This window comes from Streptomyces sp. BF23-19 (assembly GCF_041106355.1).
GTDB classification, from domain to species: Bacteria; Actinomycetota; Actinomycetes; order Streptomycetales; family Streptomycetaceae; genus Streptomyces; species Streptomyces virginiae_A.
Window position 1 is genome coordinate 1 of sequence record NZ_JBGBPT010000027.1, and the last position, 101,175, is coordinate 101,175.

The window sequence follows — 101,175 nt, forward strand, 5'->3', positions numbered from 1 at the left end:
CTCCCGCGGCTCCCGCGGCCCCCGGCGGGGTCGCTCCCCCGGCGCCTCCGTCAGCTCCGGTGCCGGAACCGGCGGCCGGTCCGCCGCAGCCGAGCGGTGCCGAGCTCGACTACGCCGCCCTCGTCCTGTGCGGCCCCGACGAGCGCGGCGGTCGTAGGGGCCGGTTGTTCGCCGACTCCCCCGCCGACCCGGTGGCGGCCGAACACCGCCGCCGCGCCGAGGCGGTGGGCGGGCTGCCGCTGCCCGGGCACGCCGTGCGGCCCCGCGAGTCGGCGGGTTCCTTCGACCACCGGTTCGACGCCGCCGCCCGCGCCGACATTCCGTCGGACGGCACCTGGCACACCGTCACCGTCGGGGAGATCCCGGTCGGTCTGCGCACCGAGTACGTCTGTGTGCCCTCCGTGGAGCAGACCGTCTACGCGACGCTGGTGCTCTCCAACGCCACCGACCAGGCGCTGCTGGCCGGGCCGGTGGAGGTGACCGTCGACGAGGACTTCCTGCTGACCGCCGCCCTGCCCACGCTCGCCCCCGGCGGAGTCCGCCGGGTGGGGCTCGGGCCCGCCGAAGGCGTCCGGGTCACCCGTCGTACGAACCTGCGCGAGTCGACCTCGGGCCTGCGCAACAACACCACCGTGCTCGACCACCAGGTCCACGTGGAACTGGCCAACCGGCTCGCCGGGCCGGTCACCGTCGAGGTCCACGAGCGGGTTCCCGTCACCTCCGATCCGGACGTGCGGATCGAGGAACGCGCCGACTGGACGAGGCCCGAGGACGGCGCCGGACCGGAACACCACGCCCCGGGCACCCGCGTCTGGCGGGTGGACCTGCCCGCCGGGGGGACCACCGCCCTCGCCGGGGGCTACGAGATCCGCATCCCGGCCGGCAAGGCCGTGGTCGGCGGCAACCGCAGGAGCTGACACCCACCATGTCCATGCCCACGGCCCCGAAGCCGATCGCCCTTCCCGTCACCGCCGTCACCTGCCTGGAGGACCGCGCCCACATCGAGCGCACCGCCGTACTGGACCTGGCGGCGGGGGTCCAGCGGCTGCGGCTCGGTCCGGTCAGCGCGCTGACCGTCGACCGTACCCTGCACGCCGAGCTGGCCGCCGAACACCCGGCCACCGTGCTCGACGTACGCATCGTCCGTACATGGGAGCCGCGCGGACCGCTGCCGTCCGCCGACGAGGACTCCGCCCTGCGCCGGCGCGTGCGCGTCCTCGAGGAGGAGCAGCTCGCCCTGGGGCAGCGGCGCGATCGGCTGTACGCCCGGCTCGACCTGCTCGGCCGCCTCGCCGCCGATCTGCTGCGGGAGATCGGCGAGGGCGCCGGCTCCGGGGAGTCCGACGCGCCCCGCTGGGCCCGCGAGATGGACCGGGTGGACGCCGAGCGCGATACGTACGGTGAGCGACTGCGGACCGTGGACGCCCGGTTGGCCGCCCTCGCCGTCGAACTCGGGGAGACCCGGCAGGCCATGGACCGCTCGGAGACCGAACCCGCCGAAATGGTCGGTCACATCGAGCTGACCGTGGACAGCGCGGCCGCCGGTCCGGTCCGGCTGCGTCTGAGCCACCTCGTCCCGTGCGCGCTGTGGCGGCCCGCCTACCGGGCCGTACTGGACGGGGACTCGCTGACGCTGGAGACGGACGCGATGGTCTGGCAGCGCACCGGCGAGGACTGGTCCGACGTACGGCTGACCCTGTCGACGGCCCGGTCGGCGCTGGCCACCGAGCCGCCACGGCTGGGCGAGGACCGGCTGACGCTGGGGGAGCGCACGGCGGCGGAGCGCCGCACGGTCGACGTGGAACTGCGCGAGGAGGAGATCGCGGACCTTGGTCCGGCGGCCCAGGTGCTCGGCCTGCCCGGGGTGGACGACGGGGGCGAGGCGCGGGTGCTGCACTCCCCCGTACCGGTCTCCGTACGCGGGGACGGATGCGCCCACCGGGTGCCGCTCTCGGCCTTCACCACGGCCGCGCGCAGCGAGTACGCCTGCTCCCCCGAGCTGTCCCCGCTGGTCACCCGGGTGGTGTCCTTCGAGAACCGGTCCGGTCACGCCCTGCTGGCCGGTCCCGTGGATCTGGTCCGCGGCAGCGGGTTCAGCGGCCGCGGCACGGTGGACTTCACCGCACCGGGGGCCCCGGTCGAGCTCGCCTTCGGCAGCTGCGACGACCACCGGGTGGTCCGGTACTCCGAGGAGTCCCGTGACTCGGCCGGATTCACCCAGCGGACGGTGATCACCCGCACGGTCCGGCTGCACCTGTCCCGGTTCTCCGCCCCCGGGGACCACGGCGAACGCGTGGTCGTCGTCCGGGAGCGGATCCCGGTCTCGGAGGTCGCGGCGGTGGAGGTGCGCCTGCGCAAGGAGGCCTGCTCGCCGGCGCCGGACGGGGTCGATTCCGAGGGCATCGCCCGCTGGGACGTGGCGCTCGCTCCGGGCGGCCGGCGGACGGTCACCTTGGTCTACGAGTTGTCGGCGAGCTCCAAGGTCACCGGCCTCTGAGGCGGCCGCGGCCCTGACCACCGACCGCCGGCGCCTCCGGGCGCTGCCACGGGACCTCGGCGCCGGCCGCGCGTTCTGCCCGAGATGACCGTCAGGTGGTCGGCCCGCCGGTGAGGGCGTCCACCTCCGCCTGGAAGAGCAGGGCCGGGTCCAGGCCCATGCCGGTGAAGTGGCCCGCCAGTTCCAGGGACAGGGCGCCGTGCAGGCGGCTCCAGAAGGCCAGGGCCTGGCGCAGTGCCGCCGGCGGGGCGTCGGGGTGGCTGTCGGCCCATGCGCGGTGGGTGGCCAGGTGGTCCTCGAAGGCGTGCGGCTCCGTGGCCGGGGCGGCGCAGGCGTCCAGCAGGACGGACATCAGTTCCGAGGCGATCGCGGTGATGTCCGCCGGTGCGTGGTAACCGGGCACCGGGGTGCCGTAGATGAGGAAGTAGCGGTGCGGGTCCGCCAGGGCCCAGCGGCGCAGCACGTGCGCCAGTCCGGCGAGGTCCGGTCGGCCCGCGCCCGCGCCCGCGTCATCGTCGGCAGCGGCGGCGGCGGCGATGAAGGCGTCGGCGAGGCTGCGGTAGGCGTCGCGGATGAGTTCGGTGATCAGCTCGTCGCGGTTGGCGAAGTACCGGTACAACGCCGGTCCGCTCATGCCCATCTGCTTGGCGATCGCGTTGAGGGAGAGCGCGGAGGCGCCGGAGCCCGCGATCTGCTGCCAGGCCTTCTCCTTGACCTCCTCACGCACCTGCTGCCGGTACCGCTCCCGGGGGGTCTTCGTGCTGCCCGTCATGCCCGCCTCCACCTCTCGCCGCTCCCTTCTTCACCATCAGACGAGTTAGAGGCTATCACCATCGGCACAGCTACTCGCAATACGAGAAGCCACCCCTTGACATGCGCGAGATGCATCCTCATTCTTGTTATAGCTTCTAACGAACACGAGATACAGAAACTCCATGGAGGTCATGATGACGAACACCGTCGAGCGGGTCGAGGTCGTTCTGCCGGGCAAGGTCGAGCCGGAGGGCCTGCAGTTCCACCGCGGTCCCGTCCCGGCGCCGGCGGCCGGCCAGGTCGTCGTCGCCATGGAGGCCACGGGCGTCTCCTTCGCCGAGCAGCAGATGCGGCGCGGCCGGTACTACGACCAGCCGCCCTTCCCCTTCGTCCCCGGCTACGACCTGGTCGGCACGGTGCTGGCCGTCGGTGAGGGCGTCAGCACGGCGCTGCTCGGCAAGCGGGTCGCCGCCCTGACGAAGACCGGGGGCTGGGCGAGCCACGTCGCACTCACCGCCGCCGACGTGGTGGAGGTACCCGACGGGGTCAGCCCGGTGGACGCGGAGACCGCGGTCGTCAACGGCATCACCGCCTGGCAGATGCTCCACCGCAAGGCCCGGGTGCGCGCCGGCCAGACCGTCCTGGTCCACGGCGCGAACGGCGGGGTCGGCTCGATCCTGGTCCAGTTGGCGCTGGCCGCGGGCGCCCAGGTGATCGGCACGGCCTCCACCCGCCACCACGACGCGCTACGCGCCCAGGGCGTGACCCCCATCGACTACCGGTCCGGCAACGTCCCGGCACGCGTACGGGCCCTCGCGCCCGGCGGGGTGGACGCGGTGTTCGATCACGTCGGCGGCGACGGCATCCTCGCATCCTGGCGGCTCCTGGCCCCCGGCGGCACGCTCGTCTCGTACGGCAGCGCCGCCACCCGCGACGACGAGGGCTCCGGCTCGTGGCCGGTGCTCAAGCTGCTGGGCCGAGTGTGGGTGTGGAACGCGCTGCCCAACGGCCGCCGCGCGTACTTCTTCAACGTGTGGGCCGGCCGCGCCTACGCCAAGGGCCGCTTCCGGGCCCGCCTGCGCTCCGACCTCACCCAGGTGTTCACGGCCCTGCAGCACGGTGACATCACCGCCAAGGTGGCGGCCGAGATCCCGCTGGCCCGCGCCGCCGAGGCGATGCGCCTGGCCGAGTCCGGCACGGTCGCCGGGAAGGTCGTCCTCGTCCCGTGACCCGGCCGCCGGGCACCTCAGGAGAAGGGGATCCGGTCCGGTTGGCAGACCGTGCCGGGCGGCGGCAGGGTGCCGTCGACGAAGTAGCGGCTCTCGTAGTCGTTGATGCAGGTGCTGCCGTTGTTGAAGAGTGCGGTGTGGCCGTACCCGTTGTTGGTGAGCAGCCGGGCGTCCGCCAGTTCCTCGGCCATGGCCTGGGCGTCCGAGTGCGGCGTCGAGGGGTCGTACGTGGTGCCCACCACCAGCACGGGATGCGCCGTGGGCTTGTTCCACGGGCCTTCGTAGCGGTTGGCGGACCGGACCGGCCAGGTGGCGCACGGCTCACCGGACCAGGTCCAGTACCGTCCGGCGTCGCCGGCGCGCTGGGCACTGTCCTCCGCCAGACCCTCGTAGACGGCCGGGTCGCGCGGGTTGGGACTGTCGGCGCACCACACGGCGCCCGCCTGCTCCTCACCCAGGTACGGATTCGGGTTCGCGACCGGGGGCGGCGGCGGGTACTGGGGCGGCTTCGGGGTGCGGCCCTGCCAGAGGTCCTGCAGCCGGGCGGCGAGATCGGTCCAGCCCGGTTTCACGATGTAGAGGCCGCTCACCGTGTCGGCGACCGTGGCGGCGTACGTCCACGGGCCCACGGGGTGCTCGCGCAGCCGCCGCATCAGCTGGTCGAACTTGTCGCGGGTGGCTTCCGGGCTGCCGGCCGAGAAGGCGCAGCGGGCGGTGCCGGCGGATCCGCACAGGTCGAGGAACTTGTCGATGGTCGTCCCCGCGGTGCGGTCCGAGCCCATGCGCAGGAGGGTCGTGGTCCGCGGTTCGCCCGGCGAGGCGTTGTTCGTCCAGGCCAGCGGGTCGATGTTGCTGTCGAGCACCATGGCCCGGACCTTGTCCGGGAACAGATTGGCGTAGGTGGCGCCCAGGATGGTGCCGTAGGAGACGCCGAGGTAGTTGAGCTGCGGCTCGCCCACCGCCCGGCGGAGCAGTTCGAGGTCCTGGGCGGTGTCGGTCGTCGACACGTGGCGCAGGAGGTCGGCGTCGCGCTTCTCGCAACGGCGGCCCAGGTCCTCGTACGCGTCGATCCAGGTGGTGCGCTCCTTGTCGCCCACCGGGAAGCCGACCGGTTTGTCCGCCCCCCAGGCCTGGGCCTCCTCGGGGGTGTCGAAGCAGTTCACCGCGGTGCTGTTGCCGATGCCTCTGGGGTCCCAGCTGACGATGTCGAACCGTTCCCGCAGCTCCCTGGGGAAGGAGTCGTAGTTCTGCGGCACCTGCACGGTCCCGGGGCCGCCGGGACCTCCGGGGTTGACGAACAGCGTGCCCACGCGTTTCGCGGGGTCGCCGGCCTTGCGGCGGACGACGGCCAGGTCGATGGTGCGGCCGGCGGGGGCCGCGTGGTCCAGGGGCACCTTGGCGGTGGCGCAGTCCCACGGGCTACCGGCTTTGCAGGGGCTCCAGTCCAGCCGGGGGACGTTCTGCGAGGGCGACGGCTCCGCCCCGGCCGCGGCGAGGTCCGGTGCGACGAGCATCGAGGAGCAGATGGCCGCCACGGCGAGGGCTGCCGCGCGGCGGCGCCGACCGGGCACCGGCCGGGGTCCCCGTCGACGTCCGGACCCGGGTCCGGGTCCGACTCCGGGTCCAGCTGCGGGTACGGGTGCGGGTGCGGGTCCAGGCATGATCCGCCCTCCTCCGTCGCGTCGGGGGCGTGGCGCGGCCGCCGATGCCGTCGCATCGGCACGAACCGCTCATGCCTCCACCCAACCGCGTTTCGACACCGCACGCGAGCCGGGCGGGACCGGGCCGGCTCAGGCCGGACGACAGTCGTACGCGTCCGCAGGGGGGCGGATCCACGGCCCGCACGCTATTCTCCGCGCCGTGTTGATTGACATGCACATGCAGTTGCGGGTGCGGTCGCGGGCCCTGGTGTGCCTCCTCGTGCTGGCCCTCGTGGGTACGGTGACCACGGCGGCCGCCGCACCCCGGCCCCCGACCCCCGCCACGGCCGCCACGGCCCCGACGAACACCGTGAGCACCGCCGGTGCCGCGGCGAACGCCGCCGCCACCGCCCGCTGGGGCGACCGGCGGCTCGACGAGGTCGCCTTCCTGACCACCCACAACGCCTTCACCAACTACGAGGACTCCCGATGGAGTTCGGTGAACCAGTCCGAGTCCGTACGCGCCCAGCTCGACAACGGCGTACGCGGCCTGAGCCTGGACACGCACTGGTACGAACGCAGCACCTGGCTGTGCGTCATCAGCTTCGGCAGCGACTGCTACCCCAGCGACGTGTACCTGTGCCACGGCGACTGCAAGACCTTCGCCGGAGCCACCTACGCCCTGCCGCGCCAGACCTTCCACGGCACGATGCAGACCGTGGTGGACTTCCTCGCCACCCACCCGCAGGAGGTCGTGACCGTCTTCCTGGAGGACTACGTCGGCGCCGACCAGTTGCAGGCGTCCCTCGGCCGCGTCAACGGGCTGCAGAACATGCTCTTCCGGGCCGACGAGTGGGGCGTACGGCAGCACGGCTGGCCCAAGGTGGCCGATCTCGTCACCTCCGGCAAGCGGCTGCTGATCTTCTCCGACCGGTCCGACCGGGAGCACCTGGGCGTCATGTACGACAGGTCCTGGACCGTGAGCAACTTCTGGAGCCTCGGGGACCTGGGCAACGACGTCTCGTGCGTCAGCCGCTGGGCCGACGTGCCACTGGACCGTCAGGAGCCCGGATTCCGGCGCCTGTTCACGATGAGCCACCACCGCAATGTTCCCACCGTCCTCACGGCGGCCCTGGACAACGGCGCCAAGCTACGGAACCGCATCGCCGAGCAGTGCCGGTCGGCCACCGGGGGCCGCGATCCGAACTTCGTTTCCGTCGACTTCCACCGCCTGTCGGACGGGAGCGGCCACACGCCCGCCTCCATCGTCGCGGAGCTCAACGCCCGCCCCTGACCCGCCCACCGGCCCACCGGCCGGGTGGATCGCCGCGTACGGCGCGGCGTGGCACACCCGGCCGGTCAGCCCGCCTTGCGTGCGCCCAGTTCCCGTCGCTCGTCCTCCGTCAGTCCGCCCCACACACCGTAGGGCTCCTGCACGCGCAGCGCGTGGTCCAGGCATTCCGCTCGCACCGGGCACAGCTCGCAGACCTCCTTGGCCTGCTGCTCCCGTACGGCGCGCTCCTCGCCACGCTCCCCCGCCGGGTGGAAGAACCGGTCCGTACCGAGCGCCCGGCACGCCGCTTCCTCCTGCCACTCCCACAGGTGTTCCGCACGGCCCGGCAGGCGTGCCACCTTCGTCATGTCCCCACTCCCCTCATCCGCGTTCGTGTCGTTGTCCTTGCCCTTCTCCCTCACGCGTCTGACCCGGGTGCGCGTTTCGAAACACCGTCCGCGGGTGTGGCCGGGGCCGCGGCCGTGGAGACCCGGGGCAGGGCGTAGGGGTGCTTCTCGGCCAGCCAGGCGACGAGCTGTTCGCGGACCGCACAACGGGCGGTCCACAGGTCGTCCGCGTCCTTCGCGGTGACGATCGCCCGCACCACGATGGCGCTGGGCGTGGTGTCGGTGACCGCCAGGTCCCAGCCGCGGCCGTCCCACGCCTCGCAGCCGTCGAGGATCTCCTTGAGCTTCTCGCGCATCAGGGCGACGGGGGTGGTGTGGTCGCAGTGCAGGAAGACCGTGCCGGTCATCTGGATCCCGCCGCGCGACCAGTTCTCGAAGGGCCGCCCGGTGAAGTACGAGACGGGCATGGTGATGCGGCGTTCGTCCCAGGTGCGCACGGCCAGGAAGGTGAGCGTGATCTCCTCGACCACGCCCCACTCGCCGGCCACCACGACGGTGTCGCCGATCCGCACCATGTCGCCGAAGGCGATCTGGAATCCGGCGAAGAGGTTGCCGAGGGTGGACTGGGCGGCCACGCCCGCGACGATGCCGATGATCCCGGCCGAGGCCAGGAGCGAGGTGCCGACGGCGCGCAGGTCGGGGAAGGTCAGCAGCATCGCGGCCGCTGCCACCACGGCGACCACGGCGGTGACGATCCGCATGATGAGCGTCACCTGGGTGCGGACCCGGCGGACCCGGGAGGGGTCGCGGGTGCCGAGCGCGTAGCGGGCGTACGAGGACTCGACCACGGCGGAGGTCACGAGGACCACGCACCACGCGCTCGCGCCGATCAGGACGAGCGTCAGGATCCTCCCCACCGCCGTCGCGTGCTCCTGCAGCGGCTGCCACCCGATCTGCCGGTACACGGCGCGCAGCGTCGCCGCGAGCAGCAGGACGCGTACCGACGTGCGGCAGCGGCGCAGCATGGTCCAGAGCGGTGTCTCGGGGTGACGGGCGGCCGCGCGCCGCAGCAGCAGGTCGGTGACCCGGCCCGCGGCGAAGGTGAGCACGATCGCGCCGCCGATGACGGCCGGCACTTGCAGAAGGCTGTTCATGACTCCTCTGGATGGGTCTGGGGGACGGGTCCCGTCGCGCGTGCCCGGGGCACGCCGGGACAAACGGGGCGTCCGTTTCCCGATGGTGGGTACAAGCGACCACGAGACGACAGCCGAGGACGAGGTGAGTGCGCAGTGCAGACCATCGGACCGGACACCGGCGGGCCCGTATCGGACGCGCGGGGGCCGACCTTCACGCAGCTCCGTCGGCTCGCCCTGCGCGACGCCTGCCGGCAGGTCGCGCGGGGCCGCAGGTTCACCCGTGAGGCGCTGGCGGACTGGGGGTGGGACGGTCAGGACACCGCCGAGGACGCGGTCCTGGTCGTGTCCGAACTCGTCACCAACGCCAAACTGCACGCCGGCGGCTGCTACGAGCTGATGCTCCGCGCCGGAGACGTGCTGCGCGTCGAGGTCTACGACGGCCTGGGTGATCTCCCGCGACCGCTGCGCCCTTCGCGTTCGGCCCGCCCGGGCCGTCCCGGCGGGCACGGACTGCGCCTGGTGCACCGGCTCGCGGACCGCTGGGGTGTCCAGGCGGTGGGGCGCGGCAAGGTCGTCTGGGCCGAGATCGACGCCGAGCGCCTGCGAACGGGCCGACCCGGGCCCGCCTGAACCCGACGCGTCGGTCGGACGGGTTCAGGCGGGCCCGGGTCGGCCGGACGTGGTCGGCCTCACAGGGTCAGGCTCGCGGGGTCAGCTGTGCAGCAGTTCCTCGCGCAGGGAGCCCAGCGTGCGGGTGAGCAGGCGGGACACCTGCATCTGGGAGAGGCCGATCTCCTCGCCGATCTCCGCCTGGGTCATCTCCTGGCCGAAGCGCAGCTCCAGGATCTGGGTGGAGCGCTCGTCCAGGTCGGCGAGCAGGGGCGCGAGGGCCTGCCGGTCCTCCACCGCCTCCAGGGCCGGGTCGATGTCACCCATGGTCTCGGCGAGGCTGCGCGCGGCCGTGGACGCCTGAGGGCCACCGGCGGCGCTGTCCTGGGGCACGTCGAGGGACTGGGTGGAGTAGCCGTTCGCCGCGACCAGGCCCTGGCGGACCTCCTCCTCGGTGAGGTCCAGCCGCTCGGCGAGTTCCGCGGGGCTGGGCGCGCGGTCCGTCTCGGCGGTCAGCTCCTCCGTGGCCTTCGCCAGCTCCAGGCGCAGCTCCTGGAGCCGGCGCGGGACCCGCACGGCCCAGGTGGTGTCCCGGAAGTGGCGCTTGATCTCGCCCGTGATGTACGGCAGGGCGAGCGTGCTGAGCTGGGTGTTGCGCTCGGGGTCGTAGCGGTCGATGGCCTTGATCAGACCGATGACGCCGACCTGCACGATGTCCTCGTTCTCGGGGCCGCCGGGGCGGTCGCGGAACGGGCGGGCGGCGAACTGCACCAGTGAGATGTTCATCTCGATCAGGGTGTTGCGCACGTACTGGTACTCGCGGGTCCCCTCTTCGAGGCTCTGCAGCCGGTCGAAGAAGACACGGGTCAGCTCACGGGCGTCGCTGGTCGACAGTTCCCGCGGGCAGGGCACGTCCGGCAGCCCGCCGAGTGCGGGTGCTTCGCCGGTGCCACCGCCGGGGGCGGCGGTCGTCGGGATCGTCGTCGGGGTCATGGCCTCGGCCGTGGCCGTGAAGGTCATCGTCTTCGCTCCTTGGGCACGTGTGCTTGCGGTGCGGTGCGTCGCTCGAAAGCTCTGGTCAAGCGGAACTCTGCTTCCGCCTCCCCTGCACCCTGTCGGGGCAAGGGACGGACGTCAAGTAATACCGGAAAACCGGTTCGGGAATTGCATTTCGTGAGTCATCCCTCAAGAATGACCGTGTGGAGAGCGAGCACACGGGCCCCCGCCGCAACGGCTGGACCTTCCTGACGAACCATGCCCGGGTTCTGATCGCCATCGCGCGCGACCCGGGCATCCGGCTGCGCGACATCGCGGCGGAGTGCGGTCTGACCGAGCGCACCGTGCAGGCGATCGTCACGGACCTGCAGGCGGACGGGTACCTCAGCAGGACCCGGGACGGGCGGCGCAACCGCTACGTCGTCGCCTCCGGCGCGCGTTTCCGCCACCCGGCGGAGGCCGACCACGAGATCGCCGGGCTGCTCGCCTACCTGACCGGCCCCCTGCCCACACCGGCGGCGCCGTCCGCACCGTCCTCGCCGTCCTCGCCGGCCGCCGAGGTGGCGAACGACACACCCGGCCAGGGCGAGCCCCGCACCCCGGTGTAGCCCCGAGTCAGGGGCGTCCCAGGGACGGCCGTCCGAAGCGTACGGGGACCCCTGGCGAGTAGAGCACGCTCACCGGCGGCCCGGCCGGGGCGGGCAGGCCCGCGGCGGCCACCAGGTCCTCGTCGCAGTCGAGGAGCTCGGCGCGGTGCAGCGGCCAGCGCGGGTGCGCGTTCGGGACGTACAGCGGCCGGCCGAAGAGCTCCGTGTGCATGCCCCAGCGGGCGGTCAGGAAGTGCTCCAGGGCCGTCGGCTCCGCGATGGGCCCACCCACGCGCACGGCGATCCGGCTGTGGGCGCCGCGCGGGCCGGGCCGGCGCCGGCTGCTGGTGTACGTGACCGTGCCACCGCCGCGACGGACCGTCATCCGGGACCAGACGTACGGGAGCCGGAACGCCGCCCGGCCGATGGCCACCGGGAGCAGCCGGGAGGCGTCCAGCGAGCGGAAGACCACGGCGCGGCGGCCGCGGGCGTCGACGGAGTAGAGGCGGACGTTGGTCTCCGGGAAGGAGCCCAGGTAGGGGACACCGGGCAGGCGGAACCAGCCGACCTTGTGCATGCGGAAGGCGACCAGGCCGACGTACGTGACCCCGTCCAGGGTGTCCGGCACGGTGCCGGCCGGCAGCAGCGGGGCGACCTGGGCGGGGTCGGCGGCCCAGTGCAGGAAGGCCAGGTCGAGCCAGGACTGGGTGAGCAGCGGGCGGTCCACCGGGTGCGGCGGGTCGGCCGTCACCGGCTCCGGGACCGCGGCGGGCGGCGGCGTCTGACGCATTCGGCCAGTATTCCCCGCGCACCCCGCGCCGACGCCGGCGGCCCCCGGCGCCGTGCCCGTGTGTGCGTGGGGGGGGCGGCCGGCGACGGGGCGGTCCTGCCGGGCTTCGGGCTCAGGCGTCCACGGTCACGTTGACACCGGTCCCGCGTCGCGCGTCGGCTTCGGCTTCGGCTTCGGCTTCGGCTTCGGCTTCGGCTTCGGCTTCGGCTTCGGCGGGAGGAATCACCGGCACGCAGGGCTCCGCGCGGCGCGTGAGACGGCCGGCCAGCGGTTCGGTGTAGCGGGCGGTGAGCGGGCCGATGACGACGAGGAGCAGGACGTAGGCGGTGGCCAGCGGGCCGATCCTGGGTTCGACGCCCACGGCGAGACCGGCGATGACGATGGAGCCCTGCGGCGTCGACGCCCTCGCGGGTGCCGATCACGATGAGGACGTCCCCGCCCGCCAGCCGGAAGTCCGGCGCCGGCGACGGGATCGCCTCGGCGCGGCGGAGCACGGCGACGACGGACGCGCCGGACTCGGTGCGTATCCGGGTCTCCCCCAACACCCTCCCGTTCCAACGGGCATGCGAGGTCAGCTCGATCCGCTCGGCGACGAGCCCCAGGTCCGTGGTCGAGAGCAGGCCGGGGCTGTGGTGGGACGGCATCAGCGCGTCGATCAACGCGTCCGCCTCATCCGCGGTCAACCTCACCGCCGGCGCGGACGCGTCGGGATCGTCACGGTGGTACGCGTTCAGGGTCCGCGCCCCGTCCCGGTGGGCCACCACCGAGAGACGGCGGTGCTCACGGGTGGTCAGGTCGTAGCGCACGCCTATGCCCGGCAGCGGTGTCCTGCTCAGACGTGGAACGGGCACGGAAAACCCCCGGTGGGTGCGGTGACCGACGAAGGGGAGCCGCGAACTCTCCGCTCCTGCCGCCACTTTAGCGACGCTTCTTTCGCGTGGCCGGGGCCGGCGGTGCGGTGGAACGGTCGCACTCGCGGCGCCGAGCCCCCGCACCCGGTGGGGCATCATCTCCGAGAGCCCCGACGGCGGGGCATCGCGCGAAGGAGGCGTCGCATGGTCCAGTGGAAACGGATCAGCACGGGCATTCGTCCCGTACCCAGCCCTGCCGCGACCACCTCGGTCTGGGCAAAGGCGGGCGGCGCCGCCGTCGCCCTGGTCGCCGTGCTCAATCTCCTGGACGGACCCGACGACCCCACCGTCGACCTCCTGGCGCTCTCCCTCGCCGTGGCCGTGGTGAGTACGGGAGCCCGCCTCACCGCGGCCCCGGGGACCGCCCTGCTCTGCTGGCTCGTGCTCAACTTCTTCGCGACCGCGCCCGTCGGTGAGCTGAGCTGGGAGACCCCGTACGACGTCGTACGCCTCGTCTGCCTGCTCGCCGCGGCGGGCACGGGAACCGCCATCGCCCGCCTCATCCACGCGCGCGCCGCGCACCGCAGGCTCACGCCGTAGGCCGGCGCCGCTCGCAGCCGCGCATCAGCGGCGCGTCAGCCGGCGCGTCAGCCGGCGGGCGTGGCTCCGGAGGTCTTGCGCAGCACACCTATCTTGTCGATGCGGTGCTCGGGATTGCCCTGGGCGTCGCTCCAGAAGTTGCCCTCGGCGTGGTCCTCGGGCGTCGCGCAGGTCGAGATCGTGATCATGGCCTGGGTGGGAGCCGCCCCGGGCTTCCCGGGCACCGGGGCCCGCTGTTCGCCCAGTGAGGGCTCCGACCGGAAGGAGGTCTTGCGGGTCTCGGTGATCTCGTAGGTGTACACCACCTCCCCCACGGTCACCCGGACCGTGTCGCCCGGCGCGACGGTGGGCAGCCGCCCCAGCGGGCCACCGGCCGACAGGCGGTGCGCGGTGATCAGGAAATTGCCCACCTGCCCCGGCCCGACCCCGCCCCGCTTCCCGTACGGGCTGGCCGCCACACCGAGGTCCTGGATACGGGTTCCCGGCACGTCGTCGGTGGTGCCCTCGTACGGGACCACGCGCAGCCCGGTGATACCCGCGGCGGGTATGGACAGCGTGGACTCCACGGGCGCGGACGCGGGAGCGGCTGGGGGTGCGGGTGCGGCAGCGGGGGTGACCACCGCCGGAGGCGTGGCGGCCGCGGCGGGAGCGGACACCGCCGCACCGGCGGCCGTCGAGGGCGTGCACGCCACCAGCAGGGCGGTCGCGGCACCGGCCAGCACGGCGGGGACGGCTCGGTACGGGAACGGCAAGGACATGGGCATTTTCCCTGTCGGTCGATCGGCCGGGGCGGGCGGCGGGCGGGTGGACCCGATACGCCCGGCCAGAGTGACATACGGAGCAAGAGGTCCATAAGGGTCCGGCCCTGTGACCTCGCTCCCCACGGTCGGGGACACCGGTTCAGCCGATTCAACCGATTCGGAAGTCGCGGGAACTTCTTTCCGCCCCGCTGCGACTACCTCGCCGGAGGGAGCGCCGTCCCGGCTCCGGCACGGCCTGATCGGCGCCCCGTCCGTCTGGAACCGTGTACAAGAATCCGGAGTGACGATGACGGACCGGCACCAGTACCCGACCCTGGCGATCACCGCGCTGAAGCGGTGGGCGCCGCCGCCCGCTCTCGCCGGCTTCGTGGCGCTGCTCATAGTGATGTTCGGCGCCGCGTACGCGGTGGGGGCGAGCGCCGGCCCCGTGGCCCCGGGCATGCGGTCCACCGAGGTCGAGAGCCCCGGCTTCGTCGGAGACCTGGGACGGCCGCACGGGCACACCGGCGGTACGGGTGGCACGCGGTGACGGCCGAGCGGACCGAGGTGGTGGCCACCACCGATCTGGTGGTCGGCGGGATGACCTGCGCGGCCTGTGTCACCCGTGTCGAGAAGCGGCTGGCGAAGATCGAGGGTGTGAGCGCCACGGTCAACCTCGCCACCGGACGGGCCAGGGTGCTGCACCCGTCGTACGTGACGGCCGACGACCTCGTCGCGGTGGTCGAGCGGGCGGGCTACCGGGCCGAGGTACCGGCGCCGCCCGAGCCGGAGGAGGACCGGGCGCGTTCGGAGCGGACCGGAGGCTCCCCCGGCGGCGAGGAGGTGCGGCGGCTGCTGATCACCGCCCTGTTGTCCGTGCCGGTGCTGGTGCTGTCGATGGCGCCCGCCCTTCAGTTCCGCAACTGGCAGTGGCTGTGCTTCGTCCTGGCCGCGCCGGTCGCCGTCTGGGGCTCGCTGCCGTTCCACACCCGCGCGGTACGGGGGCTGCGGCACGCGGCGGCGACGATGGACACCCTGGTGTCGCTGGGCGTCGTCGCTTCCTTCTCCTGGTCGGCGTACGCGCTGTTCCTGGGCGGGGCGGGCGATCCGGGGATGCGGATGCCGTTCAGCCTGCTGCCCTCGGCCGGCGGCGGAGTGGCCCACATCTATCTGGAGGCGGCGGTCGGGGTCCCGCTGTTCGTGCTGACCGGACGCTTCCTCGAATCCCGGGCGCGCCGCGGCACAGGGGAGGCACTGCACTCGCTCGCCGGGCTGGCCGCCAAGGACGTGACCGTACGGGAGGACGGCCACGAACGGCTCGTCCCGATCGGGCAGTTGCGGGTGGGGCAGGAGTTCGTCGTCCGGCCGGGCGAGCGGGTCGCGACGGACGGGGTGGTGGCCTCCGGCGGTTCGGCCGTCGACCTTTCCCTGGTCACCGGTGAGAGCGAGCCCGTCGAGGTGGGCCCCGGCCAGGCGGTGGTCGGCGGTGCGATGAACGCGGGCGGTCTGCTGCTCGTCCGGGCCACCGCGGTCGGAGCGGACACCCAGCTCGCCCGGATCACCCGCATGGTCACCGAGGCGCAGGCCGGAAAGGCCCGGGCCCAGCGGCTGGCCGACACGGTGGCGGGAGTCTTCGTGCCGGTGGTGCTGGCGCTGGCCGTCACCGTTCTCGGCTTCTGGCTCGGTGCCGGGGCCGATCCGCAAGCAGCCGTCACGGCCTGTGTGGCCGTCCTGGTGGTGGCCTGTCCCTGTGCGCTGGGGCTGGCGACGCCCACCGCCCTGCTGACGGCCACGGGCCGGGGCGCGCAGCTGGGTCTGCTGGTCAGCGGCCCGCGGGCGCTGGAGACCCTGCGGCACGTCGACACCGTGATCCTCGACAAGACGGGCACGCTGACGACCGGCCACATGACCGTCGCGCGCGTGACCGCGGTACCGGACGGGATCGGCAGGGAGCGGGCCCTGTGGCTGGCCGCGGCGGTGGAACAGGGTTCCGAGCATCCGCTGGGCCGCGCCGTGGTCGCGTACTGCCGGCAGGAGCCGTACACCCGGCCGCCCGGCGAGGTGACCGATTTCCGAGCCACCGCGGGCATCGGGGTGACCGGGCTCGTGGAGGGCCACCGCGTGGAGGTCTGCGCCGCCGGTGCGGACCTGCATCCGTCACTGGACAGGGCCCTGGCCGAGGCGGAGGCGGCCGCGCACACTCCGGTCCTGGTCCGGGTGGACGGCGCCGACCAGGCCCTGATCGCCGTCGGGGACGTCCTGCGCCCCGGCAGCTACCGAGCCGTCGACCGGCTGCGGCGCCTGGGGGTGGAGCCGGTACTGGCCACCGGCGACCGCGAGGCCACCGCGTCCCGGGTCGCCACCGCGCTCGGCATCACGGACGTGCACGCGCACTGCTCGCCCGAGGACAAGGCGCGGCTCGTACGGGAGTTGCGCGGTCAGGGGCGCCGGGTCGCGGTGATCGGCGACGGGGTGAACGACGCCGGGGCCCTGGCCGGGGCCGATCTCGGCATCGCCATGGGGAGCGGAACGGACGTGGCCATCGGCGCGGCCGACGTCACGCTGGTACGCGGCGACATCGAGGCGGTAGCCGACGCCGTCGAGCTGGCCAGGCGGACCCTCGGGACGATCCGGACCAACCTCGTCTGGGCCTTCGGGTACAACGTGGTCACCGTGCCGCTCGCCGCGGTGGGGCTGCTCAACCCGATGGTGGCGGCCGCCGCGATGTCGGTGAGTTCCCTGATGGTGGTGGCCAACAGTCTCCGGTTGCGTACGTGGCAGCCGGCACCGCAATCACACCGGGCGGGTGCCCACAGCCGAACGAGAGGTACGGGGCGATGACGCGTTCACCTTCGGAGCGGTCCCCGGGCAGCTGGTTCCCGACCCGTCGACGCGCGCGCGAGGGGCTGCGCGCCGCGCTCGTCCCGGTGGTCGCCTGCTCGGTCGCGCTGGCCGGGCTGACGGCCTGGACCTCGTCCGGCGCCGCGGGCAGCCCACCACAGATCGCCGCCGGGAACGGTCGTGTCCTGCTGCCCCAGGGCAGCAGCCGGGAGACGGCCGCCTTCTTCGACATCACCAACATCGGTGGCTCGGAGGACCAGTTGACCGAGGTGACGTCACCCGGGGTCGAGGAGACACTGCTCAGCCGGCGCGAGCGCGCCGGGCTCGGGGCCGACCTCGTCCGGACGACGGATTCGGTGCGGGTGCCCGCGGGTGACACCGTCACCATGTCCCCCTTCGACCTGAGCGTCACGACCCGGACGAAGGAAATGGGCTGGCAGGCGGGCGACATGGTGCCGTTCGTCCTCCACTTCCGCTACAGCGCGCCGATCGAGGTGGTGGCGGTCGTGGTCCGGCCCGGCAGCTGACATCGGGTACCCGCAGGCGTTCCCGGAGCCGGCCTCTGCGATCGTGTGTCGCATGGCCGAACTGGTGGAGCAGGTCGATGAGCGGGACCGCGTGGTGGCGGTCGTGGACCGCGCGGAGGCGATCCGGGAGCGCCGGCTGCACCGCGTCGCGACGATCGTGTGCCGCGACGGCGACGGACGGATCCTCGTACACCGTCGACCGGACGACGCGTCCCGCTTCCCGGGGCAGTTCAACTGGATGCTCGGTGGCGCCGTCGAGGTCGGCGAGTCCTACGAGGAAGCGGCCGCCCGGGAACTCGCGGAGGAGCTCGGGGTGCGGGCCGCGCCGCGCTTCGTGTTCAAGTTCCTGTGCGACGGCGCGATCGGCCCCTACTGGCTGGGCCTTCACGAAGCCGTGGTCACGGCACCGGTTCGGCCCGATCCGGGGGAGGTCGTCTGGTTCGACTGGCTGACGGAGCCTGAGCTCGACGAGCTCGTGCGCGGCTCCGCGTTCGTCCCGGAAGCCCGCGAGGCGTTCGACCGGCATCGCGCCCTGGGTAGCGCGCGCCGCCCCTGAGTCGGGGGCGCCGAGTCGGGGGCGCCTTCGGCCCGGCGCACGGGTCGCCGGGGTGGTCCGCATCGATCCGGTCCGACCGGGTAGTCGCGCGAGGACAGCACGACCGTCGTACGGTCCGCCGCGTACCGCGTGACACCGCGTGGCGGACGGTCGGCGCCGTGACCGCTACCGAGCCGAGGTGTTCCCCATGCACGCCCTTCCCGACGACCCGGTACCGCCCAACCCCACGCCGGCGCCCGGGCCCGGCCCCGGGCCGGGGCCCGGTCCGCTTCCGGGGCCCGTTCCCGGTCCCGGCGGCCCCGATCCCGTACCTCCGGAGCCGCCCCGGCCCGAACCCGACCCCTGGCCGGAGCCCGCCCCCGGGCCCGATCCGCTGCCTCCGCCCGGTCCGCTGCCCGGGCCGGTACCGGCTCCCGCACCGGTGTCCGCCCCCAGGGGCTGAGAAGCGCGGACCGCTCGCCCGCCCGTTCGCTCACGAAGAGTGACGTACTGCCACGGCATGCACAGCTTCAACCCGCCGGTAGGGGGTATGTGGCTTGAGGGAACTCCCCGAGGAGGCGACATGCCCGCCACTCTCCGTACCGAGGTCGGCTCCGCGTCGCTGCGGGACGTTCGCGAGATCCGCGATCCGCAGTCCGTGAGCACCGCAGAGGCACACGACCTGTCGGTCACCCTCTTCCGCCGGCTGCGTGAACTGGACGAGGGGACCGCAGAGTACTCGTACGTGCGCAACACCCTGGTCGAACTGAATCTGAGCATGGTCAAGTACGCGGCCACGCGCGTCCGCCACGTCGGCGCACCGTGGGAAGACGTCATACAGGTCGGCACGATCGGCCTGATCAAGGCCATCAACAGGTTCGATCCGGAGCGCGGGTTCGAGTTCATGTCGTTCGCCCTGCCCACCATCGTGGGAGAGATCAAGCGGTACTTCCGCGACACGACCTGGGCCGTCCGCGTACCGCGCCGGCTGCAGGAGTTGCGCATCGACCTGGCCAAGGCGAACGACGCCCTGGAGCAGGAGCTGGGTCACGCTCCGCGGGCGCAGGAGCTCGCCGACCGGCTGGACATCACGGTGGAGGAGGTCTGCGAGGGCCGGCTCGCGGCCAACGGCTTCAGCAGCCTGTCCCTCGACGTCCCCATGACGGCGGAGGACGACGAGCCGCCCGGTGTTTCGGCGCGCAGCCTCGGTGTCGAGGAGAGCGGGTACGAGACGGTCGAGGACTTGGAATCGCTGAAACCGCTGATGGGAGAGCTGTCCGAACGGGACCGGACGATACTCGCCCTGCGTTTCGGGGAGGAGCTGACCCAGGCCGAGATCGGCGAGCGCCTGGGCATGTCCCAGATGCACGTGTCCCGGCTGCTGGCCCGGATCCTGGGCCGACTGCGGGAGGGGCTGCTCGCCGAGGAGCCGCGGACCGAGGTGGCATGAGACGGTCCCCTTCCGCACGGGACGGACAGGCATATCGCGCTGGAACCCGGGCAGGTGCAGCAGTGCACGACGGAAGGGTGATGCCGGATGGTCCCGGAAGCGAAGAGCGAACGCTTCACCGTCGCGGTCCAGGCCGTGGACGGAGCCGTTGTCCTCGCGCTCGCGGGGGAACTGGACCACGACACGGCGCAGCCGCTGAGGGATGCGCTGGACGGGGCACTCGCCCCGGGGCGTCGGCTGCTGGTCGATCTGGCAGGGCTCGGATTCTGTGATTCCACCGGGCTGAACGTGCTGCTGAACACGCGCCTCGCGGCTCAGGAGACGGGGGCCACCCTGGAGCTGGTCGGCCTGCACGGACCCGTCGCCCGTATGTTCCGGATCACCGGTGCGGACGGCGTGTTCCCCGTCCACTCCGATGTGGGGGAAGCCCTGAGGACGACACGCGGCGGAGGAGCCTGAGCGTCATGGAGCAGCCCGGGCCGTCAGACCGGACCTGGAGCCTGATCCTGTCCGGAACCACCGACGTCGTCTCGCGCAGCCGTGACTTCGCCCGCCAGGCGCTCACCGCCTGGCACTGGCTCCCGGGAACGGGTGAGATCGCCCGGGAGACCGCCGAGGACGTGCTCCTGCTGGTGTCGGAGGTGGTGGCCAACGCCTGCCTGCACGGCGGAGGGCCCCGCGCGCTCGTCCTGGACTGCTCGGCCGAGCGGCTACGGATCGAGGTCACGGACGGCAACCCGGCCCCGCCGGTACGCGTGCCGGCGCACGGTCCCGGCGACCGGGGACAGCCGGGCGGTCACGGGCTGCTGATCGTGGAGCGTCTGGCCCGGGACTGGGGCTCCGAACCGGGGGTGGACGGCAAGCGGGTGTGGTGCGAGGTGCCGTGCCCCCCGGGGATCCGCGTTCCCGGATGACGGCGGCGAACCGGGCGGCGGCCGCCGACCGGCGGCGAACCGGACGATCGTGGACCCGACGCTCCCGGGATGTCCCGGTCCGCACCACGTGTCACAGTGATTGCGGAGGCGTCCATGGACGATGCGCGACAACGCCCTGAGCTGGGCGAGGAGGCGCTGCGGCGGCTCCTGGACGGGCTGACGGCCGTCCGCGACGGAGACTTCACCACCCGGCTGCCGGCCGACTCCGAGGGCCTCCTGGGCGAGATCGCCACGGTCTACAACGGCATGGTCGAGCAGCTGTCCCTGGTCACGTCGGAGGTGACCCGGGTGGCCCGCGAGGTCGGCGGCCAGGGACTGCTCGGCGGGCACGCACAAGTACACCGGGTGAGCGGCATCTGGCAGGAACTGGCCACCGGAGTCAACACCATGGCCGACAACCTCACCTCCCAGGTCCGCTCGATCGCCCAGGTCGCCACCGCCGTCGCGGGCGGCGACCTCACGCGCAAGATCCGGGTGGACGCGAGTGGCGAGATCCTGGAACTGAAGGAGACCATCAACACGATGGTCGACCGGCTCTCGTCCTTCGCCGAGGAGGTCACGCGCGTCGCCCGCGAGGTCGGCACGGAGGGCAAGTTGGGGGGCCAGGCCACCGTGCAGGGCGTCTCCGGCACCTGGAAGGACCTGACCGACAACGTCAACTCCATGGCCGACAACCTGACCAATCAGGTGCGCAACATCGCCCAGGTGACCACGGCGGTCGCCCAGGGCGATCTCACGCGCAAGATCGACGTTTCGGCCCGGGGCGAGATCCTGGAACTCAAGACCACCATCAACACCATGGTCGACCAGCTGTCCTCCTTCGCCGCCGAGGTCACCCGCGTCGCCCGCGAGGTCGGCAGCGAGGGCAAGCTGGGCGGCCAGGCCGAGGTCGAGGGCGTCTCCGGCACCTGGAAACGGCTCACCGAGAACGTCAACGAGCTGGCCGGCAACCTGACCCGCCAGGTGCGCGCCATCGCGGCGGTGACCAGTGCCGTGGCCGAGGGCGACCTCACCCGGTCGATCACGGTCGAGGCCCCGGGGGAGGTCGGGGATCTGAAGGACAACATCAACGCGATGGTCGAGTCGCTGCGCATGACCACCCGCGCCAACCAGGAACAGGACTGGCTCAAGACCAATCTCGCCCGGGTCTCGGCCCTGATCCAGGGAACCCGCGACCTCACCGACCTGGCGCAACTGATCATGAACGAGGTACCACCGCTGGTGAACGCCCAGTACGGCGCCTTCTTCCTCGCCGAGGACGACCAGGAAGGCAGGTTCCTGATCATGCGGGCCGCCTACGGGATGCCGGACGACCCCGCCGCTCCCCCGCGCCGTTTCCGCTTCGGCCAGTCGCTGGTCGGGCAGGCCGCCGGCGGGCGTCGCACCCTCACCGTGGAGGGGGTGCCGCCCGGGTACGCCACCATCGCCTCCGGTGCCGGCGCCGCCGAGCCGGCCGTCCTCGTCGTCCTGCCGATCGTGGTGGAGGGCCAGGCCCTGGGCGCTGTCGAACTGGCCTCGCTCGCCCCGTTCTCCCCCATCCACCGGGACTTCCTCGACCATTTCATCGAGGCCATCGGCGTGAGTGTCAATGCGCTGATCGCCAATGCCCGTACGGACGAGCTGCTGGAGCGGTCGCAGAGCCTGACGGCCGAACTGAGTTCACGGTCCCAGGAACTCCAGTCCCGACAGGGCGAGTTGCAGCGATCCAATGCCGAGCTCGAGGAGAAGGCGGCCCTGCTGGCCGACCGGAACCGGGACATCGAACGCAAGAACCTGGAGATCGAGCAGGCGCGGCGGGAACTCGAAGTGCGGGCCCAGCAGCTGTCGCGGACCTCCATGTACAAGTCGGAGTTCCTGGCCAACATGAGCCACGAACTGCGCACTCCGCTCAACAGCCTGCTGATCCTGGCCCAGTTGCTGTCGCGCAATCCGGACGGGAACCTCACCGACAAACAGGTCGACTACGCCGAGGTCATCCACTCCGCCGGTTCCGACCTGCTCCAGCTGATCAACGACATCCTCGACCTCTCCAAGGTCGAGGCGGGCAAGATGGACCTGCACCCCGAGGTCTTCCCGCTCCAGCAGCTCCTGTCCTCCCTCGACGCCACCTTCCGGCCCGTCGCGGCCGCCCGCGACCTGGAGTTGCGGGTCGTCACCGGGGGCGGACTGCCCGACGTCCTGTTCACCGACCAGGCCCGGCTACGCCAGGTACTGCGCAATCTGGTCGCCAACGCGGTGAAGTTCACCGAGCAGGGGCACGTGGAGCTACGGGTGGACCGGGCGACCACGACCGAGCTGCCGCCCGCGCTGGGCCAGGGCGATGCGCCCGTCGCGGCCTTCCGGGTGTCCGACACGGGCATCGGCATCCCCGAGGACCGGTTGGAGACCGTCTTCAACGCCTTCCAGCAGGGCGACGGCACCACCAGCCGCCACTACGGAGGTACGGGGCTGGGCCTGTCCATCAGCAGAGAGGTGGCCCACCTGCTGGGCGGCCTGATCGAAGCCCGGTCCACGCCGGGGGAAGGCAGCGTCTTCACCCTCTTCCTTCCGCTCCGGACGCCGGAGCAGGCCGCACTGCGGTCCGCGGCGCCGCCGAGGACCTCCGACACGGATACCCCCGACGCCCCGGTGGACGGCGCGGCGGCTCCCCGTCCGCTCCCGCACCCGCCCGCCGACGTGCCGCAAGGCTCCGTACCGGCCGAACCGCTTCCCGAGGAGCCCGCGGTGGCACCCGGCCCCACCGTTCTCGTCGTGGACGACGACGCCCGCAACGTCTTCGCGCTCACGGAGGTACTCCGGCGCGAGGGCATGCGGGTCCTGCGGGCCGAGGACGGCCGCACCGGCATGGAGCTCCTGGCCGAGCACGACGACGTGGACCTCGTCCTGATGGACGTGATGATGGCGGGCATGGACGGCTACGCCACCACGGCCGCCATCCGCGCGCTGCCCGGTTACACGAACGTCCCGATCGTCGCCGTCACCGCCCAGGCCATGCCGGGGGACCGTGAGAAGGCGCTGGCCGCCGGGGCGGACGACTACGTCACCAAGCCGGTCGACGCGGACGACCTGGCCGCGCGCATCCACACCTGGCTGACGTGAGGCGGGCTCGCGGTGGTCGGCACCGCGCCCTGATCCGCCCTGACCGACAGGACACCCCCTACCGCAGGACCCGGACGAGCACCAGGCTCGTGTCGTCGTCCGTGTCCCCGCGCACCTCCGCGAGCAGCCTGTCGGCCATGTCGTCGAGTTCGGCGCCCGCGTGCCTCTCCACGATCCGGGTGAGCCGCTCCATCCCGTCGTCCAGGGAGCTGTGGTGCCGCTCGACGAGCCCGTCCGTGTAGAAGACCAACAGGTCACCGGCCCGCAGCGTCGTCACCGTCTCCGTGTAGACGACCGAGGGCACCGCGCCCAGCAGCAGGTCCCGGGGCGTGTCGAGCAGCACCGCCCGGCCCTCCCTGAGCAGGATCAGCGGCAGGTGGCCGGCGCTGGACCAGCGCAGGACCCGGTCGTGCGGGTCGTAGTGGGCGCAGACCGCGGTGGCCGTGGACTGCCGCGGGTCCGCGAACGCGACCCCGTTGAGCCACCCCATCAGTTGCCCGGCGGAGCCACCGGTGAAGGCGAGGCCCCGCAGGGCGTTGCGCAGCGCCACCATGGTGGTCGCCGCGCCGACCCCGTGCCCGGCGATGTCGCCGACCACCAGCATCACCCGGTCCTCGGGCAGCGGCAGTACCTCGTACCAGTCGCCGCCCACCCGGTAGTCCTGGGCGGCGGGCCGGTAGCGGGCGGTGACGAGGAGCCCGGGGAGCCGGATCGAGGCCGGTACCTCGGGCAGGATGGCCTTCTGGAGCTGGAGGACGAACCGGTGGCGCGCCGCGGCCTGCGCCTGCGCGGCTGTGAGCTGGTCGTACGTGGCGCCGAGGGCCAGTTCGGTGCGGTGCTGGGCGGAGACGTCCTGGAAGACCCCGGTGACCGCCACGGTGACCGGCCCCTTCAGGAGCGGTTCCGCGCTGATCCGCACGTGGCGCATGCCGCCGTCGTCCCGGATCACCCGGATCAGGGTGTGCGCACCCTCCTGACGTACGGTCAGAGCCTCCAGGAGCGCGGCCAGTTGTCCCTTGTCGTCCCGGTGGGTCCGGGACATCAGGTCGCGCAGCGGGACGCCGGGGCCGCCCCGTTCCATTCCGAAGATCGAGTAGGCGCGTTCGCCCCAGCGCGACACCCCGCTGACGAGATCGTCCTCGAACAGGGCGAGGTGGTCCAGCCGGTCCAGCACCGAGGGCAGCAGCAGGCCGGGGTCGTCGGAGGTGTGCCAGAGGACGACGGCCCGCTCCGGACCGAGCGGCAGTGTCCGTACGTCGATCAGCGCCCCGGCGCCCTGGTTCGCGATCCGGTCCACCCGGCGCGGAGCGGCTGTGGTGCGCGCCTCGTCGATCAGGCGCACCAGGTCCATGCAGTGCGCGGGCAGCACCTCGGCCAGGTGGCGCCCGGCGGGCTGCGGCACGCCGGCGAGCTGCCGCGCCGCGGCCGGGTTGGCATGGGCGATGAGCCAGTCGGGGCCGTCCGGCCCCTCGGTGCGGGTGAGCGCGAGCGCCGCGTCGGTGAGGCAGTCCAGCAGGATCCGGAGCATCAGCGGGTCGCCGAAGCCGTCCGGATCCGGCGCGGCGTCCAGGACCCTCACCGCGTTGTCGGCGACCGCTTCCACTTCCTTGCGCATGGGTGGGTCGAAAGCCACCGGCCCCGACCAGCAGGCCAGCAGGACGCCGACGACGCCGCCCCGGTCCAGCAGGGGGAGAACGGCCCGCCCGGCGTCGGGCACCGGTCCGGGCAGCGGATCTCCGTCCGGTGGGCCGTGGGGCAGCCAGCCGGGCTCACCCGTGTCCAGTGCGCCGCGCAGGGCGCCGTTCACGTGGGCGGGCACCCATTGCCAGTGGGTGGACTGCAGGTCGTTCCCGCCGGCGTGCGCGGCCAGCTCCAGGCAGTCCGTGGCGGTTCTGCGCCACAGCCACACCGCTTGTACGCCGAGGTGGCTCAGACCGCCGTGCAGCAGTGCTTCGGCGGCCTGGCCGGCGGCCGAGGCCACGCCCAGTGCGGCATCGGTCCGTCGTAGCCGGCGCGCCGTTGCCGGGTGATCCTCGGCGGCGGGCGGACGGGGGGCCGCGTCGGTGGACCCGGCGGCCGCGTTCACGATGTCCGCGGCGACGTCGGGCGCACCGACGCCCGTGCTCGCGGCCAGCCGGCTCAGGTGGGCGGCCGCCGCGGAGGGGGGTGCGGAGAGCTGGGCGACCAGGATCCCGGTCGCCAGATCGAGCAGGTGACGATCCGCGCGCTCGGCCCGGAGCTCGGCGATCTCGTCGGTCAGGGCTCGTACGGCTCGCCGGAGGCCGCTGGGATCGGGGGGAGGCCGGGTGGCCGGTCCGTCGGCGGGGACGTCCATGTCGGCTCCGGTGGGCCGGGGGGACGGCGCCGACCGCGTAAGGAAGAGATCCGGATCGAGTCTACTCGGGCATGCACCCCGGCGCGGGACGGCCGGGGTGCATGCCCGAGGACTCACCACGCGTGGGGCCGTCGGCCCCGGCCACACTGAATGGCTCGCCGAATCGCTCACACCACCCGGGCCCGGCCCCGCCCGTCATCACGCGCCGCACGCCCACGATCACGGGGACTGCGCGTCACACACCCGGCACGGCGCGCACGCTCACCCGCGAGGCGGGCTCCTGGTGACCGCCGCTCGCGATCATGCGTACGTCGCCCTGGTCGCTGATCTCCGCCTGCACGATTCCGGTGTCGTCGGCGTAGATCGGGTGGCCGCCGGGACCGGTCCGGTCGGTGCGGTGCACGAGGACCGATTCCTCGCCACCGGGTGCCGCATGGTCAGGAACGGCGAATACCAGTTCGTACCTGCTGTCCCGTCCCATTCCGGCCTCCTTCGAACGAAAACCCCTTAGGCGTTCATTATCGGACACACCCATCGGGCCGCGCGCTCCCGACCGTGATCCGGGGGAGGAACCTTCAACGGGAACAACGGCCCGCCCGCACTCAGGGTTCCGGCCCTCCATGTGATCTTCCCCCACCCCTGCGCACCTTCCCGGCACGCCTCTCACCTGCGCATACTCCAGGACCCGCCACGCCCCGAACCACCGAGGGCAATGGCCGATCGGATGGAGTTGATCAATCAGATGACGTCGCAAACAGTCCCGGCGGCCGCTTCGGGCACTTGGGTGCTGGGTGACCTCACGGTCAACCGGATGGGCTTCGGCGCCATGCGCCTGACCGGCAGCGCGGCCTTCCACGACGGCACCCCCAGCGACCGCGGCCGGGCGATCGCCGTCCTGCGCCGTGCGGTCGAACTCGGCGTCGACCACATCGACACCGCCGCGTTCTACTTCTCCCGGCTGCGTTCGGCCAACGAGCTGATCAACTCGGCCTTGGCCCCGTACGCGGACGACCTCGTCATCTCCACCAAGGTCGGCCCCGCCCGGGACGCCTGCGGCGGGTGGGCCGAGTCGGCCCGACCCGAGGAACTGCGCGGACAGGTCGAGGAGAACCTGCGCCAGCTCGGCCGGGACCACCTCGACGTGGTCAACTTCCGCGTCATGGGCCAGGAGTCCATCAGCGAGCACTTCGGGGCCCTGTCCGAGCTGCGCGACGCCGGACTGGTCCGCCACCTCGGCATCTCCAACGCCCGCCCGGAACACCTGGCCCAGGCCGAGGCGATCGCGCCGGTGGTGTGCGTGCAGAACCGCTACGGACTCGACGCGCCCGACCGGACCGGAATGCTCCATGCCTGCGCGGAACGCGGCATCGCCTTCGTCCCCTTCTTCTCCATCGCGGGAGAGGGACGCGAGGCCGGTGCCCTCCGCGGCGAGCACGACGAGGTCCGCACCGTCGCCCGGGCGCACGGAGCGTCACCGGCGCAGGTGCGACTCGCCTGGATCCTGGGGCAGGGCTCCCACGTACTGGCCATCCCCGGGACCGGCAACCCGGATCACCTCGCCGACAACGTGGCGGCGGGCGCACTGCGACTGACGCGGGACGAGCTCCAGCTCCTCGATTCGATCGGCCGCTCCGCGTCCTGAGGCCGGCGGTGAGCACGGTGGCGGCCCCTGACGACCTCCGGGGGCCCGCGCGACAGAACATCAGAACCCTTCACGTGCACGTGTCCGAAGAAACGGTCGGAGCGGCCGTTACAGGGCTCTGAACCCGTTCGGCGCAGAGCGGGAGCGGTTCGCGGGGACGGCACGTACCGAGGGGAAGGCCTCCGTCTCCGGGCCCCCCAAGGCTTGTTGGGCGCACCCCCGCCGCTCGCGTCAGCACGACATTGACATGTGTCCGATACACGGGAGAGTCACCGATACATCCGCATTCTGCAACACGCCCCGAATTAGTGGCTTTTGGTGGTGGTTGGGGGCCAGAGTGTGGCTCCTCGGCAGGACGCCGGGAACTGTTCAAGGCCCACTCGCCCCGCACGAGGCGGGCCGGGCTGCTGTCTGTTGAAGGGGTCATCTTCATGTCTGCTTCTCTCACCACCCGCCGGTTCGTCGCCGCGTTCCTGGCCGCGGGCGCCCTCGTCGGTGCCGCCGCCCTCCCGGCCTCCGCCGACGACCACCGGCGCGACCACCGGGCTCCGCAGTCCTCGATCGTCATCAGCGACGTCCAGTACGGGACCGCCGGCCGCGACCGCTCCGACCGTGCGCTGAACCGCGAGTGGGTCGAGGTCAAGAACACCGGGCGCAAGAGCGTCAACCTGCGCGGCTTCACCCTCACCGACCGGCAGGGCAACCGCTACCGCTTCGCCGACTTCCGCCTGGACGGCCGGTCCAGCGTGAAGGTCCACACCGGCCAGGGCCGCGACACCCGCCACGACGTCTACCAGGACCGCCGCCACCAGATCTGGGACGAGCGCGACACCGCCACCCTGCGCGACAACCGTGGCAACGTCCTCGACAGCGACTCCTGGAACGGCCGCCGGCACCACCGCAACGGCTGATCCTGACGGTTCGCCCGCTTGACGCGCGCCCGCACCCCCCGCAAGGGGGGTGCGGGCGCGCCGCGATATAGGGCGGCGATTGTCAGAGGGGGATGGCAGGATCGACGGCGGTGATCCGACCACCTACAGGGGGCAGGGATGGGGAACACGACGTTCGAGTGGCCGCGTGGCGCGGAGGCACGGGACACGGAGGCGCTGGAGCTGTGGCTCGCCGTGCACGGCTGGGAGGTCGACCCGACGGTGTTCATGGCCGGCGGACTCGGCCCGGCCGTGCAGGTGCAGCCGATCGGCGGGGCGTGCCAGGACGGGGAGCCCGGGCTGCTGATCCTGCCGGGGGAAACCGTGGAGTACGCGCGGGACCGGATACGGATCGCACCCCGGTCCACCGTTCCGGCCGCCTGCGGAGCCTCGTAGCCCCGGGCCGGGACCTCCTCAGTCGTCGAGCAGTCGCCACGCGGCGAGGGCCAGGGAGGCCCGGATCAGCCCGGCGGGTTCGGTGATGTCGATGCCCAGGGCCTTGCCGATCTGGTCGAGCCGGCGGGCGACGCTGCTGTGGTGCAGGTGCAGGAGGTCGGCGGCCCGGCGCAGGGAGCCGGTGGCGCAGTAGGCGTCCAGGGTCTCCAGGTCTTCGGGGTGGGCGGCGGCGACCCGGGCGATGCCCGAGACGTCCGCATTGCCGCGCACGACGTCCGGCGAGACCTGGGCGAGCAGCGCCGACGCGCCCAACTCGTCGTGGTGGACGACCGGTCGGCGTGCGGTGGTGAAGCGGAGGGCGGTCCGGGCCTGCGCCCAGGACCGGGCCGGGCCGTCGGCGGCGCCGATGCCCGCGCGCACGCCTTCCGGGATCCGGGCGGCGTCGACGGTGGTGGCCAGGACGACGCCCACGTCGCCGAGGGACGCCGCCTTGACGAGGTGGCCGGGACAGAGCAGGGAGCCGATCCGGTCGAGCGGGAGCCGTGCCCGTACGGCGATGACGTGGACCGGCAGGTCGGCGGGGAAGCCCAGGAGGCGCAGGGCCCGGGCTCCGGCCGCTTCGTCGGTGTCGGGGCTGATCGCCAGTTCGACGAGGGCGGGGTCCGCCATGGTGGTGCGCGCCGGGCCGTACCGTTCGACGGCCGCCGCCGCGGTGATGGCGAACCGGTCGAGGAGGACTTCGTCGAGCGGACCCGGCGGACCCGGGCGTTCCAGCCACACGGTGCCGATCTCCTCCTCGTCGAGGGTGAGCGGCGCGGTGGTGGACGCGGGTGCGGTCGGGCCCGGGGCCGGCGCGCCGTCGGCCGCGACGCGGATCATCCGTCCCGTGCCGTGGAGCCGGATCCCGGCCACGCACTCGGCCAGGCCCGCCGAGGAGCGGGCGAGCGCCGGGAGGTCCACCCGCCTGCGCGTCAGCGTGTCGTAGAACGCGATGATGCGGATCGCGCCGTCGACGTACGGATCCAGTCCTGACAGCCGTACGGCCAGTGCCTCCATGCCAGGAGGATAGGCCGCCCCGGCGGGGAGCAGAAGCGCCGATCGGCGCGCGATCCGGGCACGGCGGCCGACAGTTGGCGCACGCCCCGGGGCTCGCGGCGTCCGCCCGTCGGGGCGACTGTCGGTGGCGTGCGTCACAGTGGAAGGGATGCCGATGTCCGCGCGAGCGAGGTGACCCCGTGACGTACGCGATCCGGGCCGAGGGCCTGGCCAAGCGATTCAAGGAGACCCGCGCGCTGAACGGGGGGGATCTGGAGGTCCCGGCGGGTACGGTGCTCGGCCTGCTCGGTCCCAACGGTGCGGGCAAGACCACCGCGGTGCGCATCTTCGCCACGCCGCTGCGGCCGGACGCGGGGCGCGCCGAGGTGGGCGGGTACGACGTGGTGCGGGAGGCGGGGCGGGTATCGCCGTCGGGGAACTCGCTCTGCGTCGTTCGTCCCTCGACGAGGTGTTCATCGCCCTGACCGGCCACCGTGCCGAGCCCGTAGCCGCCGCGCAGGGCGACTCCGACACCGGCAGCACCGACTCCGGGTCCGGGTCCGGGTCCGGGTCCGGGTCTGATGACGATGCCGATGGTCGGTACGCGCAGGCAGGGAGTCCGTCATGACCGGCACGACCCTCACGGACGGCCTGGGCCACGGCGGCCGGGTGCGGCTGCCGGCGGCCCTGCGGCAGACCGCCACCATGGCATGGCGCAGTCTGGTCTCGGTGAAGCACAACCCGCTGGAACTCGTCGACTACAGCATCACGCCGATCATGTTCGTGTTCCTGTTCACCTACGTCTTCGGCGGGCAGATGGCGGGCTCCCCTCAGGAGTACCTCCAGTACGCGCTCGCGGGGATCATCGTTCAGAACACGCTGTTCATGAGCATGTATACCGCCATGTCGTTGAACACCGACCTGACCAAGGGCGTGTTCGACCGGCTCCGTAGCCTGCCGATCGCCCGTTCGGCTCCGTTGTTCGGGCGGATCGTGGCCGATCTGGCGAAACAGCTGTGGGCCATGCTCCTGATGATCGCGTTGGGCACGCTGCCGGGCTTCCAGATCACCGGTGGTCCGGCGGGCTTCGTCGGCGCGACGCTGCTGCTGCTGACGTTCGCCGCGGCCGTCTCGTGGACCGCGGTGCTGATCGGGATGATGGCCGCGGACGTGGAGAAGGTGCAGGTCTTCGCCTTCACCTTCATCTTCCCCCTCACCTTCACGAGCAGCGCGTTCGTGGAGGTCGACACCATGCCCGGGTGGCTCCAGGCATGGGTCGAGGTCAATCCCGTGACCCAGCTGTCGGACGCGTTCCGCGGGTTGCTGCTCGGCACTCCGGCGGGCGCGCCCATCTTCTGGTCGCTGGTGTGGGCGGCGGGCGTCACCGCGGTCTTCATGCCGCCGGCCATGCGCGCCTACCGCTCCGACAACCGCTGAGCCGGGCTCAGTAGGTGACGACGATCCGGCGTGCCGGGCCGTCCACCCGGATGCGGCCGCCGACGGGGATCACGACCTGCGGGTCGGTGTGGCCGAGCTCGACGTCGAACACCACCATGGTGTCGGGCGCGTACTCGCGGAGGGCCCGCAGGACGGCCTCGCGCTGTTGCCGGCGGAAGTCCGCCTTGGCCCGGGCGTCGAGCCGGTTCTCGAACGACCAGCTCTTGGCCCTGCCCATGAGCAGCGCGGGGAACTGGCGCAGCAGCCCGCGTTCGCCCAGGCCGCGCAGGATCCGGTAGACCTCTTCGGCGGGCGGCATTTCCTCGGAGGTCTCCAGGAACAGCACGTTGCCGGCGTACGAGTCGACCGGTCCGGCCACGCGGTCGGCCATCAGCAGCCAGGAGATGATCTCCAGGTTGCCGCCCCAGCTGATGCCTTCGACGACCCGGTCGGCGTTGTGCCAGGACCAGCCGTCGGCGGGTTCCATCTGCGGCTCGGACTCGAAGGTGTGCGGGTCCTCCCAGGGGCTGTTCACGTCCCCGTAGCTGCTCGCCGGGGTGAGTTCGTACTCGCCCGAGGTGAAGAGCGCTGCCCGGAGGGAGTCGGCGGTCGTCGGGTGCATCGCGCCGGGCCGCCCGAATCCGACCATGACCGATCCGCCGTGGTAGCCGACGATGCCCAAGTCCCGCAGGAACAGCAGCAGGTTGGTGTTGTCGCTGTAGCCGAGGAACGGCTTGGGGTTGGCGCGCAGGAGGTCGCGGTCGAGGTGGGGAAGGACGGTGATCTGGTCGTCTCCCCCGATGCTGGCGATCACCGCTTTGATGTCGGGGTCCGCGAACGCCGCGTGGATGTCCGCCGCGCGTGCCTCGGGCGTCGCACCCATCGTCCGGGTCGTCGGGTATTCCACCGCCTTCAGTCCGAAGTCGTCCTGGAGTCGGCTCAGCCCCAACTCGTAGGGCAGCGGAAACAGGCCGGGAAGGCCCGATGAGGGCGAGAGTACGGCGACCAGGTCTCCGGGGCGGGGCTTCGCGGGATAGCGGGGGTTCTTCATCCGATGATCATAGAAGTCGGCGGATCCGGCCTTGCGCCGATTATCCGGGGCGGGCCCGCGCCGGCGTCGCAGACCGGCGTGTCGGGCGCGCCCATATGGCAATCATTCAGCCCTATGATCTCGAATCGAAAGCAAAATCGAGACAAATCAAACTGTGTCCCGCGCTGTTCGGCGGATCCCGTCGGAGAAAACTGGTCCGCCGTCAGAGCCATGACGCATTCGACCGAGAACAGGACCCCGACCACTGATCTGACTGTTACCTGCCAACCGATTGCGGAGGTGTCACGATGTCCTGCTTCAGGACCGACTTCCGAAAGGCCCCCAAGGGCCTTCTCCCCCCGTGTTGTTGCCCCAGAGCCCGCGCCGCCCTCTCCCTGCTGCTCCTGACGGCCGCCGCGCTGACCGGCCCTGCGGCCCCGGCGCACGCCGCCGCCCCGTATGGCGCCAAAGCCGTCGCGGTGGCCGCTTCCAAACAGGGCTCGCCGTATGCCTACGGCGCCACGGGCCCCAAACGCTTCGACTGCTCGGGCCTCACCCTCTACGCCTTCAAGAAGGCGGGCAAACGGCTTCCACGCACCGCCGAGCAGCAGTACGAGCACACCCGCCACATCCCCGAGGCCGATCGCGCGGCCGGGGACCTGGTCTTCTTCCCCAGCGGCGCGACCATGACCCACGTCGGGATCTACGCCGGCGACGACCGGATCTGGCATGCTCCACGCCCCGGCACCCGGGTGCGGCTGGAGCGGATCTGGAGCACAGCGGTCCGCTACGGGCGGGCCACCTGATCGGGCGCCCGGCCGGTCCGGCTCCGGCGATCCTGGTCTCCCGCCGCCACAGCGGCCGGACCCGGGTCCGCGGGCAGCCTGCGGACCGCCCGCACGCTCGGGGCGAGCAGCAGCACCAGGCTCGCCAAGGTCATCAGTACGGCACTCCAGAGGAGGACGGACTCCGTACCGAGAGAGGTGGCCGCGGCGCCCACGACGAGGTAGCCCAGTGGCACGGACATGAGTTCGCCGGCCGAGCTGAGGGAGCTGACCCGACCGAGCACCTCGGTCGGGAGCTGTTCCTGCACGGCTGTGTTCCAGCAGACGATCGCGATGTCCAGACCGATGCCCGCCATGGCGGCCGCCCCGGCCAGCACGGCCAGCGGCGCGCCCCAGGCGAGTGCGAGGAAGGGAAGCGCGAGAGGCAGGTTGGCGCACACGCACACGACCATGATCCTGGACGGCTTCCATTTGAGTGAAACGATCCCGCCCAGGAGCAGGCCTGCCGCGAAGGCCCCCTGGACGACTCCCCATGAAGGAGCACCCAGATGACTGTTCCCGGCCATCACAGGACCGAGGAGCTGATATCCGCCGAGCCAGAGGGCGACCACCACGGTGCCGGACAGCGTGTAGGTCCACACCCAGGAGAGACGGGAGAACTCTTTCCAACCGTCCTTGAAGTCGCGGAACACTGATGCCGTGGTCTTGGCGGGTCCGGACACGTCAAGACGGCTGCACAGGATCGCCGCGACCGCGAAACTGGCGGCGTCCCAGCCCAGGGTCAGCTCCGGCCCGAAGAACGCGACAAGGGCGCCGCCGACCGCGGGCGCGAGGATGCGGATGACATTGCCGGGCAACCGCATCAGCGCGTTCGCCTGCTGCAGCTCGCCGGGACCGACGAGCTGTGGCAGCAGGCTGTTCATGGCGGGCTGGGTCAGCGCCGACGCACAGCCCGCCAGAGCCGCGAACAGGGCGATACGCCCGGTGGTGGCCGTTCCCGTCGCCACGAGGAGTGCGACGCAGCCCTGGGTGACGGCCGGCACCACGTTCCCGATGACGATGACCCGTTGGCGGGAGAACCGGTCCGCGATCACTCCTCCGACGAGGAGGAGGACGAACTGCGGGGCGGTGTTGGCCGCGAGGACGATCGCCAGGGACGCCGGGCTGCTGTCGAATCCGAACACGGCGAAGGCCAGGGCCACGGGGGCCATCGCCGTCCCGCTCATCGAGATGAGACGTGCCAGGAGGAATAAGGTGAACGGCTTGTGCCGCATCGCGGAGAGGGATCCCTGTCGAACCATTCGACGGAGAGTAGCGTGCTCCGCCGCAGGTGGCGGCGCCCGGGAGGGGGTCAGCGCCTCAGAGGGACTCGCCGGGCCGAAGGTACCGGTAGCCGTGCGAAGTCTCCTCCTCCAACCAGCCGTTGACGCTGCTGAGACCACGGTCGTTGATCTGCGCGTCGTGGATGCCGAACGCCCGCCGCGGCCCCACGGCCTTGACGAAGTCGATGACTTCCACCATTTTCAGCCACGCCCCCTGAACCGGCACCAGCAACGTCTCGATCTCCTGCTCGGGCACGTGCAGCGAGTCACCCGGGTGGTAGACCGCGTCGTCGACGACATAGCCGAGGTTCGCGCAGTCGGGGAGGCCACCGTAGATGGAGGCGTGGCGGCCGCCGACCGCCCGGATGCGGAAGCCCGCGGCGGTGAACTCCGTGCCGGCGGACACGCCGATGACGTCCAGCCGCGGAATGTCCGCGTCGGCGGGGGCGTGGACCGGTACGCCGAGCCCTGCCAGGCGCAGTACGTCGACATGGTCGACGTGCTCGTGGGTCACCAGCACGGCGTCCGCGCCGGCCAGGGCGGCCGGTTCGCTCCAGGTGCCGGGATCGATGACGAGGACCCGACCGTCCTGCTCGATCCGGACACATGCATGGGTGTACTTCGTGATCCGCATGGCTTCGGACCGTACAGGGCCCAGCCCGGCAACGGCCTCTCGATTCCGTGGCGTTCGCGGGTCATCTCACGGCCGGGTCATTCCCCGGTCGTCCCGTCGATCGCCTCGCGCAGCAGGTCCGCGTGCCCGTTGTGGCGGGCGTATTCCTCGATCATGTGGGTCAGGATGTAGTGCAGCGAGTACGGCTGATCGCCGAACCGCCCCGTCACGTCGAGGGATTCGGCGGCGTCGACGATCGCGCGCGACCGCTCGCACGTCTCCTCCCAGATCCTGAACGACTCGGCCACGTCCGCGTCCTCGACGTGGAACTCCGTCCACTCCCCCGCCTCGTTCTTCGGGAAGTAGCCCCGTACGTCCTCTCCGGCCAGGACGTTACGGAACCATCCGCGCTCGACCTCCGCAAGGTGACGCACCAGCCCGAGCAGGGTCAGTCCCGACGGGGCGACCGCCCTCATCCGCAGCTGCCGCTCGCTCAGCCCGGAACACTTCATCATCAGGGTGTCCCGCTGCCACTGCAGGACGCTGGTCAGGGTGGCGCGCTCGTCGCCCGTCAGCACGGGCCGGGTCCGCTGTTCATCGATCACCGGGCGATCATCACATCCGGTGCGGGCCCGCGCCCAGCGCGTTCTCACATGCCGGCCGGCGCAGTTGCCGGAAGAAGGCGCGGATGTCCCCCACCAGCAGGTCGGGCACCTCCATGGCGGGGAAGTGGCCGCCCCGGTCGAACGACGTCCAGCGCACGATGGTGTCGGTGCGCGCGGCGATGTGCCGCAGCGGGATGAAGTTGTCCCGGGGGAAATCGGCCAGCGCGGTGGGGGTCCGCGACACCTCGGGCGGGCGGCCCGCGTACGCGGCGTGCGCCCGCTCGTAGTAGATACGGGCCGCGCTGCCGGCCGTTCCCGTGAGCCAGTACAGCATCACGTTGGTCAGCATCTGGTCCCGGTCCACCGGGCACGCGGGGTCGCTCCACTCCGTGAACTTCTCCGCGATCCAGGCGAGCAGCCCGACCGGCGAGTCGTTGAGCCCGTACGCGAGGGTCTGCGGCCGGGTCGCCTGGATGTCGGCGTACCCTTGCTTCTCGCGCGACCAGATCCGGTACCGCTCCCAGGAGGCCAGCGTCCGCTCCCGTTCGGCGGGGGACAGTGCGGCCAGCTCCTCCGGCCGGGGTTCGGCCGTGGCCCCGCCCCCGGGCAGCAGGTTCAGGTGCACCCCGATCACGTGGTCCGGCCGGATCAGCCCGAGTTCCCGCGAGATCGCTGCCCCCCAGTCGCCGCCCTGCACCCCGTACGAGCGGTGGCCGAGGCGTTCCATCAGCACGCCGAAGGCACGGGCCACCCGCTTGAACTCCCAGCCCGTCTCGGTCGTGGGCCCCGAGAGCCCGAAGCCGGGGATGCTCGGCAGCACCAGGTGGAAGGCGTCCGCCGGATCGCCGCCGTGCGCCCGGGGATCCGTGAGCGGACCCGCGACGCGCTGGAATTCCACGAGTGAGCCCGGCCAGCCATGGGTCATCAGCAGCGGGGTCGCGTCCGGCTCCGGCGAGCGGAGGTGGGCGAAGTGCACCCGCGCGCCGTCGATGACCGTGGTGAACTGCGGCCACGCGTTGAGCCGGGCCTCGGCCGCCCGCCAGTCGTACTCCTCGCGCCAGTGGCCGACGAGCTCCCGCATCCGGTCGAGCGGCATCCCGTACGCCCGGCCGACCCCGGGCAGTTCGTCGGGCCAGCGCACCCGGCCCAGCCGCTCCCGCAGGTCGTCCAGCTCGTGCTGCCCCACATCGAGCCGGAACTCGCACAACTGCTCGTCAAGATCACTCATGCCCCGCATGCTAGGCCGGCTCTTCCGGACCCTGCCGGGCTCGCGTTGCCCGGCCCGTGCGTGACGTCAGTTGCCGGCCGCGCGGCGGGTCATCAGCAGTTCGAGCCCGTCCAGGATGCGGCCCAGCCCGAACTCCAGGGCCTGGTCCTGCCCGCCGTGTTCGGCCGCCGAGGCCAGCGCCGCCCCGAGGGCGGGGAACCGCTCCCCGTGCGTGCGCATCACCTCGCCCAGCATCGCGGCGAGTCGGGCGTCCGGCCCCTCCCCCGCCGACCCGGGTCCCGCGCCGGCGGCCCGCTCCTGCTCCGCGATGCTGCGTACGTGCCCGGCGAGCAGCACCACCGCGTCCATCGCCTCGGCCCCGGTGAGCCCGCACCCGTCCAGCGCGGCGAGTGCCCCTTCCATCCACTCGAGCTCCCGCGGGCCCATGACCCGCACCCCGACGGTCGCCTCCAGCAGCCACGGATGGAGCCGAAGGCCGGCCAGCAGCCCCCTCGCCCACACCTCCAGCCGCTCCCGCCACGAGCCGCCCGGTGACGGCGCCGCCGCGGGCATCGCGCCCTCCACCATCAGCGCGACCAGTTCGGCCTTTCCCGGCACGTACCGGTACAGGGCCATCTTGGTGACGGCCAGCTCTGCGGCCACCCGCTGCATCGACGTGCCGACCAGGCCTTCCGCATCGGCGATCGCGATACCCGCCCGCGCGATCCCCTCCAGGGTGAGCCCTCGCTTCGGTCCGCGTGCGGGCCCGGCCGGAGGCGGCCCCCACAACAACCGCACGGCCGGGCCCCACTGTTCGCTCGTCATCGCCTTCACCTTGCGCTCGCACGAAAACTGCGTCTACCGTACACGGTATTCAATCAGTATCCGATGGACACAGTTTGCATGTCAGGCAGGGGGAGCCCAGATGACCGCACCGGCAGCACACGCCGACGAGCCTCGGCCCGGGGCCCCTACCGTCCTCGTCTCGGGCTCCGGCGTCGCGGGCCCCGCCCTGGCCCTCCGGCTCGCCCGCCACGGCCTGCGCCCCACCGTCGTCGAGATCGCCCCCGCCCTGCGTCCGGGCGGCCAGGCCGTCGACTTCCGGGGGGAGACCCAGCTCCGCGTTCTTCGCCGGATGGGGATCCTCGACGAGCTGCACCGTGTTCGGACCGGCGGCAGCACGATGACCTTCGTCGACGCCGACGGTCGCCAACTCCTGCACCTTCCTGCCGAGTTCACGGGCGGGGACATCGAGGTCCTGCGCGGCGACCTCTCCCGGGTCCTGCACGAGGCCTCGCTCGCCGCCGGGGCCGAGTACGTCTTCGGGGACTCCGTCACCTCCCTCGCCGAGACGGCCACCGGCGTGGACGTCACCTTCCGCCACGCCCCGCCCCGCAGCTTCGACCTCGTCGTCGGCGCCGACGGGCTGCACTCGAACGTCCGGAGCCTGGCCTTCGGTCCGGATGCCGACCACGTCACCCACCTCGGCCACTACGCCGCCACCTGGAGCCTGTCGAACCACCTGGACCTGGACCTACGCCCGGGGGCCGGCTCCCTCGGCCACAACACCCCCGGACGGCTGGCCAGTGTCGCCGCGGACCACACCGACCCCACCCGGGCCCGCGCCTTCATGGTCTTCGCCTCCCCCGAGCTCGCGTACGACCGGCACGACCCCCAGGCCCACAAACGCCTCCTGCGCCGGGCGTTCGCGGGCATGCCCTGGAGGGTTGACCGCCTCCTCGACTCCCTCGACACCGCCGACGACCTCTACTTCGACTCGATCAGCCGCGCCGATGCCCCCGCCTGGTCCACCGGCCGGATCGCCCTCCTCGGCGACGCCGCCTGTGGGGCGACCATCGGCGGGATGGGCACCGGCACCGCGATTTTGGGCGCGTACGTCCTGGCCGGCGAACTCTCGCGCTCACCCGGGGACCATCGGGGCGCCTTCCGCCGCTACGAGTCCCTGCTGCGCGCCTACGCCCAGGAACGCCAGAAGGGCGGTGACCGCACGGGGCGCTTCCTCGCCCCCTCGTCGATGCTCGGCCTGCGCCTGCGCAACACCGCGCTCAGCAGACGCCGCGTCCTCGCCTGGACGCTCAGGACGGCGAAGGAAGGGACCACCCTCACGCTTCCCCACTACCCGGACCACCCGGCCAACTCCTCGGAACCCGCAGCGAACCACGCGAGCGGGCCGGTCAACTCGTCGTCGGCATAAGCCTTCTGACGCTTCGATGCGCTCGCCACCCGAAGAACAATCACCCAAAGAACCGCACAACTCCCCGAACCGTTCCCCGCCTCCGCAGAAAAGTACCTGCCGACTGGTTTTTTTTCGGGTTGTCCGACTAGATTGACGGCGCACCGCGGCGAACAACGCTCGGGCAGTGACCAAGGGGACGAGCAGAACGTGGCGAGGGCCAGACAGGTGCGGGCCGAGATCACCCGCCAAGCCATACTCGACGGCGCGGCGGTCGCCTTCGATCTCAGCGGGTTCGAGGGCACCAGCCTCAGCGACGTCGTCAGGAACGCCGGAGTCACCAAGGGCGCCCTCTACTTCCACTTCCCGTCGAAGGAAGCCCTCGCCCGCACCCTGATGGACGAGCAGCTCCTGGTCTCCGAACGCGTCCCCGCCACCGACGACCCGGGCCTGCAGACGGTCATCGACCTCACCCACCAGATGGCCCACGGCCTGCGCACCGACGTCCGCATCCGCGCCGGCATCCGCCTGGTCATCGAGTTCGGCTCCTTCACCCACCCCGACCCGACCCCCTACGACGGCTGGATCGACACCTGCCGCACCTGCCTGACCCCCGCTCAACGGCGCGGCGACATACACCCGTCGCTGAACGTCCAGGACCTCTCGACGCTGCTCGTCGGAGCCTTCACCGGCATCCAGGTCACCTCGCACGTCCGCACCCGCCGCGAAGACCTCCACACACGCGTCACCGACCTGTGGAACTTCCTCCTCCCCACGATCGTCCCCCCGCAGCGCATCGCCCTCTTCCACCCCACGGGCACGCCCGGGACGATCCCGACCGCACCCACCCACTGACACAGGGCGGTCTCGCACACGCCGTGGCGAACCACGGGGGTGCTCGCCACGGCGTGTTCGAGACCGCCCTGACCTGACCGAACCGACCCGGACCGGCCCTGCGGCCCGCCGGCGTCCACGCCTGCCCACGGAATCCGGAAGGGCTCCGGTGGGGCTCGGGCGCCGGGTCGGGCTCAGGATTCGGCGGGGGCGAGGGAGTCGACGTCCTCCATGAAGCTCAACAACCGCTCGTTGACCAGGTCGGGGTGGTCGATCTGCGGGCCGTGGCCGGTCGCGGCGACGATCTCGGCGCGGGCGCCCGCTATCAGGCGCGGCACGCGTTCCAGCTGGCGCTTCGGGTGGACGAGCAGGCTGCGCTTGCCCATGACCAGATAGAACGGCGTCCGGATCGAACCCAGTTCCTCGTCCGACAGGGGCAGCGGGGCGGGGCGGCGGATCCGGAAGGCGCGGACGCTCGCCTGGATCATGGCGCGCAGTTCGGGAACGATCAGCACCGGCTGTTCCAGCCAGGAGGCCAGCCGCGGGCGCAGCCCCTTGGGGGCGAAGGTGGCGAAGAGGCTGGCGAAGATCCACACGAAGAAGCGCAGCCCGACCTTCTCCAGGCCGCCCGGATCGAGGGCGGTGACGGAGGCGAGCCGGCCGGGCCGCAGGTGGGCCTGGTTGATGACCAGCCAGCCTCCGTAGGAGGAGCCGACGAGGTGGACCCGGTCGAGGCCGAGCGCGCCGAGGGCTTCGTCCATCCATCGGGCCGCGCGCTCGGGCTGCCACATCTCCTCGCGCTGGACGCTGCGGCCCGGGTCTCCGGGGGTGTCGAGCGCGTAGACGGGGCGTTCGGCGCTGAGCGCGCGGGTGTTGGGGTACCACTGGGCGGAGCAGCCGCCGGAGCCGTGAATCAGGACGACCGGGGTGCGCGACGCGGCAGCGGGGTCCGCGGGGCCGTACCGGTAGACATGCGTGGTGCCGAAGCTCGTCTCCACATCCGTCTCGGAGCGGGCGGGCGCGCCCATCGCGTAGACGGCGTCGCAGGCGGCGAAGTACCGGTCGCGCAGCTCATCGTTCACGTAACGGCCGATGTCGAGGCGCGGACGGGTGGTGTTCTCGGGCACGGGCACCTCCGGTTCTTCGAAGATCCACTCTTCGTGATACGAGCGTACCGTAAAACTGGTACGGCGGTACCATGAAAGAGTCCGGGCGGTCCGGACCGCGACGTGAGCACACCACCGACGGGCGGAGACACGACCATGCCGAAGCGCGTGGACCACGAGGAGCGGCGAGCCCAGATCGCCGAGGCGCTGATCCAGGTGGCCGGGCGGCGCGGACTGCACGCCGTCGGCATGCGCGACGTCGCGGCGGAGGCGGGGGTGTCGCTGCGGCTGGTGCAGTACTACTTCGAGACCAAGGAGAAGTTGCTCTTCTACGGACTCCAGCACCTGACCGACCGCTTCACCGCACGCGTGGGCGAGCGCCTGCGCGCCGTCGGCCCGAACCCCGGCCCGCGCGCGACGATCGAGGCGCTGCTGCTCGCCTCCCTCCCCACCGACGAGGAGGGCCGCACCTTCCACCTCCTCTACAGCTCGTACTCGATCCTGTCCGTGACCGACGAGGCCCTCGCCGCGCAGCCGTTCATCGACAATCCCGACGCCGCGGAGAACGCCGTCACCGGCCTGCTCCAACAGGCGCAGGAGAGCGGCCTGGCCGACCCGGACGTCGACGCGCGCACGGAGGCGATCAGCCTGCTCGCCATGACGGCGACCATGGGCACCAGCATCCTCGTGGGCCAGCGGAAGCCCGAATCGGCCGTCGCGGTACTCCACCACCACCTCGACCGGATCTTCACCACCAGCTGACCCCCGCCCCCGGCCCGACCTCGACCCCCTCCTCGATCCCGCCTCCGGCCCCGCCCGGCGAGTTCCAGGACTGTTCACCCCCACGTGACCCGCACCTTCCCGGACCTACCGGGCGTGGCCGGTCGAATGGGACCCGAGAGGTCTGGACCATTGAAGTCACGCCATTCCATGGCGCATTGACCCCGGTGCCACGTTCTCGCAACAACTGGTCTATACCTTTAACACTAGGATGGGCCACCTGAAACGGGTACATGCACAGCCGTGGGGGGCTTTATGACCTTTCATCATCTTCCGCAACCACCATCCGACGAAGAGCTCTACTGGTACTTCGGACCGCAGCGGCGCTGGGTCCTCGTCAGCACCTCGCTCGCCTTCGTGTTCACGGCGGCGACCATGTTCACCTTCGCCCTGCGGACACCGGCCCTGTGGGCGTTCCTGGCCGTCCTCGGGCTCAACGTCGTCGCTCTCGCCCTCTCCTCCGTCAACAGCCTGCGCCTGCGCCGGCTCACCCGGCCGTCGCACGAGGTGCTCGTCCACGCCTGGCGGCCGGCCAGGCTGCCCGGCGTCGATCTGTACCTGCCGACCTGCGGCGAGCCGCTCGACGTGCTCGGCAACGCCTACCGCGCGGTCTCGGCCGTCGACTGGCCGGGCGCGCTGACCGTCTGGATCCTGGACGACGCCGACCGGCCGGAGGTCGCCGCGCTGGCCGCCTCGTACGGCTACGAGTACGTCGTACGACCCGACCGTGGCCACCTGAAGAAGGCCGGCAACCTCAATCACGCGCTCACCCTGAGCAGCGCCGAGTTCATCGCGATCCTGGACGCGGACTTCGCCCCGCGGCCGGACTTCCTGCGCCATCTCGTGCCGTACCTGGCCGATCCGGCCGTCGGCATCGTGCAGAGCCCGCAGTGCTTCGACACCGACGAGACCATGGGATGGATCCAGCGGGCCGCCGGCTCCGCGCAGGAGTGGTTCTTCCGCTGGATCCAGCCGTCCCGGGACGCGAGCGACGCGGCCATCTGCTGCGGCAGCAACGCCGTGTACCGGCGCAGCGCGATCGACCTGGCCGGCGGCTTCGCCCGGCTCGACCACAGTGAGGACCTGTACACCGGACTCGCCCTCCACGAGCAGGGGTTCCGCACCCTGTACGTGCCGGTGCTGGTCGCCAAGGGCACCTCGCCGGACCGGGTCACCTCCTTCGTCAACCAGCAGTACCGGTGGGCCATGGGCAACCTCCACCTGCTCGGCACGCCCGTGCTGCGGCGGATGCGCGCCCCGTGGCGGATGCGGCTGTGCTTCTACGAGGGCATCGTCGGCTACCTGACCACCGCGGTGAACACCTTCGCGGCGCCGCTCCCGCCGCTGGTGATGATGTTCTGGTTCCCGGACCACATCCGGCCCTGGCACGTACTGCCCCTGCTCGCCCCGCTGTGGCTGTGGCATGTGCTGCTGCCGCGGATCAGCCGCACCCGCTGGCGGGTCGAGGTCATCCGGGCCAACGTCCTGACCAGCGTGGCCGCCGCGACCGCGTTCGTGCACACGTTGCGGGGGCGCAGCGCGGCCTGGGTGCCCACCGGCGCACGGAGTGCGGGGGCTCCGGGCGGGATGGCCCGCCGGGTGGTCGCCGTCTCGCTGGTCTGGCTCGTCCTCTCCAACGGCGCCGCGGCCACCGGGCTCGCGCTGGCCGTGGCTCGCAACGGCTGGGAGCCCAACTGGGGGCTGCTCCTCTATCTCCTGGTGCAGTGCCAGATCAACGTCCCGCTGATCCGGGACCTGGTGGCCGAACTGCACCCGGCCGCGGGGCCGGTGCGCGCCCGGGTACGGGCCGCGCTGCGCTCGCGCGGTGGTGTGCTGCCGCGCCGCTGGCCCGAGACCGTCGCCGCTTCCGCCGTCCTCCTGCTGACCGGCCTGCTGGCATCGGGGTGGGTCGACCCGATGCTTCCCTGGCTGAGTTGAAAGGCACCATCCGCATGTCCTTCCTCGTCACACCCGTTCGGCGCCGGCTTCGCAGGGGCGCCGCCCCGGGGGCCGGAGATCTGCCGTCCGGTTCCCGCTCCGGCAACGAGTCCGGGCCGAGCCCGCACCGGTCCGCCTTCCGTCCCGACATCGAGGGTCTCCGCGCGGTCGCCGTCCTCGCGGTACTCGCCTTCCACGCCGGCATTCCCTGGGCGACCGGCGGTTTCGTCGGCGTGGACGTCTTCTTCGTCATCTCCGGCTACCTCATCACCGGCCTGCTGGTCCGCGAGGCGATCACCACCGGTCGGATCGGGCTCGGCGACTTCTTCTCGCGGCGGGCCCGGCGACTGCTGCCCTCCGCCGCGGTGGTGCTCGCCGCGGTGGCCGTCGCCGGAGCCTGGCTGACCGTACCGCTGCGGCGTACCGACATGGAGTACGACGTCGTCGCGGCGGCGCTGTCCTTCGCCAACTGGCGGTTCGTGTCGCAGCGGACCGACTATCTCGCCGCCGGGCACGACCAGAGTCCGCTGCTGCACTTCTGGTCCCTCGCCGTCGAGGAGCAGTTCTACCTGTTCTGGGCCCCGCTGCTGGCGGTACTGGTGCTGTGCGCGGCTCGGGCGGTCCGCCGGGGCCGGGCCGTTCGCCTCGCCGTGGTGTCGGCCGCCGCGCCGCTCACCCTGGCCTCGTTCGCGCTGACGGTGTACTGGAGCGAGCACTCCGTATCGCTCGCGTACCTCGGAACTCCCTCGCGGGTCTGGCAGTTCGGTGTCGGGGCACTGCTCGCCCTGCTGCCCTGGCACCTGATGCGCGGTCCGCGGCCGCTGCGGCTGGTGTGCGGTTGGGCCGGGGCCGCGGCGATCGGCTGGTGCGTCGTGTCGTACGACGGCGGGACCCCGTACCCCGGCTTCGCGGCGCTCGTGCCGACCCTGGCCACCGCCGCCGTGATCCTCGCCGCGATACCCGGCCGGGGCGAGCGGCACGCGCAGGGCACGTGGGACGTGGGACGGCTGCTGTCGGGGCGGGCGCCCCGGGCCGTGGGGCGGCTCTCCTACACCCTGTACCTGTGGCACTGGCCGGTGCTCGTCCTCGCCGAGGCCCGGCTCGGCGCCCTGGGCTGGCCCGCGAAGACCGCGCTGACGCTTGCGGCCGTACTGCCCGCCCTGGCCACCATGCACTGGGTCGAGCGACCGCTGCGCCGCAGCCGTACGGTCTCCGAACTCCCGCGCCGCGGACTGTCGGTGGGCGTCTCGGCGATCGTGCTGCCGGTGGCCCTCGCGCTGGTGGTGGGGACGACCACGCTGCGGGTGCTGGGCCCCGCCGGTCCGGTCGACACGCAGGGGCTGCCCCCGGGTGCCGCGTCGGGCCCCACCCTGCTCGCCCGGACGGCCGGAACGCCGCTCGTCGACGGCCCGGTGGTGCCGAGTCCCGCGCAGGCGCGGGGTGACTTCCCGCCCGACGGGGCCTGTGAGGTCGCCCCGGCCGAGACGCGCAGCCCGGACTGCCTGTTCGGCGCGGTGGACAGCCCGGACCGGATCGTGCTGCTCGGCGACTCGCACGCCGGGCAGTGGTTCTCCCCGCTGCTGGCGCTGGCCTCGCAGCGGGCCTGGGCGCTGCAGGAGTTGGTGAAGCAGGGCTGCCCGCTGCCGGAGCTGGCGGTGGACAGTCCGCAGCTCGGCCGGGCCTACCGGGAGTGCGACGCCTGGCGGGCGGACGCCCTGGAGCGACTGCGGCACCAGCCGAAGCCGCGGCTCATCGTGATCGCCTCGCTCAACCGGTACACCGACGACGCGGAGTTGCTGGCCGGGGCGTGGGAGAGGACGCTGACGCCGCTGCGGGCCCTGGGCGCGCCGATCGTGTACGTCGAGGACACGCCCGTACCGGGTAGGGACATCCCCGCGTGCGTCTCCGGCAGTCCCGGGTCCCCCGCGGACTGCGCGTTCGGTCGGGCGCAGGCCCAGTGGCCGGATCCGCTGGCGCGGCGGATCGAGTCGGGCGCCCTGCCCGGCGTACGGAGCGTCGGTGTGAACCAGGTCCTGTGCCCGGGAGACGGGCCGACCTGCCCGGCCGTGCTCGACCGGATCCTGCTCTACCGGGACGACGCGCATCTGACGAACGCGGCGGCCGTGGTCCTGACCAGCCGGTTGGAGCGGCTGCTCACGGAGGCCGGGCTGCTGCCCGCCGCGCGTGACGCGGCGGGCCCCGGAGCGGGGACGCCGGGGGCGGACGGGTGGACACGGCTGCTGCGCGACGACTTCGACGGCCCGGCGGGGGCCCCGCCGTCCGCCGCCGACTGGGTCCACGACATCGGCACCTGCTATCCGGGTTGCCCCGCGCCGCAGTGGGGCACCGGCGAGATCGAGACCATGACCGACTCGACCAACAACGTCCGCCTCGACGGGCGGGGCGCGTTGGAGATCGTGCCCACCCGCAAGGACGGGCGGTGGAGTTCGGGGCGGATCGAGACACGGCGCTCCGACTTCGCGCCGCCGCCGGGTGGGGTCCTGCGGATCGAGGCGTCGATCGCCCTGCCCGATGTGTCCGGGGAGGAGGCGGCGGGGTACTGGCCGGCCTTCTGGACCCTGGGAGCACCGCTGCGGGACGGGTACACGGGGTGGCCCGGCGTCGGGGAGCTCGACGTCATGGAGTCCGTGAACGGGCGGGACACCGTCTTCGGCACGATGCACTGCGGTGTCCTGGAAGGCGGTCCGTGCCGGGAGCCCGCCGGTCTGAGCTCGGGTCCGCAGCCGTGCGCGGGCTGCCGAACGGCGTTCCACTCGTACGCCGTCGAGGTCGACCTCGCGCCGGGGGCCGAGGAGGTGCGCTGGTATCTGGACGGGCGCGTGTACCACCGGGTGACCGCGGACCGGATGGACCCCGGGACCTGGAAGGCGGCCGTGGACCACGGGCTGTTCCTGATCCTGAACGTGGCGGTCGGTGGCGATCTGCCGCTCGCCGACGGCGCGAACGCGGGTCCGGCCACCGAGCCGGGCCATGCGATGCGGGTGGACCACGTCGACGTCTCGGTCCGGGAGCGGAACACATAGCGGTACTGAGGTACTGAGGTACGGAGGTACGGACCTGTGGCGGGGGGAGCGCCTCGCTCCGGGCCGGCGAACGGTCCGTGAGCGGGGCGCGCTCCACGGGGTTCCCGGAGCACGCCCGGCGCCTGCGCGGCACAGGTCCGACGCGGGATCAGAAGGCGAAGACGGCGTTCCCGTTGAGGGTCGCGGACATCACGCAGGTGTTGGAGAAGGTGTACTTCCAGGCGACGCGGCTGCCCTTCCACACGCCGTCGGCGGTCACGGTGACCGGGGCGTAGTGCATCGGGCAGGCGCGGTCCGGGTTCGGCGAGGCCAGCAGGCGGTCCAGCGCTCCGCCCGTGGAGTTGAGGGCGGCGCAGGCGGCCTGCGGGTCCGGGTGGGTACCGAGCGCGGTCGGGGCGCAGCTGAGGGTGGCGGCCCGGACGACGGTGGAGTCGGTGGCGTCGTCGCCTTGCGCGACGGTGAACACCAGGGCGGACGGGGCGTACAGGCTGGAGGGCTGGGCGGCTGCCACGCCGGTGGCGCCGACCAGACAGAGGAGCGTGGCGGCGGAGGCAGCTGCGATGCGGTGACGCACGACGAAACTCTCTTTCAATTCAAAGGTTGAGCGCGATATTTGCTTTCGATATCGCGTCGTTGCGGGATCAGACTGTCCGACATGAAGGCGCGTCGCACATCGATGACCGATTTACGGACAGAGCATCCACATATCGGCGACCGAATGGTCGTTCGGGCAGCTCACAGGGGGCGCGCCCGCTCCACCACCACACCCCCAAGCCCGTCACGCCGCCGCCGACGCGTACGTTCACCCCTCCCTGACCTGCTGCGGGCCGCGCCCGGTTCACCCGATGGCCACTCAGCTTGACCGAATACGCACGTTCGAACACCGAGAGCGACGCATCCGGGGACGGCCGACTCCGCATCCAACCAGAAAAGTTAGGTAAGCCTTGCCTAAAGTGACTTACGATGCCGCCATGAAGAAGATCATCCGCGTACTGGCCGCGATGGCGACCGGTCTGGTCCTCACCGCGCCCGGCGCGCTCACCACGCCGGCCGTGGCCGCGTCCACCCCGGTCACCGTCTCCGGACTCGAACTCCCCGGACCCACCGGCGGCTTCGCCGTGGGCCGCGACACCCTCCACCTCGTGGACCGCGAGCACAAGGACCCCTGGGTGCCCACGGCCGACCGGGAATTACTCCTGTCGCTGTACTACCCGGCGCTCGCGCGCACCGGAACTCCCGCTCCGTACCTGACCACTTCCGAGGCCAAGGCGCTGCTGACCGACCGGGGGCAGCTCGGCGAGTACGTCACCCCCGAACGCCTCGCGGCCACCCGGACCCACGCGCGGACGGAGGCGCTGCCCCGGCCCACGGCGCACCGCTACCCGCTGATCGTGCTCTCCCCCGGCTTCACGATGCCCCGCGCCTCGCTGACCACCCTGGCGGAGGACCTCGCCGGCCGCGGGTACGTGGTGGCGGCGGTGGACCACGCGTACGAGTCCGACGGCACCGTCTTCCCCGGCGGGCGGCTGCTCACGTGCAAGGCCTGCGAGCAGGTGTTCCCCGACGGGTCGCTGCACCGGGTCTCCGACGGCCGGGCCCGTGACATCCCGTTCGTCCTGGACCGGCTGACCGGTCCGCGCGCGGCGTGGCGGTACTCCTGGCTGATCGACCCCCGGCACATCGGCATGGCCGGGCATTCCATCGGCGGTGCGGCCGCGTCGGCCACCATGGCCGTGGACCCGCGCGTGGACGCCGGGGTCAACATGGACGGCACCTTCTTCACGCCCGTTCCCCAGGCCGGTCTCGGCGGGCGGCCCTTCCTGATGCTCGCCGGTGACCCGGCCCTGCTGCCGCCGGACTTCCCCGACACCTCCTGGGAGGACAACTGGCCCCGGCTGGACGGCTGGAAGCGCTGGCTGACCGTCACGGGGGCCGGGCATCCCGGCTTCACCGACTGGCCCGTACTGGGCGACCAGGTCGGGTACCCGCACCCGGAGACGCCGCTGTCGGGCACCCGCTCGCAGCAGATCACGCGGGCGTACGTCGGCGACTTCTTCGACCTGCACCTGCGCGGGAAGCCGGCGCCGCGCCTGGACGGCCCGACCGCGGCCGACCCGGAGGTCGTGTTCCACCGCAGCTGACCGAGCCGAACCGAGGAGCTTCCGCCCGAAGGTCGCGCTCAGCGGGCGACACCCCGTCGTCAGGGCGACCGGGGCCCGGCTGCGCGCCGCGGAGCAGCGCTCACGACGGGTCCGCGTACCGGGCGGCGAGCGCGGCGGCGCGGTCGCGCAGGGAGGTGCGCAGCGACTGCGGGGCCAGGGCTTCCGCGTCCGTGCCGAGTTGCCACAGTGCCCATTCGGCGTGTCGGGAATCCTGGAAGGTCAGCTCCAGGCGCAGTCGGCCGTCCGGGTCGGGCTCCTCGGCGCGGACGGCCAGCGCGGTGTCCAGCAGGTCCTCCCGCCGCGCCGGGTCCACCCGTACCAGCACGGTGATGTGGTCGTCGCCGAGGAACCGCGCGGAACGTTCCCGCCAGATCCGGTCCAGATCGACCTGGCCGGGCCGCTCGGCCGGTTCGGGGAGTTCCTCGGCGGCCAGCACCCGCGACAGTCGGTAGGTACGGTCCGCGCCGGATCGCGTCGCCAGCAGGTACACCCGGTCGCGTACGGTGACCAGCCCGATCGGGTCCACCGTGCGCCACCGCGGTGGCCGGCCGGTGGCCGCGTAGTGGATGCGTAGCTTGTGTCCGGCGAGTACCGCGCGCCGGACCTCGATCATCGTGGTGCCGGGTATGTCGTCGGTGACCGCGCGGCGCGAGAGCAGGTCGGTCTCGGGCTCGACGAGGAAGCGCCGGGCCGCGTCGCTCGCGGTGGCCCGGTGGCTCTCGGGCAGCGCGTCGACCACCTTGCGCATGGCCGAGGCGAGGGCCGAGCCCAGGCCGAACGCCTGCTCGCCGCGCCCCGATCCGGCGGCCAGCAGGGCCAGGGCCTCCTCGGTGGACGGCGGTCGCCGCCGGGAGGTGTGCCGGGGCGCCCCTGGTTCCGGGGCGCCCCGGCACCGTTCGTGTCCTGCCGACGGCCGGTGGCGGTCCGCAGGTGCCGAGCTGTCAGCCGGACGGCGTCACCGGGGACCGCACACCGAACCACTGCTCGGCGCCGAACTCCTCGAACCTCTCGACCTCGGTGAACCCCAGCTTCGCCGCGAGGCGCATCGCGCGGTCGTTGGCGCTCTGGGTGCAAAGGACCACAGGCTCGTCCGGAAGCGCGTCGGCGAGCCAGTCGAGTGCGGCCGTGCACGCCTCGCCGGCGTACCCGTGTCCCCACGCCTCGGGGAGGAACATGTAGCCGAGTTCGACCTCTCCGCCCTCCGGGCGGACGTGCCCCCGGCGCTCGGGGCCGCGCCGATCGAGCGTGACCATGCCGATCATCGCTCCGTCGACGTCGATCACGAAGAAGCCGGGGCGCCGCCCGGGCACCGCCGGCCCCTCGCGTTCCAGCTCGGCTCGTGGTCGTGCGCCACCGACGTAGATGCCCACCTCGGGCGATGCGAACAGGTCGATGAACGCCGCACGGTCGCGGGCCTCGGACTGGCGCAGAACCAGCCGTTCGGTCCGTAACGGGGTAGGTGGCGGCCAGGCCACGGCTCCGAGTTCAATCATGTCCGCCAACGTATCGCACACCTGTCGGAGTGATCCGAGCATGGCCCGGCAGGCCGGAACGGCATCCCGTCGTCAGCGGTCTGCGGCACACTGTTCCGCCGTGAGTGGCGCGCGCCGATCGGCGCCTCCGGTTCACGCTTCAACCAGCGTGCGATCAAGGGGGGTTGGGGCGACTCGACGCGCCCCCGAAATCCCGCCACTGCGGGCACATATCCCCCCTTCCACTCCACTCTTAGGTTAGGCTTACCTAAGAGTGGGGGTGCGGGGATGCAGGACAACGCGCGAGACCAAGCGCAGCAGGACGAATGGGCCGACGAGGTGCTGGCCTGGATGAGCTCCCAGGAGGAGATGGACCGGGCGCTGCGCGACGCACTGCGCCGCACACCCAGCCAGCGGGAGGAAACGATCGCCCGGATGGCGGACGCCCTCCGCGGGGCGGCCCAGGGACTGACCATCCCCGGGTGCGCGGCCGCGGCCGGGGTTCCCGAGCGCATTCTGCGCGAGTGGCTGGAGATCGACACCAGCTTCGCCGCGGCACTCGGCTCCGCGCACGCGCTGGCCGAGGCGCACGGACTGAGACCCGGGTCGGCACCGACGCCGGCCTCGCTGCAGCTGATGCTGAACGCGATCCGCAAAGGGGCCGCCTGGCCGGCCGCGGCGACCCTCGTGGGCATCTCCGTGCGCGGGTTCAACCGTCTGCGCACCGAGGCGCCACCGGTGGGAGCCCTGATCGCGGCGGCGCAGCGGGCGCGCTCGGCGACGGCCGGTGCGAGCCGGCGGCGCAGACCGCCCAAGGCGGCGAGCCGCCGGGTCGGGTACCGGATCGTGCAGCTCGACGACCCCCTCCTGTCCCCGGACAGCCAACCGGACGATCCGGCGGGTGGGTTGAGCGGCCGCGCCACGCACCGGGGCTGAGCGGGCGATCGCACGAGGACCGGTTTCGGAGGGCGTCACTCGCCCCGCAAGCATTGAAGTTAGGTTAGGCTAAGCTAAGTATGCGATGAGGGGTCGGGGCATCCTCCGCCCCTCGTCGAGCTCCGCGCGCCCGTTCACCACCGGCGCTCCGCGCAGCGCCGGTGACAAGGAGATCCAGCCGTGGGCCCTGTGACCATCGACCCCTATCCCATGCCCACCCAGGACCTGGTGCCGCGCTCGGTGGCACCGTGGTCCGTCGACCCCGACCGGGCCGCCCTGCTGATACACAACATGCAGAACCATCTGCTGCGGCCCTTCCCCCGCGATCGCTCGCCCCTGGTGGACCTGATCGGCAACATCGCCGATCTGCGCAGGTCCGCACGGCGACTGGGTCTCCCGGTCGTCTTCAGCACGGTGCCGGCGGGCGAGCGCCCCGAACAGCGCGGCCTCGCGGCCGAGATGGAGACCGAGCCGGCGGCGCCGGACCGGGACGCGTCGATCACCGAGGTACTGACCCCGCGCCGGGGCGAGCACGTGATCGCCAACGCGCGGCACAACGCCTTCCTGCGCAGCCACCTGGAGCGCATCCTGCGCACCACGGGACGGGACCAACTGATCCTGTGCGGCGTGTTCGCCCACTCCGGCGTGCTGCTCACCGCGGCGGACGCGTTCATGAACGACATCCAGCCATTCGTCGTGGCCGACGCGGTGGCGGACACCTCCGCGGAGGAGCACGCGCTCGCCCTGCGCTGGACGGCCGCACGGGGCGCCGTCGTACGCACCACCACGACCCTCATCGACGAACTGGAAGCCTGAATGACGACCGCACACCTCGTCCCGTGAGCGGACCGGCAGCGCCGCGGGCGCGCACACTCATCGAGGCCCTGCCCTGGCTGGAGCGGTTCCAAGGCCGCACGGTCGTGGTCAAGTTCGGCGGCAACGCCATGGTGAACGAGGAACTCAAGGCGGCCTTCGCACAGGACGTCGTCTCCCTGCGCTACGCGGGGCTCCGGCCGGTCGTCGTGCACGGCGGCGGCCCCCAGATCAGCGCGATGCTCGAACAGCTCGCGCTGGAGGTCCGGTTCGCCGCGGGACTGCGGGTGACGACCCCCGCGGTGATGGACGTCGTCCGCATGGTGCTGGCCGGGCAGGTGCAGCGGGACATCGTCGGCCTGATCAACCGTCACGGGGCCTTCGCCGTGGGGATGACCGGCGAGGACGCCCGCACCCTGTCCGCCGTCCGGCGGCCGGCCCTGGTGGACGGCGCCGAGGTGGACATCGGCCTGGTGGGCGAGATCGTGCACGTCGACCCCGACACCGTACGGGGACTGCTGGAGCGCGGCCGCATCCCGGTGATCTCTCCCATCGCCCGGGGAGCCCACGACGACAACGTCTACAACATCAACGCCGACCTCGCGGCCGCCGCCCTCGCCGAGGCGCTGGACGCGGAGAAGCTGGTGATGCTCACCGACGTCGCCGGCCTCTACGCGGACTGGCCGCACAGTACGGAGATCATCGACCGGCTCACGGCCGGTGAGCTGGCGGAACTACTGCCTTCGATGGCGGGCGGCATGGTGCCCAAGATGGAGGGCTGCCTGCGCGCGGTGCGCTCCGGGGTACGGATGGCACACGTACTGGACGGCAGGGTTCCGCACGCCCTGGTCCTGGAGGTCTTCGCCGACGAGCACACCGGCACCACGGTGGTGCCCGACGACCCACCGGCCGAGGAGCACCTCTTCCACCGAACCGGGGGAGGGTCGACCTGACCGACCTCCCCCACCACACCCCGGAGCCACTGCGGCTCCGGGGCCTTCCGTGTGCCCAACTCTTCTCGTTCGACGCCTGGTTGGTGCTGTTCGAGACAACCACGGGGTCAACTTGACAGCTCCCGGCCCGTCAGAGATGTTAGGCCAGCCTTACCTAACCAAATAGGGTAGGACCGAGGAAGGATGGGCATGTCCGCACCGCACGCGAGCTCCACACCCGGGGACGCTCTCCCGGACATCAGGGACCTGGTGGGCATCGGCTTCGGGCCGGCCAACCTGGCCCTGGCGATAGCGATCCGGGAGCACAACGACCGCCGCGCCTCCGGCGAGGCGCTCCGGGCCTCGTTCATCGAGCGCCAGGAGGACTTCGGCTGGCATCAGGGCATGCTCCTCGAAGGGGCCACCATGCAGGTCTCCTTCCTGAAGGACCTGGTGACGATGCGCAATCCGGGAAGCCCCTTCAGCTTCCTGCACTACCTCCAGGACCGGGACCGGCTGGCCGACTTCATCAACCAGAAGTCCTTCTTCCCCACCCGCCTCGAATTCCACGACTACTTCCGCTGGTGCGCCGCCTCCTTCGACGGGCTGGTCGACTACGCCACCGAGGCCGTCGAGGTGCGCCCGGTGGGTCCGGCCGGCGCCGCGGACCAGCTGGACGTCATCACCCGGCCCAGCTCCGGCACCGGTCCGCAGCGCGCCACCCGTACCCGCAACCTCGTCCTCGGCACCGGGCTGCGCGCCCGCGTCCCGGCCGGGATCAGCACCGGCCCGCACATCTGGCACAACCGCGACCTGCTGCACCGCGCGCCGCGGCTGACGGACCGTCCGCACCGCCGGTTCGTCGTCGTCGGCGCCGGCCAGTCCGCCGCCGAGACCGCCGACCACCTGCACCGCAGCTTCCCGGACTCCGAGGTCTGCGCCGTGTTCACCCGGTACGGGTACAGCCCGGCCGACGACAGCCCGTTCGCCAACCGGATCTTCGACCCGGCCGCCGTCGACGAGTTCTTCCGGGCCCCGGAGGAGGTCAAGCAGCAGCTCATCGGGTACCACGCCAACACCAACTACGCGGTGGTGGACGGCGATCTGATCGAGCAGCTGTACCGGACCGTCTATCAGGAGAAGGTCGCGGGCACCGAGCGGCTGCGCATCCTGAACACGACCGCCCTGACCACTGTGGAGGAGCTCCCCGACGGGGCGCGGGCCGTGGTGCGCTCCCTGACCACCGGAGAGACCCTCACCCTCGACTGCGACGCGGTCGTGCTGGCCACCGGCTACCGGCCCACCGAGCCGGCCGAGCTGCTCGGTGACCTGGCCGAGGAGTGCCTCACGGACGGGCAGGGCAGATTGCGCGTCGGCCGCGACCACCGGGTGGAGACCACCGACCGCGTGCGGGCCGGTATCTACGTCCAGGGCGCCGCCGCCGAGCACACCCACGGCATCACCGCCTCCCTGCTCTCCACGCTGGCCGTACGCTCGGGCGAGATCTGCGACTCCCTGCTGCTGCGGGTCGCCGAACGCGAGGTGCGGGCCGCGCTGGCGACCAGGGCGGCGGCCGTCGCCGACGGCGTGCCCGCCCACCGGGGCTGAGCGGCCGTGCCGCGCACCGATCTCCCGGCGGCGGCCGGGCCGCCGCCCGGACTCACGGCGGCGCAGGCGCACATCCTGGCGGCGCAGAGCGCGGATCCCTCGTACGCCGGCCACAACGTGGGCCAGTACATCGAGCTCGTGGGTCCGCTCGACACGGCGGCGCTCGACGAGGCCGTGCTCCGCACCCTCGACGAGGCTCCCTGGCTCCGCTCGCGGCTGATGACCCGGGGCGGCCTGCCGCGCCTGGACACCTCCGCGGCGGCCGACCCGGTGGGCGCCGCCGTCGAGCTGGTCCGGGGCCAGCTCGCCTGCCCACCCCGGCCCGAACTGCTCACCGCCCCGGCGGGCACCGGCCTCGCACCCGACCTCACGGGCGCGCTGCTGGTCACGGTGGGCCCCCGACGCCACCTGCTCGTGCAGTACTTCCACCTGTTGGCGGTCGACGGGTACGGCGTGGCGCTGCTGAGCCGGCGGATCGCCGAGGTCTACACGGCCCTGGTGCACGGTCGCCCGCCCGGCCCGACCCCCTTCTCACCGGTCTCCGTACTGGCCGACGCGGACCGCGCCTACAGCGGCTCGGCGGCGCAGGCCGAGGACCGGCGGTACTGGACGGGGCGGTACGCCGACCGCCCCGCCCCCGTGTCCCCCGCCGGGCGGGTGGCGCCCGCCCAGGACACCGCGCGGCGGCACACCGTGCACCTGGGCGCGCCGGACAGCGCGGCCGTACGCGCCACCGCCCGCTCCGCGCGCGTCACCTGGGCCGAGATCGTGCTCGCCACGACCGCGGTGCGGGTGACCGCGCGGGTCGGCGCGCGCGAGGCGGTCCTCGCCGTGTACGCGGCGGCGCGGACCGCCCCGGGGACGCTACGGGTGCCCGCGACGGCGGTGAACCTCCTGCCGGTGCGACTGACGGTCCGGGGGGCGGACACCTTCCGGTCGCTGCTGCGCGCGGCGGCCGGCGAGCTGACCCTGCTCCGCCGTCACCAGCGGCTGCGCGGCGAGGAACTGGCGCGAGAGCTGTGGCCGCAGTACGGGGGCGGCCGCGTCCCCGGGCCGCTGGTCAACCTGCGGCCGTTCGAGACGGAGTTGGACTTCGGCGGCATCCGCGGCCGGGTCGTCAGCCTCGCCTCGGGGCCGGTCGACGACCTGTCGGTGTCCGCCGCGGCGGGACCCGACGGGCGACTGCGCCTGGACTTCGACGCGAACCCGGCCCTCTACGAGGACGCCGAACCGGCCCGGTTCGCCCACCTGTTCACGGAGGACCTGGCGGCGCTGTGCCGCGCCCCCGACGTACCGGTCGCCTCCCTGCGGGCCTCCCCGGTCCCCCACTGATCCCATCCCCGAACCGACCGTCCCCGGTCATCACACCCAAGGAGAGAGAACCATGGCCACCAACCCCTTCGAAGACGACGACGCCCGCTACTACGTGCTCGTGAACGCCGAGAACCAGCACTCGCTCTGGCCCGCCTTCGCCGAGGTGCCCGCGGGCTGGACCGTCGTGCACGGCGAGGACAGCCGAGAGGGCTGCGCCGCGTACACGGAGACGCACTGGACGGACATGCGACCCGCGAGCCTGGTCGCCAGGAGCTGATCCCCCGGGAGCCTCCCGGCCCCGCTGTCCCCACGCGCGGGGCCGGACCGGAGCACGTGCTCCGGTCCGGCCCCGGTCGTGTGCGGGCCGTACGGCTCACAGCCGCCGGGAGAGCACCTCCGAGCCACGAGCGGGGTCCAGCGCCGCCGCCCAGGCCACGGGCGCCCGCCCCGGGCCGGCCGACACGAAGCCGTGCCTCCGGAAGAAGGCGGCGCCGCTGGTGGTCGCCGTGAAGACCTCTCGTACGAGGCGGTACCGGGCGTCGGCGAGCGCGGCGCGCAGCAGCGCGGCGCCCAGCCCTTGGCCCTGGTTCCCCTGGGCCACGCAGAAGTTGTAGAGCACGGCGGCCCCGTCCCCCTCGTCACTCAGGGCGAGGCAGCCCAGGGCCGAGGTGCGGCCTCGACGGGTCGCGAGGAGGAACTCCCCGGCGTGCGCCAGGTAGTGGTCGACGCTGCGGGGCCGCAGGGCGCCGGAGCGGATGAAGGCCAGCGAGAGGGCGTGCAGGGCGGGGGCGTCGGGCAGACGCGCCCGCCGGACCAGGGGCGGGAGGCCGTCCGTGCCGTGCAGCGGGGGACGGGGGGTGGCGGCAGCAATCACGAACTTAGGTTAGCCTTCCCTAAATTGAGCCGCAATTCGCCTCCCGACCCAACACGTCACACCCAGAGGCCAGTTCATCAAAGCGGCAGACACGCGTTCACCGCACCCGGCTTGACGTGCACCTTCACGTTTAGTTAGGTAAGCCTTACCTAATGGAACGCTGGAATGTCGCCGCTGTTCCGCCGTTCCGCGTTCCGCCGATCCGCCGTTCCGCCGATCTTCGAGGAGAGAGAACCCCTCATGTCCGCTTCCCCACCCTTCACGCTCGACCGGCTGGTCCGCGACGTCGCCGACGTGCTCTACACGGAGCCCTCCGACGTCTCCCTGGAAGAGGACCTGCTGGACCAGGGCCTCGACTCGATCCGGCTCATGTCGCTCGTCGAGAAATGGCGGGCCGAAGGCGCCCGCATCAGCTTCGTGGACCTCGCCGAACGGCCCACCCTGCGCCAGTGGGCCGAGCTGCTCACCGCCGCCCCCTGATCCCACCCTCCCCCACACCTGCCCGCCCCGGAGCCTGCCGTGCCTCTGCGTGACTTCGTCATAGACATCGAACCCCTGCGCACCAGCCGGGACTTCCGCGCCGTCTTCATCGCCCGCGTGGTGTCCCTGTTCGGCCTCGGCATGGCGACGGTGGCCCTGTCCGCCCAGGTGTACGGACTGACGGGCTCCACCTTCGACGTCGCCGTCGCCAGCATGATCATGAGCATCACGGTGCTGCTCGGATCGCTCTGGGGCGGCGTCATGGCCGACCGGACCGACCGCCGACGGCTGATCGTGTGCGCCCGCGGCGCCGCCGCCCTCGCCTTCGCCGGCCTCGCCGTGAACGCGATGCTGCCGGACCCGACCCTGTGGGGCATCTACGTGTGCGTCGCCTGGGACGGCCTGGCCACGGGCGTCAGCGTGACGGCCCTGATGGCCGTCGCCCCCACCCTCGTGCGCCCCGACCAGCTCCCGGCCGCGGGCGCCCTGATCTCCCTGACCGGTGAGATCGGCTCCATCAGCGCGCCGTTCCTGGGCGGTGTGCTCCTCGCCCTGTGGGGGCCCGGCCCGGTCTTCGCCTTCACCGCCGTCACCACGGCCGTCACCACCCTCCTGATCTCCCGGATCCGCCCCCTGCCCCCGGTCGAGGACGACGAGGAGGACGAGGAGTCCGGTGCCGACACCGGATCGCTGCTGGTCGCCTTCAAGTACGCCGTGCGCAACCGCGTCGTGGGTGGACTGCTCGTGCTCGGCGGCGTGATGGCCCTCTTCAACCTCCCGGTCGTGCTCTTCCCCGAGATGGTCGACCGGCAGTTCCACGGCGGCGAGGTCATGCTCGGCCTCCTCTACACCGCCCCCGCCGTCGGCGCGGTCGCCGTCTCCGCCACCAGCGGCTGGCTCACCCGGGCCGCCCGGCCCGGCCGGCTCCTGATCCTCGCGGCCGTCACCGGCGGTCTGTCCGCCGTCGGCTTCGGCCTCAGCGGCAACATCTGGCTCGCCTGCGCGCTGCTCGCCGTGGGCGGGGCCGCCGGCACGGTGTACGAGATCCTCGAGTACGCCCTCGTCCAGCACAGCACCCCGGACCGGCTGCGCGGCCGCATCGTCAGCGTCATCACCACGCAGGGCACCACCGGAGGCGTCGTCGGAGACGTCGAGGTCGCCGCCCTCGCCCGCTGGTTCAGCCCCGGTGGGGCGGCCGTCGTCAACGGTGCGATCTGCGCCGTGGCCGCCGTCGTCGTGGCGATCGCCGTACCCGGCCTGCGCAAGGCCACCCTCCCCCGCGACGAACGCGGCGAGGAGGGCGAGGGCGACCGGCGCCACGACGCCGGTCCCGGCCCGGACACCGCCGGCCTGGCCCCCGCGACCCCCTAGGCCGTCTCTTCCGGATCTTGCCGGGCCCGGCCCGCCCGGCACGGCACCTCGCCGCGTTGTCGGGACACCCGAGTACGGCCAGTACACGGGCGCCCCTCCGCCTTGCGATGCACCGCACCGGACGACCCGGGCCCACCCGACAAGATCCGAAAGAGACGACCTAGGCCGCCTGCCCGCAGGCCCCCGCATCCCGTCGACCTCCCCCGGCCGGTCCCGCCACCGGCCGCGGACCCGCAGCGAATCTGGAGCACGATGTCCATGACCGAGCGTCCCTCCCAGCGCCTCCCCCTCACCGGGGCCCAGACCGGTGTCTGGTACGGCCAGCGGCTCGATCCCGACTCCCCGGTCTACAACGTCGGCCAGTACGTCGAGATCGACGGCCCGCTGGACGCCGGTCTGTTCGTGACGGCGCTCCGGCGGACGGTCTCCGAGAGCGAGGCCCTGACGGCGCGCTTCGCGGAGGGCCCCGACGGCGAGCCGTACCAGGTCACCTGGAGCGGGCCGGCCGCCGGACCGCTGGTCGCCGTACTCGACCACACCGGCCAGGACGATCCGTACGGCACCGCGCTGTCCCTCATGCGCGCCGACATGGCACGCCCGGTGGACCCGGTCCGTGACTCCCTGTACGTGTTCACGCTGCACAAGGTCGGCCCGGACCGCACCCTCTGGTACCAGCGGGCCCATCACCTCGTGCTCGACGCCTTCGGGTTCTCCCTGGTCTCCCGCCGCACCGCCGAGGTCTACACGGCCCTCGCCGCGGGCGAGGAGCCGACGCCCGACCCGTTCGGCGGGCTCGAGGTGATCCTCGCCGAGGAGCACGCCTACCGGGCCTCCCCGCGGTTCGCCGAGGACCGCGCCTACTGGCTGGAGCGGCTCGCGGACCACCCCGAGCCGGAGCCGCTGAGCGGTGCCCGCTACCCCGCGGCGCACTCGTTCCTGCGCGACGGCGCCACGCTGACCCAGCGGGAGACGGCCGGCCTGCTGGCCATAGCCCGTGCGGCGAAGGCCAGTTGGGCCGATGTGATGACCGCCGCGTTCGCCGCCTACCTGCACCGGGCCACCGGCGGCCGCGACGTGCTGCTCTCCCTGCCCGCCATGGCGCGGCTGGGCTCGGCGGCCCTCAAGGTGCCGTCCATGGTCGTCAACGTGCTGCCGTTGCGTGTCGCCGTGCGCCCGCAGACCCCGCTGGCCGAACTGGTCTCCGCGGTCGCGGCCGATGTCCGCGACCGGCGCCGCCACCAGCGCTACCGTGCCGAGGACATCCGCCGCGACCTCGGCCTGTCCGGCCGCGAACAGGGCCTGCTGGGGCCCATGGTCAACATCAAGGCCTTCGACAACTCCCTCGACTTCGCCGGAGCGGCCGGCTCCGTGCACAACGTCGCCGCCGGCCCCGTGGACGACCTCACCCTCGGCGTCCACCACGACGCCGCCGAGGGCCGGATCCGCTTCGAGCTCGACGCCAACCCCCAGGCGTACGACGCCGGCACCCTGGCCGCGCGCCGCGCCGAGTTCGCGCACTTCCTCCGTGAGGCCGCCGCGGCCGGGCCGCAGACCCCCGTCGGGCGCGCGGACCTGCTCACGCCGGCCGCCCGCGACGCCCTGCTGCTCGACCGGCACGACACCGACCACCCCGTCCCGGCCGGCACCGTCGTCGACGCCTTCGAACACGCCGCCCGGCTGCACCCCGAGGTGCCCGCCGTGATCGCGGGCGCGGACACCCTCGACTACGCCGCCCTGGAGGAACGCGCCAACCGGCTCGCCCGCCTGCTCATCGGCCGCGGCGCCGGCCCGGAGAGCATCGTCGGCCTCGCGCTGCCGCGTACCGCCGATCTCGTGGTGGCCCTGCTCGCCGTCATGAAGGCGGGCGGCGCCTATCTGCCGCTCGACCTCGACTACCCCGCCGACCGGCTGGAGTTCATGGTCGAGGACGCCCGCCCGCTGTGCGTGTTGACCACCCTGGACCGCGCGGCCGCCGCCCCGGTCGTGGACGGGGTCGAGACCGTCGTCCTCGATGCCCCCGACACGCTCGCCGAGCTCGCCGACACCGCCGCCGACGCCCCCACGGACGCCGACCGGACCGCGCCGCTGACCGGCGGCCACCCCGCGTACGTGATCTACACCTCCGGGTCCACGGGCCGCCCCAAGGGGGTCGTCGTTCCGCACGCGGCCCTCGCCAACTTCCTGCGCATGCAGGCCCACGCGCTCGAACTGGCCCCCGGTCAGCGGCTCGTCGCGGTCACCACCATCTCCTTCGACATCGCCGCCCTGGAGATCCACACCCCGCTGATCAGCGGCGCCACGGTGATCCTGGCCGACCGCGACACCGTACGGGACCCGGCCGCGCTCGCCACGCTCGTCGACGCCCACCGTCCCTCCGTCATGCAGGCCACGCCGTCGCTGTGGCACGCCCTGCTGGAGGACGGCCGCCCGGCCTCGCTCGACGGCACCCGGGTGCTCGTCGGCGGGGAGGCCCTGCCCGCCGCCCTCGCCGAACGCCTCGCGCGCACCGCGCGCTCGGTCACCAACGTGTACGGCCCGACCGAGGTCACCGTCTGGGCGACCTCCCGCCGGCTGGACCCCGGGCACACCGGGGTCCCGGACATCGGGGTGCCGTTCTGGAACACCCGTGCCCATGTCCTGGACGGGGCCCTGCGCCCGGTCGGCGTCGGCCGCCCCGGTGAGCTGTACCTCGCCGGGGACCAGCTGGCCCGCGGCTACCTCGGGCGCCACGCCCTGACGGCGGAACGTTTCGTCGCGGACCCGTACGGGCCCGCCGGCAGCCGGATGTACCGCACGGGCGACCTCGTACTCCGTCTCGCGGACGGCCGGATCGCCTTCCTCGGCCGCGTCGACGACCAGGTCAAGTTGCGCGGCTTCCGCATCGAACTCGGCGAGATCGAGAGCGCGCTGACCGCCGGTGAGGGCGTGGACCGGGCCGTGGCCCTGGTCCGCGAGGACCTCCCCGGCTTCCCGCACCTCGTCGGCTACGTCACCCCCGCCGCCCAGGGGCCCGCCCCCGACCCGGCGGGCCTGCGCCGGGCACTGGGCGAGCGGCTGCCCGAGTACATGGTCCCGTCCGCCGTGGTCGTGCTCGACGCCTTCCCGCTGACCGCCAACGGCAAGATCGACCGCCGTTCCCTGCCCGCGCCCGACCTGGCCGCCCTGGCGGGCAGCGGGGCGCGCGCGCCGCGCGGGGCCCGCGAGGAGATCCTCTGCGGGATCTTCACCGATGTGCTCGGCCTGGAATCGGTGGGCCCCGACGACGACTTCTTCACCCTCGGCGGCCACTCGCTGCTCGCCGCACGCGTGATCGCCCGGGTGCGCACGGCCCTGGACACCGAGTGCGGGATCCGGGACGTCTTCGAGGCGCGCACGGTGGCCGCGCTCGCCGCGCTGCTGGCCGAGCGCACGGCGGCCGCCCGTCCGGCGCCCGTCGCGGGTCCGCGCCCCGACCCGCTGCCGCTCTCGTACGCGCAGCAGCGCCTGTGGTTCGTGCACCAGGTGGAAGGCGCGAGCGCCACCTACAACATCCCGTTCGTGGTGCGCTTCGACACGGCCCTGGACGCGGACGCCCTGGACGCGGCCCTGCGGGACGTGGCGGGCCGCCACGAGACCCTGCGCACGGTCTTCGGGGAGCGGGACGGGGAGCCGTACCAGCGGGTCCTGGACCTGGCGGGGGCCGGAGTACGGCTGCACGTCCGCGACGTGGCCGCGGACGGGTTCGAGGCCGCGGTCCGGGACGCGCTGGGACACCTCTTCGACCTGTCCGGGGAGGCCCCCCTGCGGGTGACGCTGGTACGTGACGCGGCCGGCGGGGAACACGCCCTGGTGGTCCTGGTGCACCACATCGCGAGCGACGAATGGTCGATGGGGCCGTTCCTGCGCGACCTGGAGCGGGCGTATGCGGCCCGGTGCGCGGGCGAGGACCCGGAGCTCGGGGTTCCGGCCGTGCAGTACGGCGACTTCGCGCTCTGGCAGCGGGAGCTGCTGGGCTCGGCGCGGACCCCCGGTTCGCTCGCCGCCACCCAGGCGGCGTACTGGCGCGCGGCCCTGGCGGAGCTGCCACCGGAGGCCGGGCTGCCGGCCGACCGGCCGCGCCCGGCCGTGACCGACCCGGCCGGAGCCATGGTCTTCAAGGCGGTGCCGCGCGAACTGGCGGCCGCGGTGCGCTCACTGGCCCGCGAGACCGGCACCAGCGTGTTCATGGTGGTGCACGCGGCGGTGGCCGCGGTGCTGCACCGGCTCGGCGCGGGCGAGGACATCGTGCTCGGCAGCCCCGTCGCCGGCCGCGGCGACAGCGCGCTCGACGAGCTCGTCGGCTTCTTCGTCAACACGGTGGTGCTGCGCAGCGACCTGTCCGGCGACCCGTCCTTCACCGAACTGCTGGACCGGGTACGGACGGCCGACCTGGCCGCGCTCGACCACGCCGACCTGCCCTTCGACTCGGTGGTGGAGGAGGTCAATCCGCAGCGCTCGCTCTCCCGCCACCCGCTGTTCCGGACGATGGTCTCGCACAGCACGGTGACCCAGGACGTGGCGAACCTCTTCGGGTACCCGGCCCGGGTGGACCGGGTGGATCCCGGTGTCACCAAGTTCGACCTGGACATCACCTTCTCGGACGCGGCGCACAGCGAGGACCTGGAACTCGAGGTGTTCTACGCGACCGCGCTGTTCGACCGCCCGACCGTGGACACCTTCGTCCGGCGCCTGCTGCGCGCGCTCGCCGCGGCGGTGGCGGCCCCGGCGGACCCGGTGTCCTGGTGGGAGCTGCGGGACGAGGCCGAACGGGCCCGACTGACCCGCTGGAACGACACGGACCGGCCGGTGGAGCCGGGTGCGGTGACCGAGGTGTTCGCCGCCCGTGCGGCGGCGGCTCCCGACGCGGTGGCCGTGGTCGCCGGGGACGAGCGTCTCACCTTCGCCGAACTGGAGGACCGCGCGGGCCGGCTGGCGGCCCTGCTGGCCGAACGCGGCGTCGGCCCGGACACGGTGGTGGCCCTGGCCGTGCCGCGTTCCGCCGGGACCGTGGTGGCCACGCTCGCCGTCCTGAAGGCGGGCGGCGCCTATCTGCCGCTGGACCTGGACCACCCGGCCGAGCGGATCGCGTACATGCTCGGCGACGCGGCTCCGGTGTGCGCGGTGACCACCCGGGCGGTCGCGGACCGGCTGCCGGGCGTGGACCTGGTGGTCCTCGACGACCCGGAGACGGTGGAGGCGCTGGCGGTCGCCGTGCCCGGGGCCGATGTGCCCGTGGACCCCGAGCACGCCGCGTACGTCATCTACACCTCCGGATCCACCGGCCGGCCGAAGGGTGTCGTGCTCCGGCACGCCGGTCTGACCCGGCTCTTCCGCGACCACGAGCGGGAGCTGTACCTGCCGGTCGCCGAGCGGCTCGGACGCCGGGTGCGGGCGCTGCACACCGCCTCCTTCTCCTTCGACTCCTCGTGGGAGCAGCTGCTGTGGCTGGTCGCCGGGCACGAGCTGCACGTCCTGGACGAGTACGGGCGCCGGGACGCGGACGCCGTCGTGGCCTACGTGCGGGCGGAGCGGATCGACACGCTCGACGTCACTCCCTCGTACGGACGGCAGCTGGTCGACGCCGGTCTGCTGACGGGCGGGTGGCGGCCGCCGCTGTTCCTCCTGGGCGGCGAGGCGGTGCCGCCCGCGCTGTGGGAGGAGCTGCGCGCCGTCCCGGGGGTGGAGGTCGTCAACTACTACGGGCCGACCGAGTTCACGGTGGACGCCCTGGTGGCGCGGGTGGGCGACTGCGTCTCGCCGGTGGTGGGCCGGCCGCTGGACAACAGCCGGGCGCACGTGCTGGACGGGCGGCTGCGGCCGGTGCCCGTAGGGGTGCCGGGTGAGCTGTACCTGGCGGGTGAGCAGAACGCCCGTGGCTACCTGGGCCGGTTCGCGCTCACGGCGGAACGTTTCGTCGCGGATCCGTTCGGTTCTCCGGGCTCCCGTATGTACCGCACGGGCGACCTCGTGCGGTGGCGGGCCGACGGCCTGCTGGAGTTCCTCGGCCGCGTCGACGACCAGGTGAAGATCCGCGGCTTCCGGGTGGAGCCGGCCGAGGTCGAGGCCGAACTCGCCGCCCTGGACGGGGTGGCCTCGGCCGCCGTGGTGGTCCGCGAGGACACCCCGGGCCTGCCGCGGCTCGTCGGCTACGTCACGGGTCCGGCCGATCCGGTCCGGCTGCGGGCCCAGCTGGCCGACCGGCTGCCCGAACACTTGGTCCCGGCCGCCGTGATGGTGCTGCCGGTCCTGCCGACGAACGTGAACGGAAAGCTGGACAAGGCCGCGCTGCCGGTTCCGGTCGCGACGGCCGACACCGCCGGGCGGGCCCCGCGCGGGGCCGCCGAGGAACGGATCGCCGAGGTCTTCGCCCAGGTGCTGTCCCTCCCCTCGGTCGGCGCCGACGAGGACTTCTTCCGCCTCGGCGGGCATTCCCTGCTCGCCACCCGCCTGGTGGCCCGGATCCGGACGGCGCTGGGCGCCGACTGCACGGTGCGGGACGTGTTCGAGCTGCGTACGGTCGCGGCGCTCGCGGAGCGGGTGGCCGGCCGCCGGTCGGCGGTCCGCCCTACGCTGACCGCGGGTCCGCGGCCGGAGCGAATCCCGCTGTCGTACGCCCAGGCGCGGCTGTGGTTCCTGCACCGGATGGAGGGCCCGAACGCCACGTACAACATCCCGCTGGCCCTGCGGCTGCGCGGGGAGCTGGACCTGGCCGCGCTGGAGGCGGCCGTGCACGAGGTGACGGCCCGACACGAGGCGCTGCGTACCGTTTTCGCGGAGGATGCCGAGGGCCCGTACCAGCGGGTGCTCGCTCCCTCGGACGTGGCCGTGCCCTTCGCCGTGGCCGATGTGGAGCCGGCCGATCTGGGCCGGAGCATCGACGCGGCGGCCGGTCACTCCTTCGACCTGGACACCGAGACGCCTCTGCGGGTGAGCGTGCTGCGCACCGCCGCCGACGACCAGGTGCTGCTCCTGCTGCTGCACCACATCGCCGGTGACGAGTGGTCGGCCGGACCGCTGCTGGCCGACCTGGCCGCCGCCTACACGGCCCGGTGCGCGGGCGGGGTCCTGGAAAGCGCGCCGCCCGCCGTCCAGTACGCGGACTACGCGCTCTGGCAGCGCGAGCTGCTGGGCGACGCGGCGGTCCCCGGATCGGTCGCGCACGACCAGGCCGGCTTCTGGCGCGAGGCCCTGGCCGGGCTGCCCCAGGAACTGGCGCTGCCGGTCGACCGCCCGCGTCCGGTCCGCCCCACGCACGAGGGCCGGACCATGTCCGTGCCCCTGCCCCAGGACCTGGTGGAGGGACTGGAGGCACTGACCCGGGACCGCGGCACCACGATGTACACGGTGGTGACCGCCGCCGTGGCGGCGCTGCTGCACCGGCTCGGCGCGGGCGAGGACATCCCGCTGGGCAGCCCGGTGGCGGGGCGCGGCGAGGAGGCCCTGGACGGACTGGTCGGGTTCTTCGTGAACACCCTGGTCATCCGGGCCGACCTGGCGGGCGAGCCGTCGTTCGCCGAACTGTTGCGCCGGACGGCCGCCTTCGGAGCGGCCGCCCTCGCGCATGCCGACCTGCCGTTCGACGCGGTGGTCGAGGCCGTCGATCCGGAGCGCTCGCTCGCGCGGCACCCGCTGTTCCAGACGATGGTGGCCTACGAGGACGGCGGCGCCGAGCCGCTGCGCGCCCTCGGCTCCCTGCCGGCCGAGGAGTTCCCGGTCCAGGCCGGGGACGCCAAGTTCGACCTGGAGATCCTCTTCCGTCGTACGCCGGGCACCGGCGGCGCGCCGACCTCGATGACCTGCGGGGTGCGGTACGCGACCGACCTCTTCGACGCGGAGACCGTACGGTCGCTGCTGACCCGGCTGCTGCGGCTGCTCGGCGCGGCCGCGACGGCCCCGGAGGTCCCGCTGGCCGAGCTGGAGCTGCTCGATCCCGCCGAACGCGCCCAGGTGCTGGAGGGGTGGAACGACACCGTCCGGCCGGTGGCGCCGCAGACCCTGGAGTCGCTGAGCGCGGCCGGCTCCCGGCGCGATCCGCTGGCGACGGCCCTCGTCCTCGAGGGGCTCGAGCTGTCGCGCGCCGACTTCGAGGAGCGGGTGAACCGGCTGGCGCGGCTGCTGATCGGCTGCGGGGTGGGGCCGGAGTCGGTGGTGGCCGTGGCTCTGCCGCGCTCCTTCGACCTGGTGGTGGCCCTGCACGCGGTGGTCCGGGCCGGCGGTGCCTATCTGCCGCTCGACCTCGGCCTGCCGACCGAGCGCCTGGCGTACATGGCGGAGACGGCCGCGCCGGTCTGCCTGCTGACGGACCTGCCCTCGCTGGGGGCGCTCCCGGAGCTGCCCGACACCGAGATCCTCGTCCTGGACGCGCCGGAGCGGGCGGCCGAGCTGGCCGCGCTGCCGGGTGGCCCTGTCGCGGACGCGGAGCGGCGCGCGCCGCTGCTCCCCCACCACCCCGCCTACGTGATCTTCACCTCCGGTTCCACCGGTATGCCCAAGGGTGTGCTGGTCGAGCACGAGGCGATCGTCAACCGGCTGCGCTGGATGCAGGACGCGTACGGTCTCGACTCCACCGACCGGGTGCTGCAGAAGACCCCGGCGAGCTTCGACGTGTCGGTGTGGGAGTTCTTCTGGCCGCTCGCCGAGGGCGTGCCGCTGGTGATCGCCCGTCCCGACGGGCACAAGGACCCGTTGTACCTCGCCGGGCTGATCCGCGAACAGCGCGTGTCCGTACTGCACTTCGTCCCGTCCATGCTCGCCGCGTTCCTCGGCGAGACCGACATCGCGGACTGCCCGTCGCTGCGGCTGGTCGTGTGCAGCGGCGAGGCCCTGCCGAGCGAGCTCGTCACCCGCTTCCACGCGTCCGCTCCCGGCGGCGCGACCCGACTGGTGAACCTGTACGGCCCCACCGAAGCGGCCGTCGACGTCACCGCCTCGGACTGCCCGTCCAGCGGCTCGGGTTCCGTGCCCGCGTCTTCCTCCGCCTCCATCGGCAGCCCCGTGTGGAACACCCGTGTCTACGTCCTGGACGCCCGGCTGCGGCCGGTCCCCGTCGGGGTGCCCGGCGAGCTGTACCTGGCCGGCGTCCAGCTGGCCCGCGGCTACCTCGGCCGCCCCGCGCTGACCGGCGAGCGCTTCGTCGCCGACCCGTACGGCGCCCCCGGCACCCGCATGTACCGCACCGGCGACCTGGTGCGCCGGAGCCGGGACGGGCAGCTGGAGTACCTCGGCCGCACCGACGACCAGGTCAAGCTGCGGGGGTTCCGCATCGAACTCGGGGAGGTCCAGGCCGTCCTGACGAGCGCGCCGGAGGTGGTGCAGGCCGCCGCCGTCGTCCGCGAGGACCAGCCCGGGGTGCAGCGCCTCGTCGCCTACGTGGTCCCCGCGCCCGGCGCCACGCTCGACCGGGTCGCCCTGCGCGCTCTGGCGGCCGCCCGCCTGCCCGAGTACATGGTCCCCGCCGTGGTCGTCGAGCTGACGGAGTTGCCGCTCTCCGCGAACGGCAAGCTGGACCGACGGGCGCTGCCCGCGCCCGCCGCACCGGTCGCCGGTGCCTCGCGGGCTCCGCGCGACGCCCGTGAGGAGATCCTCGCGGGGATCCTGGCCGACGTACTGGGCCTGGAGTCGGTCGGTGTGGAGGACGACTTCTTCGCCCTCGGCGGCCACTCGCTGCTCGCCGCCCGTGCGGTGGGTCGTTTCCGGGCCGCTCTGGACGTGGACTGCGCCATCCGCGACCTGTTCGAGGCGCGGACCGTGGCCGCGCTGGCCGCCCTCCTCGCGGAGCGCTCCGGTGCGGGGCGTCCGCGTCTCACGGTGGCCGCGCCGCGGCCCGAGCGGCTGCCGCTGTCCTTCGCGCAGCGCAGGCTGTGGCTGCTGGACAGCGTGCGCGGTCCGAGCACCACCTACAACGTGCCGCTCGCGGTGCGGCTGAGCGGCCCGGTGGACACCGTGGCCCTGGCGGCGGCCGTCAGGGACCTGGTCGCCCGGCACGAGAGCCTGCGGACGGTGTTCCATGAGGACGAGGGCGAGCCGTACCAGGTGGTCCTGCCGGCCGAACGGGCCGGTGTGGCGCTGAGCGTGCGCGAGGTGGCGGCGGACCGGCTGGAGGAGGAGGCGGTCCGCGCCGGCGGGCACGTCTTCGACCTGGCGGCCGAGCCGCCGGTGCGGGTCACGCTGCTGCGGGCCGCGCCCGAGGACCATCTGCTGGTGGTGCTGGTGCACCACATCGCGACGGACGAGGGGTCGGCCGGCCCGCTGCTGGCGGACCTGGACCGGGCGTACACCGCGCGTTCGGTGGGCGCGGAGCCCGCTTTCGCGCCGCTGCCGGTGCAGTACGCCGACTTCGCCTTGTGGCAGCGGGAGTTGCTCGGCGACGCGGCCGATCCGGACTCGGTGGCGGGCCGGCAGGCCGCGTACTGGCGGCAGGCGCTGGTCGGCGCCCCCGCGGAGCCGGCGCTGCCCGCCGACCGGCCGCGGCCCGCGGTCCCCTCGTACGAGGGGGACGTGGTGACCTTCGAGGTCCCGGCGCGGACCGGAGCGGGGCTCGCGCGGATCGCCCGCGAGGGCGGCGCGACGCTGTTCATGGTGGCGCACGCGGCCGTCGCGGCGCTGCTGCACCGGCTGGGCGCGGGTGAGGACATCCCGCTGGGCAGTCCGGTCTCGGCCCGGGAGGGCGAGGCACTGGACGGGCTCGTCGGCTTCTTCCTGAACACGCTGGTGCTGCGCGCCGACCTGTCCGGGGATCCGAGCTTCGCCGAGCTGGTGGCGCGGGTGCGCGACACCGGGTCGGCGGCCTTCGCGCATGCCGATCTGCCGCTGGAGGCGGTGGTGGAGGCGGTGGATCCGGAGCGGTCACGGTCGCGCAATCCGCTGTTCCAGACGATGGTGACCTACCACTCCGTGGGCGGGGCGGTACCGGAGCTGTTCGGGCTGCCGGCGCGGGAGTTCACCGTGGAGACCGGCGGGGCCAAGTTCGATCTGGAGATCGCGTTCGGAGCCTCCGAGGAGCACGGGGCGATCGCGGGCGGAATCCGCTTCGCCTCCGACCTCTTCGACCGCGCGACGGTCGAACTGCTGGCCCGGCGGCTGCTGTTGCTGTTGGACTCCGTCGTGGAGGCGCCCGAGCGGCCGGTCTCGGCGATCGAGGTGCTGGACCCGGTGGAACGCGAACTCGCGCTGCACGGCTGGAACGACACCGGCCGCCCGCCGGGCGGGGCGCGGACGCTGGCCGCCCTCGTGGCGGCGGGCGCGAAGGAGGAGAGCGGCCCCGCGCTGGTCTTCGAGGGTGACGAGCTGTCGCGCGCCGACTTCGAGGAGCGGGTGAACCGGCTGGCGCGGCTGCTGATCGACCGCGGGGTGGGGCCGGAGTCGGTGGTGGCCGTGGCCCTGCCGCGCTCCTTCGACCTCGTCGTCGCCCTGCACGCGGTGGTCCGGGCCGGCGGCGCGTACCTGCCGCTCGACCTCGGCCTGCCGACCGAGCGCCTCGCGTACATGACCCGGACCGCCGAGCCGGTCCTGATACTTACCGACACATTGTCGGGAACCTTGCTCGCGTCCGAAGTGGGCCGGGAGCGGGTCCTGTTGGACTCCCCCACGGTCCGGTCCCGGCTGGCCGCACTGGCCGGCTCGGACCTGGCCGAGGCGGAGCGGCGCGCGCCGCTGCTCCCCCACCACCCCGCCTACGTGATCTTCACCTCCGGCTCCACCGGCATGCCCAAGGGTGTGCTGGTCGAGCACGAGGCGATCGTCAACCGACTGCGGTGGATGCAGGGCGCCTACACCCTGCGCCCGGGAGACCGGGTGCTCCAGAAGACCCCGGCGAGCTTCGACGTCTCCGTCTGGGAGTTCTTCTGGCCGCTCGCCGAGGGCGTGCCGCTGGTCATCGCCCGTCCCGACGGGCACAAGGACCCGCTGTACCTCGCCGAGCTGATCAGCGAACAGCGCGTGTCCGTACTGCACTTCGTCCCGTCCATGCTCGCCGCGTTCCTCGGCGAGACCGACATCGCCGACTGCCCGTCGCTGCGGCTGGTCGTGTGCAGCGGCGAGGCCCTGCCGAGCGAGCTCGTCACCCGCTTCCACGCCTCGGCCGCCGGCGCCCCGGTGGCACTGGAGAACCTCTACGGCCCCACCGAGGCGGCCGTCGACGTCACCTCCGGCGCCTGCACCCCGCTCACCGCCGCGGAGGGACGGGCCTCGGCCCCGATCGGTCTGCCGGTGTGGAACACCCGCGTGTACGTGCTCGACGCCCGGCTGCGGCCGGTGCCCGTCGGGGTGCCCGGCGAACTGTACCTGGCCGGCGTCCAGCTCGCCCGCGGCTACCTCGGCCGCCCCGCACTGACCGGCGAGCGCTTCGTCGCCGACCCGTACGGCGCCCCCGGCACCCGCATGTACCGGACGGGTGACCTCGTACGGCGCCTCGCCGACGGCCGCCTCGACTACCTGGGCCGCACCGACGACCAGGTCAAGCTGCGCGGCTTCCGCATCGAACTCGGCGAGATCGAGGCCGTCCTGACGAGCGCGCCCGAGGTGGACCGGGCCGCCGTCGTCGTCCGCGAGGACCAACCGGGCGTACGGCGCCTGGTGGCCTACGCGGTGCCCGCGCCCGGCGCCACGCTCGACCGGGTCGCCCTGCGCGCTCTGGCGGCCGCCCGCCTGCCCGAGTACATGGTCCCGGCCGTGTTCACGGAGCTGGAGCGGCTCCCGCTGTCCGCCAACGGCAAGCTCGATCGGCGGGCGCTGCCCGCGCCGGTGATCGCCGCGCCCGCCGCGCCGGCCGCCCCGGCCGCCCAGGTGCCCGCCGGCACCCCCGAGCAGATCCTGTGCGCGCTGATGGGCGAGGTGCTGGGCCTGCCCGGGGTCGGCCCCGACGCCAACTTCTTCGAGCTCGGCGGCGACAGCATCGTCTCCATCCGGCTGGTGGGGCTGGCCCGCAAGGCCGGGCTGACCGTCTCCGCCCGGCAGATCTTCACGCACCCGACTCCGGCCGCGCTCGCCTCGGTCGCCACGGTGCCGGAGCCCTCGGCCGCGCCCGCCGCCCGTACGGCCGACGCGGGTCCCGGCCCGCTGCCGTTGCCTCCGGTGGCGTCCTGGTTGGCCGAACGGGGTGGCCCGTTCGCCTCGTTCGCGCAGGCCCGGCTGGTCCGGCTGCCCGCCGGGGCACGGCGCCCGCACCTCACGGCCGCGCTCCAGGCGGTACTGGACCACCACGACGGGCTGCGCCAGCGGCTGACCGTGCCCCGCCCCGGGGTGTGGAGCGCGGAGATCCGGCCGACGGGCGCGGTGGACGCCGCCGCCGTCCTGGAGGGCGTGGACGCGGCCGGCCTCTCCGACGCGGGCCTGCGCGAGCGGGTCGCCGCCGAGTCCGAGCGGGTCTGGCGCCTGCTGGACCCCGAGGCGGGGGCCCTCGTACGCGCCGTGCACCTCGACCGGGGTCCGGCCGAGCCCGGCCGGCTGCTGCTCGTCGTCCACCACCTCGCGGTGGACGAGGTGTCCTGGCAGATCCTGCTGCCCGACCTGGAGGCGGCCCACGAGGCCGCCGCCGCGGGCCGGACACCGGCCCTGGAGCCGGTCGGGACCCCGCTGCGGGCCTGGACCACGCACCTGCTGGCCGAGGCGCAGAGCCCGCGCCGCACCGCCGAGCTGGACCGCTGGCTGGCCGCCGCCCCCGGCGGGCCGCTGCTCGCCGGGCGCCCGCTGGACCCGTCCACGGACACGGCCGCCACCGCGCGCCGGCTGTCCGTACGGATCTCCGCCGAGCGCACGGCCCCGCTGCTCCAGGCCGTTCCGGCCGCCTTCCACGGCACCGTCGGGGACGCCCTGCTGAGCGCGCTGGTCCTGGCGGTCGGCGACTGGGTGACCCGCTCGGGCCGGGCCCGACCGGACGGTTTCACGGTGGACCTGGAGGGTCACGGCCGGGAGCAGGAGCTGCTGCCGGGCGCCGACCTCACCCGCACGGTGGGCTGGTTGACCAGCATCCACCCGCTGCGGCTGCCGGTGGGCGCGTACGACCCGGCGGCCCTCGCCGCCGGGCGCGCGGACGCCGGGGCGCTGCTCAAGGAGGTCAAGGAGCTGCTGCGGGCGGTGCCCGACGGCGGGCTCGGCGCCGGCCTGCTCCGCTACAACAACCCGGCCACGGCCCGGCTGTTCGACCCGGCGGCCCGCGCCGAGATCCTGTGGAACTACCTGGGCCGGCAGACCGGCCGGGCCGACTCCGCCTGGGGCCCGGCCCCGGAGGCGGACGCCCTGTCCGCCCGACCCGACCCGGCGATGCCGCTCTCCCACGTACTGGAGATCACCGCGGAGATCACCGACGGGGACGGCGGGCCGGAACTCACCGCCCACTTCATCTGGGCCGGCGAGGCGCTCTCCCAGGACACCGTGGGGCAGCTCGCGGACGGCTGGACGGCCGCCGTGGACGCCCTCGCCGCCTGGGCCGACGGCGGCACGTCCGCGGGGTACACCCCCTCGGACCTCGACCTGGTCGATCTCGACCAGGACCAGATCACCATGCTCGAAGAAATGTGGAGGGCCCAGCAGTGACGCAGGCTCGAATAGAGGACATGCTTCCGCTGTCCCCCTTGCAGCAGGGCATGCTGTTCCATTCCGTCTACGACGCGAGCGCGCCGGACGTGTACACGGTGCAGGTCTCCGTGTCGCTGGCCGGCCCCGTGGACGCGGACCGGCTGGAGCGGGCGGGCGCGGCTCTGCTGCGCCGCCACCCCAACCTGCGGGCCGGCTTCTGGCACGAGGGGGTACCGCAGCCGGTGCAGTTCGTACCGGCCGAGGTGACCTTCGCGCTCGGCCGGGCGGACCTGTCGGCCGACCCCTCGCCGGCCGCCTTGGGTCGGGCGGAACGGGCCGAGCTGGACCGCCGGTTCGAGCTGCACCGGCCGCCGCTGCTGCGGCTGCTTCTGGTGCGCCGGGGCCCTGACGACCACCTCCTCGTGGTCACCGTGCACCACATCCTGGTCGACGGCTGGTCGATGCCGCTGCTCGTCGGGGACCTCCTCGCGCTGTACGAGAGCGACGGCGACGCCCCGGCGCAGCAGCCCGTACGCCCCTACCGCGACTACCTCAAGTGGCTGAAGGCCCAGGACGTCCCGGCCGCCGAGGGCGCCTGGCGCTCCGCGCTGGCCGGCCTGGACGAGGCCGTGCTGGTGGCCCCGGCCGACCCGTCCCGTACGGCGGTGCGGCCCGGTGTGCACCGGGTGGAGCTGTCGGAGGCGGCCACCGGCCGGCTGACGGCCGCGGCCCGGTCGCTGGGCACCACGCCCAGTACGGTGATCCAGGCGGTCTGGGGGCTGCTGCTCGGCAGCCTGACGGGCCGCCGGGACGTGGTCTTCGGGCTGACGGTCGCGGGCCGGCCCGAGGAGCTCCCCGGTGTGGAGTCGATGGTCGGACTGTTCATCACCACCGTCCCGGTGCGGCTCACGGCCCGGCCGTGGGAGAGCGTCGCGGACCTGCTGAGACGGTTCCGGGACGAGCAGAACGCGTTGCTCGCCCACCATCACCTGGGCCTGCGGCTGATCCAGAAGCAGGCGGGCGGCGGCGAGCTGTTCGACACCCTCGTCGTCATCGAGAACTACCCGGTGGACCCGTCCGCCCGGGCGCCGCTGGCCGACGGGGTGCGGGTGACGGGCGTGGAGGCCCGGGACGGCACGCACTTCCCGCTCACCCTGTCCGTGTCCCTGGACGAGCGGGCCGAACTGGCCCTGGAGTACCGGCCGGACCTGTTCGACCCCCGGACCGCCGCCCGGGTGGCCGAGCGGTTCACCGCCCTGCTGGACCAGGTCGCGGGCGATCCGGGCCGGCCGGTGGGGACCCTGGAGCCGCTGGGCGCCGCCGACCGCGCGGAGCTGCGTACCAAGGAAGCGGGCACCGCGCGCGATGTGGCCGACGGTACGGTCGCCGACCGGTTCGCCGCGCAGGCCGCCGCGACCCCGGACGCCTGCGCGGTGGTCTCCGGACCCGACCGGCTGACCTTCGCGGAACTCGACGCCCGGGCCGCCGGGCTGGCCGCGCTGCTGGCCGCGCGCGGCGCCGGACCCGAGTCGGTGGTGGCGCTGGCCGTGCCGCGCTCGGCCGCATCGGTGGTGGCCGTCCTGGCCGTCCTGAAGTCCGGGGCCGCCTATCTGCCGCTGGACCTGGACTACCCGGCCGACCGGATCGCCCTGATGCTGGAGGACGCGGCGCCCGTCTGTGTGCTGACCACGGAGGCGGCGCTCGCGCTGCTGCCCGCCGGGGCGGCGGACGGGCCGGAGCGGATCGTGCTGGACTCGGCGGGGACGACCGCCGAACTCGCCTCGCAGGGCGACGGATTCCGGCCGCCGCGCACGGGGTCCGGGCACCCGGCGTACGTGATCTACACCTCCGGTTCCACGGGCCGCCCCAAGGGCGTGGTCCTGACCCACGGCGGTCTGTCGAACCTGTACGCCAATCACGTCGCGGAGGTCTTCGCCCCGGCCGTGGCGGCCGCGGGCGGGCGGCAGCTGCGCGCCCTGCACACCGCCTCCTTCAGCTTCGACACCTCGTGGGAGCAGCTGTTCTGGATGGTCTCGGGGCACGAGCTGCACGTCCTGGACGAGATCGGCCGCCGCGACGCCGAGTTCACCGTGGACTACGTCCGCGAGCACCGGATCGACGCCATGGACGTGACGCCGACCTACGCCGGGGCCCTGCTGGAGTGGGGGCTGCTGAGCGGCTCGCACCACCGGCCGGGACTGCTGCTGCTGGGCGGCGAGGCCGTGCCCGAGTCGCTGTGGACCGAGGTCCGCGAAGCCCCCGGGGTCATGTCGGTGAACCTGTACGGACCCACCGAGTACACGGTGGACGCCCTGGGCGCGGACCTCGCCGACTCGGCCACCCCGATCGTGGGCCGGCCCATCGGCAACACCTGCGCCCGCGTGCTGGACTCGGCCCTGCGGCCCGCGCCGGCCGGCACCCCCGGTGAGCTGTACCTGGCGGGCCACGGCCTGGCCCGCGGCTACCTGGGCCGGTTCGCGATGACCGCCGAGCGCTTCGTGGCCGACCCGTACGGTCCGGCGGGCTCGCGGATGTACCGTACGGGCGACCTCGTACGGCTACGGTCCGACGGGCAGTTGGAGTTCCTGGGGCGGGCCGACGACCAGGTGAAGATCCGCGGCTACCGGATCGAGCTCGGCGAGGTGGAGTCCGCGCTGTCCGCGCTGCCCGGTGTGGGGTCCGCCGCCGTGGTGGTCCGCGAGGACACCCCCGGGGTCAAGCGGCTCGTCGGCTACGTGACCGGCCCGGTCGAAGCGGCGGCCCTGCGGGAGGCGCTGGCCGCCGTACTGCCCGACCACATGGTCCCGGCGGCCGTGGTGGTCCTGGACGCGCTGCCGACGAACGTCAGCGGCAAGCTGGACCGGGGCGCGCTGCCCGCGCCCGAGCTGGGCGCGGCGGAGCTGTCGCGGCCGCCGCGGGACGCCCGCGAGGAGGCGCTGCGCGCCGTCTTCGCCCAGGTGCTGGGGCTCGCCTCGGCCGGGATCGACGACGACTTCTTCGCGCTGGGCGGGGACAGCATCGTCTCCATCCAGCTGGTGACCCGGGCCCGCAAGGCGGGCCTGGTCCTCACCCCGCGCGACGTCTTCGAGCTGCGGACCGTGGAGCGGATGGCGGCCGCGGCCCGCGACGTCTCGGAGCAGGACGGCGATCACCTGGCGTCGGCCGGCCCGCTCGTCACCCTCGACGCCGGGCAGGAGGCCGCGCTGGCCGCGGTGTTCCCGCAGGTGGCGGAGGTGCTGCCGCTCGCGCCGCTGCAGGAGGGCCTGTACTTCCACGCCGTGTACGACGACCGGGCGCTCGACGTCTACCTGATGCAGAACTTCGTCGAACTGCTGCACGCCGTCGACGGGCCCGCCCTGCGCGCCGCCTTCGACACCCTGCTGCGCCGCCACCCGAACCTGCGGTCCGGTTTCTGGCACGAGGGCCTGGACAGCCCGGTGCAGGTGGTGCCGGGCGAGTGGGAACTGCCCTGGCGGGAGATCGACCTCAGCCATCTGGACCGGGCGGCGCAGGACGAGGCGCTGCGGGAGTTCTCGCCGGCCGACGCGGCGACGCGGTTCGACCTGGCGGCCCCGCCGCTGCTGCGCGTGGCCCTGATCCGGTTCTCGGCGGAGCGCTGGATGCTGTGTGTGACGCAGCACCACATCCTGACCGACGGCTGGTCGGAGTCGCTGTTCTTCGAGGAGCTGTTCGCCCTCTACGGGCACGGCGGCTCCGCGGACGTGCTGCCGCCCGTCACCCCGTACCGGGACTACCTGCGCCGGCTGTCGGCCGTGGACCGGGACGCCGCCGAGCAGGCCTGGCGTACCCATCTGTCGGGGCTGGACCAGGCCACGCTCGTGGCCCGGGCGGATCCGGACCGGCGGCCGGTGACCGCCGAGGTGGTGGACCTCTCCCTGGACGAGGCCACCAGTGATCGGCTGCGGTCCTTCGCCCGGGGCTGTGGGGTCACCCTCAACACCGTGCTCAGCACGGCCTGGGCGATGACGCTGGCCGGGATGACGGGGCGCGACGACGTGGTGTTCGGCGCCACCGTCTCCGGCCGTCCCGCGGACCTCGCCGGCGTGGACCGGATGATCGGCATGTTCATGAACACGCTGCCGCTGCGGGTCGCCCTGCGCCCCGACGAGCCGCTGCGCGACCTCCTGGTGCGGGTGCAGGGCGAGCACGCGGCCCTGCTGCCGCACCACTACGTGGGACTCGGGCCGATCCAGCGGCTGACCGGCCTCGGGCAGCTCTTCGACACCCTGTACGTGTTCCGCAACACGCCGCTGAACGACGCCGCCCGCGAGGAGGCGGTGGCGGCCCACGCGATCGGCTGGACGCACAGCGTGGACGGTACCCACTATCCGCTGACCCTCGCCGTCACCCCGGGTCCGGTGCTGGAGCTGAGCCTCGGCTACCGGCCCGACCTGTACGACGAGGCCACCGCCCGGCACCTGGCGGGCCGGCTCGCGCTGCTCGTGGAGCAGCTCGCCGACGGCGGGGCCCTCCCGGTGGGCCGGCTGGTCACGCTGGAGGCCGCGGAGCGGGCCGAATTGCTGGCGTCCGGCGACGACACGGGCCACGCGGTCCCGGACACCACGGTGATCGACCTGTTCGCCGAGCAGGCCGCCCGGACCCCCGGGGAGACGGCCCTGGTCTTCGAGGGCCGGCGGCTCAGCTACGCGGAGCTCGACTCCCGGGCGAACCGGCTGGCCCGGGCCCTGGTGGCGCGGGGCGCGGGGCCGGAGGCCGTGGTGGCCCTGGGGCTGCCCCGGTCGGCGGACTTCGTGGTCGCGCTGTTCGCCGTGCTGAAGACCGGCGCGGCCTATCTGCCGCTGGACCTGGACCACCCCGTGGACCGGCTCGGCGCGATGGTCGCCGACGCGGCTGCGCTGTGCCTGGTCACGACGGCCCCGGTGACGGACCGGGTGCCGGTGGTGGAGGGTGTACCGGCGCTGCTGCTGGACGACCCCGCGGTGCTGGCCGAGCTGACGGCGCTGCCGGAAGGGCCCTTGGCGGATGTGGAGCTGACGGGAGTGCGGGACGGCCGGCACCCGGCGTACATCATCTACACCTCCGGCTCGACCGGGCGCCCCAAGGGGGTCGTGGTCCCCTACTCGGGCCTGACCAACATGCTCCTCAACCACCGCGAGCGGATCTTCGCACCGGCGGTGGCACTGGCGGGCGGGCGCCGGATGAGAGTGGCGCACACCGTGTCCTTCGCCTTCGACATGTCGTGGGAGGAGTTCTTCTGGCTGGTCGACGGGCACGAGGTGCACGTCATCGGCGAGGAGCTGCGCCTGGATCCGGCGGCCCTGACCGCGCACTACGACCGCGTGGGCATCGACGTGGTCAACGTGACGCCGTCCTACGGCCTGCAGCTGGTCGAGGCGGGTCTGCTGGACGCGGACCGGCACCGGCCCACGCTGTTCCTGCTGGGCGGCGAGGCGGTGCCGGACGGCCTGTGGGAGCTGCTGAAGCGCACCGAGGGCACCATGGGCTACAACCTGTACGGCCCGACCGAGTACACGATCAACGCGCTGGGCGCCGACGTGGACGACAGCGCGAGCTCGTGCGTCGGACGGCCCATCTTCAACACCCGTGCCTACGTGCTGGACAGTGCCCTGCGGCCGGTCCCGGCGGGCGTGGTCGGTGAGCTCTACCTCGCCGGAGCGGGCCTGGCACGCGGCTACTTCGGGCGGCCGTCGCTGACCGCGGAGCGGTTCGTCGCCGACCCGTTCGGCGAGCCGGGCACCCTGATGTACCGGACGGGCGACCTGGTGCGGTGGCGCGGGGACGCGCAGATCGACTACCTCGGGCGCGCCGACGACCAGGTCAAGATCCGCGGGTTCCGCATCGAGCTCGGTGAGATCGAGTCGGCGGTCGCGGCCGAGCCGGGCATCGCGGCGGCGGCCGTGGTCGTCCACACCGGGCCGACCGGCGTCAAGCGGCTGGTCGCGTACACGGTGGCATCGGCCTCGGTCGCGCCCGAACCGGCCGCCCTGCGGGCCCGGCTGTCCGCCTCGCTGCCGGAGTACATGGTTCCGTCGGCCTTCGTGGAGCTGTCGGCGCTGCCGCTGACGGTGAACGGGAAGGTGGACCGGGCGGCGCTGCCCTCCCCCGACTTCGGGGACGCGGGCGGTGGCCGGGCGCCGAAGGACGCGCGCGAGGAGCTGCTCTGCAGGGTCTTCGCGGACGTGCTGGGGCTGGAGCGGGTCGGGGCCGAGGACAACTTCTTCGAGCTCGGCGGCCATTCGCTGCTGGCGATGCGGCTGGTCGGCCGGATCCGCGCGGAACTCGGCACCCCCGTCCAGGTCGGCGCCGTGATGGCCGCGCCGACGGTGGCGGACCTGGCCGCCCGGATCGGCTCGGACGCCCGCCGGGACGCGCTGCGGGTGCTGATGCCGCTGCGGGAACGGGGCACGGCGGCGCCGCTGTTCTGCTTCCACCCGGCGTCCGGTTTCGCCTGGCAGTACACGGGCCTGCTGCGCCACCTGGACGCGGACCGGCCCGTGTACGGGCTCCAGTCGCCGGGGCTCGCGGGCGCGCAGCCGGACGTGGCCGACGTCGCCGCGCTCGCGGAGCTGTACCTGGCGGAGATCCGTACGGTGCAGCCGCAGGGTCCGTACCACTTCCTCGGCTACTCCTTCGGCGGAACGGTCGCCCAGACGCTGGCCGCGCTGCTCCAGGAGCGCGGCGAGGAGGTGGCCTTCCTGGGGCTGCTGGACGCGTATCCGCCGGAGATCGAGGACTGGTCGTACATCGACGCGCCGGACTGGCGCGAGCGCCTGGAACGCGAGGAGAGCGGCTTCCTGCTCTCGGTGGCCGGGCTGAACCCGCCGGAGCGCGATGCTCCGGCGGACCGGGCGGAGGCGGTCGGCGCGATCCGCGACAGCCAGGGCCTGCTGGCCGGCTTCGACGAGGCGCTGCTGGGGGCCATCGTCGACACGAACGTGCACTGCGTCCGGCTGCTGTCGCGCAGCCGCACCCTCCGCTACCGCGGTGACGTGCTGTTCTTCACCGCCTCCCGGTCCACCCCGGCGGACGAGGCGCCGGGGCTGGTCTGGCCCGCGTACCTGGACGGCCGGATCGAGGAGCACGTCCTGGACTGCTCGCACGACGACCTGATGTCCCCCGGGGTCCTGGCGGAGATCGGCCCGGTGCTGGCGCGTGCGCTGGTGTCGGCCGAGTCGGCCGCCCGGGACTGACCTCCGGGTACGGGTGGGGGCGCTCCGCTGCGCCCCCACCCGCCCGACACCCCTCGTCACAACACACGCGCCGCGTAGTGTCGTTCAGAATTTCATTAGGTTAGGCTTACCTAAGAATCAAGAAGGGGGCGGCATGTCCGACCACCGTGTGCCCGGCATCCCGGGGACCAGCGGATTCACCGGCAAGGTCGCGCTCGTCACCGGCGCCGGCCAGGGCATCGGCGAAGCCGTCGTCCGTACGCTGTTCCGCCTCGGCGCCACCGTCGCCGCGACGGACGTCCAGGCCAAGGCCGTCACCGCGCTGGCGGCCGAACTGGACCCGGAGACCGGGCGGGCGCCGTCCGCCGGGGACGGCACCGTCCGCGCCTACGCACTCGACGTCACCGACCCCGCGGCCGTCGACCGGACCGTGGGACGGATCGGGCGGGAACTCGGCCCGGTCGACATCCTGGTGAACGTGGCCGGGATCCTGCGTGCCGCACCGGTCGCGGAACTGACCGACGAGGACTGGGCGGCCACCTTCGCGGTCAACGTCCAGGGCGTCTTCTTCACGTCCCGCGCCGTCGTCCCCGGCATGGCGGCCCGCGGCTCCGGCAGCGTGATCACCGTCGCCTCGAACGCCGCCGGGATCCCGCGCACCGGCATGGCCGCGTACGCCGCTTCGAAGGCAGCGGCCGTCATGTTCACCAAGTGTCTGGGGCTGGAGTACGCCCGCAGCGGTGTGCGCTGCAACATCGTGGCCCCCGGCTCCACCGACACCCCCATGCAGTGGGCTCTCCGGACCGACCCGCAGGCGCCCGCCCGGGTGCTCGACGGGGACCTCGCCAGCTACCGGACGGGGATCCCGCTGGGCCGGATCGCCGACCCGCAGGACATCGCGGACGCCGTCGTGTTCCTCGCCTCGGACCAGGCGCGTCACATCACCATGCAAGACCTCTACGTGGACGGCGGAGCCACGCTGCGCTGACCCTGCGGCAGCCCCGTTCTCCCTCGCGCCATGTGCCACACGTGCCACACGCACAGCACGCACAGCACACGCAATCCCCGCGCCACGCGTACCACCCGCGCCCTGCGCACCGCCCCGCACCGCACGCAGCCGGCGACCGTCCGGCCGCGCCCACCTGCCCGCACCTGCCCCCACCTGAAGAGGAGTCACCGTGCCGACGGTCCACCAAGTCGCCACGCCCCCCGCACCGGCCGATCCGGTGCATCCGTCCGTCGGCGCCGCCACCACGCTGCTCGACGCCTACCGCGGTGGAGCCCGGTTCCTGGCCACCCCCACCCGGACGCTGCTGGCCCAGGGCATCCGCCAGGAGGTCGCCCACTCCGCCGAACCGCTGCCGCACCGCGTCGCCCAGGCCCTGGCCGAGGCCCGACGGGCCGGGCACCCCTACCCCGTGGTGATCGGCGCGATCCCCTTCGCCCCGGACGCCCGCGCGGCCCTCGTGGTCCCGGAGTCCCTGCGCAGCGGCCCACCGCTCGCCTCGGACCCGCTGATCGCCCTGCCCGCCGCCGGTCCGGCACCCACCGACTGGGCCATCGCCTCCGTCCCCGAGCCCGACGTCTACGCCAAGGGCGTGGCCTCGGCCGTGGACCGGATGTGGCAGGGCGAGTTCAGCAAGGTCGTGCTGGCCCGGACCCTGGAACTCGCCTCCGACAGACCGTTGGACATACCCGCCATGGTCCAGCGGCTCGCCCGCCGTGACCCCTCCGGCTACACCTTCGCGCTCCCCACCGGCCCCGGCCGCAACCTGCTCGGCGCCAGCCCGGAGCTGCTGCTGTCGCGCCGCGGCGACCGGCTCATCTCCAACCCGCTCGCCGGGTCGACCCCGCGCAGCGCGGACCTCGCCGAGGACGTCCGCCGGGCCGCCGCCCTGCTCGGGTCGGCCAAGGACCTGCACGAGCACGCCGTCGTCGTCGACGCGGTGCACCAGGCCATGGCCCCGTACTGCACCTCCCTCGACGTCCCCGAGCGCCCCACCCTGCTCCGTACGGCCACCATGTGGCACCTGTCCACCACCGTGACCGGCGTCCTCGCGCAGCCCGACGTGTCCGCTCTGGAGATCGCCTCCAGCCTGCACCCGACCCCGGCCGTCTGCGGCAGTCCGACCGGCGTGGCCCGCAAGGTGATCGAGGAGACCGAGCCCTTCGACCGCGGCTTCTTCACCGGCATGGTCGGCTGGGAGGACGGCAGCGGTGACGGCGAGTGGGTCGTCACCATCCGCTGCGCCGAGGCCGAGGACAACCGGCTGCGCCTGTACGCTGGGGCGGGGGTCGTCTCCGCGTCCGAGCCCGACGCCGAGACCGCGGAGACCGCCGCGAAGTTCCGTACCTTCCTGCAGGCCGTCGGAGCCGAGCTGTGAGCGACTCCGTCGACCTCCTCGACCCCCACGACCCCCACGATCCCGTGGCCGACCCCGCCTGGCTGCCGTGGCCCGCCGAGTTCGCCGAGCGCTACCGGGCGGCCGGCTGGTGGCGGGGCGAGACCTTCGGACCCGTGCTGCGGGAGCGGGCGGCGGCCCACCCCGACCGGATCGCGCTCGTGGACCCGACCGGTGGCAGGGACGGCGGCCGGCGCACCTGGAGCTACGGCGAACTCGACGTGCGGGCCGACCGGATGGCCGCCGGCCTCACGGCGCGCGGCATCCTCCCCGGGGACAAGGTCGTCGTGCAGCTGCCGAACACCGCCGAGTTCTTCGAGGTCGTCTTCGCGCTCTTCCGGATCGGCGCCCTGCCCGTCTTCGCGCTGCCGGCGCACCGCCGCACCGAGATCTCCTACTTCTGCTCCTTCACCGGGGCGGCGGCGTACGTGATCCCCGCGGTGCACGGCGGCCACGACTACCGCGAGCTCGCCGCCGCCGTGCGCGCCGAAGTCCCGGGGCTGCGCGAGGTGTTCGTCGCGGACGCCGACCCGGGTGATTTCACGGCACTGGCCGAGGTCCCCCTGGACGTACCCGCCGGAGGGCTCGGCCACGCGCCCGCCCCGCACGACCTCGCCTTCCTCCAGCTGTCCGGCGGCAGCACGGGCGTACCCAAGCTGATCCCGCGCACCCACGACGACTACATCTACTCCCTGTGGGGCTCGAACGAGATCTGCGGGGTGGACGCCGACTCGGTGTATCTGGTCGCACTGCCCGCCGCCCACAACTTCCCGCTGTCCTCGCCCGGTTCGCTCGGCGTCCTGTACGCGGGCGGCCGCGTGGTGCTGTGCCCGCAGCCGGTGCCCGACGTCGCCTTCCCGCTCATCGAGTCCGAGGGCGTGACGATCACCGGTCTGGTGCCCCCGCTGGCCCTGCTCTGGACGGAGGCCGCCGCGCGCACCGACCGGGACCTCGGCAGCCTGGAGGTCCTGCTGGTGGGGGGCGCCAAGTTCAGCGAGGAGGCCGCCCGTCGGGTCCGGCCGGGCCTGGGCTGCACGCTCCAGCAGGTGTTCGGGATGGCGGAGGGGCTGGTCAACTACACCCGCCTCGACGACCCCGAGGAGATCGTCGTCACGACGCAGGGCCGGCCGATCTCCCCGGACGACGAGATCCTCATCGTCGACGACGAGGACCGCGAGGTGCTCCCGGGCGAGTCCGGGCACCTGCTGACCCGTGGCCCGTACACCGTCCGCGGGTACTGGAACGCCCCCGAACACAATGCCCGATCGTTCACGGCGGACGGTTTCTACCGGACCGGGGACATCGTCCGGATGACGCCCACCGGGCACCTGGTCGTCGAGGGACGCGCCAAGGACCAGATCAACCGGGGCGGGGAGAAGATCGCGGCGGAGGAGGTGGAGAACCACCTCCTGGCGCATCCGGCCGTCCACGACGCCAATGTGGTCGGCGAACCGGACCCCTATCTCGGCGAACGCACCTGCGCCTACGTGATCCTGCGCGAGGGCGCCGGGGAACTGCGGCCCGCCGCCGTGAAGAAGTTCGTCCGGGAGCGCGGCCTCGCCGCGTACAAGGTGCCGGACCGGGTGGAGTTCGTCTCCGCCTTCCCCAAGACCGGCGTGGGCAAGGTCTCCAAACGGGACCTGCGCACCGCCGCTCCCGCCGACGCTCCCGCCCTTGTCCCCGCACCGCCCCACCAGCACTGAACGGATGAACCCATGGCCCTGCCCGCCATCGCCCCCTACCCGCTGCCGACCGCCGAGGAACTGCCGGCCAACCGCGTCGACTGGACGGTGGATCCGGACCGCGCGGTCCTGCTCGTCCACGACCTGCAGAACTACTTCCTCTCCGCCTTCGACACGGACGCCCAGCCCGTCACCGGCATGCTCCAGCAGGTCGCGCGGCTGAAGAAGGAGGCGGGCCGCGCCGGGGTGCCCGTGTTCTACACCGCGCAGCCCGGCGGCCAGAGCCCGGCCGAGCGAGGGCTGCAGCAGGACTTCTGGGGGCCGGGCCTGCCGGACGACCCGACGGCCGCCGCGATCCCCGCGGTGGTGGCGCCGGGCCCGGACGACACGGTGCTCACCAAGTGGAAGTACAGCGCCTTCGTGCGGACCGACCTCCTGGAGCGGCTGCGCGCGACGGGCCGGGACCAGCTGGTGATCACCGGCGTGTACGCGCACATCGGTGTGCTGATGACGGCCTGCGACGCCTGGATGAGGGACATCCAGGCCTTCGTGGTCGCCGACGCCGTCGCCGACTTCTCCGAGCGCGAGCACCGGACGGCCCTGGAGTGGGCGGCGGGTCGTTGTGCCGTGGTCACCACGGCCGACCGGGTCTGCGCCCAGCTGTGAGACCGGCCTCGCTCCGGCCCTGTGGACCGGTTGACGGTCCTCCACCCGCTCACCCCCACCCCCGCTCTCACCCACGTCCCCGTACCCCACGAAGGATCTCCCCATGACGGATCGTCTGAACGCCGCCCGGCCCTACGCCCTGGGTCTCTTCCGGATCGTCACCGGCCTCCTGTTCGCCTGCCACGGCGCGGCTTCCCTCTTCGGGGTCCTCGGCGGCGCGCACGGCGGCGGCACCGTCCCCGTCGGGGCCTGGCCGGGCTGGTACGCGGCGGTGATCCAGCTCGTCGCCGGCGCCCTGGTGCTCCTCGGCGCCGGGACCCGTAGCGCGGCCTTCGTCGCCTCCGGCTCGATGGCGTACGCCTACTTCACGGCCCACCAGGCGGAGGCCCTCTTCCCGATCCAGAACAACGGCGAGTCCTCCGCGATGTACTGCTGGGCCTTCCTTCTGCTCGTCTTCACCGGCCCGGGTGCCTTCGCCCTGGACCGGCTCCTGCCCGCCCGCGGCAACCGGGCCGCGGAGACCGAGCAGCGGCCCCGGGCGGCGACCGCCTGAGGCCGGTTCCCCCGCTCTCCCTGAGCCCCGCACCCGTTCCCCGGGGGCGGGGCTCAGGGCTGCTCCAGGTAACAGGCCAGGGTGGCACGGCTGTTGCGCAGGTTCTCGATGCGCGCGTCCATGGCCGCCAGTTCCCCGTCGAGCAGGGACCGGATCTCCTCGCACCAGGCGAAGCGCACCCCCTCACCGCGCACGCACGGCAGCACCGAGCGGATCACTTCGGTGGACAGGCCCGCCGCGAGCAGGGCGCGTACCTTGCGCACGGCGGCCACGGAGTCCGCGGTGTAGTCGCGGTATCCGTTCGGGCCGCGGTCCGCGTCGAGCAGCCCTTGCGCCTCGTAGTAGCGCAGCAGCCGGGAGTTGACGCCCGTGCGCCGGGACAGTTCTCCGATCAGCATGTGCCGTACCCCTGTGTCCGGTTGACCTTCGCATTGATGTCAACGTTTAACGTCGCTCCCACCGGCGGGCATTCCGCCGGCAGGGCCCGCGCACCGCTGGAGTGATGTTCATGACCGACCGCTCGTTCCTCTTCGTCCTCGGCAGCTCCCGTTCCGGCGGGAACACCGAGATCCTCGCGCGGCAGGCCGCCGAGCAGTTGCCCGCCGGGACCCGGCAGCACTGGGTGGACCTGGCCGCGTCGGACCTGCCGGACTTCCAGGACGGCCGGCACGAGGCCGAGGGGTGGACGCCCGGGGAGAGCGAGGCGATGCTGAGACGGGCCACGCTGGAGGCGACCGACATCGTCATCGCCTCGCCCCTGTACTGGTACGCGCTCTCCGCCCACACCAAGCGCTACCTCGACTACTGGTCGGGCTGGCTCACCTCGCCCGGCTCGGACTTCGAGCAGCGGATGGCGGGCCGGACCCTGTGGGGCGTGACGGCCATGGCGGACCACGACGAGGCCCGCGCCGAGGGGCTGGTGACCAGCCTGCACCACACCGCGGCCTACATGCGGATGCACTTCGGCGGGGTGCTGCTCGGCAACGGCTCCCGACCGGGCCAGGTGCGCGACGACGAGCGGGCGACGATCCGCGCCAAGGCCTTCTTCGCCCAGGACGCGCCCCTGGCCCGATTCCCGTAGGGGGTCGACCGCTTCGGGGGTCAGCCCGTGGCGGCCCGGGGGACGAGGCGGGTGCCGCACCAGCTGCAGTACCGGGCGTCGGCCTCTATGGCGTGCCGGTGGCACTGCTCGCAGACGAGGTGGAGCGGGCACTGCGGTGTGCGGGGTTCGGTGCGGGCGGGCCGGCCGATGGCCATGCCGGCCCGTCTGCGGTGTGCGGTGAGGAACACCAGTCCCTCGGGGCCGGCGCGGAGCGAGCGGGCGGAGCCGCGCGGCAGCAGGATGAGGGAGCCGGGCGCGACCTCCACCCCGGCGCCGTCCAGGGTCAGGGAGCCGCCGCCCTGTACGACGGTGAGCAGGACGTCCACCTCGGGCTCCCGGTGGACGGCGATCTCGCCGCCGGGCAGCAGGCGCACCAGATTCGCGTCGAGTTGTCGGCCCTTGCGCCGTAGTCGCCACAGGGCGCCGCTCTGGCCGTCCGTGGCGGCCTCGACCAATCCCGTGACCGTGACACCCACGGCTTCCCGCTCGACCACCACATGTCCTTCCCGCGTGTTCGGCCGCTCTGCCGACCTCGTGATCGCCCATGAGATCACTTCGGTAGGTGTCCGCACCAACCACCGGGGTGCGAAGCGGTCGCCCGAGCGCCAGGACGTGTGCCGCTCGGCCCGCCCGACGCGGCGCAACGGCCGGTCCTCCCGCACAGGCTGACACCCTTCGGGGCCAGGTGAAGGCGGGTTGGGGAGTCACACCACCCGTTGGGGTCAAGATCTGCCGGGTCACGGGTCCGTCCCGGCGCACGATGACTCGTACGGGTGCCCAGGAGTGACGGAAACCGCCGTACCGGCCGGTCGGAGGCGCGCCCCGGGCGGCTGCGGGCGTGTCGGGTTCGGCGGTACGTGTAACAGGAAGGTACCGGTGGGCGGTCGGGTGGAACGGTGGTACGGGTCGGGCCACTCCTGTTGATCGGAGACGCTCTCCCGAACCGAACCGAACCGAACCGACCCGCACCGCCCCGTACCGACCCGCACCGACCCGCACCGACCGCCCGCACCTCCGACCGATCGATCCTGAGGAAGAAACGATGCGCGTTCACCAGCTGACCCTCGCCGCCGTGGCCGTCGCCGCGAGCCTGTCGCTCACGGCCTGCCAGAACGGCGACGACGGCGCGGCGCGGAGCACCCCGTCGGCTTCGTCCACCACGTCCGCCCCGGCCGGTGCCTCGCCTTCGGGGGGCGGTTCGGATCAGGGCGGCGGGAAGCCCTCGCAGGGGACGGGCTCCGACGGGAAGGGCACGGCCGGCGCCGGTACCGGATCCGACGCGAGCGGCAAGGTCGGCAAGTGCCGGACCGACGAGCTGGCGATCACGGCAGCGGAACGCACCATCGGCGGCGACACGGACGGCACGGTCGCGGTGACGCTGAAGAACCGCGGTGCCCGGGACTGCACGATCTCCGGGTACGCGGGCGTCGACCTGAAGACCGACTCGGGCTCGCTGTCCGCGCAGCGCACCGGGCAGCGGGCCGACACGGCCGTCCTCAAGAAGGGTGAGTCGACCTACTTCGGCATCAGCTACCCGCTCAACACCTCGGGCGGCTCCGGCGTCCGCGTCACGGGACTGGTGGTGACCCCGCCGGACGAGACCAGGTCGGTCACCCTCGCCTGGCCGGGCACCGGCACGCTGCCGGTCACGGAGGGCGGCGGCACCCCGGTGAAGGTCGGCCCGGTGGGAAGCGCCGGCCAGGGCGGCTGACCCGTACACCGACAGGCCACAGCCGACTGCCCCGTACCCGGGTCGTGACCCCCGGGTACGGGGCAGGTCCGTTTCCGCCCGAGGGGACCGCGGCGATCCGCCGGGCGGCACTCCGGCCGCCGCTACGCGGACCGGTCCAGCGAGTTCCGTACGTACGCACCGGGCGTCTGCCCGAAGTGGCGGCGGAAGGCCAGGATGTAGCCGTTGGTGCTGACGAACCCCACGCGGGCGGCCACCGAGCTCACCAACTGGCCCTGTTCCAGCAGGCTCAGCGAGTGGTTGAGCCGGAGCCGGGTGCGCCACTCGGAGAAGGCCATCCCGGTTTCCGCGCGGAAGGCCCGGCGCAGGCTGGTCGAGCTCGTGTAGAGGTTCTCCGCCCACTCCGTCGCGGTGCGCGGATCGCTCGGCGTCCGGGCCAGCTCCCGCGCCACGGCGCCCGCGGTGTGACTGGTGGGCTGGGGCAGCGGCAGACAGTTGCGGTGCCCGGCGGACAGCGCGGCGAAGACCTCCGGGTCCTCGTCCTGGGCGCAGGTGCTGCGCATCCGGCCGAGGACCAGTCTGCGCTGGGCGTCGGTGATGTTGATGGTGGTGACGTCCTGGTACGGCAGCTCGAACCGGTCCGCGTCGAAGGACTCGACCGCGATGACGGAGTCGGCTCCGAAGCGTGCGCTGTGCGCGATGCCCGCCGGGATCCACAGGGCCACCGAGGCCGACAGCTCGTGGTCCCGGCCGAGGGCGGTGACCACGATCCTGCCGACCGGCACGTGCAGGAACTGGTGGAACTCGTGGACGTGGAGCGGGTGTCCGCCCTCGGCGATGAAATCGTCATCGGCCGTGATCACGTCCCCGGCCCGGGTCTCCTCGTCCCGCACGCTGCGCAGTCCCGTCTCGGCCACAACATCCTCCCCCTACCGCAGGGGTCGTGTTCTTGACCCCTGATTGTGAGCGGTTCGCCTCCGGCATTGGACCGGACCCCGCTTTGGTAAGGCTAGCCTAACTTCAAGCTTGAGCAGGTGAGGAGTACCCGAAGACCCATGAAGCAATCGGCTTCGCCGGACGCACCACCGGCCCCGACGCCCGCGCGGCCCCGTGCCTCGCGCGGAACGGTGGTCGTGGTGCTCGCCGGCCTGATGCTGACCGTCGTGACCATCGCGAGCATCGGCCTCGGTGCGCGTGACATATCCCCGCTGGAGATCGTGCGGATCCTGCTGCACCCGAGCGCGGAGGGCTACAACGGCGACGTCCTGTGGACGGAGCGGATACCCCGCACGCTGCTCGGCCTGACCGTCGGGGCCGCCCTCGGCGCCTCCGGGCTCATCATGCAGGCCCTGACGATGAACCCCCTGGCGGAGCCGGGCGTTCTCGGCGTGCAGCAGGGCGCTGCGGTGTTCGTCGTACTCGGCATCCTCTTCCTCGACACGTCCGGCGTGCAGGGCTACTTCTGGATGGCGCTGACCGGCTCGGCGGTGACCGCGGTCCTCGTCTTCCTGATCGGGACCCGCACCAACGCGGGCAGCAGTACGATCGGCCTCGTCCTCGCGGGAGTCGCCGTCGCCGCGGTGATGTCCTCGCTGATCACCCTGCTCGTGGTGCGCGACGAGGCCGTCTACGCCCATCTGCGCTTCTGGTCGGTGGGTCAACTCACCGGCCGGGGCCAGTTCCTGGGCCAGGCACTCCCGTTCGCGCTCACCGGTCTGCTGCTGGCGCTGCCGCTCGGGCGCACCCTGAACCTGTTGAGCCTCGGTGACGACACCGCCCGAGGGCTCGGCGTCCGGGTGGAGCGGGCCCGGCTGGCGAGTGCGGCCGTCGCGGTGCTGCTGTGCGCGGCCGCCACCGCGGCCGTAGGGCCGGTGGCCTTCGTCGGACTGGTCGCCGGACACGCCGCCCGGATGCTGGTGGGCACGGACCACCGCTGGTCGCTGCCGCTGTCCATGGTCTGCGGAGCCGTCCTGCTCGTCGGCGCCGACACCGCGGGACGGCTGGTGATCGACCACGGCGAGGTCCAGGTGTCGGTGATGACCGCCTTCGTCGGCACCCCCTTCTTCGTGTGGCTCGCGCGCCGCCGCGACCTGGTCCGGATGTGAGTGACATGCCACAGACACACGCGCCACGGACGGACGGGGCGCGGAGCCTCGGGCAGGCCTCCCAGGACACGGCGGCGGAACTCAAGGCCGCCACCGCGGCCGGGCTGCGCGGCGCCCACCGGGCGGGATTGCGCCGAGCCCGCCTCGCCGTCTGCGTACTCGTCCTGATGCTGCTCGCCCTGCTCGTCGCCTCGATACTGCTCGGCGGGGTCGAGCGGATCCCGGCGGGCGACATCCTGCCCGCCGCCTTCGGGATGCGCACCGGCCTGGCCGACTACGTGATCTTCCGCATCCGGATGCCGCGCGCACTGGCGGCGCTGCTCGCCGGAGCCCTCTTCGGCCTCTCCGGCGCCCTGTACCAGCGGCTCATCCGCAACCCCCTGGCAACCCCGGACATCGTCGGCATCTCGGCGGGCGCCGGAGCCGGCGCCACCACGATGCTGCTGTTCGCCCCGGCGGTCCCCTTCGGGACCTCCCTGGCCGGCCTCGGCGGCGCCTTCGCGCTCGTGGCGACCGTGCTCGCACTGAGCAGGCGCGGCGGGGGCGTGGACACGTACCGACTGGTCCTCGTGGGCATCGGCCTGAGCGCCGTGTGCACCGCCTACGTGAACTACCTGTTCACGGTGGCCGGTCAGCACGGGATCGCACAGGTGATGCGCTGGCTGGTCGGCAGCGTCAACGACGCCACCTGGGAAGGGGTGTCCACGCTGGCGGGCGCGCTCGTCGTGTGCGGGCTCTGCACCGCCCTGCTGGACCGCGCCCTGGGCACCATGGCCCTCGGTGACCAGCTCGCCCTCGGGCTCGGCACCCGGGTGGGGGCCGCCCGGATCGCGACCCTGCTGGTGGGGGCCGCGGCCGCCGCTCTGGCCACCAGCGTCACCGGCCCGATCGGCTTCGTCTCACTGATCAGCGGTCCCATCGCGATCCGGCTGGTCGGCGCCGACCGGTCCGTCGCCCTGGCCGTCCCGATCGGCGCCGTCATCGTCCTCGGCGCCGATGTCCTCGCCCAGCACGGCCCGTTGATCAGCCCGGTGCCGACGGGTGTCCTCACGGCGCTGCTCGGCGCCCCCTACTTCGTCTGGCTGATCCTCCGGCGCAGGCAAGGAGCCACCGCATGAGCGCACGACCCGTACTCGCCTCCCCCGACCTCGCCTCCCCCGACGCCGGCTTCCGGCTCGAAGCCCGCGGCATCAGCGCCGGCTACGACCGGAAGCCGATCATCGAGGAGCTGTCCCTCGGGATCGAGCCCGGCAAGATCACCGCGCTGGTCGGCCCGAACGCCTGCGGCAAGTCGACCCTGCTCAAGTCCGTCGCCCGGCTGCTGCCCGTCGCAGCCGGCTCGGTCCTCCTCGAAGGCCAGGACATCCACGACCTGTCCACCCGCGAGGTGGCCCAGCGCCTGGGCATCCTGCCGCAGTCGCCGGTCGCCCCGGAGTCCATCACCGTCGGCGACCTCGTCTGGCGCGGGCGCCACCCGCACCGCCGGTTCGGACAGCGGCGCACCGCCACCGACGACGAGGTCATCGCGGACGCCCTGCTCGCGACCGGGACGGCCGAGCTGATCGACCGCCCGGTCGACCAGCTCTCCGGCGGCCAGCGCCAGCGCGTGTGGATCGCCCTCGCGCTCGCCCAGGACACGCCGACGCTGCTCCTGGACGAGCCCACCACCTACTTGGACATCGCCCACCAGATCGAGGTCATGGACCTCCTCGCCGACCTCAACGAGCAGGCCGGCAAGACGATCGTGCTGGTGTCCCACGACCTCAACCAGGCGGCCCTGTACGCCTCGACGATCGTCGCCATGCGCGACGGCCGCATCGTGCGCCAGGGCACCCCCGAAGAGGTGCTCACCGAGGAGACCGTGGCCGAGGTGTTCGGCCTGGACTGTCTCGTCGTCCCCCATCCCCGATCGGAGCGGCCCCAGATCTTCCCCCTGGGCCGTCGCATCCCCACATAGGAGACACCAGCATCATGTCCGTTCTGCCCAGAACGTGCCGCCGCCCGGCCCGCGCCCTCGCCGCCCTCACGGCGGCCGCCGCCTGCCTCGGCCTGCTCACCGCGTGCGGCGGCGGCGAGGACTCGACCGCCGCCAAGGACAAGCCGGCCGCCGCCGGCGCCGACGCGTCCGCCGCCTTCCCCGTCTCCCTCACCAACGCGTGGGGCAAGACCGAGGTCAAGAAGAAGCCGGTGAAGGTCGCGACGGTCTCCGACGGCGACACCGCCATCGCGCTGGCCCTCGGCATCGTCCCGGTCATCACCCCGGACGTCGAGGACGGCGCCAAGGTGCCCGAGTACAAGCAGCGCGCCATCGACAAGCTCGGCGCCGGCAAGCTGAAGACGTACGACGACACCGACGGCACCGCCTACGAGGCCATCGCGGCCGAGGCCCCCGACGTCATCCTCGGCATGAACACCTGGGAGATGGACGCGGACTACGCCAAGCTGCAGCCGATCGCCCCGGTGGTCACCTTCACCGACAAGGCGCACGCCGACACCATGACCTGGCAGGACCGCCTGAAGACGGCCGCGAAGGCCCTCGGCCTGAGCGCCAAGGCGGACGAGGTCATCGCCGCGAACGAGAAGGCCACGACGGACGCCGCCGCCGCGCACCCCGAGTTCAAGGGCAAGACGTACACCTACACGGTCGTCCACCCCGAGCAGGTCAGCTTCATGTCCTACGCCGACCAGGACCCGGGCGTCTTCGAGAAGCTCGGCTTCACCAAGACCGACAAGGCGAAGAACTACGCGCCGAACAAGAACGCGGTGAGCCTGGAGAACCTCGACCAGCTCGACGCCGACGTCCTCCTCGTCACCTACCCCTTCGGTGACCGCGGTGTGATCAGCGCGACCGAGCTGGAGTCCAACAAGCTCTTCCAGTCGCTGAACGCGGTGAAGACCAAGCACTTCACGGTCATCCCCTCGGAGAACTCGCTCTCCTCGGCCATCGCCTACCCGGACGCCCTGAGCGCCCCGTGGGTCGTCGAGCAGGTCACCCCGCTCCTCGCGAAGGCCGTCGCCGGCCAGTAGGAGCCCGCGTCGCCACGCGGAACGCCGCCGAGGCCCGTCTCCCGCAGGAGGCGGGCCTCGGCGCGTAGCGGCCGGACCTGGTCGGTGAGGCCAGGCGTGACCCGTCTCCAGCGGCGTATGGGCTGCCGAACCGGTAGCGGGCGTCCGGATTGCGCGCGGGGTGTCAGTGCCGTGGTCCGCGGGTTGGATACGGGGCGCGCGGGGCGTCGTAGCGTGGCCGCGTGCCGGATCTGCCGGACGGATGTGAAGGAGCAAGTCGGATGTCCACCCGTAGTCCCCGCTCGGTCGTCACCTTCCCCATCGTGCTCAGGGAGTTGACGGTGCTGCGTGTCTCGGACGTCACGCCCGGGATGCGGCGGGTGACCCTGGGCGGGCCCCAGCTGCACGCCTTCGAGCACGCGGGCCTGTCCCTCCCGGCGCTGCGCACGGAGGGCTTCGACGACCATGTGAAGTTCTTCTTCGCGGAGGAGGGCCGGGAGCCGGTGCTGCCCCGGCAGAACGTGAGCAGCCTGGACTGGCCCTCGGAGGGTCGGCCGATCTCCAAGGACTACACGCCGGTGCGGTTCGACCCGGTGGCCGGGGAGATCGACTTCGACTTCGTCCGGCACGACGGCGGCATCGCCTCGTCGTGGGCTCAGCAGGCCGCTCCGGGCCAGGTGACCTGGATCGCCGGGCCCAAGATGTCGCACGCTCACCCCGAGGGCGCGGACTGGCTGCTGGTGATCGGCGACGAGACCGCGCTGCCCGCGATCGGTCGCTGGCTCGACGAGATGCCCGAGGGGACCCGGGCCCGGGTGTTCATCGAGGTCGGCGAGGACAGCCACCGCCAGGAGCTGCCGACGCGTGCGGAGGCCGAGGTCACCTGGCTGGTACGCGGTGGCGTCCCGGCCGGGCGCAGCGATCTGCTGGAGCGCGCGGTGCGGGACATGGAGTGGTTGCCGGGGACGGTGTTCGTCTGGGCCGCCGGTGAGGCCGTCACCCTCAAGGGCATCCGCCGGCACCTGTCGGTGGACCGGGGCGTGCCGCGCGAGCAGACGCACATCACCGGCTACTGGCGGCGGGCCGAGGTCGCACCCGGCCTCGCCGAGCCGACCGATCCCGATGTCCTGGAGGGCGAGGACGCGCACGGGCGGCTCCACGAACTGACCGACCTGGCCCCCGGGCTCACGATCCGCGTGGCCGTCACGCTGGGCCTGGTCGACCTCGTCTACCAGGGCGTACGGGAGCCCGCGGAGCTGGCGCGGCGCAGCGGGACGGAGCCGCGCTCGCTCGGAGCGCTGCTGAAGTACCTCGTGGAGATCGAGGTGTTCGAGGTCACCGACGCGGGATACCGGCTGACGCCGGTGGGCGAGGAACTGGTCGAGGACGACCACTCGTCGCAGGAGTACGACCTGCGCGGCGCCCAGGCCGCCTTCGACCTGTCGCTGGCGGGGCTCGCCGAGCGGCTGCGCTCGGGTACGAACGGCTGCCGCACGGCGTCCGGGGAGAGCTTGGCCGAAGCTCTGCGCACCGATGCGCGCCTGGGCGGTTCGGCCCGTACCGCGATCGAGGACGAGGCGCGCTGGGTCTCGACCGGGGTCGCCGGTGCCTACGACTGGTCGACGGTGGGGGTCCTCGGCGCGTCGGGCAACGGCGCCGGCACGGTCGTCAACGCGCTCGTCAAGGAGTTCCCCGGGCTGCGGGTGCGGATCGCCGCCCTGCCGTCGGTGCTGGGTGTCCTGGGCGGGCAGATCCTCGATCCGGAGGTACTGCCCCGGGTGGAGCTCGTGGCGCAGACGCACCCGGTGCCGTCGGGTGCGGGAACGCTGCTGCTGTGCCGGCTGCTGGAGTGGCTGCCGGACGAGGACGCGGTACTGACCCTGACCGAGGCCGCGGCCGCGATCCCGGCCGATGGCGCCCTGGTGCTGGTCGAGCAGGTGGAGGCGGCCGACCCGGACGACATCGACGCGGCCTTGCACCACCTGCGGCTCACGGCGGCCTTCGGCTCCGGTCTGCGCTCGGTGAAGGACGTGGCCGCGCTGGCGGAGCGGGCCGGGCTGACGGTACGCGCGAGCCGTGACGTCGGCTGGGACCACCGGCTGTGGGTGCTCGCGCCGACCGCCTGACCCCGAAGCGGCGTGCCGTGTGCCGTGCCCGACCGGGTACGGCACACGGCACGGCAGCGCTTCGACCTGACCCGGTTCGTGCGAGTCTGTCGTCATGATGTCCGAGATCACGGCCGCGGCCTGGGCCGGGCAGCAGGTCGCCGCGGTCCGCGACGACCCCACCGGGCGGATGGCCTTGATGGAGCGTTGCTACCACGGCCCGTTCGGCAAGGCGCCCCAGCACCTGCCGTTCCGCCGGGCGGCGATGTCGTTCATGCGCTGGCAGGTACGGCGGGGCGTGCTGCGGCCGACGTTCGCCGACCGGCCCGGCAGTCCGTGGTGGCGGGCGGTGAACGAACGGATCCTCCGGGACGGCTGCGAGGCGGTGGGCCTGAGCGGCGGACTCCCCGGGCCCGCCTCCGCGCGCACGGTCGACCACTGGCGGGCCTTCGCCGACCACCCCACGGCCCGGGCCTGGTACCGGGCGCACAACGGGAGCGTGGTCGCCGCCTACCTCGAGAACCGCGACCTCGCGGAGGCGGAGAACGAGACCGAGCGGTTCTTCATGAACGTCGTCCTGTGCCGCGTGCTGTACGCCCACGCCCTCGTCGCGGCGCCCCGCCTCGCCCTCGGGTGGCTGCGCCCGCTCGCCCCGTTCCTCGGCGATCCCAGGGTGGAGATGACCGGGATCTTCTTGCAGCTGTCGCGCGTGCTCCCCGACGCGTACCCGCTCCACGACACGGTGCGGTCCCACCTCGAGAGGGAGATCGGCTTCGGCCGCCTCCTCGATTTCGGGGTGATCGCGCCGAGACTGCAGCGGCTGTACGCGTGGTCGGCCCACGAGCTCGGGGCGCCCGGCCTGCTGGACTGCGTCCGCGACGGATCCCCCGTCTACGCGTGGTCGTTCGACGACCGGCACGTCTGGAAGCCCCCGAACTCCTTCGCCCTCCGCGTGATCCACCGGGCGCTCCCACCCGAACGACGCACCCGGTACGGGTGACGGACGTACGGTCAGCTTCGCCGTGCGGCGGGGTCCGGTGCGCCCGCCTTGCGGGCGTGCAGCACGTGCGCGTCCAGGGGCAGGGGTCGGCGGCCGACGAGTTGGAGGCCCGCGTCGGCGAGCAGGCGTGCGTAGTGGTCGGCCCGGCGTTCGCGACCTCCGACGTTGCACAGCATGTGCAGGTCCCAGGCGGTGGCCAGCGAGGGGGAACCGTCGACGGGCAGGAGACGTTCCACGACGAGCAGGTCCGCGTGGTCGGGCATCGCGCGGACGCAGTGGCGCAGGATCTCGCGGCAGCGGTCGTCGTCCCAGTCGTGCAGGACGCGGGACAGGATGTAGACGTCGCTGCCGGGTGGCACGTCGGCGAAGTCGCCCGCCCGGTAGTCGCAGCGCGGGCCGCAGCCCGTGGCGTCGAGCAGACGGCGTGCGGCCTGGACGGCGTGCGGGCGTTCGAGGAGGACACCGCGCAGGCGCGGGTGCGCCGTGAGGATCCGGCCGAGGAGTTCCCCGTTCCCTCCGGCGATGTCCACGACGGTCGCGGCCTCGGGTGCCTGGGCCGCGGCGGTGATGACGGGATGGGCGGGAAGCGGCTGGAACATCCGTGAGCTCGCGGCCATGGATCGGTCGAAGAGGGCGGCGAGTTCGGGGTCGCGGGCGAAGTGGTCGAAGTGGTTCTCGCCGAAGAGGTGGTCGAAGGCCGGCTGTCCGGTCCGCACGGCGTGGTCGAGAGCGCCGAAGGAGCGGTAGAACGGACCCCCGTACATCAGGGCCAGCGGTCGCATCGACCCGGGCGTGTCCGCGCGCAGCAGGGCGCCGAGGTCGGTCAGGCGGAATCCTTCCTGCTCCTCGACGACGGCTCCGAGCATGGCCAGGTAGCGCAGGAGTGTGGCGAGGCTTCGGGGGTGGGTGCCGGTCGGCCGGGCGAGGTCCTCGGTGCGCTGGGCGGTACGGGTGTCCATGACATCGGGCAGGCCCAGCCGGGCGAACGTGGCGAGGGCCTGTGTCGTCCACGCGCCGGTGAAGAGGTGGAGGAGCGTTTCAGCGGGCTGCCGTGCGTCATGACGGGGGCGGTGGTGCCGGTCGGGGTGGTCCAGGTGCGCGGCGAGGGTGTCGCGGTGGTCGCCCCGCGCGTAGAGCTCCAGCCGCCGGTAGTCGCAGGCCGCGTCGGCGGGAAGGGTGAAGTAGAGGACCGTGCCGTCCTCGTGCGGGTTGTAGCCGCCGCCGTCGGGCCGCGCGCCGTGGCGGCCGAGGATCGCGCACAGGCCGCGCAGGGCCAGTGGCTCCGGATGCTCGACCTCGAAGGCGAGGTGCGCCTCGTGCCGGCGGGTGCGTTCGTAGGCGGCGATCGGTTCCAGGTCGGAGTGCGGGGGCACGGTCAGGGCGAACACCTCGACCGCGCGCCGCTCCCCGTCGCGGCCGTCGACCTGTGGGCGCAGGATCCGGACGTCGAGCTCGGCCGGGTCGCGCCGGTGGCGCCGGGCGAGACGTTCCCGGACCACCACGCTGGGGTGGGAGGGAGTGTCCACGGCCAGTCCGCAGTCGGCGAGTTGGGCCCGCAGACCGTCCGCGTCCGGCGGGAAGAGCAGCAGTCCCGCGTGGGCGAACCGGCAGTGCTCGGCCAGCGCCCGCAGGTCCGGGCCGCCGAGGCCGGGCAGGAGGAGCGGGAGCAGGGCGGCGCTGTCGTGCTCGCGGACGAACCGGGCTGCCGCGCGCAGGCAGGCGGTGTCGTTCCGGAGCAACGTTTCGTCGGGGAGGGTCGTCGTCATCGTGGAGGTGTCCTCGGGCCGGTACGGGGCTGGGCAGGGCAGGGCAGGGCGAGGCAGGGAGAGGCAGGTGGAGGGGGTGAAGGTGAGGTCGGGGTGAGCGGTACGGGGCCGGGCCCGTCGGCGGTCACACGCCGACGTAGTTCTCGGCGAACCAGTCCTGGTGGATGCGCGAGGTGCGCAGCGACGCGAGCCGGGAACGCCGCAGGGCGGCGTGGAAGAACGATCCGGCATCCTGGTCGGGGTCGGGGGGCGCGTGCAGGAGCCGGGTCATCCACCCGGTGAACTCCTGCGCCCGCCAGATGTGCGCCAGGCAGCGGTCCGAGTAGCTGTCGAGCCCCGCGGTGTCGCCCCGGGTGAGGGCATCGGTCAAGGCTTCGGCCAGCATCTCGGCTTCCAGGACCGCGAGGTTGGCGCCCTTCGCGGCGGCCGGCGCGAGCAGACTCGCCGCGTCGCCCGCCAGGAGGAGCGAGCCGTGGCGCAGCGGTTCGACGACGTCGCAGGTGAGGTCGAAGACCCCGCGTTCCAGGAGCGTGCCCCGGCGCAGCGGGCCGTGGTCCGCTGCACCCATCCGGAGGTCGAGCTCGTCCCAGATCCGCTGCTCGGGCCAGGCGTCGGCGGGGGTGCCGCGTTGCCACTGGAGGTAGTAGCGGGTGACTTCCGAGGTGCGGGCCATGTGTCCGGCGAAGCCGCGGTCGTGGATGGCGTATCCGACGGCGTCGAGGCTCGGCGGGGCCTCGGCGAGCAGGCCGAGCCAGGTCACCCCGTGGTCGTACCGGTGATGACGGACGGCGCCCGGCGGCAGTGAGCGGCGTGCCGCCCCGTACCGTCCGTCACAGCCGGCGACGTACCGGGCGGTCCACCGGGTGGTGCCGCCGTCGGGTTCGCGTGTCGTCACGGACGGCCGGGTGCCGTCGGCGTCACGTACGGCGAGCGCCTCGGTGCGGAAGCGGATGCGTCCGCCGAGGTCGAGGTAGTGGGTCAGGAGGTCCGTGACCAGGTTCTGCTGCGGGTAGACGTGATGCTGCGCGCCCTGGCCGAGGGCTCCGTAGTCGAGGCGGAACCGGCCGTCCTGCGTGCGGAATTCGCACGTGCCGTGGCGGCGGCCGTGCCGGTGCAGGCCGTCGGCGAGGCCGTGGCGGTCCAGGATCTCCACGGTGTTCGGGGCGAGGAACCCGGCGCGGGCCCGGGTCCGGACTTGGGTGCGTGAGGCACGTTCCAGGATGACGCAGTCGATCCCGGCGGCGTGCAGCAGGATTCCGAGAACGAGCCCGGCGGGGCCGGCACCGAGGACGACCACATCGGCTGATTCACATAACGTGTGGGTGTTGTGACGTTCCGTCATAGCGGGTGAAGCATAAGCACGCGAAGATCCACACACCTACCTGAACCATCCCTAGGTAGGAATAGAGTGACAATCGGCATTCGCGTGGCCGCCCGGTGACAGCGGGTCAAAGACCCGTTTCCGCAGCTGGCAGGTGGTGCGCTCCGGGCGTGCGAAGGGGGACGCGCTCTCCCGTACGCCCCGGCGCGTGCGAGCCGGGGCTCAGCGGGGTCCGCGCCTTTCGTGGCACGTCGTACGAAGGCTCGGCAGGCGGCCTGAAGGGTGTTGCGGAAGCCTCGACGCTGGGCATTTCGCCTGTACGGGTGGGGTGTTGCGGGCCGAGTCGGTGTGGCCGCACGAACCTCACCATGCGCCGGCTCGCTCCGCTCTTCGGGATCTCTCCGGCCACCGCCTGCCGGGGCATCCAGCACCTGCGGCCACTCCTCGCGCAGGAACCGGCCCCACGGCCGGTCGCCGACGTGGGCCGGCCGTGGATCGGGGACGGCACCCTCGTCCCGGGGCGCGACCGCACGGTCGGCGCCTCCTCCCGTAACTACCGGTTCTCGGCGAACGTGCAGGTCGTCATCGACGCGGACACCCGCTCGGTCGTCGCCTCCGCCCGGCCGGCGCCCGGGAACAAGGCCGACGCCCACGCCTGACGGAAGTCGGACCTGCCGGCCGCGGCAACCGGCAACCGGCAACCGGCAACCGGCACGACGGTCGTCGCGGACGGCGCCTGCCTGGGAACCGGCCTGATCGTCCCGCACCACTGAAGGACCGGACGGGCCCCTCCTGCGCGGTCAGGGGAGGACAACGCCGAACACCGACGCGTTCGCGCCCGGGTCGAGCACACCTTCGCCCAAGCCTTCTGCAGCACCCTTCAGGGAGTGTCGCGAAAGTCTTTTGATCCGGTTGTCGGACACCTCTACCCTCTGACCCATGATCCAGACGGGCAATAGCGAGTTGCGTGGCTATCAGGTGGGACCCATACGCGCCGAGCTCCGTGCACTCACGGTGAGCGACGACCGTGAAGGCATGCTCGAAGGGACGCCGCAGCTACACCGTCGCTTTCGTCTGATGGGCATCGAGAAGGCGATGGCGGCGACGCCGCATTTGTATGTGCATGATCTCGACAAGCTCCGAGCTGATATCGAGGGGCAAGTCGAGGAGTGGCTGCCGCGAGAGGCGGTTCGCGCTCGACTGACGTCATGGTGGCAGCCCGAGGACATTGCAGAGTCTGGGCACACGGTGCTCTCGGTGATGTGGTTCCAAGCGGCTGCGCAGGACCCCTTCGCCCGCCTGGCCACGATCGTGCGTCCCCTGGACTGGACTTCGCTTGCCAAGTTTGTCCCCTTCGAGGACTAGGCCGTCTCTTTCGGATCTTGTCGGGTGAGCCCGGGTCGTCCGGTGCGGTGCCTCGCAAGGCGGAGGGGCGCCCGTGTAC

General features: G+C 72.9%; 75 protein-coding genes and 5 pseudogenes. 52 read left to right on the forward strand and 28 right to left on the reverse strand.

The window, feature by feature from the left end; all coding sequences use genetic code 11:
* Together AB8A24_RS17225 and AB8A24_RS17230 are read left to right on the forward strand one after the other, a co-directional pair.
* A partial coding sequence (locus tag AB8A24_RS17225) for a DUF4139 domain-containing protein (protein ID WP_369476441.1) occupies positions 1 to 917 on the forward strand: 917 nt, incomplete at its 5' end.
* 14 nt (positions 918 to 931) lie between these two features.
* Positions 932 to 2,497, forward strand: a complete 1,566-nt coding sequence (locus AB8A24_RS17230) for a mucoidy inhibitor MuiA family protein (protein WP_369476515.1) — start codon at positions 932 to 934, stop codon at positions 2,495 to 2,497.
* Positions 2,498 to 2,588: 91 nt separating this feature from the next.
* Here AB8A24_RS17230 and AB8A24_RS17235 read toward each other — a convergent pair whose 3' ends face one another.
* Positions 2,589 to 3,269 (reverse strand): TetR/AcrR family transcriptional regulator, encoded by a 681-nt coding sequence (locus tag AB8A24_RS17235; protein ID WP_369476443.1) that lies wholly within the window; start codon positions 3,267 to 3,269, stop codon positions 2,589 to 2,591.
* A gap of 163 nt (positions 3,270 to 3,432) precedes the next feature.
* Between AB8A24_RS17235 and AB8A24_RS17240 the strand changes: the two genes are divergently transcribed.
* Positions 3,433 to 4,479, forward strand: a complete 1,047-nt coding sequence (locus tag AB8A24_RS17240) for a medium chain dehydrogenase/reductase family protein (protein WP_369476445.1) — start codon at positions 3,433 to 3,435, stop codon at positions 4,477 to 4,479.
* 17 nt (positions 4,480 to 4,496) lie between these two features.
* Here the strand turns inward: AB8A24_RS17240 and AB8A24_RS17245 are convergent, their stop codons facing one another.
* Positions 4,497 to 6,050: an alpha/beta fold hydrolase gene (locus AB8A24_RS17245; protein ID WP_328965170.1), complete on the reverse strand. Its 1,554-nt coding sequence runs from the start codon at positions 6,048 to 6,050 to the stop codon at positions 4,497 to 4,499.
* 289 nt (positions 6,051 to 6,339) lie between these two features.
* Between AB8A24_RS17245 and AB8A24_RS17250 the strand changes: the two genes are divergently transcribed.
* Positions 6,340 to 7,413 carry a PI-PLC domain-containing protein gene (locus tag AB8A24_RS17250; protein WP_369476447.1) on the forward strand — a complete coding sequence of 358 codons (1,074 nt, stop codon included), beginning with the start codon at positions 6,340 to 6,342 and terminating at the stop codon, positions 7,411 to 7,413.
* Positions 7,414 to 7,478: 65 nt separating this feature from the next.
* Here AB8A24_RS17250 and AB8A24_RS17255 read toward each other — a convergent pair whose 3' ends face one another.
* Together AB8A24_RS17255 and AB8A24_RS17260 are read right to left on the reverse strand one after the other, a co-directional pair.
* Positions 7,479 to 7,760, reverse strand: a complete 282-nt coding sequence (locus AB8A24_RS17255; RefSeq protein ID WP_328965168.1) for a WhiB family transcriptional regulator — start codon at positions 7,758 to 7,760, stop codon at positions 7,479 to 7,481.
* A 50-nt stretch (positions 7,761 to 7,810) separates the two neighbouring features.
* Positions 7,811 to 8,893, reverse strand: a complete 1,083-nt coding sequence (locus tag AB8A24_RS17260; protein ID WP_266386325.1) for a mechanosensitive ion channel family protein — start codon at positions 8,891 to 8,893, stop codon at positions 7,811 to 7,813.
* A gap of 135 nt (positions 8,894 to 9,028) precedes the next feature.
* On the opposite strand from AB8A24_RS17260, the gene AB8A24_RS17265 reads away from it, so the two are divergent.
* A complete protein-coding gene (locus tag AB8A24_RS17265) occupies positions 9,029 to 9,505 on the forward strand; it encodes an ATP-binding protein (protein ID WP_328965166.1) in 477 nt (158 codons plus the stop codon).
* Between the two features lie 81 nt (positions 9,506 to 9,586).
* On the opposite strand, the gene AB8A24_RS17270 is transcribed toward AB8A24_RS17265, so the two are convergent.
* Entirely contained in the window at positions 9,587 to 10,504 is a 918-nt protein-coding gene (locus AB8A24_RS17270; protein WP_369476448.1) for a SigB/SigF/SigG family RNA polymerase sigma factor, read from the reverse strand.
* 179 nt (positions 10,505 to 10,683) lie between these two features.
* Here AB8A24_RS17270 and AB8A24_RS17275 point away from each other — a divergent pair, with 179 nt between their 5' ends.
* Positions 10,684 to 11,088 (forward strand): helix-turn-helix domain-containing protein, encoded by a 405-nt coding sequence (locus tag AB8A24_RS17275; protein ID WP_328965164.1) that lies wholly within the window; start codon positions 10,684 to 10,686, stop codon positions 11,086 to 11,088.
* A 7-nt stretch (positions 11,089 to 11,095) separates the two neighbouring features.
* On the opposite strand, the gene AB8A24_RS17280 is transcribed toward AB8A24_RS17275, so the two are convergent.
* The 3 genes and pseudogenes from AB8A24_RS17280 to AB8A24_RS17290 all read right to left on the reverse strand — a co-directional run.
* The gene (locus AB8A24_RS17280; RefSeq protein WP_369476450.1) at positions 11,096 to 11,857 is read right to left on the reverse strand and encodes a YqjF family protein; all 762 of its coding nucleotides are present in this window, start codon (positions 11,855 to 11,857) and stop codon (positions 11,096 to 11,098) included.
* Between the two features lie 112 nt (positions 11,858 to 11,969).
* Positions 11,970 to 12,248 (reverse strand): annotated as a pseudogene (locus AB8A24_RS17285) (cation:proton antiporter); the annotation flags it as partial.
* Positions 12,247 to 12,708: pseudogene (locus tag AB8A24_RS17290) on the reverse strand (cation:proton antiporter regulatory subunit); the annotation flags it as partial. The pseudogenes AB8A24_RS17285 and AB8A24_RS17290, both read right to left, overlap by 2 nt.
* A gap of 204 nt (positions 12,709 to 12,912) precedes the next feature.
* Between AB8A24_RS17290 and AB8A24_RS17295 the strand changes: the two are divergent.
* Positions 12,913 to 13,308, forward strand: a complete 396-nt coding sequence (locus AB8A24_RS17295; RefSeq protein ID WP_369476452.1) for a DUF4118 domain-containing protein — start codon at positions 12,913 to 12,915, stop codon at positions 13,306 to 13,308.
* 47 nt (positions 13,309 to 13,355) lie between these two features.
* Here the strand turns inward: AB8A24_RS17295 and AB8A24_RS17300 are convergent, their stop codons facing one another.
* A complete protein-coding gene (locus AB8A24_RS17300) occupies positions 13,356 to 14,066 on the reverse strand; it encodes a class E sortase (protein WP_328965161.1) in 711 nt (236 codons plus the stop codon).
* A 289-nt stretch (positions 14,067 to 14,355) separates the two neighbouring features.
* On the opposite strand from AB8A24_RS17300, the gene AB8A24_RS17305 reads away from it, so the two are divergent.
* The 8 genes from AB8A24_RS17305 to AB8A24_RS17340 all read left to right on the forward strand — a co-directional run bounded on the left by AB8A24_RS17305 (position 14,356) and on the right by AB8A24_RS17340 (position 23,435).
* Positions 14,356 to 14,598, forward strand: coding sequence for a hypothetical protein (locus AB8A24_RS17305; RefSeq protein WP_369476454.1), 243 nt, complete (start codon positions 14,356 to 14,358; stop codon positions 14,596 to 14,598).
* Between the two features lie 50 nt (positions 14,599 to 14,648).
* Positions 14,649 to 16,889: a heavy metal translocating P-type ATPase gene (locus AB8A24_RS17310; protein WP_369476517.1), complete on the forward strand. Its 2,241-nt coding sequence runs from the start codon at positions 14,649 to 14,651 to the stop codon at positions 16,887 to 16,889.
* Positions 16,886 to 17,416 carry a copper chaperone PCu(A)C gene (locus AB8A24_RS17315; protein WP_328965159.1) on the forward strand — a complete coding sequence of 177 codons (531 nt, stop codon included), beginning with the start codon at positions 16,886 to 16,888 and terminating at the stop codon, positions 17,414 to 17,416. Before AB8A24_RS17310 ends, AB8A24_RS17315 begins: the two co-directional genes overlap by 4 nt.
* A 52-nt stretch (positions 17,417 to 17,468) precedes the next feature.
* Positions 17,469 to 17,972 (forward strand): NUDIX hydrolase, encoded by a 504-nt coding sequence (locus tag AB8A24_RS17320; protein ID WP_369476456.1) that lies wholly within the window; start codon positions 17,469 to 17,471, stop codon positions 17,970 to 17,972.
* 562 nt (positions 17,973 to 18,534) lie between these two features.
* Complete coding sequence (locus AB8A24_RS17325) at positions 18,535 to 19,401, forward strand: SigB/SigF/SigG family RNA polymerase sigma factor (protein WP_369476458.1); 867 nt, start codon at positions 18,535 to 18,537, stop codon at positions 19,399 to 19,401.
* A gap of 87 nt (positions 19,402 to 19,488) precedes the next feature.
* Complete coding sequence (locus tag AB8A24_RS17330) at positions 19,489 to 19,860, forward strand: STAS domain-containing protein (RefSeq protein WP_266386347.1); 372 nt, start codon at positions 19,489 to 19,491, stop codon at positions 19,858 to 19,860.
* Between the two features lie 5 nt (positions 19,861 to 19,865).
* On the forward strand, positions 19,866 to 20,315 hold the full coding sequence (locus AB8A24_RS17335; protein WP_328965156.1) for an ATP-binding protein: 450 nt from the start codon (positions 19,866 to 19,868) through the stop codon (positions 20,313 to 20,315).
* 114 nt (positions 20,316 to 20,429) lie between these two features.
* Positions 20,430 to 23,435, forward strand: a complete 3,006-nt coding sequence (locus AB8A24_RS17340; protein ID WP_369476460.1) for a HAMP domain-containing protein — start codon at positions 20,430 to 20,432, stop codon at positions 23,433 to 23,435.
* Between the two features lie 58 nt (positions 23,436 to 23,493).
* Here AB8A24_RS17340 and AB8A24_RS17345 read toward each other — a convergent pair whose 3' ends face one another.
* Both AB8A24_RS17345 and AB8A24_RS17350 read right to left on the reverse strand, forming a co-directional pair.
* Positions 23,494 to 25,770, reverse strand: a complete 2,277-nt coding sequence (locus tag AB8A24_RS17345) for a PP2C family protein-serine/threonine phosphatase (protein ID WP_369476462.1) — start codon at positions 25,768 to 25,770, stop codon at positions 23,494 to 23,496.
* Positions 25,771 to 26,005: 235 nt separating this feature from the next.
* Positions 26,006 to 26,251 (reverse strand): DUF6296 family protein, encoded by a 246-nt coding sequence (locus AB8A24_RS17350; protein WP_266386355.1) that lies wholly within the window; start codon positions 26,249 to 26,251, stop codon positions 26,006 to 26,008.
* A 261-nt stretch (positions 26,252 to 26,512) separates the two neighbouring features.
* Between AB8A24_RS17350 and AB8A24_RS17355 the strand changes: the two genes are divergently transcribed.
* From AB8A24_RS17355 to AB8A24_RS17365, 3 genes are all read left to right on the forward strand, one after another.
* Positions 26,513 to 27,412 (forward strand): oxidoreductase, encoded by a 900-nt coding sequence (locus tag AB8A24_RS17355; protein WP_369476464.1) that lies wholly within the window; start codon positions 26,513 to 26,515, stop codon positions 27,410 to 27,412.
* A gap of 431 nt (positions 27,413 to 27,843) precedes the next feature.
* Complete coding sequence (locus tag AB8A24_RS17360; RefSeq protein ID WP_328965152.1) at positions 27,844 to 28,323, forward strand: lamin tail domain-containing protein; 480 nt, start codon at positions 27,844 to 27,846, stop codon at positions 28,321 to 28,323.
* 138 nt (positions 28,324 to 28,461) lie between these two features.
* Positions 28,462 to 28,737 carry a hypothetical protein gene (locus AB8A24_RS17365; RefSeq protein WP_266386362.1) on the forward strand — a complete coding sequence of 92 codons (276 nt, stop codon included), beginning with the start codon at positions 28,462 to 28,464 and terminating at the stop codon, positions 28,735 to 28,737.
* An 18-nt stretch (positions 28,738 to 28,755) separates the two neighbouring features.
* On the opposite strand, the gene AB8A24_RS17370 is transcribed toward AB8A24_RS17365, so the two are convergent.
* The gene (locus tag AB8A24_RS17370) at positions 28,756 to 29,793 is read right to left on the reverse strand and encodes a PucR family transcriptional regulator (protein WP_369476466.1); all 1,038 of its coding nucleotides are present in this window, start codon (positions 29,791 to 29,793) and stop codon (positions 28,756 to 28,758) included.
* Positions 29,794 to 29,972: 179 nt separating this feature from the next.
* On the opposite strand from AB8A24_RS17370, the pseudogene AB8A24_RS17375 reads away from it, so the two are divergent.
* Both AB8A24_RS17375 and AB8A24_RS17380 read left to right on the forward strand, forming a co-directional pair.
* Positions 29,973 to 30,188 (forward strand): annotated as a pseudogene (locus AB8A24_RS17375) (ATP-binding cassette domain-containing protein); the annotation flags it as partial.
* Positions 30,189 to 30,396: 208 nt separating this feature from the next.
* Positions 30,397 to 31,209 carry an ABC transporter permease gene (locus AB8A24_RS17380; RefSeq protein WP_369476468.1) on the forward strand — a complete coding sequence of 271 codons (813 nt, stop codon included), beginning with the start codon at positions 30,397 to 30,399 and terminating at the stop codon, positions 31,207 to 31,209.
* 7 nt (positions 31,210 to 31,216) lie between these two features.
* Here AB8A24_RS17380 and AB8A24_RS17385 read toward each other — a convergent pair whose 3' ends face one another.
* Positions 31,217 to 32,260, reverse strand: a complete 1,044-nt coding sequence (locus tag AB8A24_RS17385; RefSeq protein ID WP_369476470.1) for a S66 peptidase family protein — start codon at positions 32,258 to 32,260, stop codon at positions 31,217 to 31,219.
* A gap of 287 nt (positions 32,261 to 32,547) precedes the next feature.
* Between AB8A24_RS17385 and AB8A24_RS17390 the strand changes: the two genes are divergently transcribed.
* On the forward strand, positions 32,548 to 33,045 hold the full coding sequence (locus AB8A24_RS17390) for a C40 family peptidase (RefSeq protein ID WP_109783648.1): 498 nt from the start codon (positions 32,548 to 32,550) through the stop codon (positions 33,043 to 33,045).
* Here the strand turns inward: AB8A24_RS17390 and AB8A24_RS17395 are convergent.
* The 5 genes from AB8A24_RS17395 to AB8A24_RS17415 form a co-directional block, all read right to left on the reverse strand.
* The gene (locus AB8A24_RS17395; RefSeq protein WP_328965148.1) at positions 33,027 to 34,325 is read right to left on the reverse strand and encodes an MFS transporter; all 1,299 of its coding nucleotides are present in this window, start codon (positions 34,323 to 34,325) and stop codon (positions 33,027 to 33,029) included. The two genes, AB8A24_RS17390 and AB8A24_RS17395, sit on opposite strands and share 19 nt — an antisense overlap.
* Before the next feature lie 58 nt (positions 34,326 to 34,383).
* Complete coding sequence (locus AB8A24_RS17400; RefSeq protein ID WP_328965147.1) at positions 34,384 to 34,980, reverse strand: MBL fold metallo-hydrolase; 597 nt, start codon at positions 34,978 to 34,980, stop codon at positions 34,384 to 34,386.
* Positions 34,981 to 35,057: 77 nt separating this feature from the next.
* Positions 35,058 to 35,564, reverse strand: coding sequence for a DinB family protein (locus AB8A24_RS17405; RefSeq protein WP_369476473.1), 507 nt, complete (start codon positions 35,562 to 35,564; stop codon positions 35,058 to 35,060).
* Between the two features lie 10 nt (positions 35,565 to 35,574).
* A complete protein-coding gene (locus tag AB8A24_RS17410; RefSeq protein ID WP_369476475.1) occupies positions 35,575 to 36,792 on the reverse strand; it encodes an epoxide hydrolase family protein in 1,218 nt (405 codons plus the stop codon).
* Between the two features lie 66 nt (positions 36,793 to 36,858).
* Positions 36,859 to 37,596: a TetR/AcrR family transcriptional regulator gene (locus AB8A24_RS17415; RefSeq protein WP_369476477.1), complete on the reverse strand. Its 738-nt coding sequence runs from the start codon at positions 37,594 to 37,596 to the stop codon at positions 36,859 to 36,861.
* A gap of 100 nt (positions 37,597 to 37,696) precedes the next feature.
* Between AB8A24_RS17415 and AB8A24_RS17420 the strand changes: the two genes are divergently transcribed.
* Complete coding sequence (locus AB8A24_RS17420; protein ID WP_369476479.1) at positions 37,697 to 38,986, forward strand: FAD-dependent monooxygenase; 1,290 nt, start codon at positions 37,697 to 37,699, stop codon at positions 38,984 to 38,986.
* 189 nt (positions 38,987 to 39,175) lie between these two features.
* Complete coding sequence (locus AB8A24_RS17425; RefSeq protein WP_328965142.1) at positions 39,176 to 39,820, forward strand: ScbR family autoregulator-binding transcription factor; 645 nt, start codon at positions 39,176 to 39,178, stop codon at positions 39,818 to 39,820.
* A gap of 173 nt (positions 39,821 to 39,993) precedes the next feature.
* Here AB8A24_RS17425 and AB8A24_RS17430 read toward each other — a convergent pair whose 3' ends face one another.
* Complete coding sequence (locus AB8A24_RS17430) at positions 39,994 to 40,926, reverse strand: alpha/beta fold hydrolase (protein ID WP_369476481.1); 933 nt, start codon at positions 40,924 to 40,926, stop codon at positions 39,994 to 39,996.
* A gap of 135 nt (positions 40,927 to 41,061) precedes the next feature.
* Between AB8A24_RS17430 and AB8A24_RS17435 the strand changes: the two genes are divergently transcribed.
* From AB8A24_RS17435 to AB8A24_RS17445, 3 genes are all read left to right on the forward strand, one after another.
* The gene (locus AB8A24_RS17435; protein WP_328965140.1) at positions 41,062 to 41,667 is read left to right on the forward strand and encodes a TetR/AcrR family transcriptional regulator; all 606 of its coding nucleotides are present in this window, start codon (positions 41,062 to 41,064) and stop codon (positions 41,665 to 41,667) included.
* Positions 41,668 to 41,940: 273 nt separating this feature from the next.
* Positions 41,941 to 43,623: a glycosyltransferase family 2 protein gene (locus tag AB8A24_RS17440; RefSeq protein ID WP_369476483.1), complete on the forward strand. Its 1,683-nt coding sequence runs from the start codon at positions 41,941 to 41,943 to the stop codon at positions 43,621 to 43,623.
* 14 nt (positions 43,624 to 43,637) lie between these two features.
* Positions 43,638 to 46,667, forward strand: coding sequence for an acyltransferase family protein (locus AB8A24_RS17445; RefSeq protein WP_369476519.1), 3,030 nt, complete (start codon positions 43,638 to 43,640; stop codon positions 46,665 to 46,667).
* Between the two features lie 148 nt (positions 46,668 to 46,815).
* On the opposite strand, the gene AB8A24_RS17450 is transcribed toward AB8A24_RS17445, so the two are convergent.
* Positions 46,816 to 47,241 (reverse strand): subtilase-type protease inhibitor, encoded by a 426-nt coding sequence (locus AB8A24_RS17450; RefSeq protein WP_266386409.1) that lies wholly within the window; start codon positions 47,239 to 47,241, stop codon positions 46,816 to 46,818.
* 397 nt (positions 47,242 to 47,638) lie between these two features.
* Here AB8A24_RS17450 and AB8A24_RS17455 point away from each other — a divergent pair, with 397 nt between their 5' ends.
* Positions 47,639 to 48,808: an alpha/beta hydrolase gene (locus tag AB8A24_RS17455; RefSeq protein ID WP_328965138.1), complete on the forward strand. Its 1,170-nt coding sequence runs from the start codon at positions 47,639 to 47,641 to the stop codon at positions 48,806 to 48,808.
* 100 nt (positions 48,809 to 48,908) lie between these two features.
* On the opposite strand, the pseudogene AB8A24_RS17460 reads toward AB8A24_RS17455, so the two are convergent.
* Positions 48,909 to 49,658: pseudogene (locus AB8A24_RS17460) on the reverse strand (helix-turn-helix transcriptional regulator); the annotation flags it as partial.
* A gap of 112 nt (positions 49,659 to 49,770) precedes the next feature.
* The gene (locus tag AB8A24_RS17465) at positions 49,771 to 50,322 is read right to left on the reverse strand and encodes a GNAT family N-acetyltransferase (RefSeq protein WP_328965137.1); all 552 of its coding nucleotides are present in this window, start codon (positions 50,320 to 50,322) and stop codon (positions 49,771 to 49,773) included.
* Between the two features lie 267 nt (positions 50,323 to 50,589).
* Here AB8A24_RS17465 and AB8A24_RS17470 point away from each other — a divergent pair, with 267 nt between their 5' ends.
* From AB8A24_RS17470 to AB8A24_RS17495, 6 genes are all read left to right on the forward strand, one after another.
* Complete coding sequence (locus AB8A24_RS17470; protein WP_328965136.1) at positions 50,590 to 51,237, forward strand: hypothetical protein; 648 nt, start codon at positions 50,590 to 50,592, stop codon at positions 51,235 to 51,237.
* Positions 51,238 to 51,417: 180 nt separating this feature from the next.
* Positions 51,418 to 52,053, forward strand: coding sequence for an isochorismatase family protein (locus AB8A24_RS17475; protein ID WP_328965135.1), 636 nt, complete (start codon positions 51,418 to 51,420; stop codon positions 52,051 to 52,053).
* A 23-nt stretch (positions 52,054 to 52,076) separates the two neighbouring features.
* Positions 52,077 to 53,003: an acetylglutamate kinase gene (gene argB / locus AB8A24_RS17480; RefSeq protein WP_369476487.1), complete on the forward strand. Its 927-nt coding sequence runs from the start codon at positions 52,077 to 52,079 to the stop codon at positions 53,001 to 53,003.
* Positions 53,004 to 53,192: 189 nt separating this feature from the next.
* A complete protein-coding gene (locus tag AB8A24_RS17485) occupies positions 53,193 to 54,590 on the forward strand; it encodes a SidA/IucD/PvdA family monooxygenase (protein ID WP_328965133.1) in 1,398 nt (465 codons plus the stop codon).
* Between the two features lie 6 nt (positions 54,591 to 54,596).
* Positions 54,597 to 55,922 carry a condensation domain-containing protein gene (locus AB8A24_RS17490; RefSeq protein WP_369476489.1) on the forward strand — a complete coding sequence of 442 codons (1,326 nt, stop codon included), beginning with the start codon at positions 54,597 to 54,599 and terminating at the stop codon, positions 55,920 to 55,922.
* Positions 55,923 to 55,974: 52 nt separating this feature from the next.
* Entirely contained in the window at positions 55,975 to 56,181 is a 207-nt protein-coding gene (locus AB8A24_RS17495) for an MbtH family protein (protein WP_030725132.1), read from the forward strand.
* Positions 56,182 to 56,277: 96 nt separating this feature from the next.
* Here AB8A24_RS17495 and AB8A24_RS17500 read toward each other — a convergent pair whose 3' ends face one another.
* Positions 56,278 to 56,778, reverse strand: a complete 501-nt coding sequence (locus AB8A24_RS17500; RefSeq protein ID WP_369476491.1) for a GNAT family N-acetyltransferase — start codon at positions 56,776 to 56,778, stop codon at positions 56,278 to 56,280.
* 240 nt (positions 56,779 to 57,018) lie between these two features.
* Here AB8A24_RS17500 and AB8A24_RS17505 point away from each other — a divergent pair, with 240 nt between their 5' ends.
* The 9 genes from AB8A24_RS17505 to AB8A24_RS17545 all read left to right on the forward strand — a co-directional run bounded on the left by AB8A24_RS17505 (position 57,019) and on the right by AB8A24_RS17545 (position 85,636).
* Positions 57,019 to 57,258, forward strand: coding sequence for a phosphopantetheine-binding protein (locus tag AB8A24_RS17505; RefSeq protein WP_109783686.1), 240 nt, complete (start codon positions 57,019 to 57,021; stop codon positions 57,256 to 57,258).
* Positions 57,259 to 57,297: 39 nt separating this feature from the next.
* Entirely contained in the window at positions 57,298 to 58,629 is a 1,332-nt protein-coding gene (entS, locus tag AB8A24_RS17510; RefSeq protein WP_328965129.1) for an enterobactin transporter EntS, read from the forward strand.
* Positions 58,630 to 58,887: 258 nt separating this feature from the next.
* Entirely contained in the window at positions 58,888 to 73,179 is a 14,292-nt protein-coding gene (locus AB8A24_RS17515; RefSeq protein WP_369476494.1) for an amino acid adenylation domain-containing protein, read from the forward strand.
* 20 nt (positions 73,180 to 73,199) lie between these two features.
* Positions 73,200 to 80,354 carry an amino acid adenylation domain-containing protein gene (locus AB8A24_RS17520; RefSeq protein WP_369476496.1) on the forward strand — a complete coding sequence of 2,385 codons (7,155 nt, stop codon included), beginning with the start codon at positions 73,200 to 73,202 and terminating at the stop codon, positions 80,352 to 80,354.
* Between the two features lie 133 nt (positions 80,355 to 80,487).
* Positions 80,488 to 81,321 (forward strand): 2,3-dihydro-2,3-dihydroxybenzoate dehydrogenase, encoded by an 834-nt coding sequence (locus AB8A24_RS17525; protein ID WP_369476498.1) that lies wholly within the window; start codon positions 80,488 to 80,490, stop codon positions 81,319 to 81,321.
* A 190-nt stretch (positions 81,322 to 81,511) separates the two neighbouring features.
* Positions 81,512 to 82,717 (forward strand): isochorismate synthase DhbC, encoded by a 1,206-nt coding sequence (gene dhbC / locus AB8A24_RS17530; protein WP_328965125.1) that lies wholly within the window; start codon positions 81,512 to 81,514, stop codon positions 82,715 to 82,717.
* Between the two features lie 44 nt (positions 82,718 to 82,761).
* The gene (locus tag AB8A24_RS17535) at positions 82,762 to 84,438 is read left to right on the forward strand and encodes a (2,3-dihydroxybenzoyl)adenylate synthase (RefSeq protein ID WP_369476521.1); all 1,677 of its coding nucleotides are present in this window, start codon (positions 82,762 to 82,764) and stop codon (positions 84,436 to 84,438) included.
* Positions 84,439 to 84,450: 12 nt separating this feature from the next.
* Entirely contained in the window at positions 84,451 to 85,083 is a 633-nt protein-coding gene (locus tag AB8A24_RS17540; RefSeq protein WP_369476500.1) for an isochorismatase family protein, read from the forward strand.
* A 103-nt stretch (positions 85,084 to 85,186) separates the two neighbouring features.
* On the forward strand, positions 85,187 to 85,636 hold the full coding sequence (locus tag AB8A24_RS17545) for a DoxX family protein (RefSeq protein WP_328965123.1): 450 nt from the start codon (positions 85,187 to 85,189) through the stop codon (positions 85,634 to 85,636).
* A 53-nt stretch (positions 85,637 to 85,689) separates the two neighbouring features.
* Here AB8A24_RS17545 and AB8A24_RS17550 read toward each other — a convergent pair whose 3' ends face one another.
* Positions 85,690 to 86,034, reverse strand: a complete 345-nt coding sequence (locus tag AB8A24_RS17550) for a MerR family transcriptional regulator (RefSeq protein ID WP_266386440.1) — start codon at positions 86,032 to 86,034, stop codon at positions 85,690 to 85,692.
* A gap of 110 nt (positions 86,035 to 86,144) precedes the next feature.
* On the opposite strand from AB8A24_RS17550, the gene AB8A24_RS17555 reads away from it, so the two are divergent.
* On the forward strand, positions 86,145 to 86,717 hold the full coding sequence (locus AB8A24_RS17555) for an NAD(P)H-dependent oxidoreductase (protein ID WP_328965122.1): 573 nt from the start codon (positions 86,145 to 86,147) through the stop codon (positions 86,715 to 86,717).
* A gap of 20 nt (positions 86,718 to 86,737) precedes the next feature.
* Here the strand turns inward: AB8A24_RS17555 and AB8A24_RS17560 are convergent, their stop codons facing one another.
* A complete protein-coding gene (locus AB8A24_RS17560) occupies positions 86,738 to 87,232 on the reverse strand; it encodes a cupin domain-containing protein (RefSeq protein ID WP_369476503.1) in 495 nt (164 codons plus the stop codon).
* 548 nt (positions 87,233 to 87,780) lie between these two features.
* Between AB8A24_RS17560 and AB8A24_RS17565 the strand changes: the two genes are divergently transcribed.
* Entirely contained in the window at positions 87,781 to 88,449 is a 669-nt protein-coding gene (locus AB8A24_RS17565; protein ID WP_328965120.1) for a DUF4232 domain-containing protein, read from the forward strand.
* A gap of 122 nt (positions 88,450 to 88,571) precedes the next feature.
* Here AB8A24_RS17565 and AB8A24_RS17570 read toward each other — a convergent pair whose 3' ends face one another.
* Positions 88,572 to 89,345 carry an AraC family transcriptional regulator gene (locus tag AB8A24_RS17570; RefSeq protein WP_328965119.1) on the reverse strand — a complete coding sequence of 258 codons (774 nt, stop codon included), beginning with the start codon at positions 89,343 to 89,345 and terminating at the stop codon, positions 88,572 to 88,574.
* 138 nt (positions 89,346 to 89,483) lie between these two features.
* Here AB8A24_RS17570 and AB8A24_RS17575 point away from each other — a divergent pair, with 138 nt between their 5' ends.
* The 6 genes from AB8A24_RS17575 (at position 89,484) to AB8A24_RS17600 (ending at position 96,644) form a co-directional block, all read left to right on the forward strand.
* Positions 89,484 to 90,533 (forward strand): FecCD family ABC transporter permease, encoded by a 1,050-nt coding sequence (locus tag AB8A24_RS17575; protein ID WP_369476504.1) that lies wholly within the window; start codon positions 89,484 to 89,486, stop codon positions 90,531 to 90,533.
* 5 nt (positions 90,534 to 90,538) lie between these two features.
* Positions 90,539 to 91,651 (forward strand): FecCD family ABC transporter permease, encoded by a 1,113-nt coding sequence (locus AB8A24_RS17580; protein ID WP_369476506.1) that lies wholly within the window; start codon positions 90,539 to 90,541, stop codon positions 91,649 to 91,651.
* Positions 91,648 to 92,490 (forward strand): ABC transporter ATP-binding protein, encoded by an 843-nt coding sequence (locus AB8A24_RS17585; RefSeq protein ID WP_369476507.1) that lies wholly within the window; start codon positions 91,648 to 91,650, stop codon positions 92,488 to 92,490. The genes AB8A24_RS17580 and AB8A24_RS17585 overlap by 4 nt, the downstream gene beginning before the upstream one ends.
* Positions 92,491 to 92,504: 14 nt before the next feature.
* Entirely contained in the window at positions 92,505 to 93,560 is a 1,056-nt protein-coding gene (locus tag AB8A24_RS17590; RefSeq protein ID WP_369476509.1) for an ABC transporter substrate-binding protein, read from the forward strand.
* Positions 93,561 to 93,820: 260 nt separating this feature from the next.
* Entirely contained in the window at positions 93,821 to 95,665 is a 1,845-nt protein-coding gene (locus AB8A24_RS17595; protein WP_328965114.1) for a siderophore-interacting protein, read from the forward strand.
* A 94-nt stretch (positions 95,666 to 95,759) separates the two neighbouring features.
* On the forward strand, positions 95,760 to 96,644 hold the full coding sequence (locus AB8A24_RS17600) for a hypothetical protein (RefSeq protein ID WP_328965113.1): 885 nt from the start codon (positions 95,760 to 95,762) through the stop codon (positions 96,642 to 96,644).
* Between the two features lie 11 nt (positions 96,645 to 96,655).
* On the opposite strand, the gene AB8A24_RS17605 is transcribed toward AB8A24_RS17600, so the two are convergent.
* Entirely contained in the window at positions 96,656 to 98,410 is a 1,755-nt protein-coding gene (locus AB8A24_RS17605; RefSeq protein ID WP_369476513.1) for a methyltransferase, read from the reverse strand.
* Between the two features lie 124 nt (positions 98,411 to 98,534).
* Positions 98,535 to 99,752, reverse strand: a complete 1,218-nt coding sequence (locus tag AB8A24_RS17610) for a 4-hydroxybenzoate 3-monooxygenase (RefSeq protein WP_369476514.1) — start codon at positions 99,750 to 99,752, stop codon at positions 98,535 to 98,537.
* A 332-nt stretch (positions 99,753 to 100,084) separates the two neighbouring features.
* Here AB8A24_RS17610 and AB8A24_RS17615 point away from each other — a divergent pair.
* Together AB8A24_RS17615 and AB8A24_RS17620 are read left to right on the forward strand one after the other, a co-directional pair.
* A pseudogene (locus AB8A24_RS17615) lies at positions 100,085 to 100,582 on the forward strand (transposase family protein); the annotation flags it as partial.
* 88 nt (positions 100,583 to 100,670) lie between these two features.
* Positions 100,671 to 101,096, forward strand: coding sequence for a hypothetical protein (locus AB8A24_RS17620; protein ID WP_328965110.1), 426 nt, complete (start codon positions 100,671 to 100,673; stop codon positions 101,094 to 101,096).
* Positions 101,097 to 101,175 lie beyond the last annotated feature (79 nt).

Bases quoted from the DNA above. Each gene is read 5' to 3' on its own strand.
- AB8A24_RS17230 (WP_369476515.1), top strand. From the start codon at position 932: ATGCCCACGGCCCCGAAGCCGATCGCCCTTCCCGTCACCGCCGTCACC.
- AB8A24_RS17235 (WP_369476443.1), bottom strand. From the start codon at position 3,269: ATGACGGGCAGCACGAAGACCCCCCGGGAGCGGTACCGGCAGCAGGTG.
- AB8A24_RS17240 (WP_369476445.1), top strand. From the start codon at position 3,433: ATGGAGGTCATGATGACGAACACCGTCGAGCGGGTCGAGGTCGTTCTG.
- AB8A24_RS17255 (WP_328965168.1), bottom strand. From the start codon at position 7,760: ATGACGAAGGTGGCACGCCTGCCGGGCCGTGCGGAACACCTGTGGGAG.
- AB8A24_RS17260 (WP_266386325.1), bottom strand. From the start codon at position 8,893: ATGAACAGCCTTCTGCAAGTGCCGGCCGTCATCGGCGGCGCGATCGTG.
- AB8A24_RS17270 (WP_369476448.1), bottom strand. From the start codon at position 10,504: ATGACCTTCACGGCCACGGCCGAGGCCATGACCCCGACGACGATCCCG.
- AB8A24_RS17280 (WP_369476450.1), bottom strand. From the start codon at position 11,857: ATGCGTCAGACGCCGCCGCCCGCCGCGGTCCCGGAGCCGGTGACGGCC.
- AB8A24_RS17295 (WP_369476452.1), top strand. From the start codon at position 12,913: ATGGTCCAGTGGAAACGGATCAGCACGGGCATTCGTCCCGTACCCAGC.
- AB8A24_RS17300 (WP_328965161.1), bottom strand. From the start codon at position 14,066: ATGTCCTTGCCGTTCCCGTACCGAGCCGTCCCCGCCGTGCTGGCCGGT.
- AB8A24_RS17305 (WP_369476454.1), top strand. From the start codon at position 14,356: ATGACGGACCGGCACCAGTACCCGACCCTGGCGATCACCGCGCTGAAG.
- AB8A24_RS17310 (WP_369476517.1), top strand. From the start codon at position 14,649: ATGACCTGCGCGGCCTGTGTCACCCGTGTCGAGAAGCGGCTGGCGAAG.
- AB8A24_RS17315 (WP_328965159.1), top strand. From the start codon at position 16,886: ATGACGCGTTCACCTTCGGAGCGGTCCCCGGGCAGCTGGTTCCCGACC.
- AB8A24_RS17320 (WP_369476456.1), top strand. From the start codon at position 17,469: ATGGCCGAACTGGTGGAGCAGGTCGATGAGCGGGACCGCGTGGTGGCG.
- AB8A24_RS17325 (WP_369476458.1), top strand. From the start codon at position 18,535: ATGCCCGCCACTCTCCGTACCGAGGTCGGCTCCGCGTCGCTGCGGGAC.
- AB8A24_RS17330 (WP_266386347.1), top strand. From the start codon at position 19,489: ATGGTCCCGGAAGCGAAGAGCGAACGCTTCACCGTCGCGGTCCAGGCC.
- AB8A24_RS17335 (WP_328965156.1), top strand. From the start codon at position 19,866: ATGGAGCAGCCCGGGCCGTCAGACCGGACCTGGAGCCTGATCCTGTCC.
- AB8A24_RS17340 (WP_369476460.1), top strand. From the start codon at position 20,430: ATGGACGATGCGCGACAACGCCCTGAGCTGGGCGAGGAGGCGCTGCGG.
- AB8A24_RS17345 (WP_369476462.1), bottom strand. From the start codon at position 25,770: ATGGACGTCCCCGCCGACGGACCGGCCACCCGGCCTCCCCCCGATCCC.
- AB8A24_RS17350 (WP_266386355.1), bottom strand. From the start codon at position 26,251: ATGGGACGGGACAGCAGGTACGAACTGGTATTCGCCGTTCCTGACCAT.
- AB8A24_RS17355 (WP_369476464.1), top strand. From the start codon at position 26,513: ATGACGTCGCAAACAGTCCCGGCGGCCGCTTCGGGCACTTGGGTGCTG.
- AB8A24_RS17360 (WP_328965152.1), top strand. From the start codon at position 27,844: ATGTCTGCTTCTCTCACCACCCGCCGGTTCGTCGCCGCGTTCCTGGCC.
- AB8A24_RS17365 (WP_266386362.1), top strand. From the start codon at position 28,462: ATGGGGAACACGACGTTCGAGTGGCCGCGTGGCGCGGAGGCACGGGAC.
- AB8A24_RS17370 (WP_369476466.1), bottom strand. From the start codon at position 29,793: ATGGAGGCACTGGCCGTACGGCTGTCAGGACTGGATCCGTACGTCGAC.
- AB8A24_RS17380 (WP_369476468.1), top strand. From the start codon at position 30,397: ATGACCGGCACGACCCTCACGGACGGCCTGGGCCACGGCGGCCGGGTG.
- AB8A24_RS17385 (WP_369476470.1), bottom strand. From the start codon at position 32,260: ATGAAGAACCCCCGCTATCCCGCGAAGCCCCGCCCCGGAGACCTGGTC.
- AB8A24_RS17390 (WP_109783648.1), top strand. From the start codon at position 32,548: ATGTCCTGCTTCAGGACCGACTTCCGAAAGGCCCCCAAGGGCCTTCTC.
- AB8A24_RS17395 (WP_328965148.1), bottom strand. From the start codon at position 34,325: ATGGTTCGACAGGGATCCCTCTCCGCGATGCGGCACAAGCCGTTCACC.
- AB8A24_RS17400 (WP_328965147.1), bottom strand. From the start codon at position 34,980: ATGCGGATCACGAAGTACACCCATGCATGTGTCCGGATCGAGCAGGAC.
- AB8A24_RS17410 (WP_369476475.1), bottom strand. From the start codon at position 36,792: ATGAGTGATCTTGACGAGCAGTTGTGCGAGTTCCGGCTCGATGTGGGG.
- AB8A24_RS17415 (WP_369476477.1), bottom strand. From the start codon at position 37,596: ATGACGAGCGAACAGTGGGGCCCGGCCGTGCGGTTGTTGTGGGGGCCG.
- AB8A24_RS17420 (WP_369476479.1), top strand. From the start codon at position 37,697: ATGACCGCACCGGCAGCACACGCCGACGAGCCTCGGCCCGGGGCCCCT.
- AB8A24_RS17435 (WP_328965140.1), top strand. From the start codon at position 41,062: ATGCCGAAGCGCGTGGACCACGAGGAGCGGCGAGCCCAGATCGCCGAG.
- AB8A24_RS17440 (WP_369476483.1), top strand. From the start codon at position 41,941: ATGACCTTTCATCATCTTCCGCAACCACCATCCGACGAAGAGCTCTAC.
- AB8A24_RS17445 (WP_369476519.1), top strand. From the start codon at position 43,638: ATGTCCTTCCTCGTCACACCCGTTCGGCGCCGGCTTCGCAGGGGCGCC.
- AB8A24_RS17455 (WP_328965138.1), top strand. From the start codon at position 47,639: ATGAAGAAGATCATCCGCGTACTGGCCGCGATGGCGACCGGTCTGGTC.
- AB8A24_RS17465 (WP_328965137.1), bottom strand. From the start codon at position 50,322: ATGATTGAACTCGGAGCCGTGGCCTGGCCGCCACCTACCCCGTTACGG.
- AB8A24_RS17470 (WP_328965136.1), top strand. From the start codon at position 50,590: ATGCAGGACAACGCGCGAGACCAAGCGCAGCAGGACGAATGGGCCGAC.
- AB8A24_RS17485 (WP_328965133.1), top strand. From the start codon at position 53,193: ATGTCCGCACCGCACGCGAGCTCCACACCCGGGGACGCTCTCCCGGAC.
- AB8A24_RS17495 (WP_030725132.1), top strand. From the start codon at position 55,975: ATGGCCACCAACCCCTTCGAAGACGACGACGCCCGCTACTACGTGCTC.
- AB8A24_RS17505 (WP_109783686.1), top strand. From the start codon at position 57,019: ATGTCCGCTTCCCCACCCTTCACGCTCGACCGGCTGGTCCGCGACGTC.
- AB8A24_RS17515 (WP_369476494.1), top strand. From the start codon at position 58,888: ATGACCGAGCGTCCCTCCCAGCGCCTCCCCCTCACCGGGGCCCAGACC.
- AB8A24_RS17520 (WP_369476496.1), top strand. From the start codon at position 73,200: ATGCTTCCGCTGTCCCCCTTGCAGCAGGGCATGCTGTTCCATTCCGTC.
- AB8A24_RS17525 (WP_369476498.1), top strand. From the start codon at position 80,488: ATGTCCGACCACCGTGTGCCCGGCATCCCGGGGACCAGCGGATTCACC.
- AB8A24_RS17540 (WP_369476500.1), top strand. From the start codon at position 84,451: ATGGCCCTGCCCGCCATCGCCCCCTACCCGCTGCCGACCGCCGAGGAA.
- AB8A24_RS17545 (WP_328965123.1), top strand. From the start codon at position 85,187: ATGACGGATCGTCTGAACGCCGCCCGGCCCTACGCCCTGGGTCTCTTC.
- AB8A24_RS17550 (WP_266386440.1), bottom strand. From the start codon at position 86,034: ATGCTGATCGGAGAACTGTCCCGGCGCACGGGCGTCAACTCCCGGCTG.
- AB8A24_RS17555 (WP_328965122.1), top strand. From the start codon at position 86,145: ATGACCGACCGCTCGTTCCTCTTCGTCCTCGGCAGCTCCCGTTCCGGC.
- AB8A24_RS17565 (WP_328965120.1), top strand. From the start codon at position 87,781: ATGCGCGTTCACCAGCTGACCCTCGCCGCCGTGGCCGTCGCCGCGAGC.
- AB8A24_RS17575 (WP_369476504.1), top strand. From the start codon at position 89,484: ATGAAGCAATCGGCTTCGCCGGACGCACCACCGGCCCCGACGCCCGCG.
- AB8A24_RS17580 (WP_369476506.1), top strand. From the start codon at position 90,539: ATGCCACAGACACACGCGCCACGGACGGACGGGGCGCGGAGCCTCGGG.
- AB8A24_RS17585 (WP_369476507.1), top strand. From the start codon at position 91,648: ATGAGCGCACGACCCGTACTCGCCTCCCCCGACCTCGCCTCCCCCGAC.
- AB8A24_RS17590 (WP_369476509.1), top strand. From the start codon at position 92,505: ATGTCCGTTCTGCCCAGAACGTGCCGCCGCCCGGCCCGCGCCCTCGCC.
- AB8A24_RS17595 (WP_328965114.1), top strand. From the start codon at position 93,821: ATGTCCACCCGTAGTCCCCGCTCGGTCGTCACCTTCCCCATCGTGCTC.
- AB8A24_RS17600 (WP_328965113.1), top strand. From the start codon at position 95,760: ATGATGTCCGAGATCACGGCCGCGGCCTGGGCCGGGCAGCAGGTCGCC.
- AB8A24_RS17605 (WP_369476513.1), bottom strand. From the start codon at position 98,410: ATGACGACGACCCTCCCCGACGAAACGTTGCTCCGGAACGACACCGCC.
- AB8A24_RS17610 (WP_369476514.1), bottom strand. From the start codon at position 99,752: ATGACGGAACGTCACAACACCCACACGTTATGTGAATCAGCCGATGTG.
- AB8A24_RS17620 (WP_328965110.1), top strand. From the start codon at position 100,671: ATGATCCAGACGGGCAATAGCGAGTTGCGTGGCTATCAGGTGGGACCC.